Annotated in this window: 106 protein-coding genes; 17 read left to right on the top strand and 89 right to left on the bottom strand. The window is 37.3% G+C overall.

The features are described from left to right. Nucleotides 1-60: 60 nt before the first annotated feature. From LCM02_RS02650 to LCM02_RS02630, 5 genes are all read right to left on the bottom strand, one after another. Nucleotides 61-972, bottom strand: coding sequence for a DUF4350 domain-containing protein (locus tag LCM02_RS02650; RefSeq protein WP_224926772.1), 912 nt, complete (start codon nt 970-972; stop codon nt 61-63). A 33-nt stretch (nt 973-1,005) separates the two neighbouring features. After that, on the bottom strand, nt 1,006-1,374 hold the full coding sequence (locus tag LCM02_RS02645) for a DUF2200 domain-containing protein (RefSeq protein ID WP_224926771.1): 369 nt from the start codon (nt 1,372-1,374) through the stop codon (nt 1,006-1,008). Nucleotides 1,375-1,502: 128 nt separating this feature from the next. Beyond that, nucleotides 1,503-2,180 (bottom strand): methyltransferase, encoded by a 678-nt coding sequence (locus LCM02_RS02640; protein WP_224926770.1) that lies wholly within the window; start codon nt 2,178-2,180, stop codon nt 1,503-1,505. 215 nt (nt 2,181-2,395) lie between these two features. Continuing rightward, a complete protein-coding gene (locus tag LCM02_RS02635; RefSeq protein WP_224926769.1) occupies nt 2,396-3,076 on the bottom strand; it encodes a CPBP family intramembrane glutamic endopeptidase in 681 nt (226 codons plus the stop codon). A 12-nt stretch (nt 3,077-3,088) separates the two neighbouring features. Then, nucleotides 3,089-4,261 (bottom strand): metallophosphoesterase, encoded by a 1,173-nt coding sequence (locus LCM02_RS02630; RefSeq protein WP_224926768.1) that lies wholly within the window; start codon nt 4,259-4,261, stop codon nt 3,089-3,091. A gap of 221 nt (nt 4,262-4,482) precedes the next feature. Here LCM02_RS02630 and LCM02_RS02625 point away from each other — a divergent pair, with 221 nt between their 5' ends. Together LCM02_RS02625 and LCM02_RS02620 are read left to right on the top strand one after the other, a co-directional pair. Beyond that, a complete protein-coding gene (locus tag LCM02_RS02625; protein WP_224926767.1) occupies nt 4,483-5,289 on the top strand; it encodes a sensor histidine kinase in 807 nt (268 codons plus the stop codon). Then, nucleotides 5,286-5,981: a LytR/AlgR family response regulator transcription factor gene (locus tag LCM02_RS02620; RefSeq protein ID WP_224926766.1), complete on the top strand. Its 696-nt coding sequence runs from the start codon at nt 5,286-5,288 to the stop codon at nt 5,979-5,981. Before LCM02_RS02625 ends, LCM02_RS02620 begins: the two co-directional genes overlap by 4 nt. Before the next feature lie 84 nt (nt 5,982-6,065). Here LCM02_RS02620 and LCM02_RS02615 read toward each other — a convergent pair whose 3' ends face one another. The 36 genes from LCM02_RS02615 to LCM02_RS02440 form a co-directional block, all read right to left on the bottom strand. Further along, complete coding sequence (locus LCM02_RS02615) at nt 6,066-6,539, bottom strand: hypothetical protein (RefSeq protein WP_224926765.1); 474 nt, start codon at nt 6,537-6,539, stop codon at nt 6,066-6,068. 49 nt (nt 6,540-6,588) lie between these two features. Continuing rightward, entirely contained in the window at nt 6,589-7,266 is a 678-nt protein-coding gene (locus LCM02_RS02610) for a VOC family protein (protein WP_224926764.1), read from the bottom strand. Nucleotides 7,267-7,448: 182 nt separating this feature from the next. Further along, entirely contained in the window at nt 7,449-8,813 is a 1,365-nt protein-coding gene (locus tag LCM02_RS02605; RefSeq protein WP_224926763.1) for an amidohydrolase family protein, read from the bottom strand. A 60-nt stretch (nt 8,814-8,873) separates the two neighbouring features. Continuing rightward, a complete protein-coding gene (locus LCM02_RS02600) occupies nt 8,874-9,449 on the bottom strand; it encodes a helix-turn-helix domain-containing protein (RefSeq protein ID WP_224926762.1) in 576 nt (191 codons plus the stop codon). Beyond that, entirely contained in the window at nt 9,442-9,924 is a 483-nt protein-coding gene (locus tag LCM02_RS02595) for a hypothetical protein (protein ID WP_224926761.1), read from the bottom strand. Before LCM02_RS02595 ends, LCM02_RS02600 begins: the two co-directional genes overlap by 8 nt. A 166-nt stretch (nt 9,925-10,090) precedes the next feature. Beyond that, nucleotides 10,091-10,690: a hypothetical protein gene (locus tag LCM02_RS02590; protein WP_224926760.1), complete on the bottom strand. Its 600-nt coding sequence runs from the start codon at nt 10,688-10,690 to the stop codon at nt 10,091-10,093. A 198-nt stretch (nt 10,691-10,888) separates the two neighbouring features. Next, entirely contained in the window at nt 10,889-11,320 is a 432-nt protein-coding gene (locus LCM02_RS02585; RefSeq protein ID WP_224926759.1) for a VOC family protein, read from the bottom strand. A gap of 132 nt (nt 11,321-11,452) precedes the next feature. After that, on the bottom strand, nt 11,453-13,684 hold the full coding sequence (locus tag LCM02_RS02580) for a SulP family inorganic anion transporter (RefSeq protein WP_224926758.1): 2,232 nt from the start codon (nt 13,682-13,684) through the stop codon (nt 11,453-11,455). Between the two features lie 141 nt (nt 13,685-13,825). After that, complete coding sequence (locus LCM02_RS02575) at nt 13,826-14,665, bottom strand: SDR family oxidoreductase (RefSeq protein WP_224926757.1); 840 nt, start codon at nt 14,663-14,665, stop codon at nt 13,826-13,828. A gap of 33 nt (nt 14,666-14,698) precedes the next feature. Next, on the bottom strand, nt 14,699-15,295 hold the full coding sequence (locus LCM02_RS02570) for a carboxymuconolactone decarboxylase family protein (protein WP_224926756.1): 597 nt from the start codon (nt 15,293-15,295) through the stop codon (nt 14,699-14,701). A gap of 53 nt (nt 15,296-15,348) precedes the next feature. Beyond that, on the bottom strand, nt 15,349-15,828 hold the full coding sequence (locus LCM02_RS02565) for an anthrone oxygenase family protein (protein WP_224926755.1): 480 nt from the start codon (nt 15,826-15,828) through the stop codon (nt 15,349-15,351). Next, nucleotides 15,825-16,217 (bottom strand): DUF5367 family protein, encoded by a 393-nt coding sequence (locus LCM02_RS02560; RefSeq protein ID WP_224926754.1) that lies wholly within the window; start codon nt 16,215-16,217, stop codon nt 15,825-15,827. The genes LCM02_RS02565 and LCM02_RS02560 overlap by 4 nt, the downstream gene beginning before the upstream one ends. A 91-nt stretch (nt 16,218-16,308) precedes the next feature. Continuing rightward, nucleotides 16,309-17,160 (bottom strand): helix-turn-helix domain-containing protein, encoded by an 852-nt coding sequence (locus LCM02_RS02555; protein WP_224926753.1) that lies wholly within the window; start codon nt 17,158-17,160, stop codon nt 16,309-16,311. 49 nt (nt 17,161-17,209) lie between these two features. After that, nucleotides 17,210-18,385: a DmpA family aminopeptidase gene (locus tag LCM02_RS02550; RefSeq protein WP_224926752.1), complete on the bottom strand. Its 1,176-nt coding sequence runs from the start codon at nt 18,383-18,385 to the stop codon at nt 17,210-17,212. Nucleotides 18,386-18,618: 233 nt separating this feature from the next. Further along, on the bottom strand, nt 18,619-19,431 hold the full coding sequence (locus LCM02_RS02545) for a formylglycine-generating enzyme family protein (protein ID WP_224926751.1): 813 nt from the start codon (nt 19,429-19,431) through the stop codon (nt 18,619-18,621). 177 nt (nt 19,432-19,608) lie between these two features. After that, on the bottom strand, nt 19,609-19,965 hold the full coding sequence (locus LCM02_RS15980; RefSeq protein WP_394369931.1) for a DUF6326 family protein: 357 nt from the start codon (nt 19,963-19,965) through the stop codon (nt 19,609-19,611). A 303-nt stretch (nt 19,966-20,268) separates the two neighbouring features. Beyond that, nucleotides 20,269-20,892: a CatB-related O-acetyltransferase gene (locus LCM02_RS02535; protein WP_224926749.1), complete on the bottom strand. Its 624-nt coding sequence runs from the start codon at nt 20,890-20,892 to the stop codon at nt 20,269-20,271. A 77-nt stretch (nt 20,893-20,969) separates the two neighbouring features. Continuing rightward, nucleotides 20,970-21,866, bottom strand: a complete 897-nt coding sequence (locus tag LCM02_RS02530) for a TolB-like translocation protein (RefSeq protein ID WP_224926748.1) — start codon at nt 21,864-21,866, stop codon at nt 20,970-20,972. 156 nt (nt 21,867-22,022) lie between these two features. Beyond that, nucleotides 22,023-23,306: a serine hydrolase domain-containing protein gene (locus LCM02_RS02525; RefSeq protein ID WP_224926747.1), complete on the bottom strand. Its 1,284-nt coding sequence runs from the start codon at nt 23,304-23,306 to the stop codon at nt 22,023-22,025. A 524-nt stretch (nt 23,307-23,830) separates the two neighbouring features. Next, the gene (locus LCM02_RS02520) at nt 23,831-24,304 is read right to left on the bottom strand and encodes a cupin domain-containing protein (RefSeq protein ID WP_224926746.1); all 474 of its coding nucleotides are present in this window, start codon (nt 24,302-24,304) and stop codon (nt 23,831-23,833) included. Nucleotides 24,305-24,450: 146 nt separating this feature from the next. Beyond that, complete coding sequence (locus LCM02_RS02515) at nt 24,451-25,359, bottom strand: helix-turn-helix domain-containing protein (protein WP_224926745.1); 909 nt, start codon at nt 25,357-25,359, stop codon at nt 24,451-24,453. 1 nt (nt 25,360) lies between these two features. Continuing rightward, nucleotides 25,361-26,179 (bottom strand): oxidoreductase, encoded by an 819-nt coding sequence (locus LCM02_RS02510; protein WP_224926744.1) that lies wholly within the window; start codon nt 26,177-26,179, stop codon nt 25,361-25,363. 303 nt (nt 26,180-26,482) lie between these two features. Then, entirely contained in the window at nt 26,483-28,375 is a 1,893-nt protein-coding gene (locus tag LCM02_RS02505; RefSeq protein ID WP_224926743.1) for a hypothetical protein, read from the bottom strand. A gap of 252 nt (nt 28,376-28,627) precedes the next feature. Then, nucleotides 28,628-30,103, bottom strand: coding sequence for a serine hydrolase domain-containing protein (locus LCM02_RS02500; RefSeq protein WP_224926742.1), 1,476 nt, complete (start codon nt 30,101-30,103; stop codon nt 28,628-28,630). A gap of 39 nt (nt 30,104-30,142) precedes the next feature. Beyond that, entirely contained in the window at nt 30,143-31,339 is a 1,197-nt protein-coding gene (locus tag LCM02_RS02495) for an alpha/beta hydrolase-fold protein (RefSeq protein ID WP_224926741.1), read from the bottom strand. Nucleotides 31,340-31,484: 145 nt separating this feature from the next. Continuing rightward, the gene (locus tag LCM02_RS02490; protein WP_224926740.1) at nt 31,485-32,486 is read right to left on the bottom strand and encodes an alpha/beta fold hydrolase; all 1,002 of its coding nucleotides are present in this window, start codon (nt 32,484-32,486) and stop codon (nt 31,485-31,487) included. A 92-nt stretch (nt 32,487-32,578) separates the two neighbouring features. Further along, a complete protein-coding gene (locus LCM02_RS02485) occupies nt 32,579-34,066 on the bottom strand; it encodes a serine hydrolase domain-containing protein (protein ID WP_224926739.1) in 1,488 nt (495 codons plus the stop codon). 63 nt (nt 34,067-34,129) lie between these two features. Next, nucleotides 34,130-35,191: a ribosome small subunit-dependent GTPase A gene (gene rsgA, locus LCM02_RS02480; RefSeq protein WP_224926738.1), complete on the bottom strand. Its 1,062-nt coding sequence runs from the start codon at nt 35,189-35,191 to the stop codon at nt 34,130-34,132. Nucleotides 35,192-35,363: 172 nt separating this feature from the next. Beyond that, nucleotides 35,364-35,786 carry a VOC family protein gene (locus LCM02_RS02475; protein ID WP_224926737.1) on the bottom strand — a complete coding sequence of 141 codons (423 nt, stop codon included), beginning with the start codon at nt 35,784-35,786 and terminating at the stop codon, nt 35,364-35,366. A gap of 173 nt (nt 35,787-35,959) precedes the next feature. Continuing rightward, nucleotides 35,960-37,078, bottom strand: a complete 1,119-nt coding sequence (locus LCM02_RS02470; RefSeq protein ID WP_224926736.1) for a nuclear transport factor 2 family protein — start codon at nt 37,076-37,078, stop codon at nt 35,960-35,962. A 111-nt stretch (nt 37,079-37,189) separates the two neighbouring features. Further along, entirely contained in the window at nt 37,190-37,651 is a 462-nt protein-coding gene (locus tag LCM02_RS02465; RefSeq protein WP_224926735.1) for a helix-turn-helix transcriptional regulator, read from the bottom strand. A gap of 821 nt (nt 37,652-38,472) precedes the next feature. Next, on the bottom strand, nt 38,473-38,895 hold the full coding sequence (locus LCM02_RS02460; RefSeq protein ID WP_224926734.1) for a hypothetical protein: 423 nt from the start codon (nt 38,893-38,895) through the stop codon (nt 38,473-38,475). 63 nt (nt 38,896-38,958) lie between these two features. After that, nucleotides 38,959-39,249, bottom strand: a complete 291-nt coding sequence (locus tag LCM02_RS02455) for a type II toxin-antitoxin system RelE/ParE family toxin (RefSeq protein WP_224926733.1) — start codon at nt 39,247-39,249, stop codon at nt 38,959-38,961. After that, entirely contained in the window at nt 39,242-39,481 is a 240-nt protein-coding gene (locus LCM02_RS02450) for a ribbon-helix-helix domain-containing protein (protein WP_224926732.1), read from the bottom strand. Before LCM02_RS02450 ends, LCM02_RS02455 begins: the two co-directional genes overlap by 8 nt. A gap of 581 nt (nt 39,482-40,062) precedes the next feature. After that, on the bottom strand, nt 40,063-41,322 hold the full coding sequence (locus tag LCM02_RS02445) for an alpha/beta hydrolase-fold protein (protein WP_224926731.1): 1,260 nt from the start codon (nt 41,320-41,322) through the stop codon (nt 40,063-40,065). A gap of 149 nt (nt 41,323-41,471) precedes the next feature. After that, a complete protein-coding gene (locus LCM02_RS02440) occupies nt 41,472-43,256 on the bottom strand; it encodes a S9 family peptidase (protein WP_224926730.1) in 1,785 nt (594 codons plus the stop codon). Nucleotides 43,257-43,317: 61 nt separating this feature from the next. Here LCM02_RS02440 and LCM02_RS02435 point away from each other — a divergent pair, with 61 nt between their 5' ends. Continuing rightward, nucleotides 43,318-43,644: a hypothetical protein gene (locus tag LCM02_RS02435; protein WP_224926729.1), complete on the top strand. Its 327-nt coding sequence runs from the start codon at nt 43,318-43,320 to the stop codon at nt 43,642-43,644. A gap of 88 nt (nt 43,645-43,732) precedes the next feature. On the opposite strand, the gene LCM02_RS02430 is transcribed toward LCM02_RS02435, so the two are convergent. The 28 genes from LCM02_RS02430 to LCM02_RS02295 form a co-directional block, all read right to left on the bottom strand. Further along, a complete protein-coding gene (locus LCM02_RS02430; protein ID WP_224926728.1) occupies nt 43,733-45,211 on the bottom strand; it encodes an amidohydrolase family protein in 1,479 nt (492 codons plus the stop codon). 80 nt (nt 45,212-45,291) lie between these two features. After that, entirely contained in the window at nt 45,292-46,776 is a 1,485-nt protein-coding gene (locus LCM02_RS02425; protein WP_224926727.1) for an alpha/beta fold hydrolase, read from the bottom strand. A 136-nt stretch (nt 46,777-46,912) separates the two neighbouring features. Then, nucleotides 46,913-47,827, bottom strand: coding sequence for a hypothetical protein (locus LCM02_RS02420; protein ID WP_224926726.1), 915 nt, complete (start codon nt 47,825-47,827; stop codon nt 46,913-46,915). A 39-nt stretch (nt 47,828-47,866) separates the two neighbouring features. Then, nucleotides 47,867-48,859 carry a pepsin/retropepsin-like aspartic protease family protein gene (locus tag LCM02_RS02415; RefSeq protein ID WP_224926725.1) on the bottom strand — a complete coding sequence of 331 codons (993 nt, stop codon included), beginning with the start codon at nt 48,857-48,859 and terminating at the stop codon, nt 47,867-47,869. A gap of 14 nt (nt 48,860-48,873) precedes the next feature. Beyond that, nucleotides 48,874-50,034 carry an alpha/beta hydrolase-fold protein gene (locus LCM02_RS02410; RefSeq protein WP_224926724.1) on the bottom strand — a complete coding sequence of 387 codons (1,161 nt, stop codon included), beginning with the start codon at nt 50,032-50,034 and terminating at the stop codon, nt 48,874-48,876. A 27-nt stretch (nt 50,035-50,061) separates the two neighbouring features. Further along, a complete protein-coding gene (locus LCM02_RS02405) occupies nt 50,062-51,780 on the bottom strand; it encodes an alpha/beta hydrolase-fold protein (protein ID WP_224926723.1) in 1,719 nt (572 codons plus the stop codon). A gap of 72 nt (nt 51,781-51,852) precedes the next feature. After that, nucleotides 51,853-52,908 (bottom strand): helix-turn-helix domain-containing protein, encoded by a 1,056-nt coding sequence (locus LCM02_RS15950; RefSeq protein ID WP_317197443.1) that lies wholly within the window; start codon nt 52,906-52,908, stop codon nt 51,853-51,855. Between the two features lie 195 nt (nt 52,909-53,103). After that, nucleotides 53,104-54,576 (bottom strand): neutral/alkaline non-lysosomal ceramidase N-terminal domain-containing protein, encoded by a 1,473-nt coding sequence (locus LCM02_RS02395; protein ID WP_224926722.1) that lies wholly within the window; start codon nt 54,574-54,576, stop codon nt 53,104-53,106. 58 nt (nt 54,577-54,634) lie between these two features. Then, nucleotides 54,635-55,951: a S41 family peptidase gene (locus LCM02_RS02390; protein ID WP_224926721.1), complete on the bottom strand. Its 1,317-nt coding sequence runs from the start codon at nt 55,949-55,951 to the stop codon at nt 54,635-54,637. Nucleotides 55,952-56,073: 122 nt separating this feature from the next. Continuing rightward, on the bottom strand, nt 56,074-57,147 hold the full coding sequence (locus LCM02_RS02385) for a hypothetical protein (RefSeq protein ID WP_224926720.1): 1,074 nt from the start codon (nt 57,145-57,147) through the stop codon (nt 56,074-56,076). A 144-nt stretch (nt 57,148-57,291) separates the two neighbouring features. Continuing rightward, complete coding sequence (locus tag LCM02_RS02380; RefSeq protein WP_224926719.1) at nt 57,292-58,719, bottom strand: serine hydrolase; 1,428 nt, start codon at nt 58,717-58,719, stop codon at nt 57,292-57,294. A gap of 110 nt (nt 58,720-58,829) precedes the next feature. Then, nucleotides 58,830-59,855, bottom strand: coding sequence for a serine hydrolase domain-containing protein (locus LCM02_RS02375; RefSeq protein ID WP_224926718.1), 1,026 nt, complete (start codon nt 59,853-59,855; stop codon nt 58,830-58,832). 167 nt (nt 59,856-60,022) lie between these two features. Continuing rightward, on the bottom strand, nt 60,023-60,490 hold the full coding sequence (locus LCM02_RS02370; protein WP_224926717.1) for a hypothetical protein: 468 nt from the start codon (nt 60,488-60,490) through the stop codon (nt 60,023-60,025). Nucleotides 60,491-60,665: 175 nt separating this feature from the next. Continuing rightward, nucleotides 60,666-61,082 carry an SRPBCC family protein gene (locus tag LCM02_RS02365; protein WP_224926716.1) on the bottom strand — a complete coding sequence of 139 codons (417 nt, stop codon included), beginning with the start codon at nt 61,080-61,082 and terminating at the stop codon, nt 60,666-60,668. 79 nt (nt 61,083-61,161) lie between these two features. Further along, the gene (locus tag LCM02_RS02360; RefSeq protein ID WP_224926715.1) at nt 61,162-61,737 is read right to left on the bottom strand and encodes a TetR/AcrR family transcriptional regulator; all 576 of its coding nucleotides are present in this window, start codon (nt 61,735-61,737) and stop codon (nt 61,162-61,164) included. Then, nucleotides 61,718-62,290: a TetR/AcrR family transcriptional regulator gene (locus LCM02_RS02355; RefSeq protein ID WP_224926714.1), complete on the bottom strand. Its 573-nt coding sequence runs from the start codon at nt 62,288-62,290 to the stop codon at nt 61,718-61,720. The genes LCM02_RS02360 and LCM02_RS02355 overlap by 20 nt, the downstream gene beginning before the upstream one ends. 216 nt (nt 62,291-62,506) lie before the next feature. After that, nucleotides 62,507-63,715: an alpha/beta hydrolase-fold protein gene (locus LCM02_RS02350; protein WP_224926713.1), complete on the bottom strand. Its 1,209-nt coding sequence runs from the start codon at nt 63,713-63,715 to the stop codon at nt 62,507-62,509. Nucleotides 63,716-63,999: 284 nt separating this feature from the next. Then, the gene (locus LCM02_RS02345; protein WP_224926712.1) at nt 64,000-65,187 is read right to left on the bottom strand and encodes a DUF418 domain-containing protein; all 1,188 of its coding nucleotides are present in this window, start codon (nt 65,185-65,187) and stop codon (nt 64,000-64,002) included. 127 nt (nt 65,188-65,314) lie between these two features. Beyond that, the gene (locus LCM02_RS02340) at nt 65,315-66,370 is read right to left on the bottom strand and encodes an ATP-grasp domain-containing protein (RefSeq protein WP_224926711.1); all 1,056 of its coding nucleotides are present in this window, start codon (nt 66,368-66,370) and stop codon (nt 65,315-65,317) included. A 77-nt stretch (nt 66,371-66,447) separates the two neighbouring features. Beyond that, nucleotides 66,448-68,790 carry an arylsulfatase gene (locus LCM02_RS02335; protein WP_224926710.1) on the bottom strand — a complete coding sequence of 781 codons (2,343 nt, stop codon included), beginning with the start codon at nt 68,788-68,790 and terminating at the stop codon, nt 66,448-66,450. Nucleotides 68,791-69,283: 493 nt separating this feature from the next. Continuing rightward, the gene (locus LCM02_RS02330) at nt 69,284-69,643 is read right to left on the bottom strand and encodes a hypothetical protein (protein WP_224926709.1); all 360 of its coding nucleotides are present in this window, start codon (nt 69,641-69,643) and stop codon (nt 69,284-69,286) included. Between the two features lie 717 nt (nt 69,644-70,360). Beyond that, nucleotides 70,361-70,855, bottom strand: a complete 495-nt coding sequence (locus tag LCM02_RS02325) for a hypothetical protein (RefSeq protein ID WP_224926708.1) — start codon at nt 70,853-70,855, stop codon at nt 70,361-70,363. Between the two features lie 104 nt (nt 70,856-70,959). Beyond that, a complete protein-coding gene (locus tag LCM02_RS02320) occupies nt 70,960-71,475 on the bottom strand; it encodes a hypothetical protein (protein WP_224926707.1) in 516 nt (171 codons plus the stop codon). Between the two features lie 153 nt (nt 71,476-71,628). After that, complete coding sequence (locus LCM02_RS02315) at nt 71,629-72,126, bottom strand: hypothetical protein (RefSeq protein WP_224926706.1); 498 nt, start codon at nt 72,124-72,126, stop codon at nt 71,629-71,631. 141 nt (nt 72,127-72,267) lie between these two features. Further along, nucleotides 72,268-72,966, bottom strand: a complete 699-nt coding sequence (locus LCM02_RS02310; protein WP_224926705.1) for a hypothetical protein — start codon at nt 72,964-72,966, stop codon at nt 72,268-72,270. A 44-nt stretch (nt 72,967-73,010) separates the two neighbouring features. Further along, entirely contained in the window at nt 73,011-74,408 is a 1,398-nt protein-coding gene (locus tag LCM02_RS02305) for a tyrosine-type recombinase/integrase (RefSeq protein WP_224926704.1), read from the bottom strand. 183 nt (nt 74,409-74,591) lie between these two features. Then, the gene (locus tag LCM02_RS02300) at nt 74,592-75,431 is read right to left on the bottom strand and encodes a C-GCAxxG-C-C family protein (protein ID WP_224926703.1); all 840 of its coding nucleotides are present in this window, start codon (nt 75,429-75,431) and stop codon (nt 74,592-74,594) included. A 125-nt stretch (nt 75,432-75,556) separates the two neighbouring features. Beyond that, nucleotides 75,557-77,182 carry a SulP family inorganic anion transporter gene (locus tag LCM02_RS02295; RefSeq protein WP_224926702.1) on the bottom strand — a complete coding sequence of 542 codons (1,626 nt, stop codon included), beginning with the start codon at nt 77,180-77,182 and terminating at the stop codon, nt 75,557-75,559. Nucleotides 77,183-77,335: 153 nt separating this feature from the next. Between LCM02_RS02295 and LCM02_RS02290 the strand changes: the two genes are divergently transcribed. The 8 genes from LCM02_RS02290 to LCM02_RS02255 all read left to right on the top strand — a co-directional run bounded on the left by LCM02_RS02290 (nt 77,336) and on the right by LCM02_RS02255 (nt 85,196). Continuing rightward, complete coding sequence (locus tag LCM02_RS02290; RefSeq protein WP_224926701.1) at nt 77,336-78,010, top strand: TetR/AcrR family transcriptional regulator; 675 nt, start codon at nt 77,336-77,338, stop codon at nt 78,008-78,010. 454 nt (nt 78,011-78,464) lie between these two features. Then, entirely contained in the window at nt 78,465-79,460 is a 996-nt protein-coding gene (locus tag LCM02_RS02285; protein WP_224926700.1) for a hypothetical protein, read from the top strand. 99 nt (nt 79,461-79,559) lie between these two features. Beyond that, nucleotides 79,560-80,576, top strand: coding sequence for a hypothetical protein (locus LCM02_RS02280; RefSeq protein WP_224926699.1), 1,017 nt, complete (start codon nt 79,560-79,562; stop codon nt 80,574-80,576). 108 nt (nt 80,577-80,684) lie between these two features. Beyond that, nucleotides 80,685-81,125 (top strand): hypothetical protein, encoded by a 441-nt coding sequence (locus LCM02_RS02275; protein WP_224926698.1) that lies wholly within the window; start codon nt 80,685-80,687, stop codon nt 81,123-81,125. Further along, complete coding sequence (locus LCM02_RS02270; RefSeq protein WP_224926697.1) at nt 81,126-81,860, top strand: curli production assembly/transport protein CsgE; 735 nt, start codon at nt 81,126-81,128, stop codon at nt 81,858-81,860. Nucleotides 81,861-81,875: 15 nt separating this feature from the next. Beyond that, nucleotides 81,876-82,289 (top strand): curli production assembly/transport component CsgF, encoded by a 414-nt coding sequence (locus LCM02_RS02265; RefSeq protein WP_224926696.1) that lies wholly within the window; start codon nt 81,876-81,878, stop codon nt 82,287-82,289. Nucleotides 82,290-82,296: 7 nt separating this feature from the next. Then, on the top strand, nt 82,297-83,661 hold the full coding sequence (locus tag LCM02_RS02260; protein ID WP_224926695.1) for a CsgG/HfaB family protein: 1,365 nt from the start codon (nt 82,297-82,299) through the stop codon (nt 83,659-83,661). A gap of 32 nt (nt 83,662-83,693) precedes the next feature. Next, nucleotides 83,694-85,196, top strand: coding sequence for a carboxypeptidase regulatory-like domain-containing protein (locus tag LCM02_RS02255; protein ID WP_224926694.1), 1,503 nt, complete (start codon nt 83,694-83,696; stop codon nt 85,194-85,196). Nucleotides 85,197-85,244: 48 nt separating this feature from the next. Here LCM02_RS02255 and LCM02_RS02250 read toward each other — a convergent pair whose 3' ends face one another. Continuing rightward, complete coding sequence (locus tag LCM02_RS02250; protein ID WP_224926693.1) at nt 85,245-86,234, bottom strand: PorP/SprF family type IX secretion system membrane protein; 990 nt, start codon at nt 86,232-86,234, stop codon at nt 85,245-85,247. Next, nucleotides 86,231-87,940 carry an Ig-like domain-containing protein gene (locus LCM02_RS02245; RefSeq protein WP_224926692.1) on the bottom strand — a complete coding sequence of 570 codons (1,710 nt, stop codon included), beginning with the start codon at nt 87,938-87,940 and terminating at the stop codon, nt 86,231-86,233. Before LCM02_RS02245 ends, LCM02_RS02250 begins: the two co-directional genes overlap by 4 nt. Nucleotides 87,941-88,138: 198 nt before the next feature. Between LCM02_RS02245 and LCM02_RS02240 the strand changes: the two genes are divergently transcribed. Next, a complete protein-coding gene (locus LCM02_RS02240) occupies nt 88,139-89,791 on the top strand; it encodes a sodium/sugar symporter (protein WP_224926691.1) in 1,653 nt (550 codons plus the stop codon). Nucleotides 89,792-89,807: 16 nt separating this feature from the next. Here the strand turns inward: LCM02_RS02240 and LCM02_RS02235 are convergent, their stop codons facing one another. The 11 genes from LCM02_RS02235 to LCM02_RS02185 form a co-directional block, all read right to left on the bottom strand. Beyond that, entirely contained in the window at nt 89,808-90,242 is a 435-nt protein-coding gene (locus LCM02_RS02235) for an SRPBCC family protein (protein WP_224926690.1), read from the bottom strand. 48 nt (nt 90,243-90,290) lie between these two features. Then, entirely contained in the window at nt 90,291-90,968 is a 678-nt protein-coding gene (locus tag LCM02_RS02230) for a metal-dependent hydrolase (RefSeq protein WP_224926689.1), read from the bottom strand. A 108-nt stretch (nt 90,969-91,076) separates the two neighbouring features. Beyond that, entirely contained in the window at nt 91,077-93,092 is a 2,016-nt protein-coding gene (locus LCM02_RS02225; RefSeq protein ID WP_224926688.1) for a TonB-dependent receptor plug domain-containing protein, read from the bottom strand. Nucleotides 93,093-93,136: 44 nt separating this feature from the next. Next, a complete protein-coding gene (locus LCM02_RS02220; RefSeq protein ID WP_224926687.1) occupies nt 93,137-93,985 on the bottom strand; it encodes a hypothetical protein in 849 nt (282 codons plus the stop codon). 125 nt (nt 93,986-94,110) lie between these two features. Beyond that, the gene (locus LCM02_RS02215; RefSeq protein ID WP_224926686.1) at nt 94,111-94,500 is read right to left on the bottom strand and encodes a hypothetical protein; all 390 of its coding nucleotides are present in this window, start codon (nt 94,498-94,500) and stop codon (nt 94,111-94,113) included. Between the two features lie 59 nt (nt 94,501-94,559). Further along, on the bottom strand, nt 94,560-95,462 hold the full coding sequence (locus LCM02_RS02210; protein WP_224926685.1) for a 1,4-dihydroxy-2-naphthoate polyprenyltransferase: 903 nt from the start codon (nt 95,460-95,462) through the stop codon (nt 94,560-94,562). Nucleotides 95,463-95,476: 14 nt separating this feature from the next. Next, nucleotides 95,477-96,088, bottom strand: a complete 612-nt coding sequence (locus tag LCM02_RS02205) for an SPOR domain-containing protein (protein WP_224926684.1) — start codon at nt 96,086-96,088, stop codon at nt 95,477-95,479. 16 nt (nt 96,089-96,104) lie between these two features. Beyond that, complete coding sequence (locus tag LCM02_RS02200) at nt 96,105-96,884, bottom strand: (Fe-S)-binding protein (RefSeq protein WP_224926683.1); 780 nt, start codon at nt 96,882-96,884, stop codon at nt 96,105-96,107. A 93-nt stretch (nt 96,885-96,977) separates the two neighbouring features. Beyond that, nucleotides 96,978-98,306, bottom strand: a complete 1,329-nt coding sequence (locus LCM02_RS02195; protein WP_224926682.1) for a (Fe-S)-binding protein — start codon at nt 98,304-98,306, stop codon at nt 96,978-96,980. A gap of 109 nt (nt 98,307-98,415) precedes the next feature. After that, the gene (locus LCM02_RS02190) at nt 98,416-99,360 is read right to left on the bottom strand and encodes an MlaD family protein (RefSeq protein WP_224926681.1); all 945 of its coding nucleotides are present in this window, start codon (nt 99,358-99,360) and stop codon (nt 98,416-98,418) included. Between the two features lie 123 nt (nt 99,361-99,483). Then, nucleotides 99,484-100,587, bottom strand: a complete 1,104-nt coding sequence (locus tag LCM02_RS02185; RefSeq protein ID WP_224926680.1) for an N-acetylmuramoyl-L-alanine amidase family protein — start codon at nt 100,585-100,587, stop codon at nt 99,484-99,486. 112 nt (nt 100,588-100,699) lie between these two features. Between LCM02_RS02185 and LCM02_RS02180 the strand changes: the two genes are divergently transcribed. Then, nucleotides 100,700-103,357 carry a putative LPS assembly protein LptD gene (locus LCM02_RS02180; RefSeq protein WP_224926679.1) on the top strand — a complete coding sequence of 886 codons (2,658 nt, stop codon included), beginning with the start codon at nt 100,700-100,702 and terminating at the stop codon, nt 103,355-103,357. 86 nt (nt 103,358-103,443) lie between these two features. Next, a complete protein-coding gene (locus tag LCM02_RS02175; RefSeq protein WP_224926678.1) occupies nt 103,444-103,824 on the top strand; it encodes a RidA family protein in 381 nt (126 codons plus the stop codon). A gap of 50 nt (nt 103,825-103,874) precedes the next feature. Here LCM02_RS02175 and LCM02_RS02170 read toward each other — a convergent pair whose 3' ends face one another. Next, nucleotides 103,875-104,729 (bottom strand): BadF/BadG/BcrA/BcrD ATPase family protein, encoded by an 855-nt coding sequence (locus LCM02_RS02170; protein WP_224926677.1) that lies wholly within the window; start codon nt 104,727-104,729, stop codon nt 103,875-103,877. A 109-nt stretch (nt 104,730-104,838) separates the two neighbouring features. Then, nucleotides 104,839-105,258 carry a type II 3-dehydroquinate dehydratase gene (gene aroQ, locus LCM02_RS02165; RefSeq protein ID WP_224926676.1) on the bottom strand — a complete coding sequence of 140 codons (420 nt, stop codon included), beginning with the start codon at nt 105,256-105,258 and terminating at the stop codon, nt 104,839-104,841. Between the two features lie 104 nt (nt 105,259-105,362). On the opposite strand from aroQ, the gene xerD reads away from it, so the two are divergent. Further along, nucleotides 105,363-106,259: a site-specific tyrosine recombinase XerD gene (xerD, locus tag LCM02_RS02160; RefSeq protein ID WP_224926675.1), complete on the top strand. Its 897-nt coding sequence runs from the start codon at nt 105,363-105,365 to the stop codon at nt 106,257-106,259. Nucleotides 106,260-106,350: 91 nt separating this feature from the next. Here xerD and LCM02_RS02155 read toward each other — a convergent pair whose 3' ends face one another. Next, a complete protein-coding gene (locus tag LCM02_RS02155; RefSeq protein ID WP_224926674.1) occupies nt 106,351-107,973 on the bottom strand; it encodes an ABC-F family ATP-binding cassette domain-containing protein in 1,623 nt (540 codons plus the stop codon). Between the two features lie 218 nt (nt 107,974-108,191). Between LCM02_RS02155 and LCM02_RS02150 the strand changes: the two genes are divergently transcribed. Further along, entirely contained in the window at nt 108,192-109,610 is a 1,419-nt protein-coding gene (locus LCM02_RS02150) for a hypothetical protein (protein ID WP_224926673.1), read from the top strand. Between the two features lie 116 nt (nt 109,611-109,726). Next, on the top strand, nt 109,727-111,475 hold the full coding sequence (locus LCM02_RS02145; RefSeq protein WP_224926672.1) for a DEAD/DEAH box helicase: 1,749 nt from the start codon (nt 109,727-109,729) through the stop codon (nt 111,473-111,475). Nucleotides 111,476-111,547: 72 nt separating this feature from the next. On the opposite strand, the gene guaB is transcribed toward LCM02_RS02145, so the two are convergent. The 4 genes from guaB to LCM02_RS02125 all read right to left on the bottom strand — a co-directional run bounded on the left by guaB (nt 111,548) and on the right by LCM02_RS02125 (nt 115,325). Beyond that, nucleotides 111,548-113,014: an IMP dehydrogenase gene (gene guaB / locus LCM02_RS02140; protein ID WP_224926671.1), complete on the bottom strand. Its 1,467-nt coding sequence runs from the start codon at nt 113,012-113,014 to the stop codon at nt 111,548-111,550. Nucleotides 113,015-113,102: 88 nt separating this feature from the next. After that, nucleotides 113,103-113,603, bottom strand: a complete 501-nt coding sequence (locus LCM02_RS02135; protein ID WP_224926670.1) for a hypothetical protein — start codon at nt 113,601-113,603, stop codon at nt 113,103-113,105. Between the two features lie 7 nt (nt 113,604-113,610). Further along, entirely contained in the window at nt 113,611-114,087 is a 477-nt protein-coding gene (locus LCM02_RS02130) for an FMN-binding protein (RefSeq protein ID WP_224926669.1), read from the bottom strand. Between the two features lie 89 nt (nt 114,088-114,176). Continuing rightward, entirely contained in the window at nt 114,177-115,325 is a 1,149-nt protein-coding gene (locus LCM02_RS02125; RefSeq protein WP_224926668.1) for a porin family protein, read from the bottom strand. Nucleotides 115,326-115,343 lie beyond the last annotated feature (18 nt).

Here is a 115,343-nt window from a genome sequence, read left to right as displayed (position 1 = left end):
TTCTTCGTGTCATATTACTGAAACTAGACATGAACCATACCCGAGTCATGAAAGGGTTTATCATTCCATTACATTGTCTAACCAGTGAATTATATTGAGTAATAATTGATAATTCTCTGGTGCAACTTCATTATTCATACCCATTTTTCTCTTATTTTCCCCGGCTAATTGGGCTGAAAACATGGCTGCTTCTCCAAAGACCACAACTCTACCCTTTCCATAGTTTTTGAATGCACCTTGAGACCATCCTTCCACATTAAACCTGGTCGTTGTATCATCAAAAACCCATGCCTTATTCGGAAGCATATTCACAAATTTTTTGTCAAAGGTTAAAACTGGCGTGGCATCATCTGGAATTTTAAAAGCCTGTCCGGTAAATGTTACAATTTGCGCAACGCTTTCTTCTGAACTTCGGCCCTTAGTAATAACACTTTTCGTAAGGGTTTTTTCCTTTAAATTAAAATATGCAGGTCCTCTGTTTATCGTATCAAAAACAAATCCATTTGTAAATTCAAAACCAAATTCCAGGGCTAAATCAGATGCGGCTCCAGCCATGGGCATATGATCAGCTATCAAAAATAAACTTCCTCCGGAACGAACCCATTCTGTAACAACCTCAATTTCAGATTCTGAGAAAGCAGATGGATTAGGAAGATCCCAATTATTAACATTTATCTCATTTAGAGCATTGGATATAACAAGAATATTTCCTTCCGACAGCAACTGTTTATCAAAGTTTCCTTGATAGGCTTTAACTTTGTAACCATCCCTCTCCAAAAGGTTTGCAAACGCCTTATACCTTCCATTCTTCGTATGAAAATTATGATGCCCCTCGTCAATAAAAACTACAGGTCCTTTTCCTGTTTCATACAGAGGATCGTAAATTTTTGGATGATATGTTGTATCAGCCACCTGCTGTGAAAATGAGTAATTTGATAATGCCAGAAAAAAGAGCATTATTAGAATTTTCATCGGGTTGACCATTTTATCAAGGGTTTATTTGGTTTATTCTCTTAAAATTTTCTCCATTTTACGACCTTTCGCTAATTCATCAATCAACTTTTCCATACGTCTGCATTGTTTATAGGTGTCAAATTCATCCTCTATTTCTTCAATCCGATAACCGCAAACGACTCCTTTAATTAAATCAGCATTTGGATTTATTGCAGCCTTTTGAAAAAATGTTCCAAAAGTTGCTTTTTCATCTATAAGTGCTTGTAAAGCCTCTTGATCAAAACCGGTAAGCCATTCAATTACCTGGTTGAGTTCTTCTTTTGTTCTGCCATTTTTTTCCAATCTTTTCAAGTAATGTGGATAAATGGATGCAAATATCATATTAGCAACTTTTTCATTTTTTTCGGCTGTAACTTTCATTTTTATTTGATTTTGAATTAATGGGTGCTATCGTAAGCGGTTAGATGTATGGTCAGCGGTTGAGAATCCGCAGCACTTTCCTAAGTCTCATTTCAATGGTTTAAATTTAGTAATTTAAATCGTAGCAATTATTTTCTGTAAATCCATTTAATATCCGGTAATTCCGTAAAATAATAATGTACCCAGATATATAAGTGGTTGAATAAAGCAGCAATCAATGCCGCCTTCGACATCATGATCAGTCCGGGGATCCATAATATCAGGAATCCATAGGTATACATCCCATTTGATGTAAATTTAAAGATCCCTTTATTTACAAACGGTTCATTCATAAATTTATCAGGATCAAAATGGTCTAATCCAAAGGCTCTGTCAATTCCAAAATATTTTTTTACTGAGTAAAATAGATAAATAGTCGGTAAAGAAATTGTAATCGCTATGACGTAAATCAATATGTTGTTTGCATTGAATGAATCAGAATTAGACAAGGATAGAAAGATGATTGAAATTAATCGAGATACAAAGAGAACCGCAAATCCGGCCTTAAATATTTTAAAAGCTCTAAGCGTATTTCCAAATACTTTGGATAACCCTTTATAAAATAATTCAGTTCTCCAACAGATCAATACATACAATTGATGTGCAATGGGAACAAAAATGGAAATTATCAACCAAATCTTTGTATCAATATTCAAAAAACTACCCTTTAAAATCGTCGGGTCAGAGTAAATAACCAAAAACAACGAAATCAGCAATGCTATTAGAATTAAAAAATGCCAAAGTTGAAATTTCAGAATTTTCATCATGATTTTTTCGTTGTTTTCCAATGTTCAGGGTCAAGAATTTGCTGACACACTATCAGCAAACCGGCAATAACTTATAAATCCATTGCTCTGCCATTGCATTTGTTTACTCCGTGGGAATCGGATATTTATGTTTTTATCATTTGAGAATTAGCCATTCCTTCATGAATAATGACATCAACGGCTCTTTGCTCTTAAACAAAAATAATACTTCTTACTTAAAACAATTGCTGTACCCATTCTGAAAATACAGGGTCCTTATTCAAATATATAAGTGTCACTCCTATTGAATCATAAAAGCCATGGATCAATACAAGCAGAAGTAAATTATTCCTGTTTTTGTTAAATATTAATGAAATCGTAATAGACCATAAAAATACAGATATTACTCCACTGAGACCTTGATATATATGAGATACCCCAAAGTAGAGCGAGGTAATAAACGCTGAGAGTATCCAGGCCTTATTGTTATTACCCAATAACTCGGCTAAGGCCTTCATATAATAGCCACGAAACAGGAATTCTTCACCAAACGCCGCAAATATCCAGACAACCAGCATTAATACAACATAACCCACAAAATTCCCTTCTATATCCTCTACAGATGATAGATCATATTCTCCAAACCAATGTTGAATCAAAGGGTCTATAAAGCTGCTGAATGCAGCAAATAATAACAGGGTTATGATTAAACTTTTTAAAACGACTCCTACTGTAATTTTCTGTCCTATCCCGAATCTTGCCCAGTCAAATTTACTTCCCCGTAAAATTAGAAATGCAACACCAAGGCCAAAGAAAAAGGCAAAGTTTCTGTCAATAAACCCAAATAGCGGCGCAATAAGCATGATGAACACTACAGCATAGCGTTTGTTTAAATAATTGTAAATTCTAGTTTTCATTTTCGTATTTGTTTATAATTCTAATAGTTCTCCATCAGCAAATACTCTGTAATATTTGCCTTCACGTATGAGTAAACCTTCTGACTTTTTAGCAGGCCAGTTTTTATTGTAATCTTTAGGATGTTTCACATCAATTGCAAACACCTTCCCTTCGTATAATTTCTTAACCGACCGTTGTAAGGTATGCCCAACCACAATGGCCCTGGCATTAAACTTATTAATACCTTTTTCGACCTCTTCCTGAGACAAATCATCCTTAAAATATCCTCTGTACCAGCAAATCCCCTTCTTGTTGGAAAGAATTAATTGTTCAACCGATTCTTTAGGTTTAGGAAAGTAAGACTGATCATAATTTTCCCTGTTGATCTGGTTGACCTGATCAATTGTAATGTTGTAATTTTCAATATCAGGGTGTAATCCGCCATGGGCAAACAAATTCCCATTAATAAGTTCCAGTGTGTTTTTGGAGGCCATCCATTTCCCTATAAATGAATTTTTATTGTATAAATCGTGATGTTGTTTTCCAAGAATTGATGCAACCCCATAATACTTGTAGGAAGCGGATTTGAATTTACCCTGCATATTGTATAATTCATGATTTCCTATGATAAAATGCACATGTCCACCTTTTTTTCGGGCTTCCTGCTCCAGTCTGTAGATAAACCATAAAACTTGAGTTGTGGAAAAGCCTCGGTCAACAAAATCACCAACCAAAACCAGGTGGCCTTTACCAAATATCCATTCCAGATTTTCATCGATTACCTTATTAGCGATTAGAAAATCCCGAAATGTTTTATAGCCGCTTTCAATATCCGAAATGGCTAATATGGGTTGCTGATCTTCATAAATAGCCTCTGGAATAGTTATTTCAGATTGTATCGTGAAATTAAAGCTTGAAGAATCAAGCGGGAAGTGGCAGTTCGCTAAAATTTCATCATTCATGTGGTATTCGGTCTTGTCAAGATAGAAACCATCTGTCTTGTTTCCTCTGATGTAATTGACATGTAAACTACTATCCGATTCATAAAACACATAAGGGCCTTCTCTGTTTAAGTTTATTGCTTGCGGGTCATTTCCGTATTCGAAACTTCCATTTATAGAGATGATGATCACCACCCCGATAAGCAGCAAGCTTATGATTGTTCCCAAAATATGCTTTAAGTATCTTACAATTCTTTTTTTCATTTAAGTAGAGTTTTAAGATTTTTGGTGCAATAATACTTTCATCGCGGGAGCCGGCCTATTATGTGGGATACACAGCCATGCAGAGGTGATATAAATCTCCCTTGTGTTTATAAAATGAGTTTATCCCTTTATTGAAGACGTTCAACACCGTACACAGGGCGTTTGTCAACTTCTTTTGTCATGACAATTATTCGGCTTAGTTTTACCAGATGATATTGAACATGAGCAATAGAAAATGGACGGTAATTATTGGTGTTGGAGCAGTGATTGCTTTATTTCCAATTGTTGTTACTGTTTTTGAATTAATCAAAACCGATAAGGAGTCTGTTGTCTTTTTAGAAGGCTACCCTACTTCAATTGTTGTTTTAATTCTTTTGTACTATGCATTACTCATGATTTTGGGTATTTTCTGGTTCACAAAACAAGTCGTTTCTTTCTTTAGATTAAAAAGTGAAATTTCGAAAGCAGAATTACAGCATTTGAAAAGTCAGGTAAACCCTCATTTCTTTTTTAATACCTTGAACAATTTGTATGGTTTGGTGGATAAAGATCCTAAAAAGGCTCAAGACTTGATCCTTAAATTATCAGATCTGATGCGCTATAGCATTTATGAAGGGGAAAAGGATTTAGTGGATCTTAATGATGAGGTGGACTATTTAAAAAATTATGTCGGACTCCACAAAATGCGTTATCATAAAGATGTTGATGTTGAATTCAACACTGACATTGAAAAAAATTGTAAAGTGATGCCTCTATTGTTCATTATACTTGTAGAAAATGCTTTTAAGCACGGGGTAGAAAATTTAAGGGAGCGTTCTTTTGTGCATATTAACATTGTTACCTTTGAAAATAAGATAAAATTTGACATCGAAAATAATTTTGATGATTCAGAAAGTGTTGAGGGTTCCGGAATTGGCTTAAAAAACCTAAAACGGAGGTTGGAATTGGTTTATCCCAATAAACACAAATTATCATTTTCGGTAGGAGATAACGTTTATAAAGCGACATTAATTATAGATCAATTATGATTAGCTATTTAATTATTGATGATGAATACATAGCCCATGATATAATCAAAGGTTATTGTGATTTATTACCGGATATGAAGTTGATGAAAAGTTGCTATGACGGGTTGGAAGCTTTTGAATATTTGAATAAAAATGAAGTTGATTTGATTTTTTTGGACTTAAATATGCCAAAACTCAAAGGTTTTGAATTTTTAAAAACATTAAAAAATCCACCAAAAGTAATCGTAACAACTGCTTATAAAGAATTTGCCCTTGAAGGTTATGAACTTAATATTTCAGATTATTTGTTAAAACCATTTGGATTTGAGCGTTTCTTAAAAGCAATCAATAAAACATTTAGTTCTGCACAATCCCACCTTCCGAACTCATCACAATCAAATACAATTTCCAAACGTATTTTTCTAAAAAGCAACAAAAAGTATTTCCAGGTAGAAATTGATACTATTTTATGTATCGAAGCATCAGGGAATTATACCAAAGTCGTAACGAAAATTGAAACAATTACCATTCGAGAAAAATTATCAGCTGTTTTGGAAATGTTGCCAAACGAAGATTTTTTACAAGTTCATAAATCATTTGTGGTTGCTCCAAAATATATCAAAAGTATTGAGGGTAACAGGATATTTATTGAAGGACACATGATTCCCATTGGGAAACTATACAAGCGAAATGTTGATCAATTATTAAAATAAGATCTATTGTTTGCTTTTGACAACAAATAAACGTGTATGGTAACAAAATGTTTATTAGACGTTTAGTCTGAAAATCTTCCTAAATTAATTTGTGTTTAAATTGCCGGAACCTGGTCTGTTTCTTTTTGATAATAATGAAATCCAATAGGTAATTATGATTAGAATAGTTCCAACTCCAATTCCATAGCTCAAACGCCAAAACCATCTCATAGCATCTTGTCCACCCTGAAATGTTTCTTTTTCAGAAAATGAGAATGAAAGATTACCCGCTAGTAAATAGGATATTGGAACCCAAAGAATTCCTGATAAGATCATGATTTTAAGGAATACGGAGAGCATTTTGGTCAGCTTTCTCGATGGCCTTCTCATCTCTTTTATGCCCCAGTATATCGTTAATGGGAATGAGATCATTCCAGTCCACGTTATCAAAGTCCCAAAAGGAATTGTTCTATTACGATCCAAAGCTGTTGTAAGTATAGAAGAACCAGAAATCAGTAGCAGAATTACACTTAAAGTTAAAATCAGGGCACAAAAAAAATATATCTTTCTTCTATTCACTTGTTTGATCAGTTCCAAGGTTCTTTATAAAATACAAATTACCGCATATTTAATCTATTTTATCGACTTTTCTTAGATCTCCATTAATAAATTTTACCACAAATTCCCGGTTGTTATGCTCATACTCAATTTCAAATTCAGATGAATGTGCCTTATCCCCTGTTGGGTACCAATCCTTTTTGTTTTTATTAATACAGATGAATAAACCATTTTCATCACCTATGGCGCAAAACCTTTCAAGTCCGCCATCAAATTGTTCTAGATTTGATATTTCATTCAATTTATTAAATGCCACCCTTATATCATTTACGGGCATTCCGATTTCAGAAATTTCTAAAAGTGAAGCAACATCAAAATCTGCCTGGCTTTCATTTTTCAGATTCCTTCTCGCAATAAATTCAACAATGTTTTTATCCAAATCATAAAAGTACATGGCTTTAGCGTTCCAAAACTCAAAATCTTGAATTTCATTTTTCCCATCTCTAAGAATTTCTACCCTTTCTTTTAACCACTTCAAGGCTTCATTCTCCTGATTAGAAGGAATATTAATGGCAAAATGATATGGCAATGATTCTTTACTTTTAACCAGTTTAAGCTTAGATTCACCAACCAGAAATACAGCTTCATATTCGGATCTAAAAAGCAACTCCAGGCCTATTTTGTCAGAGTAAAAAAGAATTTGCCTCTCAAGGTTTTGGGTGCGTATTTTTAGTTCTTTAATTTTCATTCTATTTAATGAGGCGTTCGATTTCTATATGAGGCATTGAGAAAATGGCTTCGTATTTTACCACCGTAACCTAAAGATAAGAAATCGACAGGAGTTCCAAAAAAAACCTGACTCAAACTCAATTGCTGTCCAGGCATATCATACTCATCAATGTAAATAGATTTGCAGTCATTATTATCAAATCATTTTTTTTTCCAGATATAACCATCTTTAATTACTGTCTTTTTTGACAATAAATTCAAAGGATCTAACAACGGGTTCTTATCAAATAATATGAGTTGAGCTTTTTTTCCTACTTCAATGGAACCAAAACTTTTGTCCATATTCATGGACCTCGCGCTGTTTAATGAAGCGATTTTCAAAACTTCATTCATCGGGATGCCCAATTCGTTAAATAACAACATTTCAGAAAGTATTGCTTTACCCGGCTCATAGGTATCCGATCCTGTATTGAGTATTATCCCGTTTTTGTGAAGCATGTATATTAAAGTGGCGAGTTCCTCATAGCCCTCTTTGGCCCGTTCAAATTGTACTGGCGACCAGCTTAATTGATCCTCTTTATGCAAGGATAATTGCAAGGCTTCATTCGTAATTCCAATTGGATGGGCGTAAAGATGAATGGTAGGTGTAACGGAGACCTTATTTTCTTTGAATAAGGCTATTAATTTTAGTATTGAAGGACTGTCAGCACCTATAAAATTAAATATTTCATATTCTCTGTAGCGCCAATTTTCCTGGTCATCGGGGGGGAGTTGTGACAAATCTACGGAAGCTTTTTCATACTCTTTAATGACTTCCAAAAATAAGGTTTTGGCATGTTCAAAATTTATCAGGCCCAGTTTACACGCAGCTTCAATCGAAATTATCTGATTCTCAATGTGCCCAAAAATATTCATATCCAGTTCTTTAGCTACTTCAACGGCTGCTTTCATTTCTGGTTCGCCTATCAAACTATAAACCTTGATATGCTTGATCCCAAGCTTATAATATTCTCTTATTTTCCTGACCACCTCAGTACTGTCACCCACATAAACATGGTTATAGAACTTTGTGTCCATTGAAACCAAAGCCCCTCCTGTAGGGTAATAGTCAACATATTCCGGATCAGTTTTCATCCACGACTGCTGCATGGGTATATGGGCTTCTCTGCCTCCTGCAGAACGCACAACAGTCACCCCATAAGGTATATATTGCTCTGTTAATAGTCTCCTGGCTGTTTCAAATTCCTGTGGATTTGTTATTTCTACAGTATCTCCTAAAACAAAATTCAAATGATTATGCACATCGATAAAAGACGGGGTCAGAAGACGTTCATTGGCGTTTATCGTATTCGTTAGTGAAATATCTGATGATTTGGAATCGGCAATTTTGGCAATGAAACCATTTTTGATAAATACAGTTTTATTTCCCTCTACCTGGAGTGTTTTCGTATTGAACAGGGAAGCATTGGCTATGACTAACTGATACTTGTTCGTGCTATCTTCTTTACAAGATGAAACGCTTATTATAATTAAAGCAACAAATAAGTGAACTGTTTTTTTTATCATAAGACCTCTTGTTTCTTTAAAAGATCGTTATTCAAATCAAATGTTACAGTAACCCGGTATTTATTTCAGCAATCTAATTTGAGGAAAATAAACAACCTCCTTGTCGTTGCTTATACGCAATGAATTTAGCAATATTGATATCAAATTGACAACATACAAAAGAGCAACTATAATAAAAAAAGTACTTAAAGTTATGCTTTCAATTAGTCCTGTTCTTGATGCTGCTAACAACAAAATAGGAATGAGAAATAGCAGTATTGTCCACGTAATTTGATAGTTGATTAAATCCTTCCCTAATTTATCGATGTTTTTAATCTTACCTCTTTTTGCTGTCCAAATCATAAAAGGAATTAAAATTCCTAATAACGGAAAAAATAGAAAGGTCAGTGCAGAAAGATTGAGATATGTCAAATATTTTTTGTCTTCCTTAATGGCCCAATCCAAGAGGTCATCGGGGGTAATATTTAAGGCATTTGCCAGTCTTTTGAGCGAATCCCCGGTTGGATTTGATTCTCCCTTTTCAACTCGCTGTATAGTTCTTAAACTTAAACCCGATTCCTCCGCGAGAAATTCTTGGGACATGCCTTTTTGGCTTCTTAATTCTTTAATTCTTATGGCTAATTGACTGTTATCCATTATTTGTAATACGGCTTTTTAGTTTAAGAGTCTGTCTGTGTTGTAAAATAGCAAAGGTAATTGAACCTGTCAAGAATCCCGGTAATATTTGAATGAGTGATCCATAAACAACTTGATTCAGTACTGCCTGCCCAAAGTTGTTAAAGTAAAGTCCGTAATGTGTACCTAATTGCCACTTTGTATCAATCCACCAAGCCAAGGCAACCGGAAATCTGGAAATTGGAGAATAAATTACTAAGCTTAGTAAAAGTAAGGTTAAAAAACGTTTTTTGTTATGAAATCTTATGCCCCAATAAACAGAAATACCGATGGTTAACCATAGTAATCCAATTATAAAAATGAACTTTTCAGGTAGTCCAAATAATTCTAGTATATATCGAACTGGAGTAAGAACAAGTGCAATTATTATTGGTGTTTTTACAAGATTCAGTGCTTCTTCAAAAAGAGTGTTTTGAGTATTTATTTGTTTTTCCATCAATGTCTGATTATTTATGACAAAAGTAACTTGTTTGCCATGACATTGATGGCGGCATGCTTATGACATCTTTACGTCATCTGTGCGGAATGCCCTGTATTTGACTATTTCAATGATGATTATCACTGAACATAAAAATTTGGTCCGGTCACTTAATCAGAGGAAGTTAATCTTTTATAACCAAATTCCTGAAACGCCCGGAAGAACCGAATCCTGTCCAAATTCCTATTGATGTTGATTTTATCGAGGATAACCTATCAACTGTTAAAACAGGCTCGGGTAAATCATTGACATATACGTTAACCGTTTTGTCAGAAATATGAATTATTGCCTTGAACCAATCATCTGGATCTGGTGGCATATTGATTTCATTCTCAAATTCTCCGGTTCTTTCCTCTCTCAGTTTTCTCCAGGTAAATTCAGGGTGGTATATGTATTGAACCATATGTTCTTTTCTTATTTGTTCTTCTGCTTTAAAGTTAAAAGGTCTAAAATATACAGCCTCATATGTTTCATCGTTTTCAATGTTAAAAGCGATTCCAATAAAGCTTTTACCCGGATTATTCTCTCCAAGCAATTCAATTTCAATAATACCCTTTTTAAATTCAATATCTTCTATAATTCCTAACCCGCTGCTGTTCTCAGCATTTAGTTCAATAGCATCACCCTTGTCTCCATATATTGTTATTGACCGGTTCACGGCCTTTATTTTTTGCTTATAGAACTTTTCAGATAAACTGATCTGTTCCTGTCCGACAGAATTCATCGAAATTAGGATGAAGACTAAAGTCAATAATCTATTTTTTTCCATATCTATTTTCTAAAATTTAAATTACAGCCCTTTGGTAGAGTCCAAATCATTCCTATTTTTTCTTCTGATGATCAAATTCTCCAGTTTATTTTTATTTATTTTACCATATCGAAGGATAGAAGGCTCCTCATTTTATACCTCCCTATCTCCCTTTCATTCATCAGAAAGTACAAATTGCCAGGAAATCCCGTATTTGTCCTGACACCATCCAAATTTCTTTCCAAATCCATAATCTCCCTCACCCTTATAATCATCAAGAGGTACCATGATTTGGCCACCATTTGAAGAAAGTTTCTCAAAAATTGATTTGATCATATCGTCAGAATGGTCATTTATAAATAGTGAAACTGCCGGTGAAAATGACCAGGCATGATTATAATTACTTTCTGAAACCATGTATTCAATCCCGTTTAATGTAAATACTCCATATTTAATGAGTTCAGGTGTGCCACCCGCTTCTCCCTCAGCATAATGCGTTATACTTTTAATTTCTGAATTCGGAAAGATGGATGTGTAAAGATGTAACGCTTCTTTGGCCTTGCCACATTGATCACCTACAAAGGTTAGGAATGTTGATATTTTCATACTATTGTTGTTTGATCGTTAATTCTCATTCATAGCTTCTAACGCTTTGCTTCCTGGTTTAATAAGTATGTATTATTTTTTATAAATCCATCTAATATCTGCTAACTCAGTAAAATAATAATGGACCCAATTTTACCCTGATTTTGTATCAATAAGCGAGGCTAATTCTCTGCCATAATCTATAAATGCAATGGTTTCATCCGTCCGTGCTAATTTGATTTTATCAAAAATAACAAGTGCCTCGCCATTGCTTTCCAAATGATAAATCTGATGATTCTCGAAAAAGCGAATGATATCTTCCGTGAAGAATGACCGGATCTCAGACTCATTATTCCCCATCAGCAAGAATTTTTTCGAAAAATCCGGATACATTTTAAAATCAATGTCTTTATAACCCGTAAAAGCGATCACCCGGTCAAATAATTTTTCCAACATCCCTTCTTTTTCCATGGTGAAAACAGGTATTTTTTTATTCAATTTCAGGACCATTAACGTGGTGTTAAAGGTCTCAGCCGTAAATGCCTGGCCTTCATTGAAGGTCACATCGGCAATTTCCCACGATATATCAAGATCTTTAAATGTACCTCTAAGACAATTGTATTTGCGCTCAATAGGTCTAATTTCAAAAAAGTGAAACTTTTTTAAATAGATTGTATTCCAATCAACCTGACTCGTGTATTGATAATCTTTCTCTGTTGCCAAATTTCGCAATCGTTTCTGCCTTTGAGATAATTTAGCCACAGAACCGACCAAACTAATTTTTAAGGCCCTGTTATAAGTAGATGATGAAACATGCGAATCTAATCCTGTGATAAAGACCTCACCTCCGGTAGCTCTTTGTGTTTTTAAATATTCCACCAGAAAATCCATATAGGTCATGCCTACCATACGTGTTTCTGACAAATCAATATTGACATCCGCCCCTGCTGGAATTTGCATCGCCAGTTTCTCGACTTTTAAAATGCCTAAAAAATTCGCAATCCCTCTAATTTTCAGATCGAAAGTTCCATCTGGCCGTTTCAACAATTTGGTACGCGAATTATAAACCATTTTAAAAAATTCAGGAATTGGCAGCCTCGCCAATAACATATGAGTAATCAACACCAGCAATAATCCACCGAGCAAACCTATTAATAAATTTGTATACAGGGTGAGAACCATCGTGCCAACGAAGAATACAAGTTGTTCAGTCCCGTGATTATAAGCCTGTTTAAAAACTGAAGGAGAAGCCAATTTAAATCCGGTATACACCAGTAAAATAGCAAAGGCACAAAGCGGAACCTGTCTCATTACAGGACTCAATACCACTATAAAAAGAAGTAATAAAAGTCCTTGATACAAATTAGACCACCTTGTCTTCGCGCCATTATGAATATTTACGGTACTTCGAATAATCACTGCAATAATTGGCAAGCCTCCTATTAAACCAGCCACCATTGTACTCAATCCAATACCTGTTAAATCCTTATTCAAATCCGTTCTACGTCTGTAAGGATCAATTTTGTCAACTGCTTTCGCAATGGCTAAGGATTCAATACTAGTAATTATCAATATGGAAAACACGGTTGTCCAAAAACCAAGTGTATTAATTTTAGCAAAATTGGGGTACATGATGGAATCCTTAATGGTATCAGGAATATCCAACAATAATTGAGGTCCTACTTCATATGCCTTTCCCAGGAATGAAAGCGTTTGTTGGTCAAAGAAATTGAAGGCATAGACAAATGGAATAGAAAGGACTACAACCCATATTGGTGCCGGCAAAAGATGAAAAAACCGGTAACTAATTTTAGAATGAAACAATAACAAAAGTAATCCTGACAAAGAAATAATCAATACAAAGGGATTTGCGTCAGGTAAGTATTTTATTGCATCGATCAGGTTCTGTATAATGTTCGGACTATCTGAATGTGTCCCCATGGCAACATGGATCTGTTTGGCAAAAATGATAATTCCTATCGCTGCTAAAATACCATGAATCACTGAAGTATGGAATATGTCGGCCAATCGACCTAGTTTCAAAACCCCCAAAACCATTTGAATCGCACCTGAAACAACAATGGCTGCCAATACATAATTAAAAGCCTGGCCCGAGCCATCATCCATCAATGCTATCCCCATCAGTATGACCCCGATGACTCCTTTGGCAGGTCCGTTGACTGATATGTGACCACCCCGGTAAAAGGTTGTGACCAACCCACCAACAATTGCTGAAAAGATACCTGCCATCGCAGGTGCTCCTGCTGCCAAAGCAATACCTAATGAAAGAGGAAGAGCAATAAGTGCGACACTCACCGCAGCTATTAAATCACTTTTCCAGTTTTCAATTAATCCCTGAATACCATTTTTTGGTGTAGCTTCCATTAATTAAAATTATCGCAAGGTCTTTACTCTTAACCGAATCAACTAATATAATAAATATTCGCAATTCTAATGGATGAGAAAAGAAAAGCGATTTGAATCCTGATCCAAATCGCTTTTACGAATACAAATGACTGGCTACGCTTATTTTACTCTTATTGGACTCCAGATACCGGATGTAGCCGTTTCTTGAGCATATTCCAAAAATGTTTTGGCTTTTCTTCCCAGGACTCGTTCAATATCATTAACCACCAGCTGATTGTTCGGATTTGTTAAAACATGACTAAATAAATACTCAATCAACCACACAACATCAACAGGTATTTCCATTTGTTTCATCCCCTCTACATACTGCTCAAGTGTGATGTCGTAAAAATTCAAATCTCTTTTACTGGTCTCTGATATAATATTGACAATATCCTTAAAAGTGATTAATTCCGGACCTGTTACCTCAATGATTTCTCCATTATAGGTGTCATCCAGTAAAACGGTTGCAGCAACTTCAGCAATATCATTGGCATCAACAAATGGAATCAAAACATCAGACAGTGGTAAGGCCACTTCTCCGGACAGAATAGGTTCTAAAAAGAAGCTTTCACTCCAATTTTGGTTAAACCAGGATGCCCTGACAATGTTATAATCCATGCCGGAATCCATCACAATTTTTTCACAGGCTTCTGCTTCGGTCTCTCCTTTTCCAGATAGCAAAACCATTTTTTTAACGCCTAACTCTTTGGCCAAATACGTTAAACTTTCTATAGCCTCTTTGGCTCCCGGAACCGCCAGGTCAGGATAATAGCTAACATAAATTTTTTCAATCCCATTTAAGGCATCTATCCAGGAGTCTTTATCATCCCAGTCAAAGCCTGGTGATGCATTCCTGGAACCAATTCTTGGCTCAATTCCTCTATTTCTTAAATCTTCTGCTACGCGGCGACCGGTTTTACCGGTTCCTCCAATGACTAAAATGTTTTCTGTTTTCATGTTTTATGTTTTATGTTTTTAAATTGATATTGATTATGCTTCAAATTCCCGAAGCTTTTTTAGTTTGCTTTTTTTAATTAAGCCCTTAATAAGTCCTATAAACCAAGGCACACCATAACCCTTTTTATGTAAATGGTCTGCACCGAAATGGTAAATAGCATTATTTCCTTTTACACCATGACCATCAAGTAAACGATTATAAAAATTGAAAAGACAACCAACAAGTATTACCTCTTGCAGATCTTCCTCGCTCCAACCTGCCTTAAATACCTCATCAGCATCTTCTTGTGTAAGTTTACTGGCAGATAGCGTCAGTTTCTTGAGAAATTCAAACAATGGTTTATCGCGATTTTCTACGGGCGCTGATGTAATATCATCGATTAGTGCTTCCACTATTTTTGGAGAAACTCCGAAATTTTCTGCTACAGCTACATGAGAACCATAACAAAAACTGCAGGCATTAAGACCAGAAACATAAGCGGCAAAAAGCTCTTTCTGGGCGTAGGTAAAACTTGATTTTCCACGCATGATTTGTTGCGAGGCTTTATCTAACGGACCTAACCTTTTTCGGTCGCTCCAGGTGATATCTGTAATATCTGATAGTTCGTTTAAATGTTTAAAAAATGGCATAATTATATTTTTTTATATATTAAATTTTAATTCTACTTGGTTTTAATCAAGTCTTATTTTGAGTAAAATATTCCTGTAATTAAGAGCACAAATGATATCAATGATGAAAGTGTTCTTAAAGTATGATATCGATTCCATATGCTTTCATAATAGGTTCTGAAGCTTCTCAATTCATTTATACTTAGTTCTTTAAAGTGTAAAGCTTCTAATTCATTATTGAGTGGAACATTTCCAAAGGCTGTCACACCAAAAGTTCCTATCAGATAGATTACTGCAGATGCTGCCAGAAACCAAAACATGGGCTTGTAACTATACTGTAAAATGGCACTTGCAAAAAGTGAAATTATGCTTCCAAAGAATACGATAAAAAATGCCGGGTTTAAGATTTCCCTGTTGATGCTCTGCATGCTTTCCAGGTAAGTGAAGTCACCCACCTTTTTTGTTCCTAAAATGACCGAAACGGACCAGGCAAAGAAGAAGCCTGTAGCAAGGGCATTTAATAAAACCGTTGTAAAAAGAACAATTGTTTTCATGCCTCTACTGTTTTGGTTAAATAATTCCCATAATACAGTACAATGAAGTAAAACTCCACGACCAGCGTGTAAAACATCGGATCTCCAAAAAACGAAGAATAACTTCCTCCGTTTGGAATTACAAATACCGGGACCGTTATCAGCATATCCAATACAATAGCCACTGTTATGAAGGTAAGTGCAAGTGATGCTGGTTTTAAATAGCCCTTTTTATAGAACAGATAGGTCCCTAAACATGAACTCGGAATAATGGCTAATGCCAGTACAATATTAGATTGTAGTTCAGGATTTTCCAAAACGGGTACATAAAACGATAAGAGGTAAAAGCCTACACCCAAAATCCAGACTAAAATGGCACATACAATGCTATACAATTTTTTACTGATCATAATTTTTTGATTTAGAATTATGATGCAAATCTATGGCAGCAGTGAACCGCCTGCTTATTCAAAAAGAATTATGATTTATTCGAAAAGAATTTTATACCTGGCTCGGTCTGTAGCCAAACTTTTTTTCGAACGCATTTGAGAAGGAACCTAAACTGTCATAACCCACTGCCCAGGCAGCTTCCTGGATTGTATTCTGCTCGTTCTTAATTAAGTTGTAGGCTTTTTTTAAACGTTCGTTTTGTAAGTATTTGAAAACGGGAACACCAAACTGTGCTTTGAATTCTATTTTCAGTTTATTGGTATTGATCCCAATTTTATGGGCAAGCTCGGTTAAGGAAGGAGGATTTTCTAAATCAGAGACTAAAATTTCCTGGGCCAGATTAACTTTTTCCAGCAGCGAAGTATCAAGGGTTGTGTTGTGTTGAATCGCCAATTGGGCAAAATAATGAGAAAGTAAAGCTGCGATATGGCTTTTGTAGAACATCATTTTAATTTCACCATGGTAAGTATTGCTAAAGAACTGGTCCACTAATTGAAACATTTCCGGACTCATATTGAACACAGGCCCTTCAACATAGTGATCTTTTGGGTGTACCAACTGATGTAAAAATTTTTCTAAAAACTGACTTTCACCATTTGGCAATTTGTCTATATTTCTGACGGTTGTTGCTATAACCAGGCACTTAAGCGGTTTCAGTCTTGAAACATAATGTTCAAATTCCACTTTACTATCTGCATAAAATGATAGAACTATACCTTTGGTGTGATGAAACTCTTTGGCTTTTCCATCAAACTTAACCTTAAGGCCAACATCACCCGCACCATAAAAGGCAATAGCGATTACCGGCTCGTCAAAAAAACATGAATCAACTAAACTATTATCGGATGAAGCCTCTTCCAATAAAATCGTATAATCATATATGTCAATTATTTCACGATTCATTCTTTTGCTTATCTCATATAGGTTTAATTATAGCCATAGTTGTACCAGGTTATTTTTTTATTCGATTATATTTTTTTAGCGTTTCAATCAATAAGTCGTGTGGAATGGCGTAGGCTTTATTTCCATGAATTCCTTCCATAGTATCAGCAGCGACCATAGCATTGATGATTGCTTCTTCAACAGCTTGGACAGTTGCCTCAAAAACCGGCATAAGCAAATCATTTGACATGGTTTCTACAGTTGTCATTTCGTCGCGATTAAAAGCCTTTTCATTTGCTGTTGAAAATGCCAAAAATATGTCTCCGGAGCCATTACTTCCTCGTCCACCAACAATACCAACCCCTAAAGGAATTCGTTGGGCGATTCTTTTTAATTGGTGTGGTAATAAAGGCACATCAGTTGCAACAATTACTATAATAGAGCCATCTCCTTCTTGTCTTCTCGATGTTGGCGGTGCGTTGTATTCATAATTTAAAGTGTCTTTTAGCTCTATGCCAACAGGTACGCCTGCAATTGATAAATTTCTTTTAGCTCCAAAATTTGACTGTACAATTGCTCCAACTGTATACGTTGAATCCTTTATCTTAAAAATCCTTGATGAGGTTCCGGTTCCTCCTTTAAAGCCCAAACTCATCATTCCAGTCCCTCCGCCAACATTTCCTTCAGCTATTTTTCCACCTGAAGAATTTTCTATAGCCTCTAAAACATGCTTTTCTTTTACGTGAAACCCATAAATATCATTAAGAAATCCGTCATATGTTTCCGCAACTACCGGATAGGTATACCACCAGTTTTCTCCATTATACCAATCAGTATCAACATACCATTTCAGTACAGCTTGTCTTACTTCACCAACACTATTGGTATTGGTAATCATAATTGGAGTTTCAAGAAAACCAGATTCAGTTACCCAAGTTGTACCTGTCATTTCCCCATTTCCATTTAAACTGTACCAGTTGGCATAAACTGGACTAAATTTTTTGTCTTTCCCTCTTGGAAAAATGGCAGTCACTCCAGTTCTAACAGGCCCTTTACCTAGGACATTTTCTCCTTCGCCCGAAATAATTGTACTATAACCAACCTCTACACCTTTCACATCTGTAATTGCATTGAATTCCCCTGTTACACCAACAAAGGGAACTCCCAAATCCCTTGCTCTTGGCTTTTGCCCGTACGATTGAGAACAAATGAGCACGATTATAAAAATTGAAACTATTCTATTCATATCGGTTTGATTTTAATATATCATAGGTGTTAATGCATAATTGGTTAAAGGAAATTCAAATAGAATATTCCGATAAGATTACAAGTTAATTAATTCCAAGGAACTAATTATGCGCTTTGTTGCAGTTTGTATACTTTAATCTTCATACTTAAGCCATGTCTTGGTTACGATTACGTTGTGACACCAGCACAGCGAACTCGCTTTCCATTTACGGCCAACATGGGCGGTAGTTTTTATTCATCCTTTGCTATTCTAAATCCGAATCCGTCATTTCGTGTATTTATCGGTGATTGATACCTCACTTCCGGCATATGAATTCCATATGCTAAAGGTTTTCCGTCGGCTCCCTGGGTTTCATAAAACCAACTTACCCCCTTTGAAATCTTATCTTCACCATCTGGTGGTCCCTGTGGATTGACTTTACTCACTAAACTGTCTTTTTCGGGATTGTACCAATCCAAAACCCATTCTCCAACATTTCCTGTCATATCATAGATGTCAAGTTCATTTGGTTTGAGAAGTCCAACTTTATGAAAGGTACCATTTGAGTTTTCTTTTACCCATCCCACTTCTTTTGGATCGTTGCTGCCACTATACTTGTACCCCTTTGATTTTTTTCCTCCTTTAGCTGCATATTCCCATTCTGCTTCTGTTGGCAGTCTTCCGCCAGCCCAAATTGCAAATTCATTTGCTTCATCCCAAGTTGCGAGCATTGGATTTTCGTCTATCCATTTGTAATAAACCTTTTTTCCATGAGCATTTTCGATAGGTGGCTCTGGCATTTTCCTACCTGTCTTTTTACAAAACTCCCTGAATTGTTTAACCGTTATCTCATATTTACTAATGTAGAAGTCACTGAGTTCAATTATTCTATGAGGGCTTGTAAAGCCCCTGATGGTATCTCCTTTGGGACTAATAATAATTTGGTTTTTACCTTGTTCAAAAGTTCCACCTTCCACAAAAATCCAGTCTATTTTTTCATTATTTTGTTTACAAGAATTGAATACTAAAATTCCGATCAAAAATATAAATGTCTTATTTATCATACGTTCTGTTTTAAATTACTTCAAGCGTCGTGTATGTCAATAATTGCGTGTTATAGTAATAAATTCAACAAATAAAAACTGGCTTTTATTCAGGACCTGGATTTTCAGCAAGGAAAAATCAAAAGCTATAAATTATCAGCACAGTTGGCGCATCGCAATTTATTCAAGTCAATTTTTTCAAGGATTGTGCCTTGGCCAATTCCATACAAGATATATAATTAGCACTAAAATTATAAGTTCAATAATATTGAAAATGACGAAGAACATTTGCCATTCATTACCAATACTGGTTACAATAATAAGGAGAGAAATTATAGCATATAAGAATGAAATAAGAATATTTAACCATTTATTCAATTGAGGTTTCAGAAAAATGGAAAGAAATATCATCAAAGCCGGGATTATTAAAATTACAGAAAAAATAACCAACAGTTCGGGAGTTGTGGTTCCCAATGGTGTTTGAAGATTCATCATTTTTTCCAATTTATTTGGAGTCATTAGCCTAAAGTAATCGGCATATATGTAAAGAAACATCAACGCGGTCCAAAGAGAAGCTATCTTAATTTTTAAGTTGATTTTATAATCAATTAAGGATTTTGCTTTTTTAGGTTTTTGAGTCATTTTTATTTTTTAAGTTTTAGACAATATATTTTATAAAGGGATTAAAATCCAAAGCGGAACATTACTTTGGCCTCGGTTTTTTCATTCATGCTGAGGGTTTTGTCCAATTTACAGACAATAGGAACAGAATAATGGATAAAGGAATAAAAACAAAATTGGCTACTCCTCCAGGCGCCGTTCCAGTAGTTTCTATATACATTGTCGCGCGTTCGTTTTTTATTCAATTATTTTAGTAATGTCATTACTTGTCAAACTCTGTACATTCTTTGTGATTTTTTCTATTTCCCAGTCCCACCATTTGAGCTCCAATAGTTTTTCAATTATATCTTCTGAAAATCGTTTCTTTATTTCGATTGCAGGATTTCCTCCAACTATTGAATAAGGTTCAACGTCCTTAACAACAGTCGAATTTGTTGCAATTATTGCTCCATCTCCAATTGTGACTCCTGCCATAATGGTTGCATTATATCCAATCCAAACATCGTTTCCAATATTTATGTCTCCTTTTTTAGGATAAGATTTTCCATCCATGGCTTTTTCCCAGCCTTTTCCGAAAATCGCAAATGGATAAGAGGTGATTGCATTTGTCAAATGATTCGCTCCGTTCATTATAAAATTAACGTCTGAAGCAATCATACAAAACTTTCCAATTACTAACTTGTCACCAATGAAATCAAAAAGGTATTTTACATTTTTTTCAAAATTTTCAACATTATCGAAGTCGTCATAATACGTGTAGTCACCAATAATAATGTTAGGATTTTTTACAATATTCTTCAAAAAACAAAGTCTGTCATAATTCTCAATTGGAAATTTAATGTCTTTATTTGGTCCTGCCATAATATTTTATCTATTAGCTTTGTCGCTTATTTAAATGATGCACAATGGTTTGAATAAACGCCCTTTTTTAATGGCGTTTATTTGTTGTTGGTATTAGTTATTTTAATTTCGGATTCTATATTCACCCACTTAACTTTCCATTTTTTTTTCAAATACTCTCCAGTTGTAAAAAAAAGAAATTTGTTGTCAGGTGTAACATAAGGATTTCCTTGTCCTTCGTTATTAATTTTATCACTCAATTTTTTAGTGCCTATCCATTTGCCCTTTCCATCATTATAACTAATCATTAAATCAAGTTTGTTTCCAATTGAAGCAAAAATCAAATAATCTTCTTCTGGTGAAATATATGGAGTACATTTTCTCAATTTAGATTTTACTTCAACTCTTTTAGCGTCCTCAAATTTTCCATTTACCTTTTTTGAGTAATAAATATCCATTTCAGTATAGTCCAAATTGCTTGAGTGAAAATATAAAGTTCCAGAATTGGTAACTGTAGGATGAGAAACTAATTTGTTTCTCAAATTTGGAATGTCGACAAAAACTGGTTCATTCCATTTTCCGTTAATCTTGTCAGATTTCCAAATATGCCATGTCTGAAGGAATCCATCAATACTAACCGGTCTTGTAGAGCTGAAATAAAGAGTCTTTCCATTCGGTGAAAAACTCATACCGTGTTCATTATAATCACTATTGAAGAAAGCTTCTTTTGGTTCAGACCAAATACCATTATTTTTCTCTATTTTAAAAACATTAAAATTTTCAAAATTCTTATCGGATATTGTATAGTAATATTCTTTTAAGTCAGGACTAAATATTCCCTTGTGAATAATCCCTTTATCAGGAATTATTTCCTTTCTAAATACAATAGGTATTTCATCAGGTATCTTTTCAGTTAAGAACTCTAATTTTGCTTTTTCATTTTTACAACCAAAAAAAACCATCATTAGAATTAAGATAAATAAGAGTTTGTTCATTTTTTATATTATTGCCAACGGTCTTAACTAAGAGCAGTAGCCCGTTTATGGACTAATTTTTTGGTAAATGCGAGAATTATGGTTTACTGTATTAATTTTGGCATTCGAATAAATTTGGTTAATTCTTACAGCTGTTGTTGTCAACAGTTTTTCACTCTATTCTTTTTTTAACAATTCATTCAATGTTTCCTTTGAGCCTTCATTACCTAATTCCACGGCTTTAGTGTAACTCATTATAGCTTCTTCCATTTTGTTATATTTTAAATAAGCTTCTCCAAGAGAATCCCATAAATTGCCATCTTCAGGGAATAACTTCACATTAAGTTTAAATAGTTCTAACGCCCAGTCAGGTTTGTCTTCTTTTTTCAACTTGCTATATCCAAGTCTATTTAGTACGGCATGGTCGTTAAATTCATAATTAAGTTCTTTTTTTAAAAAATCTGGTAATTTTTCCGCATTTACAGATGGATTCATTTTCATAAATTCATGAATTAATTCATAAACGTTCTTGGAAATTGGTGTTGCCCTATAATTTGAATCAAAAATCATTTTACCAATTTCTTGGGCAACATTTTCTGAACCACTTCCTAAAAACGCATTTGTAATGTATATAACAACCACATCACCCTCTGTAAATCTAACAAAATCTGTAAAATATAATCCATTACTACCATTATGAGCAACGATTTTGGTGTCTCTGTCACTTTGAAATATTGCCCAACCATACCCATAATATGAGGTCATTTCATCATTTTCGGCTACGTAAGGTGTTTCTTGGATTTCCTTGGTTTTTGATGTTAAAACGACGTCGTCTTTTAAAGCAACATGCCATTTATACAGATCTTCTATGGTGGAATGAATGTCTCCCTTACCAATACTGTACCAGTGTTTATTATTGTAAGGGAGATGTTGCTGGGTTGTTCCCCAATCTGTCCATTTCTCATCATTTCTATCATAGTAGTATCCATGAGCAAGCCTTTCTGTGTTAAAGGTGATACTTTTATATCCCGTGCTTTTCATTTGAGAAGGTTCAAATAAATAGTCATTGAGAAAAGAACTATACGTTTGTCCTGAAATCAATTCTAATATAGACGTTAGCATAATGTAGTTAGCATTTGCATATTGGTACTTTGTTCCAGGTTTAGATTGTAATTCTGATTCAAAAAATTCTATTAGAAATTGTTCTTTACTTGCTTCATCATATCTAAAACCTCCCGTTCTTTCAGAAATTCCTGATGTATGAGTCAATAACTGATGAATAGTTATCTCCCTTTTGTCGATAGGAGTTTGGGCATAATATAAACTTATTTTATCGGATGTTTTAATCTTTCCTTGTTCTACAAGTTTTAAAATGGCAGATGCAGTAAATTGCTTAGTTACAGATCCAATGTTAAAAACTGTTGATGGTGAGTTGGGTATTTTGTTTTCCCTATAGCCCATCCATATCCTTTAGATAAAATAATTTCCCCCTTTTTAGAAACGAGAACCACTCCGGAAAACCCATTTGTTACGCTTGACTCCAAATAAGAGTCAATTCTATCGAAGAGTTCATTATCAGTGTTTTGAGAAAAAGTATTTAATGTTGAAAAAGTTATGAAAACAAAACATAGTAATTTAATAGATAATCTCATTTTTGTGACTGATTGATTGACTGATTGATGATGAATAAGTCTGTCAGTTTACAATTATGTTACAGTGTTCTCTTCAATTTGTTGGCAACGGTTTCGTGTTAACTGTCTTGCCCCCTATTGCTGGCAACGAACACCCTACATATTGCTGTTGGTAGTTTTCATTTTTTTTTAAATAAGTATCTCTCTTGAATTATAATTCCCATTAATTTCTATTGGTACAGTTTTCATTACTTGGTTCTTTTATTGCAACCAACATTCTTGTGTATAACGCGTTTTTGTAACCTGGTATTTATTAATTCGATCGTTCTTTCTGAGTATCAATGTTTATGGCGACTAGTTTTTTAAACTCTCAGCTACGCTATCGTAATATTCTTGAGTCAATACCTCTGTCCAAACTGTGGGTTGCTTTCCGCTATAGAAAGCCAAATAAGTTACATCTTTTACCTTAGAAGAGGAATGCCAGTGCTCGATACCTTTTGGGCATCTAATCACATCACCTTCTTTGAGAATTACGGGCTCTTTACCTCTCTCCTGGTAATAGGCTTCTCCATCTACGATAACTAAAACCTGCACCGAACCATGTTTATGCCAATCCAAAGTGGAGTTTGCTCTAAAGGTTGCTTTAGTGATGTTATAGCCTAATTCGGCATCATCATGAATAATGGCATTTAACCAGGCTTCCCCAATGTAATGGGTGTTTGGTGCCTTTTTCCCCACAGTAAGATAAGAGGAAATGCTGTAATCTGAATCTTGAGCGAATAAACAAAAAGGAGCCAAGATAAAAAGGACGATCATTGAAATTCTCATTTTTTCGGTTAAAAATAATAATTTTTCAAGTTCGGTCAGGGCTTGCTTGACTACAGCATTAATTCTATGAGTAGTGGAAGATTCCGTAATGGCTTCCCTTCCCTTCCTTTACTCATACGAAATGTTCTCTGTTAGTGTTTTGTTTTTCAGTTCATTTTTCTAAATTCAAGTGGTGTTTGCCCGGTCTTGCTCTTGAAAAGTCGACTAAAATAATGTGGATAATTAAACCCCAAATCGTAAGCAATTTCACTAACTGAGTTTGATTCAGATAAAAGCCGTGTTTTTGCCTTTTCAATAATAAACATATTAATTTGGTCTTTAGCACTTTGGCCAGTTTCTTTTTTGAGTAAATCACTGAAATAATTTGGTGAAAGAAAAACTTGATCCGCAAAGTATTCAATTGAAGGAATACCTTGCTCTGCAAATTTCCCTTCTTGGTAATATTTTTTTAAAAGTGCTTGAAACTGACTTAGAATATCAGAATTTTTTGCGGCTCGAGTGTTGAATTGTCTTTCATAAAATCTTTGGGATAAATTCAATAATAATTCTAAGGAAGATGAAATAACCAATTGGCTGTGATTGTCAATACGTTCAGTAATTTCATTCTTAATAATTCCGACGCAATCTGTTATGGTCTGCTGCTCCACATCAGAAAGATGAAGTGCTTCATGCACATCATAGGAGAAGAAACTGTAATTATCAATCGTTTTTCCAAGAGGTGTGTTTCGAATTAAGTCTGGGTGAAAATTAATCACCCATCCCTTAATTTGATTCTTCTTTTGTGCACTTCCTACTTCCATTAACTGATTGGGCCCTGTAAAATACATGACACCTTCATCAAAATCATAGGAGTTACGGCCGTATTGTAAACCACAACTTTTGTCCTTTAGCCCAATGGCATACAAACTACTTGTCAATCGCAAGCCAATTTGCTCCTCTTTAGTTTCTAATTGTGATACATCAACAACGCTGATTAACGGATGAGTGGGTTTGTCAAACCCAATTAGTTCATGTAAATGACTAATAGATTTTATATGGAATACTGCGTCCTTCATTTTAGGTAAATTGGTTCATCAAAATCTTATCAAATCTTCTATCTCCCAAATATTTTCGCATAAACATCAAAGGTTTCGCATAAGCGCCTGCTACATATCTGGTTTTTGGTTTCTTACTGTGAACGGCTTTGTCAATCAATTTTGTTATTACATTTGGTTTCGAAAGTTTACCGCTATCATGCATTTCTTGCGTTGATTTGATAAGTTTTTGCAATTTATCCGCATAAGGTCCATTTTCTTTGTCTCCCTGAAGGTTATCCAAAAATACATTGGTAAATTCTGTCTCAATACCTCCTGGTTCAATAACAACAACTTCCACATTAAAAGGTGTTAACTCAACTCTTAAACAATCGCTCCAACCTTCCAAGGCATGCTTTGTGGCATGGTACCAGGCTCCGAATGGGGTGTACATTTTTCCTCCCATTGAAGAAATATTTATAATTCTGCCTGATTTATTTTTACGCATTCCCGGGATAACTTTCTGGGTGATGCTCGCTAAACCAAAAATGTTTACTTCGAATTGTCTCCTTGCAGAATCAATTGAAGACTCTTCTACGGAACCATACACTGCATAGCCAGCATTATTTATGAGCACATCTATTTTGCCTTGTTCATTTAAAATCTGATCCACTCCATCTTGAATCTGTTTCTCACTGGTAATGTCCATCGCTATAGCTATACCCCCAGCTTTTACAATTTCCTTCATTTTTTCAACTCTCCGTGCCAAACCATAAACGATATGTCCTTTCTGAAGTAAAGATAAGGCATGTACCTTACCCATACCCGAAGATGCTCCTGTTATTACAATTACTTTCTTCATATCTATTTTGTTTTAATTGATGATGGTACAAAAGTAAATTGGTCCCTTAATCTAAATGAACACAAAAAAAGGAATAGGTAACACATTCTAAGGTTTTTAATCATATACCCCTATTTCACCTTTCAACAAACGCTTTGGTATAAAAGAGCTGTGTGTTTAAGTACTATGGGTCAGAAAATACAAACCGAATAGAAAATCCGCCAGTATTTTCGACATAGGCTTGCACAGGAGATTAAATTTATACTTTGTTCATCGTAATTAATTTAATCATGAAATGAGTATGATTTTGATCCAATAACCATATTAATATGCTTCATAAATTTTAAAAGCGTTGTAAATTTGTTCTCTTAATTGTTCATTTTTTCCCGCATATTGCTCTATAAATTTTTCAGCTTTCAGTTTATCTTTTTCACTGTAAACAACTAGATCCAACCTTAAACGTTTATTTGAAATAATTTCTGAGGCAATGGTCAAATCTGGATTGAAATCAATTGTAATGTCAGTTAACGTATGTAATTGAGCTAATTCTTTAGGCAGTGTTGAAATATTATTTCCTTTCAAATTCATATCTCGTATTTCTTTTAAAGTATAAAAGGGTTTAGGTATCTCTTTTAGATTACAGTTCACTACACTAATGAAATATAACTTACTCAGATTATCCATTTGATCAGGAAAGACTAACGACTTACTGTCACTAAAATTGATGGTATTCAAAAAGTATAAATCACAGATACTTTCAGGAATCTTCCCTAGATCAATACCTCTTGCGTTCAAATACCATAATTTTCTCAACTTATTTATATTTTCAGGTATGCCATTATACGAGTCTGGATCTAGCAAATAAACACTTTCAACATCAGGACAGTTGTTTATGGCAAATTCTATGTCAGTCGCACACTTTCTTCCATCAATGTGGGTGTATAAAAATTCCAGTGATTTATTCTGATCATTTTTAAATTCATTATAGTTTATTGGTTTGTAAGGAATCTTTGGAGAACCTTCGACATCAAAATTACCTGAAAGGCTATAGAAAACGCCTTCTTTTATTTCACCTAATCCTTCTAAAGAATATTCTTTTCCTGATGATTTATCACGATAGCCAACTTCTCCATTCATAGAGACCTGTATTAAACTCCCATCATTTTTTAAAAATATTTCTTCTGCAACAGGATCTTTGTTGATCGCTACAGCTTCAATAACAAACCCCTCTATTAATTTAGTAAGATCGTTATGAGTAGTACTATTTTGTTTAATGTCTTCAGCGATTATACCCATTGCCTCCAAATTGGCTTTAGACTGAGAAAGACATAAAGTATAAGAGGGGCGATATTTTCTTATACGGTAAATTGATTTGTTTTTGTTTAAATCAACAACCTCAAAATTTTCGTTATAATTTATTGTGTATGATGGATTCAATTTATTATACCAGATAGCCTTATTTTGAACAGGAATAACAGAATCCAGATTCGTATATAACGAGTGATAATTCTTAAGTAATTTAATATTGGAATTCTCAGAATTTCCATTTTTATGCTTTATATAAACAATATAAGGGTCATTCATTGAAGTTTTTACCATACCCGCTTTTGTTTTGCTACGCTGTTTGATTCCCCATGAAAAATTGTCATGTTCAAATGAAATTAAACTTACTTCTGTCGTAGTGTGGTTATTAATAATAAGATTTAAGAAAATCAAAACGACAATAGAAACTCCATATGGTATTAAAGATTTTTTGTCTGATACACGTGTATTCTCTTTTTTTAATTTTGCCAACCCAATGGTGAAGTAGATCAAAAACCCAATTGCGCAAACTATTGCAGTTATTACAAATGCAGGAAAAATAAAGAACCCCTTTATATTTCCTTCCATAGGAATTACAGATAAAAATAAAGAAACAAAAAACGAAGGAATAAAAAAGAGGTGACCTATTAAGATGACATGAATGATTTTTGAAAGTTTTACTTTTCCAGATTTTAAAAACCATCCAGAAAGGGCTAACCCTAGAATAATTGCCAAATTATAAGAAGCACATATAGTGAGATAATCAATTAAATAATAACTATCAATTGCTTTAATATTACTATCGCCACTATAAGCACCATCTCCAACCCCAAAAATCCCCATAATTATTCCAAAAGGACCAATCAGCATCCCAATTATTAAAAGAATAAACGATGGTCTGTAATTTTTCTTCATGAGTTTTTTTAATAATCTAATGGTTTGAATTAATTCAAGCAGAAAGTTAACGATTGGTTAAAATTCTTTTTAATGCCTTTAATACAATGTTGTGGCTGTATTTTCTTTCTTAAATTTTTCACAATTCGGAGAATTGTAATTTCCGATAAATTCCATTCATAACCTTCATAATCTTTACCAATTTAGTAACCGCTACCGCGGTTTGGGCATCTGGCCTGCATACATTTCATTCGTGCAGAAAGGTAGCAATATTTATTGCGATTTTCTATACTGGATCACAATTTCAGAAGTACCGTTCCTATTGGTATATAAATTTACCTGATGATTTGGTTCATCTATTTTGAAAATTATTTTAGAGACATAACCATCCATTATAAATTCGTTGTTTCCAATATAAATCAAGCTATTATCAGTAGCTCCCGGGAAAAATGCCGGGCGAACAAACAGTTTTCCTTTCTCATATATAATCTCCATTTTTTCTGGGAAAATGGCCTGAGTATAACTGCCGGTAACCATATCAATCACCTCCTGCGTCAATGGTTTTTGAAGCTGGGTATCTAGTGGGATATGCCATTTTTGATTGATAATTATGCGGTCTCGTATTTTATTTATAACAGGTAAACGGTTTTTATTTGCGCCATTACCTAACATCACTATACCGTTTCCATCTTGCATTGTCGCATACATATGACCACCAACTCCTGTATTAGCACCCCCATGTGAGAACCATTCATAATTTCCGAACCCATATCTTCTTTCCCATCCTAAGCTCCAACCTCCGATAACTTTTGTGGTAATTATATCCGTTACTTTTATAGCTACATCTTGAGATATTACTCCATTGTTTTCATTTCGAAGGGCATTTTGCATTTCAATCAAAAATATTGCTAAATCACTTGGAGTGGACCAAAGACCAGAAGCTGCTACCTGAGGAGTGATTGGAATTCCATCGCCAACAATAATTCCCTCTTCATTATGAGCCTTCGCCAGGTTGGTTAGTGAAAAACCTTCCTCATGAGGTTGCTTTAGGGTGGTATGGCTCATGCCCAATGGTTCGAATAAATATCTGTTGGCCAAATCTGATAATTTGACACCCAACTTGTCTTCCACAGCCATCTGAGCAATAACATATCCTCCGCCACTGTATCCCCAGTCCGATCCAGGTATCCATTTAAAGTCAATTTCTTCATCATAGTTTGGCAATTGACCTTGAAGGGATTCTACCAGGGTTGGTATTGTATCTCCTTTATAGAAATCAGCAAAACCGTGTTGAGTGGTTCCTGCCGTATGACTCAAAAGTTGCCTTAGGGTTACCTCAGTATTTGATAAATACTCACTTTTTGGGAGTTGCCATCTCATCAAATAATTGGATACGGGTACATCCAAGCTAATCATTCCCTGCTCTTCAAGTATCGCAAAAAGCGTCGCAGTAATTGGTTTGGCCATTGAGGCGGTTGAAAATGCAGTATTTTCATCAATCGTGTCGTTGGAAATTGCATCTTTTACCCCCCAGGTTTGGGTACAAATTAGATTATAATTTTCAAATACCGCTATACTGAGGCCTTTTAAACCATGCTCTTGCATCGCATCTTCTACGGAGTAAGTGGTAGTGTCATATTCCTCCAGATTTGTGATACACTGAGGTTTTTCTACTGTTCCGGCTGCTTCTTTCTTTTTTTGAAAATTACATCCTGTGAGAATTAGTCCTATCAATAAAATTCTAATCATATTTTTCATTTTTAGTTATTGCCATCTACATTGTTGAAGTTAGATTTCTTTCAATCTTTTAATTTTACCTTTAAATTCTTCTTCGCGCCCATAATTATATTTTTCTGATATTTTTATTGCTTCTGTATATGTTGAAATTGCCATTTCAATATTTTCATTTTTTTCATAAATTGATGCTAAAAAATTCAATAACCCAAGGTCAAAAGAGTAGGCTTCAACGCTTCTTTTGATTACTGTAATAGCTCCGGATAGATTTTTGTCTTCCATCAAACTATAAGCTATTCGAACATAAGCTTCTGCCGATTGCTTAGCTTCCTTTCCATATTTGGACTTAATCATTTCTTCATGTTTCAAGAATTTTTCATCACTATAATTAGCAATTAGTGAATCGGGTACTTCCATATCAGAAAAAATGAATTTCAAGCCATAGTAATTTGATAATAAAGTAGAAGACATATGACCTTCATTTAGCATTTCTTGATGTTTAAACTCAACCTTCTCAGGTTTGTTTGCTTTTAACACATCAATAAAATTTTGGAGTTCTTTTCGCATTCCCCATTCGGTTCCAGATTCATTGGTTCCAATGCCAAAAAATAATCTCTTTTCTAAATTTGGCTGTGATTTGAAAAATGTTTCTGCTTGCTTAATAATCTCTTGTTGCTTCCACCAAAGAGATGGGCTCATGATAATGTGCGCATCAAATAAATCAGGTTTATTGAGAAGTACAGAAACTGTGAATAATCCACCGAGGGAGTGACCTTCTAAAATACGAAATGGGTGTGTTCTGTAATTGGCATCTATATATGGGATCAATTCTTTTTCTATGAAGTCTGAGAATTTTGGACCTCCGCCACTTCTAGGCCAATTTTCATCAGCTGTTGGAGAGAAATCTCTATCTCTATTGGTGCTTTCAATACCAACAATAATCATTGGAGGCATGCTTCCTGTTCTTGTTAATACTTCTGCAGTTCCTATTGAATGCCAAATGTTTTGCAAACCGTCAGTTAGATAAAGTACTGGATAATCGGCCTCGCTTTCTGCATAGTTTTGAGGTAATGAAATTATTATGGGACGGTCTTCGCCCATGATTTTGGAAGAAAACAAAGATGTAGAACCAATGGTTAGTTGTTCTTCCTTTTTAAAATCTTTTTCAACTGAAATGTCTGTATTTAATTTTGATTGACAGCTTGATAAAAGAATTACAAATAAAAAAGTGTAGCTAGATATTTTTAGCATTTTATATATATTTTAATGTTGAGTAGTAAAGACGAGGGTAATGATTAACTGTGACAACCAAACATGATATAAATGAGCTACAACATCTAGTAAAAAAAACGTTTTAATGCTTTTTAAACATTACTGTAAACTGTTTGTACAATTTTTACTTCTTTAAAAATGTAGTTATTTCTTTCTTAATTTTTTCAGCTTCGCATGCAAACGCCATATGCCCGCAATCACTTTCTAAAGTGACTAATTCAGCATCTAGTTCTTTTGATAATTCAATAGCTGAAAGTGGATTTACCAGATGATCCTGGATTGCCGGAACAATTAACATATCCGCCTTAATAATGTTTTTTAAATTCTTTAAATTAGAGTCTGCACTTTTATAGATGTCATGAGAAATCATGGCATTCAATCCACCTAGATAATCTTCAGGTTTCATCAACCGGGAATATTCTGTTTCAAGGTAAATATCAAGACTATCAGCGTCGTGAGTATTTGCAAACTGTGTTGGTGTATTTACGTTCATAAGTAAAATGTTATGAGCTCTTTTGTACGCAAAATCTATTTTATGAGCATCTTGCCCAGCTTCTGTGATCAAATCAGCCATAGTCTGCCAAACAAGTTTATCATATGATGATTGTTTTGGACTTCCAACGATTGGGATTGCTTTATCCATAAAATCAGGATAGGCCACAACCCATTCGAAAGTCTGCATACCGCCCATCGATATTCCGGTCACCGCCAATAGATGATTTATACCAATATGATTCACCAACAAGGAATATTGGGAATTTACCATATCTCTAATTGATACAGGTGGGAAATCTGGTGTGTTTGATGGAGATGAAGAAACACCATTCGTTAATGCATCAACAATAACAATAAACAAACCTGTGGTATCTATCAGGCTATTTGTAAAGCCAAAATTAATTACTTGTTCACTGGTTCCGGTAAACCAGGTTGGCCATAAAACCACATTATTTTTTTCATCATTTAATTTACCCACTGTTCGAAACCCAATCGTGCAGTCTTTGATGATATCACCCCCAGATGTTTCGAAATCACCTATGTTTACAAATTGAAGCTCAGATTGAGCAAAGATCACATGTGCCCATGACAATAGGATTGAGAATAATAACCCACTTAATTTTAATTTCATATCTAAGTATTTAAAATTGGTTACAACGGTTTTTATATGAAGCGCAGCATCGCACAGGGTGCTGTTAATTCATATACAGTGTTGGCAATTGTTTATTTTTCTGCCTCCAAACTTTTAAGCTGAGAAGTAGAATTGTCACACCAGAAGCAATCATCATTTTCGGGTTTAAAATCCAATGCTTTTTTATAACTGTATATTGCCTTTTCATTTTGTTTTGCAGCAAGGTATACATCCCCCATAGTATCCCAAATATTACCATCATTTGGAAACAATTGGGTATTTAGTTCTGTAATGATAATAGCGTAATCAATTTTGTTATTTCTTAAATAAATTCCACTTAGACGGTTTAAATAAGCTGGATTATTCAATTTTTCTCCGAATTCTTGCTTTAATTCTTTTTCAAAAAAATTCAGGTCTCCCTCGTAGTTTTCGGAAAATTCCAGCAACTCACTTACGATATTTTTTGAGATAGGTTCAGGTTTATAATTCTGATCAAAAAGCATCTTTTCTAATTCAAATGGAATTCTTGAAGATTCTCGAGTTGATGAGTTGGTTGAAAAAAGAATAACGGCATCCTCTTCAGGAAACCAAATAAACTCATAATAAGAAACACCATTAAATCCATTATGAGCAATTATTTTAGTACCTCTATCAGACTGAAAAATTGCCCAGCCATAACCATAATAAATTGATTCACCTTGATAGTCGAGAATATGAGGTGCTGTTAATTTTTCTAAAGATTGCTTATTTAATACTGTGTTGTTTTTTAATGCCAAATACCATTTGTACATATCTTCCTGAGTCGAGTTAATACCACCATTTGCTTTTAAAGGCCAAGCAATTTTTCCATCCTGCCGATATTTGGAAATGTGGTTTCCTTTATTTATGACATTGTACAAATATTCATTAGCCACTAAATCGCTATCCCATTTAGGCAAGAGATAGCCGGTTTGGGCCATTCCTGCCGGTTTAAATAATTCTTCTCTTAAATAACTTTCATAACTTTTGCCTGATACGATTTCTATTATTCGTCCAAGTATACTATAGCCAGAGTTAGAGTACTCATATTTTTCTCCTGGTGAGAACAGCAAGTCTGAATCAAACAATTGTTGGAAATAATCCTTTTCTGGGATATGGTCAAAATCACCTTTGCCTATACCGTGTCCAAAACCAGCCGAATGCGTGAGTAATTGATGAATGGTGATGTTTTGTTTATCAAAAGGCAAATCCTTAAAATATGTACTTAAAGAATCGGTTAGCTTTAGTTTTTCGTCCTCAGCTAACTTCAATATTGCCGTTCCTGTAAACTGCTTGGTTACGGAACAGATATCAAATACTGTTTTTGGGGTATTCGCAAAAGACTTTTCCTTATTGGCAAGTCCATAACCTTTGTTAAGAATAATACTGTCTGATTTTGCAACTAATACAGCTCCGCTGAACCCATTTGACTCACATGTAGTCATATATTCATTTAAAGATGAGCTTAATCTATCTGTATTAACGGAATCGCTTTGTCTTTGATTACAGTCCGTGAAGCAAATTGCGGTTAATAGTAAAATGGATAGTTTAAGATGTTTCATGTTATTGGGTCGTAACTAAACAGTAGTTGAGAACAGGCAATTACTTTTGGCCTTTTTTTTTGCTTAGTACTTATTTTTGTGTTTCATTACATTTTTTACCATTTTTCCGAAGGATTTGTCTTTTTGGCGTTTTTCTGCTATTGTAGATTCATAATGATCTTTTTCACGTTGCATTTTCAAGTAGTTTTCATAAGATGCATTATCAATTTCTCCACTTTCAACTGCTGCTATAACCGCGCAACCAGATTCTATGGTATGTGTACAATCTTTAAATCTACATTGCTTGGATAGATCCAGAATTCTTTCAAATGTAGATTCTAAGCCTTCTGAAGAATCGGTTATTCCAACTTCTCGCATTCCCGGATTATCGATGATTATTCCCCCATGATCAAGAACTCGCAATTCGCGATGAGTTGTTACATGCTTGCCTCTATCAGAACTATCACTAATCTCTCCGGTTTTTATTAATGGTTTTCCTAATAATGAATTCAATAAACTTGATTTACCAACTCCTGAAGATCCCAATAAGCAGTAAGTTTTTCCGCTTTCAATAATAGCTTTAAGTTCTTCAATTCCCTGTCCGGATTTATTACTTACAGGCAAAATAGTTACATCGGGAATTCGCTTTTTAATGATTTCTACTAAAGCTGTGATCTTATCATTATTTATTAGGTCGGTTTTATTTAGCAAGATAATAGGCTTTATATCAGAAGTATTTACAATTGACAAATAACGCTCTATACGATTAACGTTAAAGTCCCTATTAACAGATTGTACAATTAAAGCAGCATCGATATTAGTTGCTATAATTTGTTTCTCTCCTTGTTTTCCAACAGATTTTCTTTCGATGACCGTTTTACGGGGAAAAATTTTATGAATAAGAACTTTATCGTCGTCATATTCCGAAATTGCTACCCAATCACCGACAGCAGGAAAATCAGATCTGCTGCTAGCCGTGAATCTCAAATTTCCAATGACTTCTCCTTCATATTCTCCTTCTGATATTTTAACGATATAACGTTCTCTATGCTCAGCAATTACTCGTCCTACGCCAAATGAATCAAGGTTGTTCTCCTTTCGATAACGTTCGATCTCCAAATTGTATCCTAATGTTTCAAGTGTCATGTTCTTGCTTTGCTTTTTCTAAGGCTTTAGAGCATTAAGCACAACCTTCCAGCTTTGATTTCGGCCCGATAGGGTTGAAATCAAGGCGTTTATTTTCTAAAAGTCTAATATAGGAAATTATATACAGGGAAACAGAGTAGGTATGAATTATAGCCTTTGTTGTGTGTAGTTTTTATTTGTAAAATTCTCGTTCATCCACTTTAATTGTTGTTAATTCAACGGTATGTCCGTCAAGGTCTTTGGTGTATATTGAGTCAAAGTAATGATGGTCTTGAATATTAAATTCCAAATTCAACTCTTCATATCTTTTTTTAGCTTTTTCAAAATTTTCATACGTTACATTAAAAGCAAAATGGTCAATTTTTACATTTTTTGAAAAAGGGTCAAGTTTGGTGTCAGTCGAATCAGCTGGAAATAATGCGATTCCTGTCTTTCCAGAAAGCAAAAAGATTGGAACATTTCCCCATTTAGGTAATTGATATCTTTTCAGCCCCAACACTTCTTCATACCATTGTGCAGAGGCTTCCATATCAGCAACTCGAATTGCTACGTGATCTAAAAAATCAATTTCTATTTTTTGGTTTTTATCTGTCATTTCACAAATTAAACACACTGGTGTGTGTATGATTCCGTTGCGCCGAAAATCGGCTGGATTTTCAAAGAAAGATTCATTTATAATTAAAGATAGGAAATTTTCTTTTGCTTAACCAACTGGAGCTATGGATTATACACTTTGTTAACCACCAGCTTTGTGATGATCCTATTTAATTAGTTTTTGCGATTCTCCAAATTCTCAATAATTTTTAAAGCCACTGTCTTTGAGGATAAATAATTTTGTCCTGTAATCAAATTGCCATCTACTTCAACATGTACAGAATTTCTCGGTGAATATTCAAAAATGCCTCCGTGCTCTTCAATCGTTTTTGTGATGAGAAAAGGAAACTGCTTAAAGTATTCAGCGCCTTCTTTTTCAAACGCATCAGGATACCCGTTTACCGTTTTATCGGCTACCAGGAACTTTCCATCTTTTGTTTTTAAATGGACGATACCTGCTGTTCCGTGACAAACAGATGAAATAATTCCATTTTGTTCTTCATAAATGGTCATGACCATTTTTTGAATGGCTTCATTATCAGGTACACCAAACATAGCGCTTCCTCCGCCTATATAATGTACAGCTTTATAATTTTCAGGGTTTATTTGGTTAGGATTTTTTGTGGTTTTTAAAGCATACATGAAGTCCACATTGTACAGATATTCTTTTTGTAAAGAATCTGTCGTGTTAATATATGCCAAAGGAATGCTGCCACCTTCTGGGCTAACAAAATCAACTGTGTAACCTGCCTTTTTAAATGTATCATAGGCATTGACTATTTCTGAATAACTATTTCCTGTTGGTAATTCGGAGTCTCCGTAATAGTGCGCATTTGAAACAACAAAGAGAATTCTATTGCTATTCGCGTTGCTTTTTTCACTGTCTGCACTTTTGCTAATAATTTTCCATTCATTTTTAATTTTTTTCAGCAAGATCATATCTACATATCGGTCATTCTTTTCTGGGCTTAGAACTTCTATTTTGGCCATCGCAATATTTTTAAAATATTCCAGGCTGAGAATATTTCCTGTTCTTCCATTGAATTTTCCCGGAGTTGCGTTTTTATACCAACCTATATATTCTGAGATAGGAACAGTCCATAGTTCACTATCATTTTTTGTAAGGTATAAATTGGCTTCGGGGTAAAATGCTTTTTCAATTAATTGGGACTTATTGTAAGAAGTGCCATTGAGATAATTGAATAAAGTCATTTTGATCTGATCTTCTTCGGATTGACAGAAAGATAGATTTGAACAAAAAACTAAGATGATAAATACTAAAATAGGTTTCATAGAGATGTCTTTTATTGATAAATATTATTTATGCAATAGTAGTGCTAAAACCTATTTAAGATAGTACTGATTTATACTTTAAAACTCCTAATGTATACATCAGGAAACCAGTTATTCGGATGAACTCAAGTATTTAGAAGGTGTAGTGTTGGTGAATTTTTTAAATGCGCTATAGAAAGTACTATTAGAGTTAAAGCCACACATTTCCGCAATAACTTCTATCTTTAAGTTACCCTCTGATGCCATAATTCTTTTTGCTTCATTAATTCGGTACTCATTTATAAACGAAGAAAAATTTTTATTCAGGTTATCATTTAATAATTGAGAAATTAAATGAGGACGAATATTTAATTCTTTGGCCAGAATTGTCAGGGTTAAATTTGGGTTTTTATATAGTTCTTGTTCTACAATGGCTTGGTCGATTTTAAATAATAGTTCACTGGCATCCTTGGGATCAATTTTGCTGTCGGCATATTTCTCTTTTTTATCGGGAAACTCTATTATCGTTTTTCTTTTGAAAAAGACGACCAATAGGGTCAGATATATCGAAAAGGAGAAAGTAAGAGCTCCCATAATATATGAGGTATAGGATGCAAAAAAGTAAGAAAGCCAGATTAAAAAAACGCCCAGAAATACACTGAGGGCAAAAACTTCATCATAAGTTAAACTTGAATTTAGCCGAATTCTTTTCGCAAAAATAGGTTTTACAAGGGTAACAGAAACAAGGATATACAAAAGCCATTGGTAATTAATGACTTTATAGAACAGTGTGCCCCACAGATCTGGATTTGTTTTGTAGGGGTATAGTATTCCAATGATCAACACCAATAAAAACAAAATGACCAACTGTAGGATAAAATGGTTCTTGTATTTTCTGGTATTTGCCAACTTGGTCCATAAGAAAAAATACAAAAACGGTCCAATAAAAAGACAAGCCGACAATCCGATTTGTAGATATATTTTTGATAAGTTCGGATTAAAATAGAAAAAAATAGATTTCCAAACCCTGATGCTTAAAACTGCTAATAAAGCACCTAAAAAGTAATCTGAAGATAACTTTGCTTTTTTGAACACTAAAAAATAGATACTTAAAACAAAACTGTTAAATGCACCTAAAGCACTAAAAAAGAATAAGAGGTTGTTATCTAAATTCAAATCGTAATTTTAGTTTATTCAGCTTGTGGCTAACGGTCTTGTATATGGTTAGTTGCGAGTTGAGTTTACAAAGTTAATCAGAAATGCAATAGCATTTTAACGAATTAAACTTTGTAAGGACTTTCCTTACTTTCTTTATGTTGTCTGGTTGATAAAATTTTATATCATCATATTTTATTAGTGAAAGCTCTTTATGTTCTTCGTTCAAAGAATACCAGACAGGGTTATCTAATTTACTTTTAGATTCTTATTTGGTAAGCCAAAAGTAAGCAACTTGATATGATTATTAAGTTTATTCCAGCTCTCACTATCCATGGATATTTTGAGTAATCAATTCTCGCGTAGTCACTTAAAACCAGACTGGTTCCCATAAATAAAAACCATGGAGTTAGTAGTAAGGTAAATTCCCTTTTTAATAACATGATCGCCAGGTCATGAATAAATCCACAGACAACAAAAGTGATTATTACGGATAATGCCTGGGGTAAGATGAGCTTAAGCGGTTTGAATATATATTTCCCCAGATAGAATCCCCAGATTGGGTTCCAGTATTGCCAAAATATCGAAAACTTTCCGGCTCCCAAGGAACGACTCAACATATTGCGAAGTGAATTGCTGTCACCTAAAGGCACACCATTTCTTCTTTTTACGTAATCAGACAAATTCAAATCAGCAGTCTATTTATTCTTTGGTTTAATTAATTACAACCATTGTTTGCAACAGTTTTACTTTAATAATTCATTCAAATCTTGTCTTCCTATAATGGCTATAATATCTACGGTTTTTTCATTGACCTTGAAATAAATACTGTCCACACCGCAAACGCATCGTCTATAATCTTTCCTTATGTGATCTACTTCTTTAAATGAAAAAGGTTGCTGAGCAATTAATTCGAAATGTTCGAAAAAAGATTCGAAGTATTTGTCGGCTTGAATCATTCCAAATTTTTTGACCCCGTACTGATGAATTCGAATCAAATCTTCTTTGGCCTGATTGCTCAATCTATATTTAGCCATCTAGTAATGACTTTGATTGAGCCAAAATTTCTTCTTTACTATCTTTAGAAAACCCACTATTCTCAGCTTTTTCAAGCTTAGCCCGAATCCAGTCAATCTGAACCTGTTGTTTTCTAGCCTGCCTAATCAAATCATTTACAAGCTCACTTTTACTTGAATATTCATTGTTTTCAACTTGGTTCTTTAACCATTCATCGTTAGGTTTAGAAAATGATATACTTTGACGTGGCATAATATTTATTTTATTGGTGTAAATATACACCAATTATGAATCAAACGCAAATATTTGTTAATTGTTGCCAATCATTGTTGCCATTTCGTTGCTTTTCAGAGTTCAATTATTGCATTAAATTCCATTTCGCGCTTTTCAGTGTTTGAAAAAGTTCAGTCAGCGATTTATTCCAAAAACTTTTTCAATTTCAGTTGAGTGAGCCATTCCGCAGCTTTCTAAATTCCGCATTAATTCGGTTTTGATTTATAATTCAAATAGTATTTGTAACAAATTTGATGGTTTTATGACTTATAATTAAACTTAAATACTTTATACATGAAAAATTTTTTAAAATCATTCAAACAAAAATTTATTCAATTTTATCAATGTGAACTAAAAACCTTTAATAAAATACTTGGAATTAAATAAATAAATTTTACAGAATTTTCATTCCACGCTGGAGTGAGTAATTTCGTGTTAAGTTCCTAATTCAACAAATTGCTAAAAATCCACTTTAATTTTTGTTCTAAATTTGAGTAAATTTTAAAATTTTACTTGTATAAAATCAGTTTTTATAAATTAACACCAACGTCCAATTAGCCTCAATTCTTTTCTTCAAGTTCTTTTAATCTGTCTTTATATTTATTTTCTCCACTTAGTTCAAACGCCTTGGTTACATATTTTAAAGCGCTGGCATGGTCATTTTTAGTCTCATAATAGTCAGCCATTGAATTTTGGGCGCTTGCGCTTTTGGGATAATAGTTAATATTCATTTTGAAAAACATAAATGCCTTTTCAGGTTGCCCCATTTCCAAATTCATATAACCATATCCACTTAACATTTCCTCAATCATTGGAGGGAAGGGATAACCAAAATGCGTTGAATAGATTTCTTCTTGTATTCCCAGTAGTTCCATCAATTCTTCTACTGTCGTTTCGGGGTTATTATATTTTTGTGGAGATTTAAACTGATACCATTTAAAAAGAAAAACCAGTCCATCTCTCATTGATGGGAGCGGAACTGTGCCATGTAAATCTTCATTATAAACCTTCCAAGAGAAATTTAATCCACTCTGTTTTTCAGATTCAGCAAAAGTTGAAAAGTCAATGATTGAACGCGCAAACAATGTGAATTCTGAAGAGTCGTCCATAATATTATCTATGGTTATATCTTCATTCCACATATGTAACTGTTCTGCTGCTAAAGAAACAAAAAGCGATTTTCCTTTATAATTTTCTGACGTCAGTTTTTGTTTAGCTTCCTTCAATAAATTTTGATTGTCCCATTCGATACTCGGATCTATAGCAATATAATTTTCAAAAACATGCTTATGATTGATCAGCATGTTTATTGTAAACAGCCCTGCATAAGAATGACCAATTAATGTACGATAAGGCGTAGTAGGGTACTTTTTGTCAATGTATGGGATTAGTTCTGTTTCAATAAATTGGGTAAAGTTTTCAGCGCCGCCAGTATTTTCATTCATAACACTCCCACGTCGCATTTTGATCTGTGAAGTAGTTAAGTCCCGTATCCTGTTGGTTCTATTAGAAATTCCAACTAGAATCATATGCGGTAGATAATGTCCCCAATAATTTTCATAAACGGTTTCCAAACTATTTTTCAATGAAAACCCATCTAACAAATAAACAACAGGATATTTTGTACTGCTATCCGGGTTATAATTTTCAGGGAATTTTACCCAAAATTCACGATTTTCATCAAGTAATTCTGAATATACGGTATCAATAATTTCGGTTTCAAATACACTGGATTGAATCAACTCCGACTGTGCCGATATTTCTTGAAAAAAAGAAAAGATTGATTCAATTGTTAAAATTAAAAAGATATATTTTTTCATTTGAGTCTTTTATTCTAATTAGCGCAATAGTTAGTCGTTGATTTTCAGCTGTTTAAATTTTTGTTCAAATTTATCATTTTTTGCCAGATTTTTGGAATTCTCTATGTGGGGAATTGAGGCCAACGCGCAGATATGACACCTGCAAACATCTACTCAGACGGCACGGCTAGGTGTCGGTCAAAGTATTCGATGATCTTGCCAAACAGGTAGCGATTATAATCCCGCTCACGGCTCCATCCATGCGTCGCACCCGGTGCAAAGGCAAAGTCGAAGTCCTTGCCCTGTTTAATCAGTTCTTCAGCTAACACGGCCGTCGTCTTGAATGGTACCACATGGTCCTGGATCCCATGGATGAACAGGAGTTTATCCTCCAGATTCGCTGCATAGTTGAGCGCTTTTCTTTCGAAGATCTCCGGGTGTGTCTGTGGGCGACGAACAATCGCAACGTCGTCCGTGCCAAAGAACATCGGGTCAACAGCCGCCGCTGCAGCAACACCCACCTGGAATAAGCCCGGCTTCATCAGCAGCGAATAAACGGAGAGTGTCCCACCGTAACTGCTGCCCCAGATACCGATGCGATCGGGATCTACATAAGCCAGTGACTCCATGTAGGCAACGGCACTTGCATAATCCTCAATGTCCTGGTCGGCAAAGCCCAGGAGGAACTCTTCCCGGAAGGCCCGGCCATAACCGTTGCTACCACGTGAATCCACCTGTACGATAATATATCCCTTCTTGGCCAACAGATGCTGCACGAGGCTGTAGTTACCGGCCCAGCGGTTCCTCGCTGTATTCGAATACACGGGCCCAAACAGCACTGGATACTTCTTACCGGGCTTCATGTTGGCAGGTTTCAGAATCCGGGCATGCAGCGTGTAATCATCTACAAGACTGGGGAAACTAACGTATTCCGCAGCTGCCCAGGTTCGCTCCGTGAAGGCGGGCAACGGCGAGTGGGTTATTCGCGTAGCGTCACCACCCTCGCTGCTTACCACGTACAGCTCGGGCGGTGATGTGTCGTTGCTGTGCATGAACACCAAGTGCCGGCCATCCGGTGAAGGGTAGCCAACGTTCCGGCCAGAAAGACGCGTCACCTGCTCGGGATGGCCTCCGGACATATTCAGGCGATATACGTGTTGTTCGTAGGGATTAACTCCGTTGCCTGCATAAAACAATGCATCACCAGCAATACTTGGAGCGCTCAGCACATCATAAGACGGATCTGTCAGGAGTTGCGGACGATCCCTGGACGGTGAGGCATCGATCGCATAAAGGCCGTAGCGATCACCCATATCGCTTAAGAAAACGACCTGCTGCCCATCCGGATGCCAGGTAGATCCAAACGATGTGTACATGCGGCTCTCTCGAACACCTCGCCAAATCTCGCGCAGTTGGCTTTCTCCAGGTGCCACGACAAACAACTTACGTTCAACCGCCGTGTCAGATGCTGTATCAACGAGCAGAGCACCGCCCGGTGACCAGTTGAAGTCGATTACCTGGTTGGCCTGCGGGTCCGGCAAATCGAGGTACATAATGTTACCGCTTTCTACATCGAGCAGGCCAACCCTGCGAATCTCGTTTGGATCGCCCGGGTAACCTCGGCGTACCTCATTGGGATTGGTTTCGGCAGCGAGGTAATCCGGGAACGGCACCTTTCGCATTTCACGTCGGTCAACAGCGTGAAACGCGATTGTCTTGCCATCCGGGGACCACTTGTAGGTTGGTCCGCTCCAGATACCTGGACCGATTTCACGTTCCGGTCTGCTGTAACGCCCCTTCCTTAAGCTCGAGAGACTGGCGATGCCGATCTCGGTGAGTTGGCGAATCTGTTTGGAAGGGAAGTCAGCAAGCCAAAGGTCACCGTTCTGTATATATGCCGCTTGGTTGCCGCTGGGCGATATCGACAGGTGATGTGCACCTGCCTCAACAGGCATCAACTGGAGGTCGTCTCCATGACTCAGCGATGTCTGCCATAGGTGGTTACCTCGCAGGCTGATGATAGTGTTCGCGTCGGTCCAGACAATATCGCGAACTGACGCGGATGCCGTATTAGAAATGAGGCGCATTTCCTTCCCATCGTTTGTAGATACCCAGAGTCCACGCCCAGGATTTCCTGGTTCACTCCAGGAAAAGGCGAAGTGCTCGCTGTTCGGTGCCCATGCAGGCCTTGACGGGGTTGTTCCTGTCAGTTTTGGCGTTGTGAACAGGTCATCAAGAGTGAGCTCAGCTTCCTGTGCTGTGATTGTTGCGGGTATCGCCATCAGTAAGCCTGCCACTAACCATGTTTGCCAAAAAGAGATCTGTTGCATATGTTTGTTTTAGTAATTGTCTGATAAAATAATCTTTTACTACTCAAATAGCGCTCTCGCCACTGGTGAGCATAGCCGCTTAGATCATGCTATCAATAGTTTTAATTTCTTAAAGCGGAAAGTGATTCCCTATCCAAAGCTTTTCCTTGAATGATCACTATTGAAATATCATTATAGGCTGAAATATCTTCTAATGGATTTTGGTTGAGCACAAGTATGTTGGCTCTTTTTCCAACTTCAATTCCTCCATACAAACTGTCTAGCTTAAATGCTCTGGCGTTTTTGATGGTAGCGGATTGATAGATAGTTCCAAGCGGAATACCAGCATTTACCATTTCAGTCATTTCCAGGTATCCATTATATCCTGGAGGATTCCCGAAAGTAGGCGAGGCTGGGGTGTCTGTGCCAAATAAAATTTTCGCATTTTTCTGATATAGGTAATTCAATGCAGCCTTTCCTTGAGCAGATATCCTATTGAAGCTTCTTTGAATCATGTCTCTAGGAGCATCTCCAAAAACTTCCAGGTACTTTGATTCTGTATGTGCTTTGTAATAATCAATTAAACTTTCAGGAAGCACATTTTTCAATTCAGCATCATTTAAAAATTCTGGTGTGGTCAGGCTATTTAAGCCATTAATCACCTGTAAGGTAGGCATGTACATGATATTGTTCTCAACTTCCATATCGAGTGCTTTGGCTACGCCCATTGGGATTTGGTTGTCTTCACCTAGACTTTCATCACCCCAGTTCCAGAGTCCGTGGGCAACTATATCTACTTGAGCATCTGCCAAAAAACGATGTGCCTTGGTAGAGTTTCCATGCACCACCAATACTAAATCATTGCGATGAGCCTCGGTCTTAATCTGTTCCATTAACTCTTTAGAAGGCGTTGGCATTGGTGGTTGGCTAGGGTCGAAGCCAGGCTCATAGTAAGTTTTAATAGCAATAGCTCCTGATGCTGCAACTCTTTTAGCTACTGCTTCGGGCGTATGGTTTTCTTTGAGGTACTTTTCTGGTATTGGATAGTTTTCATCCTCCTGATAAATGAAATTTGGTATTGAGTCCTTCCAATTAGATAGTCCATATCCATTGCCAATAACAGCACCTCCTCCTACATAAAATAAATCGGGCTTTACAGTAGCATTATTAAAATCTGAAAGCCTTTTAGGTTTAGTCGTTCCTAGATCAATAAGTGTAGTGTAGCCAAAATAAAGGTAACTTTTGGGAAGCTGTGTGCGGTAGTTTTTAACTATTGAAGGGTTGGCTATTTCTTCTTCTTCTGAAAGACCATCCGTACCAGTTACATGAACATGGCTGTCAATAAGCCCGGGAATCACGTATTGGCCTTCTGCATCAATATTTTGGTACGTTCCGCTTATTTCAGGAGCATTATTTCCTATATAGATAATACTGTTCTTTTCAATTACAATAGTTGATTTTTCACTGATTGATAAGTCTTCTGTAGAGATGATTCTGGCGTTTTTGATGAGCAGCCCCTCCATCAAATTAAATTGATCCTCCTTTTTTGTACATGAAAAAAAGGCGCATAGAACTAAAAAAAATAGTGTTAGTTTTTTCATTGATTTTAATTATTCATAACGTTGTGTGTACGGTGCGTATCCCAAGAGTATTTACTGTAAACCTTGTTGTAAGCAGTTATTTATTCCGTTTTAAATTTAGGACTTTTAATTTGATCAAAACAATCTGGTTTCGGTATCTCTGTTGGTTTATTAAAAAAATCATTTGCAGCCTGCATAGCGCACGGATTGCTCCAATTGGTAGTTGGGCCGTGTTTCCAGCCTTTAAAAATCAGATGGTAGGAATTCGTCAGATTGTTAGACATTGATTCAGCCCATTTGGCAGGTGTCAATTCATCATACTCTCCACTTATTAAAAGAACCGGTATATCGCTCCTTACGGCCTGATTTTCAATTTGAGCTACTTTTTTAACGCCCCAAATTTTACAAACTTCGTCATCAAAAACCGCAGGAGATAATCCCTTGACCGCTTTATGCTTATTTGTTTCTATAACAATTTTTTCTTGAGAATTGAATGGGTTTTCTTCTGCACACCATACCGATAGACGCATTCCTTTTCCAACTCCATCTCCAGGTCCTTGGAATAAATATTGTAATTGTTTCTTTACTGAAGACAAGTCATTATTGAGGATTTTATTTATTTCTAGAGGAATATTGGGTACACTTCCCGTCGAAGCCGAAGAGAATACGATGATCAAGTCTTTTCCTTTGAGATAAAAAGTCTCCAATTTTCCGCTATTCGGATTTTCTACTTCTACTTCAAGTGGATTGTTTGATTTCTCTTCCAAATACTTGAGGAAGCGGCTTTTAATATTCGGAAAGGCATCATTACAGTCCATATCTATTTCACAATCAGAGAGTAATTTGTCTAAGGACTCTAAAAGATTGTTCACGCTTTCTTCATCATAATTAACTTCTAAAGGAAGTGGTGAATCCATGACTACGCTTCTAACTTTATCGGGATAATCTCGCATTAAAACCTGCCCGATTTTAGTACTGTAAGACATCGTAAGCAAGTTATATTCTTTAATTCCCAATACGCTTGTCAAGTCGTTAATATCGGCAGCAATTTGGTTTGTTGTGTAGTAGTTTAGGTCAATTCCGTTTTTTCGTAACCTTTCATTGCACCGTTTGGCTGCTTTTTGAAAAAGACTATCAGTTTTAGTAGAATCAAAATTTGGAAGATTGGATTGATGAACCGCTTTTGACCATTCAGGGCAATCTAAACTTGGCTTTGCATATTGAGTTCCCCTTTGCTCAAATAATATAAAATCTCGATCATCAAGATACTTATAGTATTCCATATACTTCGAAGCACGCATAGAAGTATAACCGGGTCCTCCCACCGTGTAAATAATCGGGTCAGGTTTTGAGTTTTTGCTTCGACTTTTAAAAATATATATTGGTAATTTTATTCTATTACCATCGGGATTGTCTCTATTTTCTAAAACTTCCATATATCCAAAAGTATAATCTTGACCTTTCGGAATTTTATGAGTAGTCTCTTTAGATTCATTGAAATTTGGTGTGAAATGTATTTTGTTCTGACTATAGCAATTAACAGAAATCAGAATAATGATACTAATTCTCATAAATTTCCTTGTCATATCCTCGGATTGTTTCAATTGCCAATGGTCTTGGTCATGATTTGGTTGCGGGCATAAAATCGGGAGATTTTCAACAGCACTAAATCAGCCTTTTTAAAAATACAATTTTTAATTGAAGTTGATTCATAGCAATGAATTATATCGGTTTAATAGAAAAATCATATTCTTCTTCCAGTTTTTTTAATTCATCAATTAAATAGTACCGATGCGAGTAGCCAGTTAATACAACAATTCTTTTATTGGGGTTGATTTTTATTTGATTTACAATATTATTCACCATGGCCATATTTCTGGTATCCCAATAGTCCATATGAACAGGTACAAACTCTTTTAAATCATCTGATAGTTCTTTAGTATTTAAAATCTTGGGAATTTTATTGTAGACAAATTCCTGTTTAACTCTAATGATACTATCCGCAATTGGATTATTAAAATCGTATACTGTTTTAGAATTACCAAGGTTAGAGTATTTTTTGTTTACTATAAAAAATTCATTCATGATTTCTGATTCTTCATTGGATAATGCCTTTTCCTTATGTAGTTTGATGGCTGTTCCAATAAGTTTACCCATATTCTTTCGATAATTATGTTTAAAGTGAAATCGATCTCTTTCTTCCCATTCATAGCCTAAAACTTTGGATTCGGGATGATTTTTTAGATATCTAAGCGCTACAAAACTCTCTACTTTATTACCTTTTTTAAAAGAACTCATCAATTGATTTAAAAGATCCGTTCTATTAACCATTCGATTCGCAGTCTGCGCATCGCCTTCATATAAGATAATGGATGGAGAAACTTTATTGATATAAGTATAGAGATCATCTCTTTTAAAGTTATTGGTTTCAAAATGCATAGAACCCACCACATATACTTCTGTTCTATCAGTTACAGCATTATTTTTTTTAGACTTCTTGCTTGGTTCATCCTGCTTGATATACCTATTGAGGTCCACGTTGTATTTAATTATTCCTCCTAAACAGATTATAATTGTCAATGATATCCAGGTTATCAGGACGTACTTTAAGTATTTAGTAAGTTTTATTTTTTTCATGATTACGTTTTTGAATTAATTTTGTGAGACAACCAATTTCTACTCTTTTACTGTGTATCGTAAATTTGGTGCATCCAGAATCAAGGTTTTTCCTAAGAATAATTTGTTGCCTGTCATTCCTCCCAAATCACCTCCAATATTCGCCGCTTTCAAAATAAATGCTTGAAGTTTATTTGGCCATTCCATATAAGTCACTGTATTCAAGGGTGTGGTGACAGAGCCAAACTGAAATTCTCCATTGCTTTGAATACTGTGTGTAGGAATTTTGTTTCCCCATGATGAGGTTAAAAATGATTCTTTCTTAGCTCCGGGAGATGCTAAATCCCAAAATGAACTTTCTTCAACAATTAATTCAAACATACTTGAACCAGAGTCATACCATAGACTGGCAGGTTCATTATTGAGAGTTGCTGACAGAAATATTTTTCGGCCATCAAAAGTAAAAGGGAGGTAGTCTTTATCGCTTTCAGGTTTCTGTTTTAAGGAATCTAAAAGAGTGATTTTATTATTTTTAAAATCCAGGATTATTGGATTTTTCTCCATAAAATCGTTACCCACTGTTCCTATGATGTTAACTGCAGTACTATCGGTCCAATTAATTTTATTATTCATGCCAACAAAACCCAAGGAAGTAGCCTGTACATCAACAGTACCCACCTTTATTGAGGCTCCCATGGCTCTCACCTTTCCTTCAATCGTATCTATTTTTATGAGGTTGTCATACTTTTCATTTATAGACAGAATAGGTTTATAATACAACACTGTATTTGTTGCTCCTGTATCAAACTGCATGTAGAATGTGCGATCAATTCCTGGAATATTAACAGGAACTAACATTGCTGCGTTGGGGTTGTATTCATCGTTATAGGTCATACCATCCCACTTAAAATCGAAAGGCTGTCCTAAGTTGGAAACGGTCAGTTCATTTTGTGGAGCTGATAAAAACTTATTTTTAAAGTAGAAAAAACTTACAGTTCCCCCTACAATTACAATTAATAATAGCGCTAATAGTATTCTTTTAAATAATTTCATTTTTTCCTTTTTGCTTAATTATTCATTCGATCACTATAGGTTTCAATTTCAAAAGCATAGGTTTGTCCTTCTTTTGGCCTGATAACACTATTAAAATTAGAAAACCCGTTTGCCGATTTTACCCAGGCATCGGAATCCCAACTTCCTCGAGTAAACTTAAATTCAGTGATATCTTTTACGCTTAGTTTAAGTTCTCTTTCGAAAGCAGATACCTTTTTCATTTTAAGTAACCCAGGATTCCAATTTCCTATGTTTTCCTGATTTCCTGTAATGTATAATTCATCATTTTCATCAGGCACTTTGGCTCTTATGGTAATTGAATAACTTTCTTCACCTAATTCATCATGCTGTTGTGGAAGAACTGTTTTGAAGTATTTTCTCATGGCTGAGTTCACACTTGTGGCAAAGTTCGATAAATGATCTTCATTCGGAAATTGCTCTACTAAAGCCTGAACATTTGAATTTTTGGGAATTGCATTCAATACTTTATAGGCCCTATCATTAGCTGATTTCCAACCTTTCCACTTTTGTTCATCATTTTCTTCAGAATGACTCAAATAGATAAACTTGGAACCCTTTAGTTGGCTAAAATCAAAATTTTCTAAGCCTTTGGCCAAACGTTCTTCTTTGTAAGAAAGGTTTGGGGAAACGGCTACATAATTATCAAAAAGAGTTGGGTCATTCAATAAGGTATGTATTACAAAAGAGCCCCCTAAAGAATGTCCAATAGCCGTTCTATGTCTTCTAATGCGATAGTTATCTTCTACATAAGGGATCACTTCATTTTTAACATAGGCTAAAAAATTGTTTTGATTACCAAAGGAGCCTTTCCCGGTTACATCAAAATCTTCAGGAAGAAAATCGTGATTTCTGGCATATGCTGGGTTTTCAATATAAGTAGAAGCTATACCCACTACAATGGCACCTTTATGATTGTCTCCTTGCAAGATTTCTGAAAGAGCGCTGACGTAATTAGTAAAAGCTGATGCCTGAGCATCAAAAACATAGAATACGTCATAATATTGATTTATTTCACTTTCATAATGCATAGGTATGTAGATACTAATTTCTCGAGTTTGAGATAACTCCTTGGAAAACACCTTGATTTTCTCGACTTCCTGTGAAGACATAGTCATACTCAGGAAGCATATTGCGATTATAAATAGATTTCTCATCGTAAAATTTTATTGGTTCAGTTTTTTTTAGATGCTCAATTGATTCATTTCATCCAAATCAAAAAGCTTGTTTTCGAAGTAGTTGTCGATACAATATTCCTTCGCTTTTTTGCCTTCTTTTTTGGCAATGTTGTGCTCGGCCGATACTGTGGCAATCAAATAATTAAGTTTTAACAAAATGTTTTTATTACCATCATCATACACCTTATTAGTAGAGGCAAAGTCTCGGCTTTTGATTAAGATTTCCATTAATGTTTTGTGGTCTTCTATTTTTTTGAAGCAATCCACTATAAAATCAAAGTTTCCAAAATAGACCATGGGCTCTACGGTTTTATTCAATTCCTCAAGGGCTTTTGTGAATTTTATAGTACCAGTTTTATAAGCTCCAATATGGTAATAAAGGTTCCCTTGGTTCATGGCATCCATACCCCCTTGTTCTTGAGTTACTCCATTTCGAAATAGCTTGTGTTCTTCTATAAAGGCATAAAATGCATCCAGTTGTTTCTTATCTTTAGTTTCGAAGATTTTACCAAAAAGACCTTCTACATCACTAAATGTGTATTCTATATCTAAACCATACAAAGTCTTCATGTCTTTTGCATAATTGTCTCTTAACTCATAGAAGGTTTTGTATTTTTCCATTTGTTTGTAGTCTTTATATACAAAAGATATGGCATCAAACAGTGCAGGTGGTACAACAGAGTTGTGATCCTTTTCATAAAACTTCTTCTGAAATTGAAATTTTGGATTCGGATTGGTATCGTACATTTTTTCATAATCATCGCCAGCTTGTATTCTGTCTGGTGAATCGTATTTAGCGTTGGCAACAAAATAGAAGAAGGTGTCTCCGTTATAATTTTTCATAGCACCTCCCATTTTGGTATCGACATCTTTGTTTTTTCGTTTCCCAAAGAAATTGGTGGATATGGATATAAAACCTCCAAACGGATTGTCTTCCTCTAAGAATAAGTAGTGATTGTATTCAGCGCCATTAGAATGACCGATCATGACATTAAAGCCTGAGGTGCTGTACTGTTTGTTGATGTATGGCACCAACTCTTGAAATAAGAAATTTTTAAACTGTTGTCCAGTCTCCTCATAAAATACATCCAGGTCTTTGTTTCTATTCGATTCTCCATTACTACTTCCATGAACTATTCCTACCAAGATGGTTTCTGGAATAATATTGTATGGTTCACCTGCCATGCTTTCTACATAGTTCTTAGCTACGCCAAAGTTTCTCCATTCACCATCGGTGATGTAAAAAACCGGGTATTTTTTCTTTGGATCGTAATTGTTGGGTAGTGCAATTTTAATCTGTCTACCACCACCCAAAACATATTGAGAAGCTAAAAATTCAACTTGATAATCTAAACCTAAAACTTCACTGTCTATGTCATTTGACCACCCTTTAATGGTGAAAATGTTTTTAGACTCTGTCGATTCAATTTTCTGATTAGGATTGTTATTAAGCGCTTTAATGATGCCTTCAGAATTCCAATCGCCTTTTGTGAATTTAAATTCGGCTGGATAGCTAAGATCTACAGAAATACTTCTTTCGTAGTCTGAGATTTTTTCCATTATTACCTGTTTGGGGTTCCAGTTTCCTAATGCCTCCTGATTTCCCGTTATGTAAACGTCGTCAGTTTTGTTCGGTACAATAACTTTAATTGTTTGTGTTGTCTGACTAAAAACCATTAGTGTTAACAATAGCATGATTTTTAGTGTGATTGATTTTTTGCTCATGTCGATTATTTTTTTGAACAAAAGTATCGGTGATGTCGTGGAAATTAAAGGAAAGTGGTGGTGATTTAGGGGCTAATCCCTGGGGTGATTTTTAAATTTCTCCACAAATTCCGTGCGATTACTCACTTCTAACTTCGCGTATAGATTGCGAATATGAGTTTTTACGGTGTTTAAGGATATGAAGAGTTCTGAAGCAATTTCTTTGTTGGTTTTGTTGTCAATCATTAATTCCGCCACCTTTTCTTCCTGGGTAGTAAGACTAAAATCTATAGGAGTCTGTTGTATAGTTCGGGCTTGTTTTAGTTTGATACTTAAAAATACCAGGCCTCCTAAAAACAGAAGACATAAAAAACCCAAAGCATAACTTAACTTTTTGAAGAAGGCCAGATCTTCTTTGGTTTCAGACCTGTACTGATCATCCAAAAAGCTTCTATATTGCAGCGCATAAGAGGAACTATCATAATAGACATTAAGTTGGCCAAGAAGTTGAACGTAGAATTCCGGGTCATCGTTCAAGTCTTTTTTAATACCGCTTTCAGGCAGGCTTCCTAGTAAAATTAAAGTAGTTAAGGGATGTGTTTCTTTCTCAAGTACAAAAGACTTTAATTCCGACAGAAATTGTTCAGTGGTTTGTTTGATCATTTCCTGATTGCTAAAGTCTGAAAACTCTGCACGCAATTTATCAATATAGGAACCATATGCATTCCATTCTTTATCAATCGGATTGGTATTGCTGTTACTGGAAAACCAGAACTTTTTGTTTCTTTCAAATACGATGGTGTCTTTATTCGAGAAAATAAAATTGTGAAAGTTTTTAAGGTCCTCCATATCGTATTTTTGCACGCCTTCAACATCTTCATCCAAATTGGCATAAATACGATATAAGGCGTGTTTGTCTGAAAGCAAACTTCCTTCAAAAGAAAAGTATCCCAAACTATCTGTTACGGTAGACGTTAGGATTTGATTTGGACCTATAGCATTCAGTTCATTAAACTTTAATAGGCATAGATATACTCGTTTGTTTTTTTCGGGTGTATCCAGATATCCGGAAATAGAATATTGTCCGTAACAGTAATTCCCTATTAAGAATATAATGAAAGGTAAAATACGCATAAGGTAAATGCTCATAAAGAATAATATCTGTTTTTTCAGATGACGGTCAAAAATAATGAAATGATTTGATAAAAAAAACGAGGGAGAGCTGGGATATAATTCAAAATTCGTAATCCTACACTTGAAATTACATCGCTCCCCATTCTTTTAAGGAGTCAGTATTCATTCAAAGCACAAGTCGTCAAATTGTTCCCAAACTGTATCCGTTAGCTACTTGATATCATTTAATAACTCTAAGCCTTTCCCATGAATAAGTGGTGCTGTTTCAGGTCCCAAAGAGTTAACTTCACCGTACAGTTGTTCGTCTCCATATGTCCATGGCTCTTTGTTATCCCATTGACTTTTTGGAATAATATATCCCAAGGCGTCATTGGCTTGTCCAATAACAAATTGATACTTTCTTGGCATTTTACTTTGAAGAGGAGGGATTTCTACTGCAGAAACATGGATATCTTGTCCTTTAGGCGTGTCAATTCCACCAAGTATAATTTCAGGGTAAATTTCACCTGGTATGGTTAAAAATGATGCAGGACCAATACCCCATGCCGCCATTTCCGTCCTTACTTCCCATCGTTTAACCATGCCTCTATCTAAAACTCCCGCAACTAATCCTAATTTAAAAATATCATTATCCATCGGTAAGTTGAACGTTTTCGCCGACAAGGCAATTGAGCCTTCACGTATTGAGTCCGTTGAGTTTTTTAGAGCATTTAATATATTTTCAGAAAGGATCAGCCCTTGCGCTTCAGCCTTTTCAAAACTTGGTTCTTTTATTTTATTTCCGGTTTTCGGATGAGTTACCTCCACATCTGGGTGTGTTGTCATTAGTCCGCCGATAGCACCATTTAGATATACACAAATACCACCCGATTTTTCCTCTACATTCTTTCTTAGATAATGTGGGAAATCAGAACTTAACAATAAGTTCTTACTCCATAAAGTCTCTGGATGGTTCGCCCATGAAACAAGCGTTCCTTTAACGTCTCCCTTCCCGTTTTTTGCCTGGATAATATAAATCCCTGAATCACGAACAAAAGGTTTGCGCGTATCGGTGACAGTTGTTTCTTCCTCACCTTTGGCAAAGTGCAACTGTACAGGTTCTAAATCTTTGATTGCATCTTCAACCGATTTAACAGTTTGATTGATTACAAACTCAAGGTACTCTTTATTTATTCCACTTTTATACTCACTTTCTCCCCAGATTCCCATTAAATCAGGAGCTTCGTGAACATGGGTTGAAGCTATCATACAATAATCAATTCCTAACTCATCTTTAAGTCTTTTTCGCACTTCAATGACCTGATCGTGAAAAAATCCAATAGCATCAAGAGAAACAATGGCTATTCGGCTTGATCCATCATCAAGGATCATGGTTCGTGCCCAGAGTTGATCATGTACTCCATTGGCGGCTCTTCGGTTGTCAAAACCTGCAATCCAAAACGCATCAAACTTTCCATTTTTATTATTGTCGTTAAACGTATCTCCATTTTCAGGCTCGTAGCGTGCATTGTTGTCTACATCATTCCATGTATCCACAATTTCGGGCGTAATGGAGACGGCAGCAAAACCCGATTTTATGGTTCCGACTGGGTTATTCTCAATATGAATATTCACCTCATAGCCTTCATACCGATCTCGTGTTTGATATAGAAAGAAGAGTAATGCAATGATAAGAAGCAGCAATAATGTTATGCCAATGAATTTGATGATTTTCATTTTAGGATTGTTTAGAGTCTATTTTTTATTTTTTGTCTAAGTATTGAATCGCTTTTTCAAGAACTGGGTCCTTGTTTTCCATGTAGTCATCGTAAGATTTGGTAACTTGTATATCGGGTAAAATCCCATATCCCACAAACTCTTTTCCTCCTGGATAAGTATCTTTCTTTGTACAAATTCTGGCAGAACCACCGCCGGGCATATCGAATGAAAGAGGCTGTCCGGTACTCCCAAATGTTGGCTCACCTATCTTAACCATGTGCTTTTGGTTATCCGCCGCTATTAAGAAGTCTTCTGCTGCGGACGCCGTATTGTGACCGATAAGGATAGCTGTAGGGATTACGATCCTTTCTTCTCTATCCAGATCAATGGATTTTGGATTATAAGGAAAGTAATGGAAATAATTGTCTTGGTGAGATAGCACGGCTTGTTTCAGCCATTTTTTATCTTCCTCCGATGCACCTATTGTATCTTTTAGTGAATACCATTTACCCCATGCCTTAAATGCTGGTATATGTAGTCTGCTCGAGTAGGCAGAACCGTGTAGTAGGCTGTCATAAGTTAGATATTGGAGAATATTAGTCCCGATGCTTGTGTTACCACCACCGTTAAACCTTAAATCAACTATCAGCTTTTTAGCTTTCCTCAGTTGGGGTAGCTTGTCCATAAATAAGCTATCAATTTTTGGGTTGCTAAAACTGTTTAGGCTAATGTAAGCAACATCATCTTTGTACCATTTGAAATCCATCAATTCTCTTTCTTCAAATGCCGGATAGACTTCTTTTTCGGTGGTCTCTTCGTGAGTGATGGTTAAGTCTTTTCTCTCCCCATTAGGCAACTTAAGCGTAATATCGAAGCTGGTTCCCTTTGGTGCCCGAAACATTCTTGAAACTGCCCAATCCATTAAAATATGTTCTGTAGATGAGGAGATATAAGGTATCACCTCCTGTTCCAGGTACTCTTGTGTCTTCATTCCATTGACTTTAATCACTTCAGTCCCAATAGGAATTTCATCTTTCTTACTGAGGTTTATTCGCGTGATGATTGCTTTGTTGGCGATGTTGGTAACAAATAATCGGTATTCCCCGAAATAGGAAGTAAATATGGTGCTTTGAATGTTTTCTGGAAAATAGACATTTGTATGCCCATCTTTTAAAGTTGCACAAAACTTTTGTAACAGACGGTAATATTCATAATCACTTTCCGTATTCTGGACTTCCTCCAATAAAAGCTTATAATCTTCGTCCCACTTTGCTCTATCTACTTTGTCGAGATAAACAAAGTTATAATTTACCTCTTGCCAGAACTTTGACAAACCATAAACCTTATCAGTATTCGACAAAGTATTCTGAGTTTGCGCTTTGAGTAAAGAGCTTGATAAAAAGAGTACTGTTACTAATAAATATTTCATCTGTTTTTTTCTAATTAACTACAACGGTCTTGGCTATGAGCCATTTTAATGCCTTATATGCCTTGTTGTGAGCTTTTTAATTCCTTCAATAATTCTAAAAGGCTTACCTCATCAGTATTGATTCTACTTATAAAATCGTGCTCATATTTCTCCAATATCATGGAAATATTGTATCCGATAACGTAATAATACCTGCTATTATAGATGTTAAAGAGATTTTTGTCTTTTGAAACTTCATATCCGGCAAACATATTGACGATGCTCTTTTTATCTTCATCAGTCAAAAAGGAGGCATCTGGTCTGTTTTCAGCTAGATATCGTTTTATCAATGATTCAAAGTAGCGTGCATTGCCTTCAATGGTGATTTCATAATCCTCAGCAGCTCGAATATCAACATCATATTCTCGTTTTATGCGTTCAATCCTAAGATTACGCAGAGAGTCAAATTGCTTCAGATTTTGATTTAAATCGGTACCATCAATCCAAATAGCCTTCAATAAATCATTTTCCTTTTCCACACTTTCTTTGTACCAGTCAAGATCCTTATGGTAAGAACCAAGAAATTTGTCAGGACCACCAGGCATGGAAACTGTTCTTGCTTGGTTAAACATCTTTGGCTTTGACCATTGGTAACCGTGAAAAAGCTCATGACTAACCATGATAGACCAATCTTCCAGATCTTTTAAGTCCCCTTGAAGAAATTTTTTAGTGAGCTCATAACTTTGAAAATACATGATTGGCTGCATGTAATGAAGCTCGGTACTGTCGTTAGACACACTGTTATTAAATTTTAAAGAACTGGTGTCATTAAAGCTATCAGGTAGTTGAATAACGCGCATCTTGTTAAAGCTGTCCACTTCTTGATAATCGAAGTTGTTCAGAATGTGTTCTGTTGGATTTACCACGAAGGTGTTTTCTTTGCTATAATAAACGATAGGTTGATGAAAGTCACTTGTCCCGAAATCCGGCCAATATTTTTGAGCGGTTTCATTTTTAACATTAAGCAAATAACGCAGGTGTCTAAAGTGGCTTTTCTCCATTAAGGAGTTATCTGTTTCTTTATTCTTTGATATTTCTGCACAAGAAAGTACAGTAAATATGAGGGGTATTATTAGAATTTTTTTCATAGGGTATAATTGCTCACAACGGTTTTGTGTATTGCTCCTTGCGGGAAATCAGCTATGATTTCCCGCCATAACCGAAAGATAGTAAATTGCAAGGAATTCGCCTGTGGTGAATTCCACCGCAATGAGCTAAACGCGGTGTTGCCATTAGTTTGTTTTTACCATTATTTTTTCAATTCTGTTTATCATTTCTTCTGCATTTGTGTTTTCAGGATTGAGTTCTAAAGATTTTTGATAGTTCTTTTTTGATAGTTCAAATTGGTTATTTAAATAATAACTTTCACCCATACTATCAAATGCATTTGATGAATTCGGGAATTCTGAGACAAGCAATTTAAAGATGCTAATTGCATTTTCGATTTGATTTTTTTGAATTAAATCATAGCCAAGTTGATTTAATTCATTTTCATCCGAAAAATTATATTCAAAAAAATGACTTTTCTTTAAATCTTTATAAAGCTTTATTCCCTCATGAGTATTTTCATAACACGCTTCTCTAATTGCGAGATAAATTGACTTCTGTGGAATTGAAAAGGAATCTCCTTTTAAAATATTTTCGATTGATTCAGTAATTTCTCGAAGCTTACGGTTTTTATTATTTGTCATTAAAATGATTGACAAATCTTCTCGCACATTGTAATGGATAAAGGATTCATAATTAAAAGATGATCCATGATGTTGATGAAATAGCAAAGTGTCATTTTCAATGACCCCAATTCCTAAAGCAGAAGAACTCTCCTTAGAATGCGAATCAAATAAAGTAACTAACGATTCATCAGATATGAACTGTCCTGAATGTAAGCTTGTTATCCATTTGTACATGTCATTTGCTGTAGGGTATACCCAACCAGAGAATTCGATATCCATTGCTCTATCATTTACAAAAGCATTATTAAATGCGGTTACTAATTCAGGGTTTTGAGTATCCGCGTCAATAATAGTATTTGTCATATCGCCAGGTATAAGTATGTTTTTTTGAATAAAATCATTAAAACTCATTTCAGATACTTGTTCAACAATTCTTCTTTGCAGAAAAACATTGTTGTTACTGTACAAGTAATCTGTACCAGGTTTAAAACTTAGACGTTTAATGTTTTTTAATTCGTTATAGATATCTTCGTCATTTTTTATTTTGTTCCAGTTGATTCTTGGCAGTCCACTAGTGTATTGAAGTAGATGCCTGATACTGATGGTATTTGACCATTCTGGTAATTGTAATTCAAAATTTGAGATTTTATCATCCAGATTAAGTAACCCTTTTTCATTTAAAATCATTATCGCAACAGCATTGAATTCTTTTGCTATAGAACCAATGTTAAAAATTGAGTTTCTACTAAGTTTTTTTGATTTAGAGGCATCTGAATACCCAAATTCATTTTGATATATAATCTTATTGTTCTTTGCAACAAGGATATTCCCGTTGAATAACCCACGATCATATGACACTTTCATCAAAGAGTCTATTTGTTTTATTGGCGTTTCAGACAAATTCGTTGCCTTGGGATTGTCTTTATTTTGACAGCTTGTGAAAAAGATTACTGCTGTTATAAAAAAGAGCGTTTTAATTTTATTCATTTTCGAAATTTTACTAAAAGACGATAAAGTAACTAAACAGTTACATTTTTTTATTAATGGCAACGGTCTAGTATATGAGCCGTTTTAATGGCTTATATATATTGTTGTGGTTAGTTTTTCTTTCTTATAATTTTCACAATTCGGTTAATTGTAATTTCCGATAAGTTCCATTCATAACCATTAAAGTCTGTGGTATTGATGAATTGAACCACTACCGCGTCTATATCTTTGTGGTATTCTGCAAGACTTTGATAGCCAACTACCAGGCCACCATGATTATATTCGTAAGGATAGATTTGCTTTTCTCCTTCTTCAAACACCGAACCATCATTTATGGCTCGCAAGAATATACCCACATCTTCTGCTGAAGCCAACATCCCATATTCACGAGCTTTAAAATCTTCCTCATATCCCACATAATATCCACTCATAACATCATCTAAATCGACTTCAGTAATCGAAAAAAAGGTGTTTTTTAACTCTAGTGGAATCAATATTTTCTCTTTGATATACTGATTGTGGCTATACCCTAAAATAACATCCATAATCCTGCGAAGCAATAAATAATTCGTGTTTGAATATTCATATCCTTCATCAGGTTTAAAACTGGCTGGCTGGTCGAGAGCAAAATCTAAAGCATTTTTACCATTTACCTGTTCGTTTTCCCAATAAGCCGGATTATCTGTAAAATTTGGAATACCAGAACGATGTTGAATCATCATCCTCAAGGTAATTCCTTCAGCATTTTCAATCCTACCTATAAGTTCCGGAAGATAATCAGCGAGTGTTCTGTCAAAAGATAAACACTCTGCTTTGGCCAATTTGGTAGCAGCTACAGCGGTATATAACTTGCTAATACTGGCAATCTTGAACAACGATTTTGGGTCGGCTGGTATTTTCTTTTCTCTATCTTTCCAACCACCTGTATAAAATGCCGGTGGTTTTCCTGCTTCATTCACATAAACAATCATGCCATCAAACCCATGTCCAATGGCTTCATCTACTTGTTCTTGAACTGTATCGGGTAGCGGCAAAATCCAAGCCTTTACCAAAATCCATGGTACAAAAAACATGGAGATCGCGGTTCCACCTAACAAAAGGATTCTAAATATTAAGATCTTTTTTTTCTTAGTCATAAAAATCTGATATGATAATTTTTAATTAGCAACAACGTGTTGGCTATGATTTGTGCGGGAAGAAATTCGGCAGAATTTCAACCAAAACAAATCAACTTATTTGTTATCTCTTTTCTCAATTCTAAAACTAAGGTAAACATAAATTATACACATTGTTAGCTGCTCTTTTATCTGCTTACATCATTCAGCTTTTTAGCTTTCCTCAAATCTAAAGACAACAGAAACAGAATAATGACCAAAGGAGGAAAAATGAAGTTTATAATTGCTCCTGGCGCTGTCCCGTTAGTTTCAATCGGTTTTAGAGTTCCTAATATGAAACGCATTAAATACTCTATAAAGATAAACAGATACATTAATGGGATTAAGGACCTGTATCTCCAACTAACTATTACATAAAATATTCCCATAATCAGTTGTGATAATCCCCAAAGTGAAAAAATAAGTATTACAGCACTGGCTCCTTCATCCGTAAAAGTGTCCAGGGGAATTGTTGCTATCGTTTGAGCGCCTCCGTCAGGTGCAAAAATGTGGATTAAGCTTCTTACTAAAGTCATTATTGTAAAAAGATAGAAAAGGTATAATGCTATTTTTCTACCTTCATAATTGTTATTTATTTCTTTAGGTAAAACTTTCATTATTCGGTTCTTTTATTGCAGCCAACGCTCAGTATAAGAACAGTGGCGACTTGAAGTCATTATTCTTTCAAGTCGCCACCAAATATCGGAATTTCTGATTGCTCTCCAAAAGAACTTCAGATGCTATTGTTCAAATACTTTGTTGTGTGCTTTAAGTATTTTCTGATCAAGGATTTTAGTTGTTTAGATGTCCTTCAAGGCTGTCAATGATTACGTTGTAGAATCCTCCAAAAAGATCTTTCATTTGTTCTTTAACTTCTTCTGAGGATTGAAATTCACAACTCCATTGAATCTCACAACTTGATGAGCCAGTCGGGGTTATTTTTATATCGCTAACATAGCCTGTAACAGGAAATGGACCTTCGGTTATTTTATATTGCATTTCTTTTTCTCCATCGTTTGCAAAATTGAGTACTTCATGGATTGCTGCCCCATCAGGCATAAAACAGGTTCTTTTGGCTCCCGCTCCAGTTCCTTCAGTTACAGAACGTTCTACAGGGGAATAATTTTCAATTCCTCTGAAGGAAGATAAAGTCTCCCATGCACTATCGGCTGAAACGTTGATCGATTTGTTTACAATAACTTCTGTCATAATAATTAGATTTAAATGTTAATACGACAAAACTATTATAGATCAATATGGAATAAAATAATTGCGTTCAGAAATACTATTATACAATAAAAGCTAATTGTTCATCAATATAGCTATGTAATTCTTCTACAGGACGAATTTTATACAAAATACTCATGCTAAATATGATTCCTACCAGAAAATCAGCATATTCATTAATTCGTGCTTTATTTTTGAATTGCCCAATATGATATGCTTTTTCCAAGACAACGAGATAACTATCTCTTAAAACTTTTAGATACTCATCGTAACGTTTAACTATATCCTCGTTTTCATTTCGCAATTCAACAACCGTATTTACCATTAAGCAACTTCTGGGAAAAGTTTTGTCAAGCAGTGCCTCTATTAATTTATAGAAAAAGTCCTTTAATGATTCCAGCCCTTCGGTTGATTCTCGTAACTTTCTCAAAAAGGGATCTGAATAATTTGTTGTATAGTAATCCAAGGAATCCAGAAATAACATGTCTTTTGAGTATTTGTTATATAAGACCGTATGGCTTATGTCAAGTTCTGCAGACAGGTCTTTCACAGAAATCCCTTTAAATCCTTTTAACCAGAATATTTCCTGGGCTTTTTCAACCATCTCACTGTAACTGCTATTTAGTACCCTCGCCATATTTTGATAATATTACGTTAATTCCATTTGAAATATAGTTTTCTCGCTGTTCAGGCGAATGAATAAGACAAAAACTCATAATCGTACAAAACAGACCAACCAAGTGCCTGGCATAGTGATCCGGATTAGATTCATATCCATTACGTATCAATAATGCCATCAATAAACTATTAATTTCTGACAAATAATTGTCGAGATTTTCTTTTATTCTGTTATCACTGTCGGCCAGTTCAGTTCCAACGTGGATAATATAGCACCCCGTCATCGGTTTATTGTCTTCCCAGAAAGACGCATAGAACTTTTTTAAGGTATGAGTCAGATCTTCATTTAATTTTAATAACTCTAATTTCTCTTCACAATATCTTTCCTTGTATAATTTTAATGAAGCATATAGAATACCTTCCTTATTGTTAAATTCATGATATAGTGAAAAACGATTAACCCCTGTAGCTTCAACAATATCATTTATGGAGCAGCCATTGAATCCCTTTCGCCAAAATAAATCAATTGATTTTTCTAGAACTCTATTTGTATTGTATTCTTTATATCTCATTTTTATTTCGCACAACGACCTGTGTATGATTAGTTGCGGGTTGAAGTTTACAAAGTGAATCAGAAATGCGAAAGCATTTTAACGAAGTAAACCGTGTAAGGACTTTCCTTTCTTTCTTTATGTTGTTTGGTTGATATTTTTGATCTATTCAAATGGGCATCAATTAATTATACCCGTTGTTGTACAAAGTTATTTGTATTGCATACTTTTTCAAAATTAATTTTGAATTGAATTAAGGTTTAGTTTATATTCATCTAAACCAGGCTGTGAATACTCCATGGCTAATTCTATTGCTTTCTCATAATTCAAACGAGCGTTTTTTAAATCTCCCATTGCTTTATAAACATTTCCAAAACAATTAAAGACTCTAGCTGACCAAGGATATTCTTTTACTCCTTTTTCTAATAACGTATATGCCGCTTCAGTATTTCCATGTTTCAAATAAAATTCTCCATAGCTTATATATCTAAAATCGCGGATATAATCTTTTGAAAAATAATCTAATTCTTTCATTAAAAACTCAAACTCTTCATAGTTGTCTGTTGCCATTGTAATTCGAAGGATATTTATTTTTGTTCTAAAATGAATGTCAGAACTAATCCCATATTTTAATCCCCGGTTTTTATAAAAGTTAAGTACATTTTGATATCCTCCTGCAGATTTATAGTCATCATAAGAAGCAAAGCTGATTGGCATATATGGTTTATAATAGTTTTTAATTCCATTATAAATAATATGATAAGGAGTTGACCAATGATCTTCATTAGGAAGTGTATTTGTAACCCATTTTAAATTATGATGCGTTTTCTTTTTTAAAGAATTAGTAAAAGAGTTATAATTTTTTATCGACCATGTTTCTGAAGGACTGAGACCACCATATAAGTACTTGTCATGCTTAAATGATTTTGAGGTAAATTGATTTGAATATTCATTACCCCATTTGAGTGCACTTGCTACAAAGTAGGCAGAAAACATCTCAGGATTTTTATATAAAGTATTAAGAACAAAATCCCCGGCATCTTCCCAACCAAAAATCATTCTATCATTATTAACCCTGTAGTTTTTATTTATATAGGGGAATAATTCTTGCTTAATAAATTTTCTAAACTCTATTTCGTGTTTGGGAGATTTAAAATAAATTCTTCTTTCGCTCCAGTCTTTACTCTTTATACCCACAACAATAAATTCTGGTGCTTTATCACGCCAATTAAATGCTTGTTGGAAACCTACACCATAATAAAAATAAGTTTGACCATCTAGGACATAAAGGGTTGGATACCTTTTTTTAGAATGCTTATAATTATTTGGAAGGAAAATTTGTATTTCTTTTTTATGGTTTAAAATCTCAGAGTCAATGTTTTTATTTTCAATGGTTTGTGAAAAAGTCAATGATGTGCTCAATATAAGTAATAGTAATATTTTCATCTCTACATATGATTTATAGAAAACGAAAGTATAAAATAGCTTGATGTTGAAATTGAAGTACTTAAAGTTTAACATTAAATTATATCTATTCAATAGATGATGATTTAAGCTGGAATTGTGTTACAACGTTTTGGGTAAGGTAACCGTTTCAATTTTGAATTGGAATTAAAAAACTCGAATACGCACTTTTACGGCTAATATTTTTACACATCGTTACTACACGTTATTATCTTTTAATTCATTGCAACAATTGGCTCAAGAAAATTTATCATAACAAAAACAAACTACTTGCTTCCGATCCAGGTTGCTTTATGCCATAGCTTTTCTAAAGGGCCCTGTTTGAAGCGTTTGTACCATATGTTGCTGATATACAATTGAACAATTACCATGAGAATTCCAATGATCAAACTGGCAGTATAGCCCAGGTATGGAGCCAAATTCAATCCTATTGGAAAAAATATGATCGCGCCTAAAATGGATTGTGTAATGTAGTTTGTAAGGCTCATCTTTCCATAAATTCTGAATTTGTCCATCCTCCTACTCAATGAACTATTGTAGTACGTAATTACAAACGAGGATACAATGATCAGTGTGAAAGCCAATTTTTGCCACATGTCCAGGGCGGTCCCTATGCTTCCTTTAATTACGCTGCTTGTTGCTTGATCATACCATTCTACCCTTAGCGGATACAATGCACCAAACAACAGCGATGCAATAATCAAAAGCTTAATCCAAAATCTTGTGTTCTCTTTTGAATGGATAAATAAGTTCTTTCTGCTGAAGAGAAATCCGAGCAAAAAGAGTCCAATGGTCTGAACAAAACGGCCTCCATTCACAGCCCATAACAAACTGGCCTTTTGTCCGGTGGTTATATTCACCCAAAAGAAGGTGGCCAGTTTACCGCTTTTCACACCCTCTATTGTTTTACCATATAAGCCTCCGACATTAAGATCCGGCCACGTATAGGAGTCATTGATCTGGCTACTGATAAAATGAAACAATTCAATGGGCTGAATTAAGCAAATGATAGCAATGATAAGTATCGCTTTGTTGCTCATTTTGGAAACTAAAACCAAAGATAGTCCGGTAAATACAAAGAGTAACAGCACATCACCCCCGGGAAAGAATGCAGCGTTTATTGAGGCAAATACACTCAGAAGCATAAGCCTCCAGATAAAACGCCACCTGAAATCAACTCCCTTATTTTGCTGATTAGTGAATTGAACGAAAAAGGTAAAACCAAACAATAGCGCAAATATGGAGTATCCCTTACCGCCAATAAGCGAAAAAACAACGTTAAACACCACAGAATCGAGAGCAGTTAACCATTCCGGTTGCAGCATCTTATCAGGATAAACAGGATAAATAAAATGCTCTACACTGTGTATTATGGCTATTACCATTACCGCAAATCCACGCAGCGCATCAACAATATCGATCCTCGATATTTTAGTAAAAGTTGTTTCGTTCATTTTTTCATGTGTGGTAACGGCCCAGGCTATGAAGCGTAGAGGCCTTTAGGTTCTTTATTGATTAACGAGATTCTAAAGTCAGTAGAGTTTAGAAATAGAGTACAGCCCCTATGATTTACAGCCAATGTTACCTGCTGGCTTTCCATTTTTGATTTAACATGTTATTCAATAAATCAAAGTAATTCCATCCGATTTTTCTGGCAGAAAGTAAAGTCAGACTATCTTGGTTATTTCTATGAGCTCTTGATGGTCCAGTCATATTCGGTTTCATATTTAAGTCGAATAGGAAATATTTACCTTTTTCGTTTGCCCTACAATCTATTCTAATTGGTGCTTTTATTCCAATTAACTCTGCTGATTTGACACAATGTTCATACACTTCTTGAATTTCTGTTGTCTGAAACTCATTATCGCTCAAAACCTCACTATTTTCAATAACAGCTACTATTCCGTTGTAAGGTGCGATTCCGTCATTATGATTAAATCGTTTGACTGCAGGTAAGCACCAAGGTCTATTAAAAAATTCCTCGTTGTTATTTATCACATAATTTCCTTGAGGCATTACTGTAATTGTAATTTCCTGTCCGTTTAAATATTGTTCAACATAAACTGCGTTTCCGTAACTTTTTTCTGAAAAAATCTTGGTCAAATTTTCTATGAGTTCATCGCGATTATCAATTTTGGTAACACCTTGACTTCCCCTTCCTCTAATGGGTTTAAGAACCAACGGAAACGCTAATTCTAATGATAAATCATTGTAGTTCTCAATAGTGATAAGCTCGTTTTTAGGAATGTGAATATTATTAGATTTCAATAAACTATTGGTAAACATTTTATCATCATAAACATCAACCATTTCAGGTTTTTGTCCAACTATTTCCAATTCTTTATCAAGATAGCTTTCTATGGTATGGTGTTGATATAGAACTGTATTTAGCCAAAAGATTTTTGCTCCTTTTTGTAATGCTGTCTCAATCCCCTTTTTCGTGTCAGGAAAAACCCAATCCTTGTCATTATTTTGATTTGGATTTTCAATAGGCGTAATTACATCAATATTGTTTTCTAATAACTCAAAAGCAATATCAGCTCCGCTGTCAGAATAACCTCCAGGTTTCATAGGTTTTTGAATTCCATCTTTTACGGGTGGAAGTTGAGCTTGGTACAATATTGCTATTTTGTTCATTACGTTTTGTTCAGCTTGCAGGCAACGACAAGTATAAAGGGCGTTTTAATGCCCTTTATACAATGTTGTAAGCAGTTTTAGTCCTTCAGCGTTATAACAACACGATCGAGTTCACCTGTGAATTTGAACGGATTACCTTCATACCTTGGGTCCACTTGAGTACCCGTGTCCATACCTAAATCAAATGTCTCGGCAAGTGAATAAGTCGATATATGAGTGGTTTCGAAATAAACTTCGTCTTGTTTTTCACCATTCACGAACAAAGCTCCAGTTCCAGGCCAAGGAATTATTTTGCCACCTTCAAGTTTTGAACGATCAAGGATAAACTCAAATTTCAATGTGACCTTGCCTTTTGGTAGCGTCTTAGATTCGAGTTGATGATGAACGCCATCCAAAAAATTATAGTTGTATCTCAACTTTCCATCTTTAATGTACATAGTATAACCGCCTGTCATACCACCGCAGGCCACAATTACACCTTCTTCGGAACCATCTAATTCTAATGTTGTCTCAATCGTGTGAGACCTTCCTTTAACAGGAGCAGAAGCTTTTTCAGCAATTCTTGTTGCCCCGGGCGCATAGTAAGTGAACTCTTTTTTGTCGCCAAAAAGAACATAATTGACGGCATTTAGTCTTGCGAGCATATCATCATACATTGGATATACATTATTATCCCAAGCTTCTTCCTCAAATAGCTTCTTCAATTCTTCCAGTTTTTCCGGATATTCAGCTGCCAAGTCATTACTTTCTGAGAAGTCTTCTTCAACATTATAGAGTTCCCAAACATCTTCTTCAAATGGTGCTCTACGGTTGATATCCCATGGCATTCTGTTGGCATGTAAAGTCACAGCTTTCCAACCATCTGCCCAGATGGCTCGGTTTCCAAACATTTCGTAATACTGGACTTTCTTAGCATTTGATGCATTTGGATTATCAAAGGCATAGTTCATAGGTATGCCTGTAAAATCTTGTTGTGGAATCCCATGGTATTCCTCTGGGAGTTCAGCACCAACTGCTTCCATGATCGTAGGTGCTATATCTGTGATATGGTGATATTGATTTCTAATTTCACCTTTTGCTTTGATTCCTGCAGGCCAGTGAACAACTAATGCATCTTGCTGACCACCTCTATGCTCAGATTGTTTAAAGTATGGAAAAGGTGTGTTGCCTGCCATGGCCCAACCCGCATGATAGTGCGGATACGAATCCCATTGGCCCCAATTATCATAATGTCTCATGTTGGCTTCAAAAGGTGTTTGAAGTCCGTTCAAAACATAAGTTTCGTTAAATGTACCTTGAAGTCCTCCTTCTCCAGACGCACCGTTATCAGCTGTAACAAAAATGAGTGTATTATCTAGCTCACCAATTCTTTTCAGTGTTTCTACAACTCTTCCTATTTGGAAGTCAACATGTTCCATTTGTCCAGCAAAAACTTCCATTTGTTTGGCATAGAGCTTTCGCTCCTCATCGGTTAACGAGTCCCAAGCTGGAATTTCTTCAATTCGCTTGGATAAGTTGGTATTCTCAGGGGCAATTCCCAATTCGATCTGTTTCGCCAAGATTTGCTCTCTGGCTTTGTCCCAACCCATGTCAAATTTCCCTTTGTACTTGGCGATGTACTCGTCTGGTGCATGATGTGGAGAGTGCATTGAACCTGAGGCCCAAAGCATCATAAATGGTAGATCCTTGTCCAAAGACTTGTGGCCTGTAATCCATTCAATAGCTCGATCAGCTAAGTCCTTGTCAAGGTGTTCTGATTTTCTATAGGGTTCTGGGTGGTGATCGTCCCACATTACTGGAATAAATTGGTGGACATCAGCCGCCATGAAATTATATCCATGATCAAACCCTTCATCGCTTGGCCATCTGTCAAAAGGCCCAACCTGCGATACTTCATACAATGGCGTATGGTCCCATTTCCCTAAGGCATAGTTAACATAACCTTCTTCTTGTAGATAATTGGCTACCGATTTAGCCGATGGAGGCACGATGGCATTATAACCAGGGAACCCCATAGCCGTTAAGGCGTGAGATCCTAAACCAATCTTATGAGGATTGCGACCTGCCATCAAACTAGCCCTAGAGGGAGAACAAAGGGCCGTTGTATGAAAATTGTTAAAACGAAGGCCGTTTTCTGCCAAAGCATCGATATTTGGTGTTTCGATAAGTCCACCAAATGATTCGACCTGAGCAAAACCAACATCATCTAACAGAAATATAATCACGTTCGGTGCGTCTGAAGGTGGTCGCTTTTTTTCGGGCCACCACTCTTTTGAATCTTCGTAGCTCTCTGCTATTTTTCCTTTGAATTCCTGCCCGTACTGAGCAAAATTGCTGTCTTGATCGTCTTGCTTGAAACTAGTATTACAACTCCATAAAAGTGATACTCCGAGCAAGATCATAATAAAGTACTTGTACATATTTATAAATTTTGGATTATACATTGCTTACAACGTGTTGGGTATGAGCAGTGCTCACACGAGTTGGATTGTTTTTTTGATTGGCCTGCCTTTTGGCAGGTTTGTTACTACTTTATTTTTCACTTTTCCTATCGAAGGATGAACGGAGCATTGGTCATACCCGTTGTTGGGTACTGGCTTGCCATTTTAGACTACCTGATTTCAGGATTGTAAATTGACTTTTACGCTTTCTTCGACCATGATCGACCTGCCAGGTGAATATTCACTTCTATCGGTTTCTGCAAAACTGTTTTTAAGTCTAGCCATTTTTTTTCGCACTGCTGTTTTTCAGCTTGTACCCAACGGTGTGTGTATGATTAGTTGCGGGTTAAGTTTACAAAGTGAATCAAAAATGCGATAGCATTTTAACGAAGTAAACTGTGTAAGGATTTTCCTTACTTTCTTTATGTTGATTTATTGATAATTGTGATCTTTTCAAAATGGCAGCAATTAATTATACACTTTGTTGTGTGTAGGTTTTTTTATTGTTTATAAATACTGTTACTTTTTTCGCTTTTTCAAAGTCCACATCAGTAAGCCATATTTTTAAATTCTGATTTACCATTTCAAGATTTAAGTTGGCTTTTTTCTTAAATTTTCCACCAACTGCACTACCAGCAAATAAATCCACAATTATGCTTAGAGTCGAAATTAACCAATTCGTCCGTTCTGCATTGAGTTTCGCATTTTTCAGTTCTCTGAATGAGTAGATTCCACTGTTTTTTGGTTCAGAAGCATCAACGATTTCAAATTCGTTTTCATTCAGAATTATTTTCAGTTCAGGTTTATTCCTTAATTCAACGGTTTCGGTCATTTTTGCGTTCGGATTTTAACTTACACACAACGGTGTGTGTATGATTAGTTGCGGGTTGAGTTTACAAAGTGAATCAGAAATGCGATAGCATTTTAACGAAGTAAACTGTGTAAGGATTTTCCTTACTTTCTTTATGTTGATATGTTGATGATTTTGATCTTTCCAAGATTGAAGCAATTAATTATACACGTTGTTGGGGGCAGTTTAATCTTGCCGTATCTCATTGGTTCCCCAGAGTTACAGCCACAATTATTATTGAGAGCGCTAGTAAAGCAATTAAGGCAACACTGAAAACCTTTGTTAGTTTGCCATAATCCCTGAAGTCTAGCATCGTATTTGATTCGTTACTTGACACGATGTGATTAGCTGCTATTAATCTATCTATTTCTACCTTATCAGAACTGAGTAAAAAATACCTGATACCTTCTGCAATGTTAGGTTGTTCGTTTGTATTCGAATAATAGTCTATCCCATTTTCTTGCATCACAGATTCGAACAAGATTTTATCCTTTAACGGAATATATAACTTGAAACTATCATCTAACCTTATATTTTTATTCAAATTCCCCAATGTTGTTCTAATTGCCCCCAACGGTTTGGGTATGAGCAGTAGCTCTTACACGAGCGTTGATTTAAAGGTTTGGTTTGCTTTCTTATTCAATTTTCCTTGTGATGACAATCTGAGGTATTGCTTATACCCGTTGTTGTAAACTGTTTTTAGGAGAAATAATACCCCACATAGACGAATACATTGCCGTTTTCCTTTCTTACCGAAATAGAGAATTCATCATATGAGTCATGTGGAATCACGACGTATATTGAATCATTCTCGGACATTAAAGTATATTGTTTTTTTGAGATTTGATTCTCTAGATGTTCAACGTCTGATTCATCGAGAATATTTTGGGCTATCCACATTGCCTTTTCAAACCAATAATTTATATCTGTGAGTTCAACCGAGGTGTCCGAAGATTCTAATTCTCCAGACATTCCGAAATGAACGCAGCCACCTCTGCGAGCCTTTAAGACCTCACCATTATCAAGGATGATTGTAGCCTCTTTTTTATCATTGTCCCAAACATAATTTGAGAATACACCTTTGGTTTTTATGAACTCATCCGTTTGAGTGGATTGGTCAAAGACACATTCTTCATCCTGCTGAGCGAAAAGAGGAATTGTAGTAAGAAATATGATCGTAATGAAGATCTTCATTTAATAGTTTACAACGGTGAGTATATGAGCCGTTTTTAATGGCTTATATACAGTGTTGTGTGTCGTATCTTATAATAAGGTTTCGTATTTATCTTTATTCTGAATTATTCTTTTAATCTGGTTAGAACACGTTCCCAAACTTCCGCTTCGTCCCAGCTTTCATGGTCCCCTTTTAATTTGAATACTTCCTCAATAATATCAGGTGTTTGAAAGTACAGTTCCACTATTGCTAAAATAGTTGTATGCCCTTCGTCATATCTTTCAAAAACTACCTTTTGTTCCGAAATAAATTTTCCTGAATATCTACGTATCATTCCATTTGGACTTAAAAAGTCTAATAGCACAGTTTGATAATCAGAACTAAATCCAATGATTCCTTTGTCCGTTGCATATGTTTTTCCTTTTGACTGATAGAATATAAATTGTTCATATCCCTTCTCAAATGGCAATACTTTCCATATTTCTGTAGAGTCATTGCCCATTTCTATTCTCCAGCTTCCAATTAATTTTTTCGTCAATTCTACCTGGTCGATGTCTCGTTGAGAAGATTGGGCTTGAAGTTTCGTGAAGAAAAGAAGGGTGATCAGCACAGTGAGTAGTAATGAAATAATTTTTTTCATAAATATTAGGTTTTGTAATGACACACAACGGTGTGTGTATGAGCAGTAGCTCCTCCACGAGCGTTGATTTATAGTTATAGTTTTATTCTTTCTTTAATTTTCCTTGTGATGATGATCTGAGCTATTGCTTATACACGTTGTTACCCAACGTTTTTAACATCCGCAATAAAGTTCAACTATTGTTTTATTATTCTTTTCTTTTATTTCAAAATAGCAACCAGGATTAACTTCTTTCGGTTCAAATTTTGAGTTGTCTTCTTTCCATACATTTTGGTCAATGTCCATTTTGTCAACCTCATAAATTTTCTCTATCCATTTCATTAATTCAGCCCGATTTATTTTCGGCAATTCCAAATCCACGGAAATTCCGCCAGCCTCTTTACATTCAAAAACAGAATATTTTATTCCGTTTTCAAACTCCTGTGTAAATGCACATACTTTAGACTTATCCCATTCGTAGTATTCCAATTCAGATTTTTCAGAAGTCATTTTATAATTATTAATCAAATAATTGAATATAACTTCTGTATTCTCTCCACTTGATATTTGTTCTTGTAATTTTATAACATTTGGTTCAATTGGAATAAAGTCTTGTCCAAAAGTCAAACTGGAAAGAATGAAAAATATGAATGTAAAAATGAGGTTTTTCATAATGTTGGGTAACGGTTTGGGTATGAGCAGTAGCTCAAGAACGTTGGTTTGTTTTTATTATTTGGTTTGTTGTTTCCTTTTCATTTTCGTTTCGGAGACGGATTGAAGCTATTGCTTTTACCCGTTGTTGGCAAATGTAATTCATAGAAGGCACTCAAGGACTATAATTCTTTTCATAGAAGAATTGAGTGTTCCTTGTTTAAAGATCAAATCGTAAAACTTTTGTTTATCTCCAGTTCTTTTATAAGCAGCATAATCCTTGTAGAACCCGACAGAATTTTCCATTTCTCTAATTGCTTGATACCATTTACCCCTGAAGTTAAAATACCTTACTTCCGATATCATTTTAATAATTGAATCTTGATCAGTCATTGAATTAATCTTGGGATAGTATCTTTCATATTTGTATACCTGAGACTTTTCTGTGGAATTGATTTGATCTAATAATCTTGCTTTCACATAAGGCGTCTGATGTGGAAGAAACATTATACCATCTTCCTCTACTCTGTCATAAGAACTATTCGGTAAGATCCAAACTGAATCTGGATGATAATATAACTCTGATTCTAGTTGACTTTTCTCAAATCTTTGTTTAATCTCTATAGGGATTTTAACCCATTCTTTTGAATCACTTTTTGAGTAATCCGCAATAAATTCAAGATATGAGTCCGAAACATTCTCATTCAAATAATTAGTCTTTAGTATACTTTTCTCAAAGTCAGCTACAATTAAATCTAATGTTTCAATGTTCTTTGGGCCAAGAATATTTTCATAACCATTATTTCCATTACGATTTGTGCAACTTAGAAGAATTAAAAATAAAAGCAGAATCGTTCTCATATATATTTGCCAACTGGTTTTATATAATTCAACAATACCAAATATCAGTAATTATCCTGGGATAACGACGTATTGTTTGAGTTATTTTGGGATTTTGATAGTTGCTTTAAAATATGGTCCAAGGGGCTTTCTATCGCTAACATATCTCTTTTGCTTACATGTGTATAGATCATCGTTGTTTCCGGTCTCGAATGGCCCAGCAGTTCCTGAATATACCTCAGGTCCACCCCTTGTTCCAGCAAATGTGTGGCATAGCTGTGCCTCAAAGTATGCGGAGTTACTTTCTTTTGAATGCCGGCAAGTTTACAGGCCCTTTTCAAAAAACTCCTTACGCTCGTTGCCGCGTAGGGCCTCCCCTCTGTTTTTCCTTCTACAAAATATCGAACCGGCCGGTAGGTCATTAAATAATGCTGCAGCAATTGTCGGAAACTTTCTGCCATCTGTACATACCGGTCCTTTCTCCCCTTTCCGCATCTGATAAAGATCTGCCTTCTGTCCATGTCAATATCATTGAGCTCCAGGCCGATCAGTTCCCCGATCCTCAAACCCGAAGAATACAAAAGTGCCAGAACGGCTTTGTGTTTGGTATTTCTGGTATTCCGTAAAAGCTCAACAACCTCCTCTTTAGAGAGTACTGTAGGCAGGAACCTGCTTTTACCCGGACGCTCCAGGCTCAGGTTCTTAATGCCGCTTTCAGGATGAAAATTTGAAAATTGCTTGATGGCGCTGATCACCTGCCGATGCGTGCTCACAGCGTACCTCCTTTTTACGCAAACCTCCTCCACAAACCGTTCCACATCCCGGTTGCCGATTTCTGCCACCGGCTTGCCTTTTAAAAAAATGGTAAAATCCAGTATGTGGATATAATAAGTTCTCACTGTGCTCTCGCTCAGCACTTTTCCCCGAAGGTATTTTACATAACCCCTCAGGTTTGATTTATCACGAGCGGACAGGGCCTTGGCACTTCTGCTTCGAATCCCCTTGATCAGTTCCCTGTCTCTTCGTTCAATGCTTACCACGGGATTCTCGGGTCCTATTCCATTTAGATTGACCTTTCCTACCCGGCCAAAGGCATACCGCGCCTGCTGGAAGTTCCTATTTGAATAAGGGATATGCCAGCACCTGAGCTTAGGACTCCAGACAGCTCCCAAGGACCGGGCAATTCCAATAAGCCCCTTATCGTAATCAAACTGAAAAATAAGTTCCAGCGACCCATTGATCACTCTTTTGAAAAAATGAACCGGCTTCCTCATGATCTTTTTAGATTTAGAGGGCTTCTTGCGGGCACCCGTCAATGGTATTGACCAACCGGGTAATACCCAAAAAGAAACCTGTTTACCATATCTTGGTCCATCAGGGGCCATTAAGGTTAACAGGTTTGTTCTGGTATGTGTATTATCTAAAATCAGTGGGATACCAATACTCGCGTTACGCTCAGTCACAAAAGAGTGACCGAATGTTTCATTTCTATCGACATAATTGGGGAGACAATATTCAGCAGCTTATTGGTCTTAAAATTATTCATTTTTTCTAATATTTTAACATAATCAATAAGTTTTTTCTTGAAAAACAAGTATACTCTTGTTTTTCAATGTCATCAAAATCAAAAATTATAAAATCCGGTATCAGATATGGCTCAATTCTTCAATGAGTTCAAAACACCCGCCGTTTTTCAGGTATTGGGTATGATCCTCAACAGAACGAAAGTCCCGCTGGCTGATTTCTTTACAAAGCATCATATCATCGGTAAAAACATGAAAGCTTCGCATGATCTCTTGGGCTCTTGGATCCTCGCTGGGAGAACCTGCTTCATGTTTTTTACACCAGTCCAGAGCGTTCATCCATATGGTTGCTGCCAGTGCCCCACAGGCACTTCCACTGAGTCCTAAGCCTCCTGCAAAACCGGCCACCATGACCATCTCTTCATTTGAGGCGCCCATCTTACGGGCCACCTCCGTAGCACAGCTTTGTGCAAATTGAAAATCAAAAGGCTTTTCATCCAAAGATTTTTGGGCCTTTTCCACGGCTATAGGTGCCCATTCCTGTGCCAGCCTGAAACAGTGTAAAAACCTTCCGCTTAGCATATATTTGGCAAAACTGAGATTATTGTTAAAATCGCAACGGGTAATTTCCCGGCACTGGGTCGTACTTTCATGGGTTTCAAAAGAGTCCATCAATTCCCTGGTGGCTTCCACGGCTACCCGTATGGCCTGGGAAAGGTGTTCACAGCGTCGATAGGCTTCAGCACCTACTGCCAGCGAAGCTCCCCATAACATTCCGCACTGATACCCGGCCTTCATGATTCCTCCCGCCAGAGGATCAGCAGCGCGTTCTTCGGCTTTCTTGTTCTCGCCAAAAGCCCGGTTTAATAAATAAAAATAAGTTTGTGAACAGGTTCCTAACTTTCTGAATACTTTTTTTGCATCCTTGATACTTGCCTCGGCTTCCCTTCTCTTTGTGTCCATGACGAATGATTTATAATTTCACATGAAATTATAAATCAATTCTCAATTCCCAAATGATCTGGGTCAACAAGATCATTGATTCTCATTAGCCTGTAACCGTTTTCTTTGTAAGGTGGTTCCTTTGATCAACTGGCTTTCCGCTCCGTGCCCGAGGGCTTATTGCTTCTTCGCTTGGAAACAAAGAAATCGTGATAACTTTTCGGGTTTACCACCTCTCCTTTTTTCGATAACAATTTTATGGAAATGTTTCGCTCTTCCGCTTTCACCACAAAATCGTCAAGGATCTCGATCACGTCGTTATCAAGGTATTTTGTATTGGTTACATCAAGTTCCAGGAAAGAATCTTCGGGTAATCTGTCCAGCTCCTTCAAAATGGCTCCCTTGTTGAAAAAAGTAACTTCTTCAGCTAAAGTCATCTTGATCTTGCCATCGTCCACATCCTCTCCTTCTTTGTGCAAAAAGTGAGAGTTTTGATAGCTCTTGAACAGGATAACAATAATTCCAACCAATAGCCCCAGGCCAATACCCACAAGTAGATCCGTAAAGATGATACCCAGTACCGTAACAACAAACGGTACAAACTGCTTCCATCCCAGTTCGTACATGCTCTTAAACAGCGCCGGCTTGGCAAGTTTAAATCCTACCACCAGTAAAATGGCTGCAAGTACAGAAAGCGGGATCATATTCAACAGGTTTGGGATCAGAATAACCGATACCAGCAAGAACAATCCGTGTATGATGGCCGACATTTTGCTTTGGCCACCTGACTGAATATTTGCAGAACTTCTAACAATCACCTGCGTAATAGGTAATCCACCAATCAACCCGGAAATGATGTTTCCGGTTCCTTGTGCCAAAAGCTCCCGGTTAGTGGGTGTCACGTTTTTATGAGGATCAAGTTTGTCTGTTGCTTCAACACAAAGCAGTGTTTCCAAACTTGCCACCAGGGCAATCGTAAAGGCAACCACCCATACTTCTGTGTTGGTTATAGCGGCAAAATTAGGTATGGTAAACTGTGCCATAAATGAAGAAAAATCTTCAGGAACAGGTACACTTACAAGGTGTGAGGATGATATGGATAAAATCTCGTTCGACTTGGTCATGACAAAAAAGATAATACCTACAACTACTGCCACTACAGGTCCCTGGATCAGTTGAAATATCTTGGCTTTCTTTGAAAGTACCTTCTCCCATAAAATCAATATAGCCAGCCCGATTATCCCGATAAGGGCCGATCCTGGCTTGATAAAGTTAATAGCCTGAAAGATTTCGGAAAAGGTATTTTCCCCGTCCACCTGCAAAAAGGCGAAATCCCCTTCAGGATCCGCATCGTAACCAAAAAAGTGTGGTATTTGCTTTAATATAATGATGATCCCGATTCCCGTCAGCATCCCCTTAATTACTGAAGATGGAAAATAATATCCAATGACACCGGCTCTAAGCAGTCCAAAGATCAATTGGATGATACCTCCTAAAACCACCGCTACAAGGAAGTTCTCAAATCCTCCTAGAGCTCCAATTGAGGTCAGTACGATCGCTGCCAGACCTGCAGCCGGGCCGCTTACACCAATATTAGAGCCACTTAAAGCCCCTACTACTACCCCTCCTACGATCCCGGCAATAAGACCTGAGAACAAGGGAGCCCCACTGGCTAGAGCAATTCCCAGACAAAGCGGAAGCGCTACAAAAAATACCACGATACTGGCTGGAAAATCACTTTTTAAATTACTGAAGAGTCCTGTTTTTTTCATATTGTTCAATATTTGCGATTGGCAAATATAACAAAATATTCACACACAATAGTTTTACTATTATGGCAAAAAGTTAAAATATTATTAAATAGTGTAACTGTATTGACAATAAATGCCTAACTTTGAACTGTTCTTCTTTTAAACACCTGGCAAATGGCTGTAAACATTAGTATTACATTAAATCCCGGCCTTTATCTGAAAGACCCTCAGCAATCCAATTTGGGACGCAGAATCATAAAGCACAGTATCCTGCTGATCGAAAAATTAGGTTTTGAGCAGTTCAATTTCAAGAAGCTGGCAGAAAACATGAAATCTACTGAAGCTTCGATCTACAGGTATTTTGAGAACAAACATTTACTGCTTCTTTACCTGGTTTCCTGGTACTGGGAATGGCTTAATTACATGATCCAGATCAAAACCTTCAACATTGAAGATCCCAGAAAAAAGCTTGAGATCATCCTGCATACCTTTGTATCCATAAGCGAGGAAAATCCGGCCATTGATTATGTAAACGAATCCGCTCTGCACAGGATGGTGATTGCTGAGGGGACAAAATCCTATCATACCAAAGGCGTCGATGAAGAAAACAGCAAAGGTTTTTTCCTGAACTATAAAGAAATGGTCTCTACGGTTTCCGATGTGATCCTTGAGATAGATCCTGAATTCCCCTACCCTCATGCCCTGGCCAGTAATCTCTTTGAGATGACCAATAATCATTTCTACTTTTCGGACCACCTGCCCCGCCTTACTGATATCGATAACAAGGCCTCCCAGCATGAAGAAGTAGAAAAGATGCTGCGCTTCTTCGTTTCTAAATTACTGCCCTGACCTGCTGCCAGCTTGTTTTAAACCATATAATTGTATAAGATATACCTTCAGAAGGGTATATTACTAGATTTCAAGGCATTAAAAATACCCTCTTGAGGGTATTGTATGATTCGATATATCATTTTACATTTGATTTGGAAAAAGAAGATATTACTATTTAAATGAAGTAAATTTTATCAGGACATAAAAAGAATCGAATTCTTTGTTTAGCCTTTTGTCTTCACATTTCATCTTATCGGTCTCCCCTCAAAATCAAAACTTTTTGACGTGTGATACCTATGGGAAATTTTTATCTAAAACGATAGAATATTTACTGAGTTAAAACTGTATAAATGGTTTCCAGGATAAAGGAAATAACAACACGAAAAATCCCTCGAACTGACAGGTTCGAAGAAAAAATATCATGCAAACAAAGTCCGTTTATTAATCAAATTTTAATTTAAAACCCCTCATTATGAGAAAAATTTATTTAAGCGCTTTGGCGCTAATGATTGGAGCAATATCCTTTGCCCAGAACAATAAATCTACAGTTGTTCAGGACGGAGTCGATGGTACAAGTACGGTCAGCCAGGATGGAAGTTCCAATAACGCAATTCAATATCAGGACGGTACCACAAATATTGTTGGAATTGTTCAGAAAGGAAATGGAAATTATGCCAACCAAAATCAAAGAGACAATCAAGCTCCCGGCAATTGGGCTCATGCAAGCAATATTGCAACGATTAAACAAATTGGTAATGGTAACAAGGCATGGCAAACCCAAACCTACCTGTTGAAAACAGCTTTGGCTGAGCAAACAGGTAATAATAACGAGTCTCGTCAAACTCAATCAGGATTTGCGACCGACGCGAAAACCTATCAATCAGGTAATTCGAACAAAGCAACCCAAAATCAAGCTTCAACGGCAGATAATGCCTATATCAGACAGCCTGGAAATTCAAATGTTGCTATTCAAAACCAAATTGGTGGACGATACAACAATGTGGAAGCCGTACAATCTGGAAATGGAAACCGTTCGAACCAAACTCAAAAGGGATATGCATCTGGTGGAGATAGAAATATCGCAAAAGTGAATCAGTCAGGAAATTCTAACAGGGCGGTTCAGGATCAATCAAATCCTGGAAATATTCACGCCTTATTTCCTTCAAACGTAGCTGAGATCTATCAAAGTGCAGATGGTGGAAATGCGGTACAACATCAATATGGCACTGACGGTTACCAAAAAATTGATCAAAGAAATGGAGGATCAAATTACGGTTACCAATATCAGGATGCAGCTTCTGAGTTAGGAGATGCAACCTTACTGCAAAACGGAAGCGGAAACTGGTCACAGCAATGGCAGTATGGTATGAACAATAGCTCTGATGTGAACCAAACCGGAAACAGCATGTGGAGTAAAGTAACTCAATATGGTTCTGGAAATTCGAATACTGTAGTTCAAACTAATTAACTAACAAAAGGTACCTAACCATTAGAGTTGGGTACCTTCTTTGAATCATTTAACATACATACAAACCTGATAATAAAGTTTAATTTAAAACCCCTCATCATGAGAAAAATTTATTTATGCGCTTTAGCGCTTATGATTGGAGCAATATCTTTTGCTCAGAACAATAAATCTACGGTCGTACAAGAAGGTATAGATGCCGTAAGTAAAGTTGTTCAGGATGGAAGCTCTAATAGAGCGATCCAATACCAAAGAAACAGAGAAGGTTTGGTAGATATTTACCAAAAAGGTAATGGAAATTATGCCAATCAAGACCAGAATCCAATTTATCAGGGTAACCCGGCTAACGTAGTAACTGAGAATCGTGGAAAAGAAGCTGTTGCAAAAATTAAGCAAATTGGAAATGGAAATCGAGCTTGGCAAACTCAAACTTGGGATAATGAATCGGCTTTTGCAGAACAACGAGGAAACAATAATACCTCTCGCCAGTTACAAAAGGGTGCTGAAAATATCGCTGATGTAAAACAATATGATAATGGTCATACCGCTATTCAAAACCAATATGGAAGAAGAGTAGAGGCATATATAAACCAATCTGGCGCAAATAACAGGGCTAAACAAACTCAAAATAAAGGTGGTTTTGATGATTATGCAAAGGCAGTTCAGTCTGGTAGCAATAACTACTCAGAACAAACTCAAATGGGTAAAGGAAAAGGTCGAGGTCCTTCTAATGCGAATTATGTATATGTAAATCAGTCAGGAAATGGCAACAGAGCAATTCAAGATCAGTCAAATGACTTAAGTAATAATCAGCGTAATGTGGCAGAGATCATTCAAAAAGGGAACAATGGCCTGGCAATTCAAGATCAATATGGCACTAATGGAATGCAAAAAATTGAACAAAAAAATGGTTCAAACAATAATGGTTACCAATATCAGGATGCAGCATCTGAATTAGGAGATGCAACCTTGATGCAAAACGGAAGCGGAAACTGGTCACAACAATGGCAGTATGGTATGGGCAATAGCTCTGACGTGAATCAAGCAGGAAACAACATGTGGAGTAAAGTAACTCAAACAGGTTCTGGAAACCTGAATACAGTTGTGCAAACGAATTAATCTTCAGATTTGCTCAGAACATATAATAGTTAAATCTATTAAGTAATTTAATTAGCAATAGCGCCTAAAAACGCTATTGCTAATTTTCAAATTTAAAAATATCATGAAATGAAAAGGACAGTACTTTCATTATTATTCGGTTTGTTGAGTTATCCTGTGTTGATGGCCCAATTATCAGATAGCAATACCGAAGTAATCAATCAATATTTTCAGGTCAGTGTGAATGAGACTATGGTCGCTAAAACGGATAACGTTAAAACAAAACCAAAAGCAGGGGCCTATGTTGAGATTGTTCAGACGGGAGCTGAAAATAATATTAGAATAAATTCTTTGCAATCAGGAGATGAGCAAGTTATAACCCAGTCAGGGCAAAAAAATAATTACGAGTATTATAATTATTACTCTAATGAAAACTCCAGTATGCAGGTGAATCAGGAAGGCACCTTGAATTCAGTTCAGGTTTTTGGAGAAAACTCCCTGATGAAAGATGCGAAAATCAATCAGAAATCGGATTTTAAATCCATAGTGGTAAAGAATTATACCCGATAATTGAAGCAAATTTTAAAAAATACAGTTTTATATTTTTTCCTTTTTGGCACCCTGAGCATATTTTCCCAGGAAGGCAGAGAGGCACGCGATGTAAAGGCGAAGATCAATTTGTTTCAAAGCGACATCTTTGTGCAAATTGATGCTGTGATTGAAAATGGAGCCCATATTTATGAGGAAAGGTTAAGTTATCAATTGTTGCTACTTCACCGACAGGTGGGTACAAAAAGTTATGAAAAAGAAGAGCGCAGTGGTAATTTTGAATTGTTACCCAATGAAAAAAAAACCATTGCCAGCTATAAATTTAACATTGAAGAAAACGAAGAATTAAAGGCGTTCCTTTTTGTTCGGGATAAGAATAAATTGATCGCCAAAGATTCTGTCAATATAAACGAGGTGGTGGAAATTTTGCAAACCACTTCTATTCGTGAAGATGAAATTGAAATAATAGGCTTGGTAGTAGAAAATGTCAAGACGAAAATAGGAAAGGATTTTTACGATTTCTTTTACCAGAAATACAATGCTAGTGGGGCCAAATACCCATTTGTGATCAATATCAATGAAAAACCATTTCTGGGAGGAAGAGGCGCTCTTGTTTCAGTTGAAATAGGTGATGATAAAATTTTCGAATTTCAGGCCAGGCCGGATGAAGAGATGTTACAAAATGCTGCGGCCTATTCTTTGAAATTGATCGAAAATTATAGTAAAAACAGAAATACGACAGAAAAAGTTTATTAATAAAAATTGCAAATTATGAATTGGTTAAAACGTTTAATTTCGTTGCTCTTTTTATTTGGAGCACCCTTGTTTATGGCGGGGCAGGAATTGGTCTATGAACCCGTTAATCCCGCTTTTGGAGGAGACACTTTCAATTACCAGTGGTTGTTAAGCTCTGCCGAGGCGCAGAATATCCATGAAGAAGACAATGGCTTTTCTTTTGATGAACAATCAGAAATAGATAGTTTCAGTGAAAGTCTGAACAGGCAATTGCTCAACAAGATATCGAGCGACTTGTTTAGAGAGCAATTTGGAGAAGGAGAGATCCAACCCGGAACTTACATGTTTGGTAGTCTGGTACTCGAAATCTCACCTTCAACGGAAGGATTGCTTATCAATATCCTGGATACCCAGACCGGAGATCAGACTCAAATTATCATTCCAAATTAAACATCAGATGTTTAAACAAACTATCGTTGCATCAATACTGTTGGTATTGATTGCTGGTTGTGGGGCCAGATTGAAGCAACCTTTTCAGACTGAAAGCGCCAGAATTGGCGAGGAAACAAAACCCAAGAACTCAATATTGACAGGTGTATTGCCTGAGGAACCCATTGTGGTGGGCGTATATAAATTCCGTGACCAGACCGGTCAATACAAACAGGTAGAAAACGGAACGAGCTGGAGTACCGCCGTAACTCAGGGAGCTACGACCATATTGTTGAAATCACTTGAAGACTCAAAGTGGTTCACTCCTATTGAACGTGAAAACGTCAGTAATTTATTGAATGAACGTCAGATCATACGCTCAACCCGTAAGCAATACTCTAACGGACAGAATGTACAAGATGATTCTGATTTACTTCCACCTTTACTATTTGCGGGAGTGATTCTTGAAGGAGGAATTATTTCTTATGATTCCAACATTGTTACGGGAGGTGTAGGTGCAAGGTATTTTGGAACCGGAGGATCCAGCAAATACAGGGAAGACAGGATAACCATTTATCTCAGGGCAATCTCAACTTCCAATGGAAAGATCCTTAAAACGGTATATATTTCCAAAACAATCTTGTCACAAGCCATTTCAGCCAGTGTGTTCAGATATGTCGATGTCAAAAGGCTGCTCGAGGTTGAAATAGGTATCACTCAAAATGAACCCAAACAACTTGCGGTTCAGGAAGCCGTGGACAAAGCGGTTGAAGGCCTTATCATTGAAGGCATCATGGATGGCTTATGGTCACCCCAGGGAGGCCAACCAGAGATCGACAGAATTTCTGCTGCCTACACAAAAGAAGTCGAAGAGGCTAAAAAAACCAAATTATATAACAGGACCTTCGATGACAGAAGAAGCAAACACTCAGCAGGTCTTGTAATGGGAGGAGCCTTGATGAACGGAGACTACTCCCAACAGGATGTGAGCTATAATCTACAGTTGAATTACAAATTCCTTTTAAATAACAAAAAGTGGGGTCTTAACCTGTCTGCTGGCATACTTGAACTTGATAAAAATAATGAGGTTTCAAGAAATTACGACACCACTCTTGACGCTAATATGGAATATATCTTCCTGCCCTATGAAAACATAAGCCCCATAATTTATGCTGGTATTGGGACAATTTCAGACAGAGGGTTTAGTGATATGCATTTTAAGTTTCAATGGGGTCTGGGCGTTGAGTTTTTACCCACAGACTTTTTAGGCCTTCAATTATACGGAGAACAGAACATCACCTTTACGGATGAATTGGATGGTCTGGTCCAGGGAAAAAGGGACGATTATTTTTGGAGGTTTGGTTTAGGAGTTAACTTTTATTTTGGAAGATAGTTATGAAAAGTATAAAATATAAAAAAAATAGCATGAGATCGAATTTAATCATCATCATCACGGTATTGATATCGGCGGTTTTTTCATGTAGTGAAGATACGGTTCCTTATTCTGGTGTGGGAAGCATAACCGGAAGGGTTGTAGAGGCAGATAATTTTAAACCCATAGGAAATGCAAAAGTTGTATTAACTCCAACAAATAACACTGTTTTTACCGACAGTCTTGGATATTTTGAATATGAGCAGGTTGAGGTTGGAGACTATTCGGTAAGCTCAACCAAAGAAGGGTTTTTAACGGCTTTCAAGCCTGTTACCGTTTCTCTTAATCTGGAGGTGAATACAGTTTTTGAAATGGAGATTGAGACCAGTGGAAACAGGCCTCCCTCTGCCCCCAAACTTTTAAGTCCGGAAGATAATGCTACCAATGTTGATTTGGCGGTCGAATTGGTATGGAGTGCCTCGGATCCTGATCTGGATACCATTCATTATACGATCAGGATCAGAAATGACCGAAATGATGAAATTGAGATGGTTGAAGATCTTCTTGATTCAACCTACGTTTTGTCAAATTTGACGAATAACACCAAATATTTTTGGGAGGTTAGTGCCTCAGACCAGATCAATGAACCGGTATGGAGTCCGGCCCAATCATTTAGAACAAAGGAAGCTACAGAGAATCGTTTCTTATATGTTAAGGAGGTCAATGGAAACAATGTGATTTTTTCTTCCGATGATCAAGGTAATGACTATGCTATAACAAATAGCAATATCAATAGCTGGAGGCCAAGGAAGAATTTGGCTACCAATTTAGTTGCCTTTTTAAGAACTGAGAATTTTGAAACTCAATTGTATACCATGAATCCGGACGGGTCAAATGTCTTTAAAGTCACCTCAGTATCTGTTGATGGATTTAAGCAAAGTGAACTGGATTTTTCATGGTCATCCAATGGCTCAAAATTGATCTATCCTCATTTTGATAAGCTTTATGAAATCAATAAAGATGGAAGCGGGCTAAGGCTGGTGCATCAGACGCCGGACGGAAGTTTTATTTCAGAGTGTGACTGGAGCAGTGATGGAAACCTTATTGCCTTGAAAACGAATAATTCAAACGGATACAACGTGAGGATTTATACAATTGATCCAAACGGTGCTATTGTTGACAACATACTTTCAGGTGTCAATGGTGCTGCTGGTGGTCTGGACCTTTCTATTGACAACAAGCTATTGTTGTATACTTATGACGTTTCTGAATTTGAAAGTGCCTCATACAGGCAACTTGATTCTCGTTTGTTCATATATAATTTTACAACCGGAGTCAGCAAGGATGTTTCAGTTGATAAAGAAAACGGAACAATAGATATTGACCCTAGGTTTTCTCCAAGTGAGGCAGAGATCATCTTTGTAAACACCCCAAATGACGGTATTTCCGGTAAATCCATCTACACCCAGTCAGTAGAACAGGATAGTGATGAAGTTGGAAACGGTTATAACAGAAAAGTTAAATTTGAAAATGCAATAATGCCGGATTGGGAATAAGTAAATTATTCAGTCAATTTATGAAAGGTCCGTATTTCGCGGGCCTTTCTAGTTTTTGACCTGCCATCTCCTTTTTCTTACGTAGGTATTTCCAAGATCATATTGTAAGGTAATCTCAGCAGTTCCGGCATTATTGCCGATGCTCGAAACAGGATAGTCATAAGAAAGCCCGATCTTGAACTTATCAAATTCCAGGCCCGTAATCGGGTTTATCGAAAGAAAACTGTTCGAGCCCTGAATTTCCTGATTAAATGTAGCAGAACTCAAGATCCCAATAAAAAAACTTGAAATTTCAAATTCGGCCCCAAAATCAATTCGGTCATAGGGCCCCTGGTGCATGTAATTTGCCGTCAGGAACAGATATGTACCATCTGTTTTTTGCGAATATCTGTCATCAGGCCTCAAGGTGATCCTGTATCCGCCATGAATGGAAAGGAACATTTCAAGAGGAAGTTCTTCCCCTTCAATAAATGAGATATTTGGTTTATTCAGGTGCTTTAGGCTAAATCCTATCCAGGCATCTGTATGGTACAAAACCATGCCCGCAGAAAAATCAAACAGATCGATCCTGTTTCTGTCAAGAAAAGATTCGTTAGAAGGATTTATATTTCCTGAATTTATGTCAATTTGGTCCTCAAACAACAGATTGTTAAAATCAAGTTGCTTTGCGGCATACCCAAAGCTGATTCCGGGAAACAGTGCCCACCTATCACTCAACTGAATATGAAAAGAATATAAAAGATTGATCTGGGTATATGAGAAGTTTGTCAATTCTTCTTTCTGATTGATCAGATTAACACCAAGCCCGCTGTTGATAGCGCCCAGAAAACCATCTCCGCTGGCATAAAATGTATTCAGATCACTTTTTACATTGAGCCACTGGTTTCTGTATCCGGCAGAGAACCTGGTGCTGTTGCGCGAACCTGCAAAGGCGGGATTCAAAATGGTTGGCGAGGCATAGAACTGAGTAAAAACAGGGTCCTGTCCCACAACCGGAAGGCTTGAAATAAAAAAAAGTATGATAACGATCTTTTTCATCTGATGAGCGTGAAGATGCCTTCTTTCTTTATGATTTCTTGTTTGTTCGATTCAGCTTCAATCTTGTAGAGATAGTTGCCGTTTTCCGCCGGAACACCTTTGATTGAACCATCCCATCCTGTTAAACTTGATCCCGACTCGGAGTACACAGATCTGCCCCAGGTATCAAAAACCTGTAAATACACGGTTTGAAAACCAATATAAACGGGTCTAAAGGTGTCATTAAGCTCATCTCCATTCGGTGTAAAGGCATTGGGAACTTCCATTTCGCTAACAGGAATTACCTCGATTTTGACACGTGCTTCATTTGAAAAATCATATCCGTCAAAGGCTCTGTAGGAAAAAGAATCTGTTCCAAAAAAATTGCTGTCAGGATTATAATCGAATGATCCGTCCGCCCTCAAGTCCAGAACTCCGTGAGAAACATCACTTTCAAGTCTCGTGGCCAGAGTATCTCCATCCGGATCAAAATCATTGATCAGTACTCCGTTCGATATATCCACTTGTAAGATCATATTTTGGTTCACCTCATAGAAATCATCGCTGGCAATCGGTGCATTATTTACCATGTTCACATTCAACCTGACCGTGGCCGGATTCGAATCAAACTCACCATCATTTGCTAAATACACAAAAGAATCTTCTCCAAAAAAGCCCGCTGCCGGAGTGTATACAAAAGAACCGTCCGGCATTAAATCGAGTATCCCATTAGAAACGTCTTCCTTTAAAATTGCTATCAAAATGTCATCATCCGGATCAAGATCATTCGAAAGCACTCCAGATTCTGCATCTATTTCCAAGGGTTCATTCTCATTCAATTCGTAGAAGTCATCTCTCGCAATCGGGGGTTCATTGGTAAAGGTGCAATCTTTATTAAACGCCGTCCATGGGTCTATATCTGTCCAGTTGGCTTCGGAATATGCTTCATCATCTACCTGAATACATGTCAGATTAACATTATTCGTTGAGCTGAATTTCTGAATAAGTGTATTAGCCCCATTCTTTATATTTAAGTCTTCCAAAAGATTGTAGTCACATTCCAGCGCGATAAGCAGTTTATTTTCTGTAAGAACCAGATTGGTCAACAAATTATTGCTGCAAGATAAGGTCCTTAACTTTTCATTTTGAGAAACGTCTAGTTCAGCTATCCGGTTGCTGAAACATGCTAAAATTGAAAGATTTCTGTTTTTACTTATGTTCAGGCTCTGCAGCTGATTGGAATGACAGTAGAGATCTTTAAGCTCCGGATTAAAACTCATATCCAACGATGATATTTGATTATCCGTGCAAGACAGTATTTCCAAAAACCGGCAATTTTCAAGTTTCATTGAGGTAATGTTCAGGGAATTCAAAATGAGTTCTTTCAATTTCCCTTCTCCATCTGTTCTTGAAACCGTAATGGTCACAAACGAGTCCCGCGAAACGGAAAGATCAAATACCGGTTCAGCCGAAGTTAAAACTACCTGGTCAGGCATGCCCTGAGCCGAGGCGCGCCACTCAAGGACCTCCCCTTCTGTAACCACCTTTTGAGGACTCCAAAGGGCATTTTTGGATGTAGTTGTAAGGCTGAATAACACCTCAGATTGTATCAATGATTTCCCCTTCTGATCATCTCTCAAAAAGTAAAAATCAAATAATGAAACCTTTTGAAGAAATACCAGTAAAAATACAAAAGTGAATTTTGAGGAAGCAATAATTTTGATCACATAGCAATTTTTAGTAAACTCCCTAAAAATAGGCAATTCAGGTGGCTCAGGCAATAATTTTTGTCACAATTATCACGGAATTTTCTATCGAAAAAAGAAACGGAATTGAAATTCTTGAATCAGTGCATTAAGTACCTTTTAGGTATATGAATTCAATAAATTTGATTAAGTTTAAACTCAATTATACCAAACGCATCCATGAATTCCAATTTTGAACTGCTTGACTATGCCATATTTGTCTGCTATGCCCTTCTGATTTTAGGCGTAGGGCTCTGGGTTTCCAGAGACAAAAAGGGCCATGAAAAAAACGCTGAAGACTACTTTCTGGCCGGTAAATCGCTGCCCTGGTGGGCCATTGGTGCCTCCCTGATCGCTGCCAATATTTCTGCAGAACAATTTATAGGGATGTCGGGTTCAGGATTCGCGCTCGGACTTGCCATTGCCTCTTATGAATGGATGGCGGCCCTGACCCTGCTGATTGTAGGAAAGTATTTTTTACCCATATTTATAGAAAAAGGCCTCTATACAATTCCTGAATTCGTGGAGAAAAGGTTTTCCAATAATTTAAAAACCATACTCGCCGTGTTCTGGATCGCACTGTATGTGTTTGTTAATTTGACCTCGGTACTTTATCTGGGGGCACTGGCCCTGGAAACCATCATGGGTATCCCCATGGTTTACGGGGTGATGGGCCTTGCACTTTTTGCAGCGGCTTATTCGCTTTACGGAGGGCTCTCAGCCGTTGCCTGGACCGATGTGATCCAGGTGATATTTCTTGTTCTGGGAGGCCTGTTTACCACCTATCTTGCACTGAACACCGTATCAGGAGGAGAAGGATTTATGGCGGGTATGAAAACCGTCTATAACGCTGCCCCTGACAGGTTTGCCATGATACTTGAAAAATCAAATCCTGAATATGTTAATCTTCCCGGGATCGGGGTACTTGTTGGAGGAATGTGGGTTGCCAACTTATATTACTGGGGTTTTAATCAATACATCATTCAACGGACACTTGCCGCAAAGTCCTTAAAAGAATCTCAAAAAGGGATCCTTATGGCAGCTTTTTTGAAATTGATCATTCCGCTCATCGTAGTCATCCCCGGAATTGCGGCTTATGTTATGGTCAATGATCCCGATATCCTGGCACGTTTGGGTGAGGCAGGGTTAAAGAACCTTCCCACGGCACAGCAGGCCGATAAGGCTTATCCCTGGTTGCTGCAGTTTCTTCCCTCAGGTTTAAAAGGCGTGGCCTTTGCAGCTCTGGCGGCGGCCATTGTCTCCTCACTGGCCTCTATGCTCAATTCAACATCCACCATTTTTACCATGGATATCTACAAAGAGTACATCAACAAAAATGCCAGTGACAAAGCCACAGTAAATACGGGTCGGATTTCGGCTGCTATTGCGCTTATCATTGCCTGTATCATGGCGCCCCTTCTCGGGGGAATCGACCAGGCCTTCCAGTTCATTCAAGAATACACGGGCGTGGTAAGCCCTGGTATTCTGGCTGTTTTTCTTCTCGGGTTATTTTGGAAAAAGACAACCAACAGAGCGGCTATCATCGGAGCCCTGTCCTCTATTCCAATTGCCATGTATTTTAAAGTGGCCCCAAAAGGCTGGTCCTCAAGCCCGTTTTTTGTTAATGTCCCGTGGCTCGACCAGATGGGTTATACGGCAATGCTTACCGGCCTGATCATCGTTATTTTCAGCCTGCTGCAAAACAAAGGCGCTGATGATAAAAAAGGCATTCCACTGAGCCGACAGTTCTTTAAAACGAGTCCTGAATTTAATATCGGATCCTTTGTGGTAATGCTTATCCTGGTTGCGCTATATGCGGTCTTTTGGAAATGATTGTCGTAACCGGATATCACTCCCCTTCGGCAAAAGCCTTGAACAGATCCAGGTACTTCTGAGACTGCTTCTTAAAAGAGCCAGGCATCAACCAGCCCATAAGTTTCATAAATCCGCTGAACTCAAAATGATTTTCAGAACGCCATCGGGTGGTATTTTCATCGATCGGTTCAAAAAAGTTTTTGACCTCGTTCCAAACCCCTTTAGCCTCATAGGTCCCCGAAAATTCTTTGGGCAGGTCCTTAACCGTAATGGTTTCAACCATTTCAACTTCTCGTTTTCCCATCTTGTACCTGAGTCTTGATTTGGCACCTACTTCACCTTTATCCCCGGAAAAATGCTCAAAACTCAATAATTCAGGCTGCCATTTAAAGAGATTTTCCTCGCTGTCAAAAAGTGAGATCACCTCCTTGAGTGATTTTTTGATCACCACTTCATTTGAATATTTCATACGTGCTGCTTTAGGGTTCTTGCCTAAAGTTACATAAAAATGAAAATATTAAAAAGTCATATGGTCCCCTATGGGCAGTAAAATGAGGTTTTTACCTTTATCAGCAAATGATTTCTGTGCTTCTTCATGGTCAATAACGATATAACCAAAAGTATCATAATGATAGCCCAGTACCTCATCGCATTCTATAAAATCAGAGGCAATGATGGCGCTGTCTATTCCCATGGTAAAGTTATCCCCAATGGGCAAAACCGCCAGATCGATCTTACACTGTAAAGGAATCAGCTTCATATCCATGGTAAGTGCCGTATCCCCTGCAACATACAAATTGCCATCACTGGTTTCCAAAATAAACCCTCCGGGCTGCCCTCCATAGCTTCCGTCCGGGAATGAACTGGTATGGACCGCATTGGTATAAGTTACTTTTCCAAATTCGAACTGCCAGCTGCCTCCGTGGTTCATGGGGTGCCCTTCAATACCTTTGGCCCCGTAATAGGATACGATCTCATAATTCGAAATGATCTTGGCCCCCGTATTTTTTACAATGGCCTCCACATCGGCAATATGATCCTCATGGGCATGCGTGATCATGATATAATCCGCCTTCAGGCTGTTGATATCAATATCTTTGGCAAGTTCATTAGGACTGATAAAAGGATCTACCAGAATATGTACATCGCCTTCTTCAATGGCAAGGGCAGCGTGCCCCAGGTAAGTGATTTTCATAAGAGTTTGTTTTTGCTGTTTTTCAATAAACACGATTCGCTGCATACCGCCAGGAGCAGTCTTTACGCACCCTAAATTTAATGAATATTCATTGCATAAACAATCGCTTTATTTGATCACATAGGAAATGTTTAAAAATATATTCCTCCCTTTTCTGGGAATTCCGGCCCAGTCGGCATAGGTTGAATAGAAAACATCAAACAGGTTTTCAACCCCGGCCTTGACCAGTAATTTCTGGCTCCCAAAATAAAAACGGCTTCCTGCATTCAGGTTGAATATGGTATAAGCATCTGTCGGAGATTCTCCGTATTCCTCCGCAAAATTGGTCTGTTCGGTCGCTCCAAGCATTTCAAAGGCAGCATTGAACATCCCTTTTTTATAAGATATACTGCTTCCGTACTGGATGGGGCTGATCAAAGGCAAATTATTGCCTGAATCATCCTGCCCCAGGTTATATCCCGCATTGGCAGCAAGGGTAAAACTTTCCAAAAAACGATAACTAAAACGAATCCCGGCATTAACGATACTCGCATAATTTAAGGCTGTGTAGATCTTTACACCATCGGCACCTATGGTCATCGGACTCACGTCCGGGACGATCTCTCCAATAATATAATCGGGCATATAAAAATAACTGGCCTCTGCTCCTATCTTGAATTTATTCAGATCGTAGTTAAAACTCGCATTGATCTCTGCTGATTTTTCATTCTTCAGATAAGGGTTCCCGATATAATCAAAGTTGTCATAGCTGTTGTACAGAAAGAATCCATAAGCCTCTGAAACAGAAGGTGCCCTCTGTCCGTATCCTCCTGAAAATATCCAGCTGCTACGTTCGTTTTGAATGCGATATTCAGCCGAAAGATTAACAAGGAATCGGTTTTGATTGTCCTCCATGTCAGGATAAAATATCTTTAGACTGTTCAAACCGAATTCATCGGCAATTTTTTCATGCTGATAAGCCAGGCGACTACTGAATCTGAGGGTTCCTTTTTCGCTAACAGAAAAAGAGTCTTCAGCATAGACGCCTGTGTGTAAAGTTCTTACATCTGGCCAGGTCAACATAAACATCAAGTTCTCGTCTGGGTTTTCCGGATACATGGTCATTTCTGCCAGTGACTTGTTATAGTAGCCATTCAGGTTCACCAAAAGCTGATGTTCCTTTTTCTGCATGTTCATTTTTGAATAAAAGCCATAGGTATCACTCCAGCCGGGCATATCCATATGGATGGGAACATCAGGACGATTGGTATCGTCCATCACATGTTTGATCGAATTAAAATACAACTTGCTCTCCCAGCGGCTTATGTCATCAGTAAGCTCTTTATGATCATAAGCCACTGAACCGATGACGGCCCTGGCCAGGGATACATCCATAGGTAAAGCAGGATATCCAACATCATTCGCCCGGTCATAGATCAGTGAACCAATAACAGCTCCTTTATCACTGGTCCTGAAGCCTCCGGTAGCTGATATATTAAATTTTTCATATTGTGAAAAAAGCACCTCGGTATCTCCCCCCGCATAATAATTTCCTGATTTCCTGTAGATCACGTCTGTATTGACAAAGTACTTCTCTTCTGAATAATTAAATTCACCGCTAAAAACCTTGGCCTCCCCGTTGCTTTCAAATCCCGTATCCAGGCCTACGTCCCAGCCATCGCTTTCAAAGTCGCTTTTCTGAAGTTTAAGGTCAATACCACCTCCTACGGCGCTTCCATGTTCGGCGCCCTGTTGCCCTGATTTAATCCTGACCTCGGACAAATTGGAAACGTCAACATAAGAGGTTACGGGGTCCATCTTATCCGTACACGCACCAAAGATCTGCATGCCGTCTATGGTTACCGATAAACGGTCCGAATTCATATTGTTCATCGCAGGTTCCCAGGCGTAATTCCCCCTTTTGATCATCGTGATCCTTTGCGATTTTTCAAGGTACTCATCTACCGAAGAAAGAGGTTTCTCTTGTTTTTGATGATTGAGTTCCTCACGGCTAATGATGATGACCTCATCCAGGTTCACCACCCTGCTCGTATCTAATAAGCTTTGATAGCCTTCCTCTTCCTGCCCGTATAGGCCTGCCGTACTGACGCAGAAAAGACTTAGGCAAAAGATCAGTTTTTTCATGACAAAATAGTTTGAGCTGCCCCGAAGGGCAGCTGATGCGTTGATTAAAATTCGATTTCAAAGTACAAGCTGCTGCTTTCATTCTCTTCAGTAACCTCTTCCCCTTTAAGCACTTCTCCTGCTTCATTGATCAATTGAAGGTTTAGCATCCAGTAACCTGTCATGGTCAGTGAAAGCTTTCCTTCATAGATCTTATCCACAGAATTATAACTCAGGTCCTCATTGGCCGGAGAACTGTGATTGCCCATACTTGGCATTCTTGGATCAAGGCCTATTTTAAAATTTTCAACAACAGGAAAATTCATCATATCCTGCATCTTAAATAAACCGGCTGTGATATCATTCACTTTTACCTCCGGAATCGATGGCTCCATTAAAGCGAGTATATAACGTACTTCGTCTGTACCGGTAAAAACGGATACAACGCGCTTGTCTGACATAAGAACCTGAATCCCATCCTTGGCCGTGTAAGAAGTACCGTCAATGGTATAATTCAGGGTAAGGTCCCAGCCTTCATTCGGGTTTCCCGGCATTTGAAAGACCACATAACCACTGTAAAGAGTCTTTTTGCCAAACACCTTGCTCACTTCAGACTTTGGACAGGAATGTGTCTTATCCGTCATATTCATCACAGGCATCCAACTGATACTGGCATTGGTAACATAAGCATCTGTTGCCTTATCGGTTATCCGGAGTGTGAGGTTATTGTATCCTTGAAAAAAATTGGCCTTAGCAGAAAAAATTTCGATACTGTGGGTATCGTTTGAGATTGTTTTTATACGGATAAGATCTTCCACTTCTTTATCGAGATCTTCTCCAGGGCTATTGTCATCGCTGCATGAACTGATTAAAAAGATCAATAGTACAGGAAACAGATAATATATTGTTTTCATATGTAACAGGTATATAGGTTTGACCACAAGGCGCGTTTCGTGCGTCCCGGCAGTCGTTAAAATGATTGTAAAATTTTCTTTGATGGATTGCAGGATACAACTTGAATATCCTGCAGCTTAGGGAACTAAATTTGAGGGTCCTTAGGAGGGCGCAACAAAGAATCTCCCTGAAGTTGAGGCTTCAGCCTGTTGAAGTAGGTAGGTAATTCAAGATGCATGGTTTCAGGATTTGAAATTTCATGATCAAACTCCACTCCAAGGGTAATAAATTTTTCAAGATCTACCTGAGGAGGAACCGGGAGCTGCGGCTCGGGATCCAGGTTGAGTTGTTTTTCAACCTTATCACCTAGGTAACATTTTCCGTTACAGGTTTGAATGGGCTTTTCCCTGTTCTCACAAAGCTCATTTACGATATAATCATAATTGATTAGATACTCAAGCACCGGAATTGCAGGCTGAACCAGGACCAGAAGGTAGAGGTTGAGGAGCAAATGTGTGATGATGAGTTTCTTCATGATGATTAACTCGGTAAAAGTAGACAAATTTGTCTTTTATTAATATGATAAAAATCAGCTCACAAAAGTAAGCCAATTCCAAAGAAAACGGCAAACAAAAAGGTGCTCAGTGCCAGTTTCTTTAATTCGGGGTCAAGGGTTTTTGGGTCCTTGTTGTCATACACGGTCTTAAAATGCTTAAAAACAGGTATAAAGGCGATTAAAAATAAGAATTGATAAGAGCTTTTAAAATTGATGGCGGTATACAACAGTGCAAACAAAAAAGAGGCTCCCAGTAAATAAAAGTGATAATAACGTGCAAATTCATTCCCGATCTTCACCACAATGGTATTTTTACCCGACTTTTTATCTGATTCCTGATCACGCATATTATTCAGGTTCAGTACCCCCACACTTAACAGGCCTATGGTGCAGGCCGGAAGAAACACACTGAAATCCAACGCTTTTGTATACAAAAAATAAGTACCGCAAACGCTTAACAGGCCAAAGAATACAAATACAAAGAGATCCCCGTATCCGCTGTATCCATAGGCATTTACCCCAACCGTATACTTAATTGCCGCAATGACACAGGCAATACCAAGAACAATAAAAAGAATGCTGTAAAAAAGGTATTCTGTCCCAAAGGACACATAAATCAGGAGCAAAGCCAGGATAAAACTGATCACCCCTGTGAGTTGAATTCCCTTCTTCATGGCCCTCGGGCTAATGGCTCCGCTCTGAAGCGCTCTCTCCGGCCCAACCCTGTCTCTGTTATCGGTTCCTTTTACCCCGTCACCATAATCGTTGGCGAAATTCGAAATGATCTGGAAACCTGTGGTGGTGAACAAGGCCAGTATGCAAATAACCGGATCAAAGACACCTTGGGCTGCCGCCATAAATGATCCTGCAATAATACCTGATAAAGACAAGGGTAAGGTTCTGAGGCGTGCGGCCCCGATCCAGCTCTTAAATTTTGACACTATAAACTCTATGATTAATTAACTGTTCCTCTTATCCATTTCTCGCCGCTCAGTTGAAGAGCCTCCTTGATATCAACCGGTGTGCCATAAGATTTGGCGATGATAAAGCAGTCTTTAAAACCAACCCGCTTCAGATCGTCTCTAAGCATCACCGCCTCTTTGTAGGTGGTAAATTTACCTATGGCAAACTTATTGAATCCATTTTCCTCGAATTCCTCAAGCTGGGTGATATCATCCGAGATCAGGTTCGAGCTAAAGTTCGTATAAGCACCAATTTGAATACTGTAAACAATACTCATATCAATTAATGAGGTTTTTGCTGAATCGATCACAACAACCTGCCTTGCCTTTCGTTCAAGCTTGTGCAATGAGTCCGTATCGATAAGGCTCAGGTTGTTTTTGATCAGGTATTCCTCTTTGTACTGCTTGGACTTTGGTAAAAAGGACCACAGGAACAGGATCAAAAGCACCAGGCTGGCCACTCCTAAAATGATCCTGTGCTTTTTCAGCAAAGAATTGTTTTCTTCCTCATCCTTGAGCGCAGTAGATAAGGTCTTTATAGTTGCATTAGCCTTATCGATCTCTTCGTAAACGTTTACTAAATTTTTATCTCTTAAATGTGGCATGTTTTGTTTGTATGTTTTATAAATCTTTTGCGCCGGCCACTAATTCGGCTATATCCATTACTCTGATACTCTTTTCTTTTTCTTTGTTCTTTACCCCATCGGTCATCATGGTATTGCAAAACGGGCAACCGGTAGCTATAAATTCAGGACTGGTCTCCAGGGCCTCCTCTGTCCTCTCAATAAAGATCTCCTTGTCTCCTTTTTCAGCATCTTTGAACATTTGAGCTCCACCTGCTCCGCAACACAATCCTTTCGATTTGCAACGCTTCATCTCAACCAACTCAATCTCTAACTTCCTGATCAGGTCTCTTGGAGCCTCGTAGATCCCATTGGCCCTTCCCAAGTAACAGGGATCATGAAATGTGATCCTTTTACCGGCGTACTTTCCGCCCTCAATACTGATTCGTCCTTCATCCAGCAGGGACTTTAAAAACTCCGTATGGTGCATGACCTGGTAATTTCCGCCCAGCTCCGGATATTCGTTTTTCAGCGTATTGAAACAATGCGGACAGGTAGTCACAATTTTCTTTACTTCATAAGCATTCAGCACTTCAATATTCGTAACCGCCTGCATCTGAAACAAAAACTCGTTCCCGGCCCTCTTTGCCGGATCTCCCGTACAGCTTTCCTCGGTCCCCAGTACCGCAAAATCCACTTTTGCTTCGATCAGAATCTTGGCAAAAGCCTTGGTGATCTTTTTGGCCCTGTCATCAAAACTTCCGGCACATCCTACCCAAAACAACACTTCGGGAGATTTTCCCTCCGCCATTTTTTCAGCCATCGTCGGTATTACCATACTAAGTTAATTTAATTTTTCCTAAATTCAATGTTCCACTTTGTAAACTTCAGTCAGGTTCTTTAAAAAAGACATAGAAGTTTTAAAAGTTCCTTATTCATCCTTCCAGTTCAATCGGTCCATCTGGCTGTATTGCCAGGGTGCCCCGTTATTTTCCACGTTGGTCATCATCAGGTTTAACTCCTGCGGAGCCGCTGATTGTTCCATGACCAGATACCTCCTCATATCCATAATGATCGACAATGGATCTATACTTACCGGACATTCCGTTACACAGGCATTACAACTTGTGCAGGCCCAAAGTTCTGCTTCCGAAATGGTATCGAGTAAAGACTTCCCATCCCCTTTTTCCCTAAAAGCAGCTTCTCCTTCTTTATCAATAAAACGGCCTACTTCTTCCAGCCTGTCTCTGGTCTTCATCATAATGGCCCTTGGCGACAATTCCTTACCTGTCTGATTGGCCGGACACACCGAACTGCATCGGCCACATTCTGTGCAGGTATATGCATTCATCAACTGAACCCATGAAAGATCGGTTACCTCGCTCGCCCCAAACTTGCCCACCTCCTCTTCTTCTCCTTCCTCCGGAACGGCATAAGGATCAGCATCCGGGTCCATCATCAGTTTGACCTCCTTGGTCACAGAAGCAAGATTATCAATTCTTCCCTGAGGTTCAAGATTCGCATAAAACGTATTTGGGAAAGCCAGTAAAATATGTAAATGCTTGGAATAGTACAGGTAATTTAAAAAGATCAGTATTCCTATAATATGAAGCCACCAGGCAGCCCGTTCTATATAAAAAAGGCTGAGCTCATTCTCCGGTAACCATCCCGCAATGAACTGGCTCACAGGAAAACTTCCGGCCTGCACATAATGTATCGCTCCCATCTGCTGCAATCCATAGTCTGCTGCATTCATCAGCAAAAACAACCCCATAAGCACAACTTCAAAATACAGAATGTTCAGGGCATCATTCTTGGGCCAGTTCGTCATTTCCTTTGACCAGAAACGAGGGATCTTCAATACCATCCTCCTGATCCAGAAAATGATGACTGATAGCAATACCAAAAAGGCCAGGATCTCAAAAGACCCAATTAAAAAATCATACAATCCGCCGGCAAATGCAAAGATCCGATGCGATCCAAAAAGTCCGTCAATAATGATCTCGAGCACCTCAATGTTGATGATGATAAAGCCGATGTATACAATAACATGAAGAATACCTGCTACAGGTCTCCTTACCATCTTTGACTGACCCAGGGCGATTGCCCCCATGTGTTTCCAACGGTCAGCGATCCGGTCACTCCTGTCAATATCTTTTCCCAAACTAATATTTCGACTTAGTTTCTTGACATTTCTTACAAAAAAACCTACCCCTCCTATCAGAAGCAAGGCAAATAAAACATTAGGTAAATAAGACATATACGGGTATCTAAATAATGTTTGAAGCCATCTCAAAGACAACTCCTATTCGAAATAAAAATAAAGATAATCAAAAAGGAAGGATAACAAAATTATTACAAGTTATTAACTACTCTTCCACGGGTGGTTCGTAAGGTTTTTCTTTCCTCCCGAAAACTGACAAATGTACAAAGCGCTTTGGATGCTCCTTGACTTCCCTAAGCAGTTCTTCCAGTTCTTTTGAGGCATTGGTCAGGTTGTTGTAGAGCTCCTCATCCTGCATAAGCTTGCCAATGGATCCGTTCCCTGTTTTAACGCTGTCAAGGATCACATTAAAACTTTCAAGAGAATGCTGAAGTTCAGCAATAGTGGTACCAATATTTACGGCCTTGATTGAATCCGAAATCTCAACAAAGTTCCCCATGGCCTTGTTGGCTCCCGTAATAATACTGTCAATTTTACCTCCCTCACTGGTCATCACATCAAGGTTTCTCGCGGTATTTTTAAAACGACCCAATACAGCATTCATATTGGCCAGAGATTCCTTGATATTTTTTTGATTCTCTTCATTCATGATCTCATTGATGTTCTGCATGACAGAATCGGTATGAACCACAAAACTCTCCACTTTTGACTGAAGAGGCGCTATCTGTTCATTGATCATTCCCATGATACCTGAATCTACTTCCCCGATCAGGGTATCACCGTCCTTGGCCATTTCGCCCTCATCAATGGATATGTTGATCTTTAAGGATTTTCCACTGATAAAATCCGGGCTGTAGATCTGGGCCACACTGTTTTTGGAAAACTGGATATCGTTGCTCAGATTAAGATGTGCCACCAGGATTCCTTTTTTTTGAGGATGAAAAGTAATTTCTGAAACGGTTCCCACTTTCAAACCGTTAATCGTGATAGGGCTTTTTGGTGATAGCCCCTGGACGTTGGTATACTCGGCGTAAAAGGTCCTTGTATTGTCGTAAAATCCCTGATTCTTGATAAAGTTATATCCCCAAACGAACAAGGCGAGGATTATAATGGCGAAAATACCTGTTTTAATTTCTCTGTTTACGGTCAAAATAGTGTTATTGGTTCAACAATATTACTAATAATTTTTCTGCTGTGCACTGAAAGAATACAAATCTTTTCTCCCTTTAAAATCAAGCCTTTCAGCTTTAACGCGAAAACCAGTGAGTTTATTTCAAAGTGACTTGTTGATCACCTCTGACACATTGATTCTTTCTTCCCCTTTAAAGGCAACAACAAACGCCGATTTGAACCCGGCCTTTCTCGCTTCCTTTTGCAATTTTACAATCTTGTCATAATCAGAAGAACTCCCGTAATAATATTTATAAACACCTCCGATTTTTCCGCGTTCTACTCCTTTAAGGCCTTTGAAATTATAAGGCTTGGTTTCAAGCTTCCTCTTACCTGAAGCAATCTGTACCTTAAAATCTACTCCTGGATAAACATTTGAAGGAGTTATTACAGCAATCGGTGCTTCTTCAACAACCATGTTTGCATCCACATTGGCTTTATAGGTTTTTATGGCATCATAAATGGCTCCCGCCACCTTGTCCTGTCCTTTTTTAGAATTCAAATAAGCCCCTTCATTCGAATTGGTAATAAAACCGGTTTCAATCAATACACTTGGCATATAAGTCTGATGCAGTACTACAAAACCCGCCTGCTTTACCCCTCTGTCCCTGCGTTTAAGGTCATCTCTAAAGTTGGTTTGAATACTGCTGGCCAGGTAAAGGCTTTGATCCAGGAACTCCTCCTGCATCAACGTCATACCAATTACCGCTTCCGGAGAGTTCGGATCAAATCCTTCATACTTTTCCTCGTAATTATCCTCTAAAAAGATCACCGAATTTTCATGCTTGGCTACTTCAAAATTCTGTTTGTTGGCATGGAGTCCCAATACATAGGTCTCTGTTCCGTAGGCATTATTGGTAAATGCATTGCAATGTATGGAAACAAAGAGGTCTGCGTCTGCGTCATTCGCAATACGGCCCCGTTCCTTCAGGTCAACAAAAATATCCTTTTTACGCGTGTAAACCACGTTGACATCTTCAAGCGTATTCAGTTTTTCACCCAGTTTCAAAACGATATTAAGGGCTATATCTTTCTCCACATAATTCTTAGCCGGCCTGCCGGGGTCCTTTCCTCCGTGCCCTGCATCAAGAACCACTGTAAAATTGTCCTGAGCAGAAATTCCTGTCTGAAAAAACAACAACCCCATTGTAATCAGAACCACCCTTGAAAACCAAAATAAATCTCCCTTTTTTCTTAAATCCAACATGCTTTTTATCCCTCTAGTTTTTCTCTATTAAGTTTATGCCACTGAAAAAATATATGTAAGTTTGTAACTTTAAAAAAATTGGCATTTTTTTACAAAAATACTATTTATAGCATTGTATACAAATTTAAGATACTTACTTTTCTTTGCCCTTATTTTTTGTTTTGTATGTCAATCGGCTCAGAGCCAGGAGACTCAAAATCCGGAAAGTAGAGAAAACAATATAAATAGATCAGACAGTCTAAAGGTACCTGATGCAGGATTTTCGGTACTTTCGCTTATAGATACCACTAAAGTGGATACCGTTCAGATCACCCCTGAATATCTTGAAGACAACATCATCCACAGGTCAAAAGATTATCTTTCCAATGATTTTATTAATCAAAGGGCTACCCTGTATGATGAGGCAGAACTCTATTATCAGGATATTGAACTCAAGGCCGGAAAGATCATCATAGACTACAAGAACAGCCTCGCCATAGCTACCGGGATCTTTGACTCTGCAGGGGCCTATATCCAGCGCCCCCAGTTTACGCAGGGCCGGCAGGCCTCAACACAGGATTCCCTGATCTATAATTTTGAAAACAAAAAGGCCCTGATCTATAATTCGAGAACAGAGCAACAAGGAATGATCATCACGGGAGACGTTTCAAAAAAGGAAAATGACAGTACCTTTTATATCAACAGGGCCCGTTTTACAACCTCTCAGAAAGAGAATCCTGATTACTATGTGCAAACGAACAATATCAAGATCGTTCCTGACAGCAAGATCGTGGGTGGAATGAGTAATCTGGTTATTTCCGATGTGCCAACCCCTTTGATATTGCCTTTCTTTTATTCTCCCCTGACCAGCGGAAGGGCTTCCGGTTTTATCATCCCTACCTGGGGACAGAACAACAATCAGGGGTACTTTCTGCAAAATGGAGGGTATTATTTTGCCGTAAACGATTATTTTGACCTCGCCATCCTGGGTGACATCTACACCAATGGCAGCTGGGGGCTCAGGGCGGAATCCAATTATAACCTAAGGTATAAGTTTTCAGGCAATTTCAGTTTTCGATATGAGAACCTGATCAATAGCCAGAAGGGGTTTCCTGATTACAGCAAGGCCAATAATTTCTTTATTCGATGGTCACACAGTCAGTCAGCCACGTCGAACCCAACCTCAAGGTTCTCCGCCTCTGTAAACTTTGGTAGCAGTAGTTTTTTTCAGGAATCCATCAATGAGGCCAGTTCGCCTTTTTACCTGACCAATACCTTTGCTTCTTCTGTGAGCTATTACAAAAAGTTTGTGGGAACGCCATTTAATCTGAATGCTTCGGCCACCCACACCCAGAACACCAACACAGAACGGATCGATATGAACCTTCCTTCACTGGTTTTGAACATGGACCGGATCTATCCGTTCGCTCCAAAATCGGGATCAAAAAAGAACCCGATTCAGAATATCGGGGTAACCTATGCCATGAATGCCCAGAACAGGATATCCACTACCGATGAAGAATTCGGTACCGCAAAAATGTTTGATGAGGCTCAGACCGGAATCAGGCATGATATTTCCATGAGTACAAACGCCAAAGTATTAAAATTTGTGAGTTTGGCCCCGACAATTGTATATAAGGATGTCTGGTATTTTAAAACCATTGACAGGTATTGGGATGATGAAATCAACGAAGTCGTAACCGATACGGTCAATGGCTTTGATACCTACAGGGAATATTCAGCCGGGATTTCTGCCGGTACCACCATCTACGGTATGTTCAATTTTAAAAAAGGGCGTTTAAAGGCGATCCGCCATGTGATGAGGCCCGCCATATCGTACAGCTATCGTCCTGATTTTAGCCAGTACTATGATGAATACCAGGCGAGCATCGATCCGGAAGACATCAGGGAGTATTCACGATTTCAAAACGGGCTATACGGTGCCCCCTCCAAAAACGAATCCAGTTCGATAGGGATGTCCCTGAACAACACCCTCGAGGCCAAGGTAGAAGCTAAAGACGCGGAAGAAGATGATGAACCTCGAAAGGTAAAAATTTTGAACAACCTGAACCTGTCAACGAGTTATAACATCGCAGCAGATTCCCTGAACTGGAGCCCGCTGCGAATGACCGCAGGTACGGCCATTTTAAAAAACAAACTTGCATTAAACCTCAACGCAACCATGGATCCGTACGCCATAAACGCAAATGGATCAAAAATCAATGAATTCAATATCAACAATGGAGGAAGTTTACTGCGATTGACCAATGCCAATTTTACAGCCAACTATTCTATTTCCAGTAAGGAGTTAAAAGATAAAAAGTCTAAAGGAGACTCCGGTTCTGACCCCAATAGTGAAAGTGCCTCAAACATGTTTGGAGAAAGTCTTACCGCACGAAACCAGCAGATCAATACGGATCAGGAAGATGTAAAAAAGGCTACCTTGTTCAAAACCGTAATGCCCTGGGATGTTCGATTGCGGTATTCGCTCACCTATAACAATACTCGTGCGCAGAACGAAATCACGGCAAACTCCTTACAGGTATCGGGTAATATTGAATTTTCTCCAAAGTGGCGGGTTGGTATCTCTTCGGGTTACGATTTTAGAAATGCGGGAATTACCTACACGCAACTTCGATTTGAAAGAGACCTGGACAGCTGGAGATTCAGTTTTAACTGGGTTCCTTTTGGCGATAGAGCTACCTATTACTTCTTTATTGGTATTAAATCAGGGCCACTTAGCGACCTGAAATATGACCAGCGAAAAGTACCTGACAGACGCTTATTCTAGTTCTCATCCTCAGGCTGGACCAGGATGGATCTCAGAAGCAATAGCATCTTTTTATGAATTTCAATTGATATTAAATAATTAAGCACATGAAAAAAATAATCGAAACCTCGAATGCCCCGGCACCCATTGGCCCTTATTCTCAGGCCGTTCTGGTAGATAATACACTGTATACTTCAGGACAGATAGCCATAGACCCTGAATCCGGTATACTGGTAACAAAGGATATAGTAGAAGAAACCCAGCAGGTCATGAAAAACCTTTCTGCAGTACTCAAGGAAGCGGGAATGTCTTTTGAAAACGTAATCAAAACCACCATTTTCATCAAGAATATGGATGATTTTCAAAAGATCAATGGTATTTATGGAAGCTTTTTCAATGAAGCTACGGCACCAGCGCGCGAGACAGTGGAAGTCGCCAGGCTTCCAAAAGATGTCAACGTTGAAATTTCGGTACTGGCAAAACTTTAAATAAAAAAAGTGAGGTTAAATAACCTCACTTTTTTATTATGTTAAATCGCTTATTTTGAAAGTTTACTTGCATGAGATTCAGCAAGGGTCAAAATAGGATGTCTTACGATTTTCCCTAGTGTCAGTCCATATTCATCAAGCACCTCGACGATTTCATCGTGAAGAAAGTGTGCTATTGATCCCACAAAATAAATCGGAACATTCTTGCTCTCGTCAAACTGTAAAATCTGATTTTCAATAAAGAAACGCAATCCGTCTTTCAGAATCTTTTGGGCATAATCGTTGTTTTTGTTCTCAATAAGGAATCTTCCAACGCTTGCCAGATAGGTATTTGGGTTGTCTTTTTTATAAAGGTGGGTCTTGATATTGTCCGGTGAAAGATCGTATTCAGAAGCAAATTTTTCAGCAAGTTCTTTTGGCATTTTACCATAAGAGTAATCTTTAATGATCTGTTTTCCGTAGTAATTTCCACTGGCTGAATCCATCAGTATATAACCTAAAGAAACTATCTTTTGATGCGTTTCCTTTCCGTCAAAGTAGCTGCAATTAGATCCTGTTCCAAGGATGCAAACCACACCCGGAGTATCCGTCTGAAGCGACTTCACTGCAGCAATGGTATCTTCATAGATCTCAATATGAGCGTTAATAAAAATCCCTTCAAAAATACCTTTTAAAAAGTCAGCAGCATTTTGGGTTCCGCAACCGGCACCATAAAAGTAGATCTCCTTAACCTCATCCTTGATGTCAAACAGTTCCTGTTTTGACACAACCCTGTCAATAAGGGTTTCCTTGGCAAATACAGCCGGATTCAGTCCTTGAGTATCTATTTTGAAGTGTGTCTCTCCCTCATCGTTTATCGCGATCCAGTTTGTCTTGGTTGAACCGCTGTCTGCTACTAATATCATTGTGTAAAAATTTGATTGCGTAAAAATAAAAAAATGCCAGCCAATATAAACTGATATAAATTATAAATTACCAAAAAGTTAACATTTAATTACGATATCGTTTTCGCTTTTAACCTTTCATAAATGACCGAATGGCAAGTTCATAGCTTTGCATCCCAAAACCTGCAATGATGCCTTTGACATGAGGAGCTATATAGGAAGTATGCCTGAATGATTCACGCTGATAAACATTTGAAATATGTACTTCCACCACAGGTGTCTCTATACCCTTTACGGCATCGCCTATACCTACCGAAGTATGGGTATAAGCCGCCGCGTTCAGAATGATGCCATCATAGGAAAAACCCGTTTCATGGATCTTATCTATGATCTCACCCTCAATATTCGACTGAAAACAAGTCAACGTAACTTCCGGAAACCTGGCCTGAAGCATAGAAAAATAGTCTTCAAAGGTTTGACTTCCGTAAACCGAGGGTTCTCTTTTTCCCAGTAAATTCAAATTTGGACCGTTGACGATGATGATTCTCATGAATAACTTAATTGATAATCTTTAGTTCTTGTAGCCAAAAATAACATAATTTTACACAAAGCATCACTTAAACGCCGGATTATTGTATTAACGGAACTTAGCCCATGACCTGGAATCAAGCCTTGACAGACTATCGCTACTACCTCAAAATCGAAAGGGGGTTGTCTGAAAATTCAATTAAAGCTTACAGCCAGGATATTGAGAAACTGACCCGGTTCCTGTCTGAACATAATATAAAAGAATCTCCACTGAGTATTTCCGGAACGGCTGTGGAACGATTCATTTACGATTGTTCCGGAAAGGTTTCTCCCCGAACCCAGGCCAGAATTATATCGGGGCTGAGAAATTTTTTTGACTACCTGTTGTTTGAAGAATATCGCCAGGATAATCCCACAGATCTCATCGAGGCCCCAAAAATTGGCAGAAAGTTGCCCGATACCCTTTCCGAACAAGAGATCAACCATATCGTTGGACAGATAGACCTTTCCAAACCTGAAGGAGAGCGAAACAGGGCCATGATCGAAACCTTATACAGTTGTGGGCTCAGGGTAAGTGAAATGATAGGCCTCAAGATCTCAGATCTTTTTTTTGAAGAAGGATTTATACGTGTGATCGGAAAAGGCAACAAACAACGCTTTGTCCCCATCAATCCTTATATGATCAAATTGATCGAGACTTACAGAAACCTTGTCCGCTCCAAAATAACAATCCAAAAAGGCTTTGAAGACACCTTGTTTCTGAACCGAAGAGGAAAACAAATTTCCCGAAATATGGTGTTTATGATTTTAAAGGACCTGACCGAAAGGGCAGGTATCCGTAAATCAGTAAGTCCTCATACCCTGAGGCATTCATTTGCCACCCACCTGCTTGAAAACGGAGCTGACCTCCGGGCTATTCAGCAAATGCTCGGGCATGAAAGTATTACTACTACTGAAATCTACATGCATCTCGACAAGAGCCATCTCAAAAAGGTCATTGAACAATTCCATCCCAGGAAATAAAAAACCCGGATGGCCTCCGGGTCTTTTGATCATTCTTGTTGCATCTGTAACGGTGCATCCATAATGATGCATGTTCAAATAACATCTTGATTTAGGAATACATCTTCTTTCGCATCTCTTTGATCCCCTCATTGTCAAGGTACTCATCAAAGGTCATATACCTGTCAATAACCCCCTTTGGCGTGATCTCCACAATTCTGTTGGCAACGGTCTGGGCAAATTCATGATCGTGAGTTGAAAATATAACAGTTCCCTTAAAATTCTTCAGGGCATTGTTAAAGGCCTGAATCGATTCAAGGTCAAGGTGATTGGTAGGTTCATCGATCAGAAGCACATTGGCTCTTTTCATCATCATCCTTGAAAGCATACATCTTACCTTCTCTCCTCCTGATAAGACATTGCTCTTTTTTAAAGCTTCATCCCCGCTAAAGATCATCTTACCAAGAAATCCCCTGATATGAACTTCTTCTCGTTCCTCTTCGGTTTTGGCATATTGACGTAACCAGTCAACGAGACTGAGGTCATTCTTAAAAAATTCAGCATTCTCAAGTGGCAGGTATCCCTGGGTGGTTGTTACCCCCCATTTGTAATCACCGGTATCAGGCTCTGCATTTCCCGCGATGATCTCATAAAAGGCCGTGGCAGCTCTTGAATCTTTTGACAATAAGACTACCTTGTCCCCCTTAGTCAGGTTCAGGTCAATCTTGTCAAACAAAAGTGTTCCGTCCATGTTTTTTGACAGGTTCTCCACATGAAGGATCTGATCTCCCGCTTCTCTTTCCTGTTCAAATATAATTGCAGGATATCTTCTGCTTGAAGGTTTGATATCGGCAATATTCAGTTTGTCGATCATCTTTTTTCGGCTGGTTGCCTGTTTTGATTTGGCAACATTGGCAGAAAACCTTCTGATAAATTCCTCCAATTCCTTTTTCTTTTCCTCGGCTTTTTTGTTTTGTTGTGCACGCTGCTTAGCCGCAAGTTGACTCGATTCATACCAGAAAGAATAATTTCCTGAATACTGGTTGATCTTTCCAAAATCAATATCCGAGATATTGGTACAAACAGCATCCAGAAAGTGTCTGTCATGCGATACCACAATTACAGTATTGTCATAGTTTGCCAGAAAGTTTTCAAGCCATCCTATCGTTTCAAAATCAAGGTCATTGGTAGGTTCGTCCATGATCAAAACATCAGGTGAACCGAAAAGTGCCTGTGCCAGCAATACCCTTACCTTAGATTTTCCGTCCAGGTCCGCCATGCCGGAATAATGCAGATCCTCTTCAATTCCAAGAGATGACAACAAATTAGCCGCCTCGCTTTCTGCTGTCCATCCCCCCATTTCTTCAAACTGGGCTCCCAGTTCCCCGGCAAGTACTCCGTCCTCTTCAGAAAAATCAGGTTTGGCATATACTTCATCCAGTTTTTTCTTAAGGTCATAAAGGGGTCTGTTTCCCATCATAACGGTTTCAAGAACCGGATGATCATCAAAAGCAAAGTGATCCTGTGACAAAACAGACATCCTTTTACCTTTCTCCAGGCTCACAGAACCGGAAGTAGGATCAATATCTCCGGACAATATTTTCAAAAAGGTAGATTTTCCCGCCCCGTTTGCACCTATGATTCCATAACAATTTCCCTGGGTAAACTTGGTATTCACCTCATCAAACAAAACTCGTTTTCCGAATTGCACGGACAAATTTGATACTGTTAACATTGATTTTTTAATTTTTTTGCAAAACTAAGTAAAATAGAGAGATATATCTATCATTGACCTAAGTTAATTTTATCATTTACAGGCCTTAACAAATACTAACAAATATTAAAGATTCAAAAACATTATTTAACCTTTCTATTGAAAACTTTTAACAACACATTAACAAGGCACAGAAAGGGATTGTACTACATTTGTTTATCATGTCTAAAATAAATTATTTGAAAAAAAATTACTTTTCTCAGCCATTCAATCTGTTCATATTGATGGGAATGATCCTTTCCCTTGTTGCCTGCAACAGCAACAAGGAAGATGGAGCAACCTATTTTGGAGGAAAGATCAAGAACCCGAAAGGCAAATACGTGTACTTTCATGAGGGTAAGAAAATTCTTGATTCCGCAAGACTGGACAGCCACAACAAATTCTCCTTTAAACTGGATTCACTCGAAACAGGATTGTACACCTTTAAACATGGTGCAGAATTTCAATACCTTTATCTAGAACCAAAGGACAGCCTGCTTATTTATCTTAACACCTGGGACTTTGACGAATCGCTGATTTTTAGTGGTAAGGGAAGCTCAAAAAATAATTACCTGATCAATCTTTATCTGGAACAGGAAAGAACTGAAAAAGGGTTCAAATCAAATTACAGGCTAAACGAGGAAGAGTTTGAGAAAGTCATTGAAAAAGGTATAAAGGACCAGCTTGACAAATACAATAATTTTCTCTCTCTGGAAGAAGAACCTCCATCTGAATTTTTTGATAAACTGGTGAAAACAGGTATATATGTGCCTTTTTATTTCTACAAAGAAAGATATGCCTACAACCATAAACGTGCCCTGAATCTTAAAAAGGCGCCTGAATTGAGTGAAGGTTTTTATGATTACAGAAAAAAGATCGAGCTCAATGATGAATCTTTACTTGATTACGGTTGGAACCTGGCATTTATCAACACATTCCTGTACAACCTGGCACATGATGAAAAGATGAAAGATCCGGATAACAAGATATTCGAACTCGAACTGATGAAGATCGTGGATGACCGGATCCATGTTGAAGATTTCAGAAACTCTCTGCTGGCCAAAGGAGTTTGGGGGTCCTTATCCAATAAATATTTAACCGAGGAGGAGGAAGAAAAGATTTATGCCTACTTCTTTGAGAATTGCACAGACGAAGTCTATAAAGAAGACCTTAAGAAATCTATTGCTCAAAAGGAAAAGGTTTCTGCCGGACATCAGATGCCTCAGCTTATGGCCTACAACTATAACAATGCGCCTGTTGAGATCAATTCCCTTATTGAAAACTCGAACGCAGTGATCTATTTTTGGCCTAAAGATCTTGGGAAAAGAGAGCTATTAACCGAGAAGCTTCATTACCTGAAAAAGCATCACCCTGAAATCGTATTTATAGGAATTGAAAGAAATACATCGGATCAGGAATGGAAAGAGTTTATTGAAAGTAAAAAACTGCCTTCAGAAACTCAGTTCATACTTCCAAAGCATTCCGAATCCTATTCCTGGTATGAAGGTGATATGGCACGTACCATCATTGTGAACTATGAAGGGAAAGTTGAAAACGGTTATGTTTTCTTTCTTGATAGTAATCTGAATTACTATCTTAAAAAAATGAATAAACACTGATTTATAGTATACTTCGTTAAATTAGCCGTATTTTTGCAAATTCTTTAAACATAAAACGTAGTATTTGTTTGTAAACCAAATTGTTAGAATCAAATGACGTTTTGCAAAAATAGTATATGTCGGTATTTGCCAAGCTTGGATTAAGCCAGGCCATCGTTGACTCCCTGACCCGTTTAGGTTATGAGCAACCCACTGAAATTCAAAAAATTTCCATTCCACAGATCCTTGGATCGAAAAAGGACTTAAAGGCTTTTGCCCAGACTGGTACCGGTAAAACCGCCGCCTTCAGTTTACCTATCCTTGAGCAGATCGATCCGGAAAATAAAAAAACCCAGGCTATTATTTTGTCTCCAACCCGGGAACTGGCCATTCAGATTGCCAAGAACATCAATGAGTTCTCAATGAATCTTAAAGGAATAAATACACTGGCGGTTTATGGAGGAGCGAATATAGAAGAGCAGATCAGGTCCATAAAAAGAGGAATACAGATAGTAGTTGGAACCCCGGGGAGGACTCTTGACCTGATCAACAGAAGGGTCCTTAATTTAAAAACCATTCAATGGCTCGTACTGGACGAAGCAGATGAAATGCTAAACATGGGTTTTAAAGAGGAACTCGATGGAATTCTGGAAGGAACTCCTTCAAACAAACAGACCTTGCTCTTTTCGGCTACTTTCCCCAAAGAGGTTGAGGCCATAGCAAGAAACTATATGAAGGATCCTGTAGAAATGTCTGCGGGTCAGAAAAATGTAGGTGCAGACAGTGTAGAGCATCAGTTCTTTCAGGTCACAGAACGAAACCGGTACCCGGCTTTAAAAAGGATCGCTGATCTGAATCCGGATATTTATTCCATTGTTTTTTGTCGTACCCGAAGAGAGACCAAGGACATCGCCGAAAAACTGATCAAAGACGGTTACAATGCTGATGCCCTTCACGGTGACTTGTCCCAGGCCCAACGCGACATGGTCATGCAGAAATTCAGGGATAAAAATCTTCAGATCCTTGTGGCGACCGATGTAGCGGCAAGGGGTCTTGATGTGAACAATCTGACGCACGTGATCAATTTTAAACTTCCGGATCAGACCGAAAATTACACCCATCGCAGTGGCAGGACAGGAAGAGCAGGTAGAAAAGGAATCTCTATAGCCATTATCACTGCCAAGGAAAGAAACAAACTGAAACCCATAGAAAGAAAGATCAAGAAGAATTTTGTTCAAAAGCTCGTGCCCAATGGTAAAGAAATCTGTGAAAGTCAGTTATTTAAACTGATCGACAAGGTCCATGATATCGAAGTGAATGAAAAAGAGATCAAGGATTATCTTCCGGATATTTATGAAAAATTGCATGAATTGGATCGAGAGGAGCTTATCAAAAGATTTGTGTCCATTGAGTTTAACCAGTTTTTATCTTATTATGAAGGTGCGAGGGATCTCAACAATAATGACGATCCTGTTGATAGAAAAAAGCCCGGCGACGAATCCCTGACAAGGTTTTATATCAATCAGGGCAAGATGGACAACCTAACTCCCGCCCGCCTTATCGGCCTGATAAACGAATGCCTAAGGAAAAGAGATGTTGAAATAGGCCAGATTGAAATCCTTAAAAGTTTCTCATTCTTTGAAATCGACAAAGATTTCACTCAGGATGTGCTTGAAAGAATGAATGACGCTGAATTTAACAACAGAAGTGTCATTGTAGAAGTGACCTCCAAACCAAAGGGCCGCAGAAACAAAAGGTCCTCAAAAGGTTACGGCAGAAAGAACACCATCAAATCGCGAAGCAACGATTACAAATCGAAAAGAGACGATTTTAAACCAAAAAGAAAGAAAAGATCCTCAGGAGGAAGCAGGCGTCGAAGACGTTAATTCTATATTTTAGCGTATCTCAGTGTTTTCCCATCAGTATTGATTCCTGGGAAAACTTATCTTCCGGAAAACTTATCTTCTGGAATAATTAGGAGCCTCCTTGGTAATGGTCACATTATGTGGGTGGCTCTCTGAAATACCCGATGAAGTAATTCTGACGAACCTGGCATTTTTCTGATCCTCAATGGTGGCACTTCCGCAATAACCCATTCCTGCCCGTAATCCACCCAGAAACTGATGCATGGTCTCGTAAACCTCTCCTTTATAAGGTACACGGCCCACAATTCCTTCAGGAACAAGCTTTTTTACGTCGTCCTCAACATCTTGAAAATAACGGTCCTTAGATCCTTTTTGCATGGCTTCAATAGATCCCATTCCCCGGTAAGATTTGAACTTTCTGCCCTCAAATATTATGGTCTCTCCCGGAGATTCCTTGGTTCCTGCCAGTAAAGATCCCAGCATCACCGTATCGGCACCTGCTGCAATAGCCTTGGGAATATCTCCGGTATAACGGATCCCTCCATCGGCAATTACAGGTACCCCTGTCCCTTTGATAGCATCGGCAACTTCCATAACAGCTGACAATTGAGGAAAACCAACACCAGCTACAACACGAGTAGTACATATGGATCCTGGCCCGATACCAACTTTAACGGCATCAGCACCTGCTTCGACTAAAAATCTCGCCGCATCAGCAGTGGCTATATTTCCAACAATTATATCGGTATCAGAATGAATAGATTTGATCTTTTTCAATATTTTGACAACTCCCTGGCTGTGTCCGTGTGCCGTATCGATCACCAGGGCATCAACACCCTCCTGAATCAGGGAAGTCGCTCTTTCAATTGAATCTCCTGTAACTCCTATGGCCGCTGCAACCCTAAGCCTTCCGTAAGAATCTTTGTTTGCATTTGGATTCTCGCTTACCTTGATAATATCCCTATACGTAATAAGTCCTACCAGTTTACCTTCAGCATTTACAACAGGCAGTTTTTCAATCTTATGATCCTGTAAGATCATTTCGGCCTGTTTCAAAGAGGTACCCTCTTTGGCCGTGATCAGATTCTCAGAGGTCATGACCTCTCCCACCAGCCGGTTGTTATTAAATTCAAATCTAAGGTCTCTATTCGTAATGATACCAATCAATTCTTCTGATTCATTCACAACAGGGATCCCACCTATCTTGTACTTACGCATCAATGACTTGGCATAAGCCACATCTTTATCTTTTGTCAATGTAATTGGATCAATGATCATACCGGACTCCGAACGCTTCACTTTTTTGACCTCTGCTGACTGCTTTTTAATGGTCATGTTCTTATGAAGGATACCGATACCTCCTTCTCTTGCCATGGCAATGGCCATATCAGCCTCGGTAACCGTATCCATAGCCGCTGAAATGATAGGAGAATTTATGGTGATATTTCTCGTGAATTTGGTTTGAATATTTACTTCACGTGGTAAAACTTCTGAATAGGCAGGAACAAGCAATACGTCATCGTAAGTAAGTCCTTCAAGCAAAATTTTGGGAGTAGTCATAGAACGCAATTAAAATTTAATTGCGTGCAAATTTACGACGAATAATCGGATTGAAAAAACATATGATTGTTAAACACTTGAAATAGCCTTAAACAACTTCTTTTTCAGGGTGTAAACAGCATTTAATAACCAATGTGCTCATAAGGATCAAAGACAGTACCATGGCAAATCCAGATGCCATGATCACATATTTAAACCAGATAACTCCTTTCCACAAAATATAAATGCCTCCAAAGGTCAGCAACAAAGACAAAAAAGGTTCAAACATCAATATGGAAACCAGCCGATCCGGAACCTTGCACATGTAGAGCAAGATGCCAAGAATGAAAAAAATAAGTGAAAGGGAAAGTACATGATTATGGATCAGGGTAAGGATCTCCCGCTCCGATTTCTTAAAATGCATGACTTCTGCATTTTCATCGTCCTCATTTCCAAGATAATTTTGCTCGATACCCTGAGAATTTAAAGAAGTTGTAACCCGCACAAAACTGAAACCTGTAAAGAAACCAACGTTAAGAATGAGAACAAAACAAATAACAAACAACCTGAACTTTCTGGGCATTGATGCCATTACTCCTCTTATCTTCATACTTCAGTTAATCTTGTAATTTTGATAGATTCAGTAATAAAGAATTAACAGCATTGGTCATTGAACGTGCTGAGATGGTGGCCCCCGAGATTCCCATTACATCCGTTCCGTATTTGAGTGAAGATTCTGGGTTACTTCCGGCAAACTGCTTTAACCATCGCTTACTGGTTATCTCACCTCCCCAGTCTTCCCGATAAGCAAGTATTTTGATCTTTTTGATGATAAGATCCTTGTCAAGGATAACCACGTAATCAAAAACATCAGCCTTACTCGGTGCCGTTCCAAAATAAAAATAGCCCAGGTGTTCCTCTTGTTCAACAATTTTAAAGAAACTATTCGAATCAAACTCCCCATTCATTTGCTCCAGTACCGCAGCATCAATAACAACCAATTCCTTTTTGTAGGTTTCAATCTCAAAAATGCTGAATATTTCCTTGTCGATCTTTTTCTGGTAATTCTTTGGAATATCCGCGAATGAACTCAAACAAAGAAAGGTTAGTATGTAAGCAAAACTTCTCATATAAATTAAAGCCCCTTCTTCTCATATAAAAAGAAAGGGCAAAGATAGTATTTTTAGAACATTACTCCGACACCGGCATTGAACAGGTTACTTCTGTCACTACCATCCTGTGCGTCAGTTCTCCATTGATAATCAGCTTTAACAGCTACTCCAGGGGCGATTTTAAAGTCACATCCAAAAGTAATGTCTGTTCTGTCAAAGGCTTTATTTTTTTCAAGGTCACCTGCAGTATCTGCATGGGTATTATAAGCTTCATATCTTGAAAAAAGTGATAATTGTTTCGTTGAATTACGGTTGATCAAAGGCATAAAGTCATAGGCAGCCTCGATATAATAACCGTCCATTTTGGAACCCAGGTCCTTTCCTGTTAATTCATTGTATTCCTCGGTTCCTGAAAGGCTTGAATAGATATACTGGCCTCTAAAGTCTAAACTTCTGTATCTGTAAGATGCATTAAGACCAATCATGGCAACCCCTACCGTTGAATTTTCAACAGATGGATCATCTGATTGCGTCTCTCCAAAATACCCCGCAAATCCAACTTTAAGGCCCAGAACGCCATAATAATCTAATTTAAAAGAAAGGTTTGGGTTGTGAATCACAGACTCTGCACCCTTCTGCCTTCCTTTTCTCAGTCCGTCAATACCTCTTAAAGTTCCTTCTCCATCCTTATAGGAGATAAAACCATTAAATATATAGGCCTGATAACGTAGAGAAAGATCCTGAAGGTTACCCGTGGCACCAATTCCCAGTTCACGCCAGGTTGTTGGTACTACATATTTGTCCAGTCCGGGACGTTCTACCCCGTAGAATACAGGTGGTTCGTGGTATTCGTTGACGTATCCCATAGGCACAAGCATCAAACCACCTCGAAGATTGAAGGCGGTATTGAAACTATAATTCACAAAAGCCTGCTCTACATAAACCTCTTTCACATGTTCAAATTCAATTTCAGTTAAAAAACTAACTTTTTCGTTAAAATTATATCCGAATAACATCACAAGTCTGTGAACATCAAGTTTCCCCGGGGCTGCTCCATCCGGTTCGTTATAATCAATTTGAACGTACCCCCCAATGGTAAGCTTACTTGCATTGTTATATCCAATTCTGTTCATTACTCGTAAGGAATCCTGTTTGGTATCCTGTTGGGCAAATGATACTGTGGTCAACAAGACCAAAGCACCCCACAATTTCCATTTCATAATGGTATCTTTTGTTAT

Origin of the sequence: Lutimonas saemankumensis, assembly GCF_020171465.1 — a bacterium.
GTDB lineage: Bacteria > Bacteroidota > Bacteroidia > Flavobacteriales > Flavobacteriaceae > Lutimonas > Lutimonas saemankumensis.
Note: the sequence above shows the minus strand (reverse complement) of the source record. Positions and strands in the feature narration are given on the sequence as shown.

What these genes read in the sequence shown, in the direction of transcription:
- LCM02_RS02145 (WP_224926672.1), top strand. Translation starts at nt 109,727, where the DNA reads ATGTCGGTATTTGCCAAGCTTGGATTAAGCCAGGCCATCGTTGACTCC.
- LCM02_RS02340 (WP_224926711.1), bottom strand. Translation starts at nt 66,370, where the DNA reads ATGAACAAAATAGCAATATTGTACCAAGCTCAACTTCCACCCGTAAAA.
- LCM02_RS02640 (WP_224926770.1), bottom strand. Translation starts at nt 2,180, where the DNA reads ATGATGAAAATTCTGAAATTTCAACTTTGGCATTTTTTAATTCTAATA.
- LCM02_RS02155 (WP_224926674.1), bottom strand. Translation starts at nt 107,973, where the DNA reads ATGTTAACAGTATCAAATTTGTCCGTGCAATTCGGAAAACGAGTTTTG.
- LCM02_RS02290 (WP_224926701.1), top strand. Translation starts at nt 77,336, where the DNA reads ATGGCTGTAAACATTAGTATTACATTAAATCCCGGCCTTTATCTGAAA.
- LCM02_RS02410 (WP_224926724.1), bottom strand. Translation starts at nt 50,034, where the DNA reads ATGAGAAATCTATTTATAATCGCAATATGCTTCCTGAGTATGACTATG.
- LCM02_RS02420 (WP_224926726.1), bottom strand. Translation starts at nt 47,827, where the DNA reads ATGAAAAAAATAAAACTTACTAAATACTTAAAGTACGTCCTGATAACC.
- LCM02_RS02125 (WP_224926668.1), bottom strand. Translation starts at nt 115,325, where the DNA reads ATGAAATGGAAATTGTGGGGTGCTTTGGTCTTGTTGACCACAGTATCA.
- LCM02_RS02350 (WP_224926713.1), bottom strand. Translation starts at nt 63,715, where the DNA reads ATGAAAATATTACTATTACTTATATTGAGCACATCATTGACTTTTTCA.
- LCM02_RS02220 (WP_224926687.1), bottom strand. Translation starts at nt 93,985, where the DNA reads ATGAAAACAATATATTATCTGTTTCCTGTACTATTGATCTTTTTAATC.
- LCM02_RS02475 (WP_224926737.1), bottom strand. Translation starts at nt 35,786, where the DNA reads ATGACAGATAAAAACCAAAAAATAGAAATTGATTTTTTAGATCACGTA.
- LCM02_RS02185 (WP_224926680.1), bottom strand. Translation starts at nt 100,587, where the DNA reads ATGTTGGATTTAAGAAAAAAGGGAGATTTATTTTGGTTTTCAAGGGTG.
- LCM02_RS02525 (WP_224926747.1), bottom strand. Translation starts at nt 23,306, where the DNA reads ATGGGCTATAGGGAAAACAAAATACCCAACTCACCATCAACAGTTTTT.
- LCM02_RS02630 (WP_224926768.1), bottom strand. Translation starts at nt 4,261, where the DNA reads ATGAAAAAAAGAATTGTAAGATACTTAAAGCATATTTTGGGAACAATC.
- LCM02_RS02430 (WP_224926728.1), bottom strand. Translation starts at nt 45,211, where the DNA reads ATGAAAAAACTAACACTATTTTTTTTAGTTCTATGCGCCTTTTTTTCA.
- LCM02_RS02380 (WP_224926719.1), bottom strand. Translation starts at nt 58,719, where the DNA reads ATGAATAAAATTAAAACGCTCTTTTTTATAACAGCAGTAATCTTTTTC.
- LCM02_RS02330 (WP_224926709.1), bottom strand. Translation starts at nt 69,643, where the DNA reads ATGACCGAAACCGTTGAATTAAGGAATAAACCTGAACTGAAAATAATT.
- LCM02_RS02265 (WP_224926696.1), top strand. Translation starts at nt 81,876, where the DNA reads ATGAATTGGTTAAAACGTTTAATTTCGTTGCTCTTTTTATTTGGAGCA.
- LCM02_RS02240 (WP_224926691.1), top strand. Translation starts at nt 88,139, where the DNA reads ATGAATTCCAATTTTGAACTGCTTGACTATGCCATATTTGTCTGCTAT.
- LCM02_RS02440 (WP_224926730.1), bottom strand. Translation starts at nt 43,256, where the DNA reads ATGCCTGTTGAGGCAGGTGCACATCACCTGTCGATATCGCCCAGCGGC.
- LCM02_RS02175 (WP_224926678.1), top strand. Translation starts at nt 103,444, where the DNA reads ATGAAAAAAATAATCGAAACCTCGAATGCCCCGGCACCCATTGGCCCT.
- LCM02_RS02325 (WP_224926708.1), bottom strand. Translation starts at nt 70,855, where the DNA reads ATGAAGATCTTCATTACGATCATATTTCTTACTACAATTCCTCTTTTC.
- LCM02_RS02170 (WP_224926677.1), bottom strand. Translation starts at nt 104,729, where the DNA reads ATGATATTAGTAGCAGACAGCGGTTCAACCAAGACAAACTGGATCGCG.
- LCM02_RS02295 (WP_224926702.1), bottom strand. Translation starts at nt 77,182, where the DNA reads ATGAAAAAAACAGGACTCTTCAGTAATTTAAAAAGTGATTTTCCAGCC.
- LCM02_RS02320 (WP_224926707.1), bottom strand. Translation starts at nt 71,475, where the DNA reads ATGAAAAAAATTATTTCATTACTACTCACTGTGCTGATCACCCTTCTT.
- LCM02_RS02510 (WP_224926744.1), bottom strand. Translation starts at nt 26,179, where the DNA reads ATGAAGAAAGTAATTGTAATAACAGGAGCATCTTCGGGTATGGGTAAG.
- LCM02_RS02450 (WP_224926732.1), bottom strand. Translation starts at nt 39,481, where the DNA reads ATGCCACGTCAAAGTATATCATTTTCTAAACCTAACGATGAATGGTTA.
- xerD (WP_224926675.1), top strand. Translation starts at nt 105,363, where the DNA reads ATGACCTGGAATCAAGCCTTGACAGACTATCGCTACTACCTCAAAATC.
- LCM02_RS02260 (WP_224926695.1), top strand. Translation starts at nt 82,297, where the DNA reads ATGTTTAAACAAACTATCGTTGCATCAATACTGTTGGTATTGATTGCT.
- LCM02_RS02275 (WP_224926698.1), top strand. Translation starts at nt 80,685, where the DNA reads ATGAAAAGGACAGTACTTTCATTATTATTCGGTTTGTTGAGTTATCCT.
- LCM02_RS02570 (WP_224926756.1), bottom strand. Translation starts at nt 15,295, where the DNA reads ATGCCATTTTTTAAACATTTAAACGAACTATCAGATATTACAGATATC.
- LCM02_RS02335 (WP_224926710.1), bottom strand. Translation starts at nt 68,790, where the DNA reads ATGTACAAGTACTTTATTATGATCTTGCTCGGAGTATCACTTTTATGG.
- rsgA (WP_224926738.1), bottom strand. Translation starts at nt 35,191, where the DNA reads ATGACACTTGAAACATTAGGATACAATTTGGAGATCGAACGTTATCGA.
- LCM02_RS02560 (WP_224926754.1), bottom strand. Translation starts at nt 16,217, where the DNA reads ATGATCAGTAAAAAATTGTATAGCATTGTATGTGCCATTTTAGTCTGG.
- LCM02_RS02405 (WP_224926723.1), bottom strand. Translation starts at nt 51,780, where the DNA reads ATGAGCAAAAAATCAATCACACTAAAAATCATGCTATTGTTAACACTA.
- LCM02_RS02195 (WP_224926682.1), bottom strand. Translation starts at nt 98,306, where the DNA reads ATGTCTTATTTACCTAATGTTTTATTTGCCTTGCTTCTGATAGGAGGG.
- LCM02_RS02225 (WP_224926688.1), bottom strand. Translation starts at nt 93,092, where the DNA reads ATGAAAAAACTGATCTTTTGCCTAAGTCTTTTCTGCGTCAGTACGGCA.
- LCM02_RS02135 (WP_224926670.1), bottom strand. Translation starts at nt 113,603, where the DNA reads ATGAAGATAAGAGGAGTAATGGCATCAATGCCCAGAAAGTTCAGGTTG.
- LCM02_RS02255 (WP_224926694.1), top strand. Translation starts at nt 83,694, where the DNA reads ATGAGATCGAATTTAATCATCATCATCACGGTATTGATATCGGCGGTT.
- LCM02_RS02580 (WP_224926758.1), bottom strand. Translation starts at nt 13,684, where the DNA reads ATGGAAGCTACACCAAAAAATGGTATTCAGGGATTAATTGAAAACTGG.
- LCM02_RS02360 (WP_224926715.1), bottom strand. Translation starts at nt 61,737, where the DNA reads ATGGCGAGGGTACTAAATAGCAGTTACAGTGAGATGGTTGAAAAAGCC.
- LCM02_RS02485 (WP_224926739.1), bottom strand. Translation starts at nt 34,066, where the DNA reads ATGAAACATCTTAAACTATCCATTTTACTATTAACCGCAATTTGCTTC.
- LCM02_RS02205 (WP_224926684.1), bottom strand. Translation starts at nt 96,088, where the DNA reads ATGCCACATTTAAGAGATAAAAATTTAGTAAACGTTTACGAAGAGATC.
- LCM02_RS02435 (WP_224926729.1), top strand. Translation starts at nt 43,318, where the DNA reads ATGATAGTGTTCGCGTCGGTCCAGACAATATCGCGAACTGACGCGGAT.
- LCM02_RS02610 (WP_224926764.1), bottom strand. Translation starts at nt 7,266, where the DNA reads ATGAAAATTAAAGAACTAAAAATACGCACCCAAAACCTTGAGAGGCAA.
- LCM02_RS02495 (WP_224926741.1), bottom strand. Translation starts at nt 31,339, where the DNA reads ATGCTAAAAATATCTAGCTACACTTTTTTATTTGTAATTCTTTTATCA.
- LCM02_RS02490 (WP_224926740.1), bottom strand. Translation starts at nt 32,486, where the DNA reads ATGAAATTAAAATTAAGTGGGTTATTATTCTCAATCCTATTGTCATGG.
- LCM02_RS02415 (WP_224926725.1), bottom strand. Translation starts at nt 48,859, where the DNA reads ATGAAATTATTTAAAAGAATACTATTAGCGCTATTATTAATTGTAATT.
- LCM02_RS02345 (WP_224926712.1), bottom strand. Translation starts at nt 65,187, where the DNA reads ATGAACGAAACAACTTTTACTAAAATATCGAGGATCGATATTGTTGAT.
- LCM02_RS02575 (WP_224926757.1), bottom strand. Translation starts at nt 14,665, where the DNA reads ATGAAAACAGAAAACATTTTAGTCATTGGAGGAACCGGTAAAACCGGT.
- LCM02_RS02515 (WP_224926745.1), bottom strand. Translation starts at nt 25,359, where the DNA reads ATGAAGGACGCAGTATTCCATATAAAATCTATTAGTCATTTACATGAA.
- LCM02_RS02315 (WP_224926706.1), bottom strand. Translation starts at nt 72,126, where the DNA reads ATGAAAAACCTCATTTTTACATTCATATTTTTCATTCTTTCCAGTTTG.
- LCM02_RS02365 (WP_224926716.1), bottom strand. Translation starts at nt 61,082, where the DNA reads ATGACAGAAGTTATTGTAAACAAATCGATCAACGTTTCAGCCGATAGT.
- LCM02_RS02250 (WP_224926693.1), bottom strand. Translation starts at nt 86,234, where the DNA reads ATGAAAAAGATCGTTATCATACTTTTTTTTATTTCAAGCCTTCCGGTT.
- LCM02_RS02595 (WP_224926761.1), bottom strand. Translation starts at nt 9,924, where the DNA reads ATGGAAAAACAAATAAATACTCAAAACACTCTTTTTGAAGAAGCACTG.
- LCM02_RS02385 (WP_224926720.1), bottom strand. Translation starts at nt 57,147, where the DNA reads ATGAAAAAAATTCTAATAATACCCCTCATATTTACTGTACTTTCTTGT.
- LCM02_RS02550 (WP_224926752.1), bottom strand. Translation starts at nt 18,385, where the DNA reads ATGAATAGAATAGTTTCAATTTTTATAATCGTGCTCATTTGTTCTCAA.
- LCM02_RS02200 (WP_224926683.1), bottom strand. Translation starts at nt 96,884, where the DNA reads ATGGTAATACCGACGATGGCTGAAAAAATGGCGGAGGGAAAATCTCCC.
- LCM02_RS02645 (WP_224926771.1), bottom strand. Translation starts at nt 1,374, where the DNA reads ATGAAAGTTACAGCCGAAAAAAATGAAAAAGTTGCTAATATGATATTT.
- LCM02_RS02605 (WP_224926763.1), bottom strand. Translation starts at nt 8,813, where the DNA reads ATGATAAAAAAAACAGTTCACTTATTTGTTGCTTTAATTATAATAAGC.
- LCM02_RS02635 (WP_224926769.1), bottom strand. Translation starts at nt 3,076, where the DNA reads ATGAAAACTAGAATTTACAATTATTTAAACAAACGCTATGCTGTAGTG.
- LCM02_RS02565 (WP_224926755.1), bottom strand. Translation starts at nt 15,828, where the DNA reads ATGAAAACAATTGTTCTTTTTACAACGGTTTTATTAAATGCCCTTGCT.
- LCM02_RS02500 (WP_224926742.1), bottom strand. Translation starts at nt 30,103, where the DNA reads ATGATTAGAATTTTATTGATAGGACTAATTCTCACAGGATGTAATTTT.
- LCM02_RS02230 (WP_224926689.1), bottom strand. Translation starts at nt 90,968, where the DNA reads ATGAAAATCACTTACCTGGGGCACGCTGCCCTTGCCATTGAAGAAGGC.
- LCM02_RS02355 (WP_224926714.1), bottom strand. Translation starts at nt 62,290, where the DNA reads ATGAGATATAAAGAATACAATACAAATAGAGTTCTAGAAAAATCAATT.
- LCM02_RS02285 (WP_224926700.1), top strand. Translation starts at nt 78,465, where the DNA reads ATGAGAAAAATTTATTTAAGCGCTTTGGCGCTAATGATTGGAGCAATA.
- LCM02_RS02300 (WP_224926703.1), bottom strand. Translation starts at nt 75,431, where the DNA reads ATGGACACAAAGAGAAGGGAAGCCGAGGCAAGTATCAAGGATGCAAAA.
- LCM02_RS02520 (WP_224926746.1), bottom strand. Translation starts at nt 24,304, where the DNA reads ATGAGAATTTCAATGATCGTCCTTTTTATCTTGGCTCCTTTTTGTTTA.
- LCM02_RS02470 (WP_224926736.1), bottom strand. Translation starts at nt 37,078, where the DNA reads ATGAAACCTATTTTAGTATTTATCATCTTAGTTTTTTGTTCAAATCTA.
- LCM02_RS15980 (WP_394369931.1), bottom strand. Translation starts at nt 19,965, where the DNA reads ATGTTTCTTTACATATATGCCGATTACTTTAGGCTAATGACTCCAAAT.
- LCM02_RS02555 (WP_224926753.1), bottom strand. Translation starts at nt 17,160, where the DNA reads ATGAATCGTGAAATAATTGACATATATGATTATACGATTTTATTGGAA.
- LCM02_RS02215 (WP_224926686.1), bottom strand. Translation starts at nt 94,500, where the DNA reads ATGAAGAAACTCATCATCACACATTTGCTCCTCAACCTCTACCTTCTG.
- LCM02_RS02620 (WP_224926766.1), top strand. Translation starts at nt 5,286, where the DNA reads ATGATTAGCTATTTAATTATTGATGATGAATACATAGCCCATGATATA.
- LCM02_RS02625 (WP_224926767.1), top strand. Translation starts at nt 4,483, where the DNA reads ATGAGCAATAGAAAATGGACGGTAATTATTGGTGTTGGAGCAGTGATT.
- LCM02_RS02445 (WP_224926731.1), bottom strand. Translation starts at nt 41,322, where the DNA reads ATGAAAAAATATATCTTTTTAATTTTAACAATTGAATCAATCTTTTCT.
- LCM02_RS02530 (WP_224926748.1), bottom strand. Translation starts at nt 21,866, where the DNA reads ATGAACAAACTCTTATTTATCTTAATTCTAATGATGGTTTTTTTTGGT.
- LCM02_RS15950 (WP_317197443.1), bottom strand. Translation starts at nt 52,908, where the DNA reads ATGAGCATTTACCTTATGCGTATTTTACCTTTCATTATATTCTTAATA.
- LCM02_RS02585 (WP_224926759.1), bottom strand. Translation starts at nt 11,320, where the DNA reads ATGAAAATATCAACATTCCTAACCTTTGTAGGTGATCAATGTGGCAAG.
- LCM02_RS02600 (WP_224926762.1), bottom strand. Translation starts at nt 9,449, where the DNA reads ATGGATAACAGTCAATTAGCCATAAGAATTAAAGAATTAAGAAGCCAA.
- LCM02_RS02590 (WP_224926760.1), bottom strand. Translation starts at nt 10,690, where the DNA reads ATGAATTCTGTCGGACAGGAACAGATCAGTTTATCTGAAAAGTTCTAT.
- guaB (WP_224926671.1), bottom strand. Translation starts at nt 113,014, where the DNA reads ATGACTACTCCCAAAATTTTGCTTGAAGGACTTACTTACGATGACGTA.
- LCM02_RS02505 (WP_224926743.1), bottom strand. Translation starts at nt 28,375, where the DNA reads ATGAAGAAAAATTACAGACCATCGTTTATTCTTTTAATAATTGGGATG.
- LCM02_RS02310 (WP_224926705.1), bottom strand. Translation starts at nt 72,966, where the DNA reads ATGAGAACGATTCTGCTTTTATTTTTAATTCTTCTAAGTTGCACAAAT.
- LCM02_RS02535 (WP_224926749.1), bottom strand. Translation starts at nt 20,892, where the DNA reads ATGGCAGGACCAAATAAAGACATTAAATTTCCAATTGAGAATTATGAC.
- LCM02_RS02235 (WP_224926690.1), bottom strand. Translation starts at nt 90,242, where the DNA reads ATGAAATATTCAAATGAAGTGGTGATCAAAAAATCACTCAAGGAGGTG.
- aroQ (WP_224926676.1), bottom strand. Translation starts at nt 105,258, where the DNA reads ATGAGAATCATCATCGTCAACGGTCCAAATTTGAATTTACTGGGAAAA.
- LCM02_RS02425 (WP_224926727.1), bottom strand. Translation starts at nt 46,776, where the DNA reads ATGACAAGGAAATTTATGAGAATTAGTATCATTATTCTGATTTCTGTT.
- LCM02_RS02465 (WP_224926735.1), bottom strand. Translation starts at nt 37,651, where the DNA reads ATGGGAGCTCTTACTTTCTCCTTTTCGATATATCTGACCCTATTGGTC.
- LCM02_RS02455 (WP_224926733.1), bottom strand. Translation starts at nt 39,249, where the DNA reads ATGGCTAAATATAGATTGAGCAATCAGGCCAAAGAAGATTTGATTCGA.
- LCM02_RS02375 (WP_224926718.1), bottom strand. Translation starts at nt 59,855, where the DNA reads ATGACTAAGAAAAAAAAGATCTTAATATTTAGAATCCTTTTGTTAGGT.
- LCM02_RS02545 (WP_224926751.1), bottom strand. Translation starts at nt 19,431, where the DNA reads ATGATAAATAAGACATTTATATTTTTGATCGGAATTTTAGTATTCAAT.
- LCM02_RS02370 (WP_224926717.1), bottom strand. Translation starts at nt 60,490, where the DNA reads ATGAAAGTTTTACCTAAAGAAATAAATAACAATTATGAAGGTAGAAAA.
- LCM02_RS02650 (WP_224926772.1), bottom strand. Translation starts at nt 972, where the DNA reads ATGAAAATTCTAATAATGCTCTTTTTTCTGGCATTATCAAATTACTCA.
- LCM02_RS02280 (WP_224926699.1), top strand. Translation starts at nt 79,560, where the DNA reads ATGAGAAAAATTTATTTATGCGCTTTAGCGCTTATGATTGGAGCAATA.